Here is a 115343-nt window from a genome sequence, read left to right as displayed (position 1 = left end):
ATCTCATCCGCAAGTTCCATGAACTCTTTGGCAGGCATGTTATGAGCAGTCCGGATGGCGTTAACGCCCATTTCCTTCAATAGCACAAATCTTCTGCGCAGCGCAGTTAGGTTAAAAGCAGCCCCCAGCGCCCCAAGATCATGGTGTTCACACACGCCGTTCAGCTTCATCTTGACCCCATTCAGGTGGAATCCTTCGTTTGCATCCAACTTGATATCCCTGAAACCAATCCGCTGTGTGGCGGTCTCGATCGTCTCATAGCCCTGCTCACCTGTAGCTACTTGCAGTTCCGTTACCAGATCATACAGATTCGGTTCATCCGGGCTCCATAACTTCGGAAGATTGACCGTCAGCATTTGGCTGTTCGATTGTATCTCTCCATATCCGGTGTCTTTACCCGCTGTAGCTGTAACGTCCTCTTTGCTGGATACGATCTGATTACCCTGATACCAAATCGTGTGCACAAGTTGTGCGTTCTGATTGAGACTCAGCTCCGTATCCACCTCAACCTGCCAGCCTTCTGGCTGCTGCTGAATCGATACATAGGTACCGTCTGTGACGATATGATTCCGATCTCTCGTTTTGAGCCACAAATTGCGATAAATTCCGGCTCCCGAATACCATCTGCTGTTGGGACTCTGATGCACAACTTTGACTACAATTTCATTGTCACCTTCCACCAAAGCACTCGTGATCTCATGCTCAAAAGCCGAATAACCGTACTTCCATTCCCCAACAAGCTGACCGTTCACATATACGGAAGAATCCATATACACCCCGTCAAAGCAAAGCAGAAGCTGCTGCTCATCCTTCGTATATGGGAAAGTCTTGCGATACCATCCGATGCTGTCCTCATACAGTTCAAGCGTATTATAGATCAGCCAATCATGAGGAAGCTCAACTGGTTCAAACGTTAACCCCGCAGACTCCGTAACCTCCAGCTTACTTTTCGCAAATTGCCATCCATCCGTAAAAAGCTTTTTCTGATTCATCTCAGCTCTCACTTTCTGTGTGTATTATGATTGCGGTTACAAACAAAAACAGACCATTTACCGAAAACCTTTTCGAAAATACTTGGTGAGATAATAACACTTCACTTAATTATATCACCTGACCGCCTCTATACGTCACTTCTCAGAGAATTTATATCGAAAAAACTACATTCAAAATAGATATGACAATAGAAAAGAACTGCCTCATCCGTAGAAAGATCTACTTCAAGGCAGCCCCTGGTCTGCTACTATTTTAATTGGTGAACTTAATTATAACTCGTCGCCAGCCACTGGGCCGGAGTCCAAGACAGTTGTCCTGCCCCGGCGCCGGATGTAGAATTCAGTCTTGCCTGAAGTCCGGCAGGATCTTCTGCCGTGTAGCTGTATGGCAGCGCGGTTAATCCATTCCAGGAGAACGGCTTCAAGGATGCCGGTACTGGTGAAAGTGGACTTTTGGCATCGTCGCTGTTGCCTCTAAAGATGCTTCCATCCAATGAATAGATCGTATCTATCGCTGCAATCTTCCCCGTGTAATTACTTTTCGACTCATCGGCCTGATTATTACGCAGCGGATATTGCACGCCAAGGATGACCGAATTCTCTAACAGCACCGCACCACTTTCCGTAGAAATTGCACCATTGCTGGTAATCCCAAAATGATACCCTTTGGCCGAGATAGCTTTAGACATACTGGACGTGATGTTTTTCTTCAAACCCCAGGTAGAGGCATTATCCATGACGATATTGTATGCATGCACATTCCCTCCACGCAGGCGTGGCATACGATCCTGGATATCCTTGTAGTAATTGTGGTGTAGGGTGACTTCCAGATCAGCATTGTCACTTGCGAACTCAGTAGCGCCAATTAGATGTCCCTTCTTCTGGCTCGCCGCCACTGCGATGATCTGTTCCATACTCATGCCAACAGCATTGCTTCTCAGATAGGCATACATCGGGTAGGCCGATTTATTGGCTTCCAGCGCATTGATCTGCTGGGTGACCCAGCTATTAGGGCCTTGATCGTCCCCTACAAAGGATGACCAGGAAATAGTGACGCCTGTACTGCCCTTTTTCACATCAACAAGTCCATCGTATGCTTTGTGGAATGTGGCATGATCAATCCAGACGTTGCTGCTATTCTCAACGGTAATGTAGTCCCAATCGTTTTTATCATAATTGCCCTTGGTAGCCTCATCCCACTCCCAAAGTTCATCGAATGCCAGGTTGCGAATAATTACGTTGTTGCTCCGTTTGAACGTGAACGCTGCATGCTTGATTGTTGCTCCATTAGCCGAGAAAATGGTCAGGCCATCGAAGTTATCAATGCTCACTCTGCTAACCCCTGTCTTCATCAGAACAGGATGTGTCAGCGCATTATTATGTGCGCTAAAAGGAGCAGCCTGAGCTGCCGCAGGAAGCTCGTTCCATCCCAGATCCAGATCATTCATGATCTCAATTACTTTGGTTTTGGAGCCTTTCTTCAAGGCCAGAGCCAGATCACTGGCGGTATATACCCGCATATAACGTAAATCAGTATCCGAGATGATACCACCACCGGTCGTATTCGCTGCGGCAAAACCAGTCAAATTATACGCAGCCCATTCTGTTGTCTGATCTGGCTCCGTAGGTTCAGTTCCAGGATCGGTCGGTGGTGTTTCTGTTGACGGATCGCTTGGTGTACCCGTGGATGGTTCCGTTGTTGGATCGGTCGGTGGTGTGACTGGTGTTGGATCTCCGATATTCGAGATATTCACATTATCGTACATGACAAGAGACTTCAATGTCACCAACCCTGCACTCCCCTTGGTCATGTCGGTATCTGTAGCAGACAGCTCCAGTACACCATTCACGTACATGTTAATGGATGAACCGTTCATTTCAAGTTTGACGTTATACCATCTATCCACATCCAGCTTATAATCGGATTTTGTGGCGAGCGTTGTGGTAGAACCATTCACTTTTTTCCGAATTTCAAGTTTCCCGCCACTGCTGTTGTACAAGGACGCTGCATAATAATTGTTGGCATCCGCATATCGGCCTGCTACATACGTGCGAGTCGATCCGTTGAAATCGACGACTTTCACATCCGCTGCAATGGCATAGTTACTCCACTCCGCATCTCCCGCCGAACTTCTGCCCTCGCTCTTGCCCGATTGATAATATACTGCGTTTCCCTGATCCTGAACGACAGACCAACTGCCACTCGTGGACGTCCATTGGGCATCCCCATTCTCAAAGGAATCCTGCGTCCATCCACCCGCTTGAACGGGATGAATTAGCCCAAGCGAGAGCACAAGACTTATGCTTAACGCCAGGATTATCATTTTGGTAAATCGTTTGTTTCTACTCATGAATTATTCCTCCAATATTTATGAATCAACTCCAATGCTATTTATCGGGCGTACCGTTATAAACGGAAATAGGTTTAAAGTATTAATAAATAAACCCAAAATTCATTATGATTTTTCATATATATCCTTTCTGAAAATATTCTGAAAGAACCAGATGCCTCATTTTCCCCGAACAAATGTACACGTTTAAACATCGAGATATCTCTTTATACCTACTTAATCACCCCCGTCATTACAGCTTTCTATGATGGTGTACCAATATGAAAATGCATGAAACAATATAAAACAACCAATTTACTGTCAATCGATTCCTGTAATTTCTTGTCGCGCTATGTTAGATTATCCATTGGAATAATATCACATATATAGATAGGGGAAATTAGAACGTGAAGAAATCATGGGTACTATCCATCATTATGAGTTTTGTTTTGCTTGGCGGGGTATTTGCACCTGCAGGGTCCTATGCCGCTGCTGCGGATGACTCAACTACTACATATTCGGAAGACGCATACTCCGAAGTTGACACAACAGAAGAAGAGCCGGAACTTACAGCCGACGAAGCAGATTTCTTGAACTACATGGATCAACTGGATAGCGCATCCGTATATGAGGAGAAAGCTTTCGATGCTTTGGGCGGGGGATTTTACATTACATCTTCCAATCGCAAGTCCGTTTTCCTCAAATTGACCAACACAGCGATTCCTAACTACACCAAATATGTATCCAAGCTGAAATTGATTAAACCACAAAATACGGAGCTGCAAAAAATTCATGCCAACTTGATCAAAGGAAGCTATACTCAGTTGGAAGGATTCCAACTCGCGAAAAAAGCGGTCTCCAAAACAACGGTAAACAGCGCTGTCCTGAAACAAGCCAACGCCAAAATTGATACTGGCAAGAAAAATATCGAGAAGTTCCAAAAAGAATTGTCTGCCTATGCCAATAAACTCGGGTATGAGTTTTAAAAAATAGTACCTAAATTTAAACGGTGAATTCAAGTCACCTTTACCTCATATATGAAGCGAAAAGCACCCTGCGTTTCGAATTCGATATATTGAGATTCCAGGAAAAAAAAGTGTTTTCTTTTTCCAATTTAGTTCGTATAATAGCACTATAATCAAAAGGCTATGCTGCCGAAAGGTACAACCTCGTGAACATTGGGGTTGTGCCTTTTTTGCGTTTATAGCCATATGATCCATCCCAGATAAGGAGTGAATGCTATGTTACTTGAAGCTATTTATCATCGTCCCAAAATGAATTGGTCCTACGTATATGACCGTTCCACCATGCACCTGAGGCTCCGTTCCAAGCGGGGCGACCTGGATGCTGTTATCGCCATCATCGGGGATAAATATGCATGGGATCGTACGGTTCTCCACCTTCCGATGCGAATCTTTGCCCGTGATGCCCTGTTCGATTATTGGGAAGTGGAAGCGCAACCACCTTACCGTAGATTACGCTACGGCTTCCAACTGATCGAGGGAGAAGAATCGGTCTGGATGACGGAACGGGGATTCGAACAGGCTCTGCCTGATCATCCGTTGGAATTTTTCGATTTTCCATTTATGAATCCGGTGGATTTCTTCGAGGCACCTGCTTGGGTTAAGGATGCTGTATTCTATCAGATCTTCCCTGAACGTTTTGCCAATGGTGATCCGTCGATCAGTCCAAAGAATGCTGAACCCTGGGGCGGTGAACCGACGCCTGTCAATTTTTTCGGAGGTGACTTGCAAGGTGTTCTGGACCACCTCGATCATCTGAGCGCACTTGGCATTAACGCCATTTATTTCTGCCCGGTGTTCCAGGCTACAACCAACCATAAGTACAATACCGCAGACTACCTGAGGGTCGATCCGCACTTTGGCACCAATGAGAAATTGAAGGAACTTGTGGATGCATGCCATGCACGTGGGATACGGGTAGTTCTGGACGCGGTGTTTAACCACTCAGGCAGAGAGTTCCTTCCATTCGCAGATGTGCTTGAAAAAGGGGCTGCTTCCCGTTATGCAGATTGGTTCCATGTCAGAGAATGGCCGGCACGTATCGAGGATGGTATTCCCACATATGATACCTTTGCCTTCGAACCCCTTATGCCTAAACTGAACACGGAGCATCCCGAGGTTAAGGAATATTTGCTGGAGGTGGCCCGCTACTGGATTCAGGATATGGGTATCGACGGTTGGAGGCTGGATGTTGCCAATGAGGTAGACCATCAATTCTGGCGTGAATTCCGGCAAACGGTCAAATCACTTAACCCGGATGCCTATCTACTAGGCGAAATCTGGCATGATTCCATCATGTGGCTGCAGGGGGATCAGTTTGATGCAGTCATGAACTACCCTTTCACGAATTCAGTCATGGATTACGCTGTGCTTGGCAAGCTGGACGGCCTCGGATTTGCCAACGAGGTTGGCAAACTGCTTGCTGCGTATTCACAGCCTGTAACCGAAGCAGCTTTCAACCTGCTCGGCAGTCATGACACACCAAGACTGCTCACCCTATGTGAAGGGGATGTACGCAAGATGAAGCTAGCTGTCATTCTGCTGCTTACGTACCCAGGTGCTCCTTGTATTTACTATGGTGACGAGGTAGGGCTGGATGGTGGCTATGATCCAGGTTGTCGCAAATGTATGGAGTGGGACGAACAGAAGCAGAACAAGGATCTGCTCGATTTCTTCACCCAAGCCATTGCCCTGCGTAAACAACACGCTGCATTGCGCAGTGCGGACATCACCATGATTTACGCGGAAGCAGGAGACCCGTGCATTGCCATTGGACGCAAGGATCAGGAGACCGGGGAACAATTTGTACTCGTCCTGAATGCAAGTGAAGAACCACGCAGTATGGAGTTGCCACTACACCAAGGAACTTGGCGTAATGTATTCTCAGCCACAACTCGGGAAACTCAGCAGAACAAGCTGAAGCTGGACTTGGAAGCGTACGGTTTCTCCCTGTTGCAGTTGGATGTCAAATCACACGTTAAGGCATAACAATTACATTAATGAACAGCCCTTCTCGATGCTATCCCAGATCATTCGCAAGAATACTGTGTATGTTTATCTCTCAAAGTGAAAAAAGGGGAACCATCGGTGCGTCATGCATCCGAAGGTTCCCCTCTCCTATTACAACTCATGATGTCCCCTGCTGCATTGGCATTCATGAGTCACTTTATTCATTCGTTCAATCAGTATTGTGTCCCTTCCATATCCTCCTCCAGGCTAGCCGCAACCTCATCCCGAACGGAGGAGATAGGACCGGGAATTCTTATTTTCTTCATTCTTGAACTTGTTAATGTCTCCTGAGTAATCACAATCTTTTGCGGGATTTTGTACTGGGGTAGCTTGTCTCGGCAAAAATCCCAGATTTGTCTGCGTAGTTCCGTAAGAGTCTGTTCACCTGTAAGTCTGACCGTGGCCTTTACCATCTGTCCCATGATCCCACTTGACTCGCCACTCACGACTGCTGTTTCAATGAATTCCATTTGTTCCAGAATACTCTCCACTTCCGCAGGATAAACCTTACGTCCGCCTACATTAATGATCTCGGAGCGGCGACCCAAAATGCGAATGTAGCCATCCTCCATCTCCGCTTCATCCCCGGTCTGGAGCCAACCATCTTCCGTGAACGGAGACGGAGCGTTCAGATACCCAATCATGGCCGTTTTTGTTTGGATCTCAAGCAACCCGTCCACAATCCGATAACGGACTTCTCCGTCACGAACCGTAAATAGCAATGAACCGGAATTTTTGGAGCGTGTCGGCAGAATGCCAAGCTCCGACATACCATAAGCCTGCACCGTACGTACATTCGGAAACTGTCTATTCCATGCGGTAAGCAGCGCCTCTGGCATAACCTCTGAACCATAGGAGACCACTTCGAGACTGGATAGATCGAACTCCTGATAGACTCCACTAAGGAGCAGCAAATTCATGAACGTTGGTGAGACTGGCAAGGCCTGAACACGGTACTTTTCAATGGTTTTGCATACTTCCAGGGGGGAGCGATCCGGTATGACGCATAAACAGCCGCCGCTGGACAGGGATTGCAGCATCGTGTTTAAGCCGCCAATGTGGTCAAACATCATAAACGGAATGGTAAAGAGCGGCCGGACTTGCCGCCTGAACCCGTGCAACAGACGATCCGCGCTGTGAACAGCAGCTTTGCTTTGCCCTGTCGATCCGGATGAGAAGATTACCAGACCTGCGTTCTTTTCCTGACTCAGCCTATCCAAAATCGGGGACCGAGAGCCTTGCACGGAGCAACGTCTGGCTATAGCTTCCCCTTCCCCAACACTCATGCGCCATTCTGCCTGAGCGAGCGCTGTATACTCATTCCTTTTAGCCTCGACCAAGTGTCGATCCATCGGAACCACAATACAATTCCGCTCCAGTAGAGCGATCAATGCCGCTGCCGCATAAGGAGAATAATCCTCTTCAAGCGCAACGGTTGTCCCTTCAATCCCTTCTCTGGAAATCCACTGGCTAAAGGTGTGAACCTGATCCAATAACCAGTTATAACTATACTGCTCGTCCTTCCATATCAACGCAGGACGATGGTCATACGCGGCGAACCGTTCCAGAAGAAAAGTGATATTCATCCCTCATCATCCTTTGGGCAAGGTTTCAATTGCGCCTCCAGATATTCAACCAGTGATTCCACCGTTCGATAAGGACTTTCTGGCATGGAAGCTGCCGCCATTTCCGCGAGGGTTATCCCTACACCGAACGTATCTTCAACACTTTGCTCGACAACGGCAAGTAAAGTTACAAGTTCAAGGGAGTCCAGTCTTCCCCGACTTCCATATAGGGGCGCCTGCAAGCCATGCTCTAGAGGAATGGGCGCGTTATGGTACCGATTAAGCTCATCGCAGCTGTCCAGCACAATCCGCTCAATGACTTCCCGATGTGAAGGCGTAGGCGCGGGATTTCCCACAGTCGATGGGATCTGTCTGAAGCGATCAGCATGCTGATGTGTCGTCATTAGCGCTTCGTACCAGCGTAATTCGTCCGCCGCCAATTGTTCGATAATATCTGTTAACTGCTCCCGCCATTCAGGGCTTCGTTTCATTCTGGCGATCTGCAGCAGCTTATGCGCCTGTTCCCATCGGGCAATCATTGCACCGAATTCTGCAACATATTGATCATGAGGAGAATCGAGCCATTGGGCGGCCTCTTCCAGCAAATCGCGGAAAAAGTAGCGGCTCCAGCGCATGTCGAACAGGAACGCGGAGATAGCTTTCTCCTGTTCCCGATCCACCTCGGCATCCGGGTGCAATCTTTGTAACAATTGTGATGTGACAGCCTGTCCAAAATAATAGCTTCGATTGCCCTCCCAGATCGTTCTGCCCGCGATGAATTCATGGGCCTGTGTCGCCAGCGCAGAGCGCAGCATGTTCCGATAGCCTGCGGAGTCGAGTGTTTCCACTGCACGGATCTCCATCGTGCCATATGTTCGTAATGTTTCTTTGCGCCGGGCTATTTCGAGCTCGGAGATATTTTTGTTTCCTTTCCAGAACTCTTGGAAATCAGGTGATGACACAGCTCCCATGTATTTGGAGGGAACGGGGTCATAGACATAGAACTGCTCCTCATCCATTCCGTACACAGCCAGCCAATGATCGACCAGATGCAGGCGTGAGTCTTGTTTAACGAGTTTATGAATATACTCGGGATTTCGATAATCATCCCCATAAGGCAAGCAGTAACTTGTGCCTGTAACGACCAAAGGCCCCTCATTTTCAAGCCGTTCCCGAATATATGCCTTTCCTTGTTCGAAGCTGTCAAACTCCCGTTCTCCAAACACTTCCCACATCGGCTCCTCATAATCCAGCTTATGAAAGTAAGGCTTAATTAGGCCACGATCTGAACAGGAAGTCAGACTATATAAGCGGCTGGAAGCTAACAGACCGAGACTGCTTATCGAGCCCTGACGCTGAAGGATTTCGTGAATCAAAGGAAAATTACAGGGATAATAATACGGAATATCCATCGTTGGTTGGAACGGTTGACTAATCATGGCTACCTCCTATTCCCGGCTTTGGCAGCCGTGCTGCCCCAAGACTGGATTTTGTAATGAAGAGACAGATTAGCATGGGCACGAAACACCCGATTGGGCAGTGCCTTGCCATCTGCATCGGTTTCAAACTGCCGGAAGCCTCGCGTGAACCTGAACCGAAATCCGCTGTCACGTGGAACCTCGAAACAGCCTTCATAATGACCACCTCCGGTGTGCAGAAGCTTCATGCCCATACCTCCGTAGATCGAGTCATCATACATGTCCTGAAAGGGTACCTCGGCACTCATGCAGACAGTCACGTGACCCGATAATTCTTCCACAACCGTGTACATGCGTGATGCCGACAACTCTCCCACCGTCAGGGTAACCACTGCATGACCTATCTTGACAGGAAACAGTTCCCCATTGGGTCGAACCTCAAGAACATCAGGGTGATCGGACCTATAATCCCCTTCAAGCACACTCATGGTGAACCCGCTATCGTAATGAAGCAGCGCATTGATGTACCCGCTCATGCCGCCCTTCAATCCAATAACGTCCCTTCCCATCAGCTCCAGAGAGACTGGATTCCCGATTCGGCCAAACATGTACAGAAGCGGAAGGTGAACCCGCTCTCCCCAATCCGCTTCCTGATGACCTGCATCCTGCTGTTCCAGAAATGCGATATCCTTGCCAGGCTTATATCCCAGTTCGAGCATCTGATGGACGACATTCCTTACCTGGGAAGGCAGAAACAATCCTTCTGCGTCCCCAATATCCATCCACATTTGAATGGGAGCACTGCCCTCAGGCATGAGGTACATATCCTCTTCCTGTAACCTGCTCTCCGACGTTTCATCCAGCTGCACGTCCACGAAAAAGGGAGAGAGCATGATCAGTTTGCCAAAAATTTCAGGATGACGTGTTCCTATATGGAAGGTGCTGAGTGCCGCTGCGGAAGAACCAAGCAGTCCCGTATTGTCCTTGTCTGGAAGTGTGCGGTAATGCTCGTCAATGAATGGTTTCAGTTCATGAATGATAAAGTGTTCATAATCCAGGCCTGAGCAGCCCACACTCACCGCTTCTCTTGCAGGCGCAATGAAATGATAGAATTCATTGTGTGTAACTGGACGAACATGGGCAATTCCGACAATGATCAGTCCATCCATCAAGCCTTGATCAATCAGTTGGTCTGCCGCCTGATCTACGTGCCACGTTTCATTTCCCGCAGTCGAAGAGCCGAAGGCCCTCTGACCCGCATGCATGTATAACACCGGATAGCGTTGATCCACATGCTCCTTATAGCCTGGTGGCAAATAGACAAAAATCTTTCTTGTGTTGTCCAGCCTGGATGCCTTGAAACCTTCCACACATTCGATGACAGAATGAGTGTTCACTGATCCATCAACCGCCTCTCCTATAGATTTCCCTTTTAAACTACCGGGATTTACTTGTTAGTCCTGCTTCGTTCTTCCCTTGGCTACATCGACAAACAACCCCGTCTCTGAAGAGACGGGGTTGTTTTAAAACACCGAAATGTTCTAAAATGCATAGCCCTTATATTGGTGGGTCTGCGAATAGTTTAAATCTGTTGAGCCTGATTTGTAAATATAGAAATAGAAAAAAAATGCTCAAGAAAAAGTTATTGACAACCAAACCATTATTTAATTATCATAACGTTGTGATTATAACTAGAGGGCCATGCTTTTAAACCCAATCGGTTTAGGACAACCCCGGTAACTCCAGCAGGAGGTGCCGGGGTTGTTGGCGTTCATAAAGGGGGGATATCGTTAAGAATAACCTACCAACGTCCAATGTTGAAAGCGCTTTTCCAATCAAAAAAGAGATCACAAATCTATATAAATTGAACTACACATTTGCACGAGAACGGAGAGGACAGAAATAACCTGAAGAAGTGAAGCTAAAAGCTTTCTGAAGGAAAGCTCCATCGGAAGCATACGCTTCGCCTTTATCCCCGGATTTCCCCCTTTGAAAAGGGCATCAAAAAAATCTGGGGATAACAGCGATCGGAAGGTTGTTCTGTCATCGGAGTGGTAAGTGTAAATATTCTTTAGTTCAATTTATATAATAAACGAAGGGTGGATTACCAATGTTCAAATGGACCAAGCGAATCATCCTCAGTACCACGTTGAGCTTCAGCTTGCTGGCCGGAAGTGCACTGCCATTATTCCCGGCGGCCTCCGTATTTGCAGATGCTGATACGGCTGTAAGCAACAAGCAGAACTTCAGCACCGATGTTATTTATCAGGTATTTACCGACCGCTTTCTGGACGGCAATCCCTCCAACAACCCTACCGGGGGAGCCTATGACGCCTCCTGTTCTAACCTGAAGCTCTATTGCGGGGGCGACTGGCAAGGACTGATCAACAAGATCAACGACAACTATTTTTCCGATCTCGGCATTACGGCACTCTGGATTTCCCAGCCTGTGGAGAACATTTACTCGCTGATTAACTATTCCGGTGTTAACAATACGGCTTATCACGGCTATTGGGCACGTGACTTCAAGAAGACCAATCCTGCTTTCGGTACGATGACCGATTTCCAGAATCTGATCAATACGGCACATGCCAAAGGCATTAAAGTCATCATTGATTTTGCTCCCAACCATACCTCTCCTGCCATGGAAACCGACACCTCGTTCGCAGAGAATGGAAAGTTGTACAATAACGGTACGCTGCTTGATGGCTACACCAATGATACGAACAAACTTTTCCACCACAATGGCGGTTCCGACTTCTCCACACTGGAGAACGGTATCTACAAAAACCTCTATGATCTTGCTGACCTGAATCACAATAACAGCACCATTGACACCTACTTCAAGGATGCGATCAAGCTCTGGCTGGATATGGGTATTGACGGAATCCGGGTGGATGCGGTGAAGCATATGCCGATGGGATGGCAAAAGAACTGGATGTCCTCCATCTATGGCTACAAACCGGTATTCACGTTTGGTGAATGGTTCCTGGGTTCATCCGCATCCGATGCGGACAATACCAACTTCGCCAACCAGTCCGGCATGAGTCTGCTTGACTTCCGTTTCAACAATGAAGTACGTAACGTGTTCCGTGATAACACATCCACGATGGTTGCCCTGGATTCCATGATCACCAGCACTGCCGCTGATTATGCACAGGTGAATGACCAAGTGACTTTTATTGATAACCATGACATGGATCGCTTCAAAACAAGTGCCGTTAACAACCGTCGCTTGGAACAAGCTCTTGCATTTACACTTACCTCACGGGGCGTACCAGCCATCTATTATGGCACTGAGCAGTATATGACAGGTAACGGTGACCCGGATAACCGTGCTAAAATGCCTTCGTTCTCCAAAACAACAACTGCTTTTAACGTCATCAGCAAGCTCGCTCCATTGCGCAAAACCAATCCAGCCATCGCCTATGGAACAACCCAGCAGCGCTGGATTAACAACGATGTGTATGTGTATGAACGTAAATTCGGCAACAACGTGGCCGTCGTAGCGGTTAACCGTAATCTTTCGACTCCCACATCCATCAGTGGTCTGACCACTTCGCTTCCTTCGGGTACATACAACGATGTTCTTGCAGGTGCATTAAGTGGTAATAACATTACCTCTACAGGAGGTAACGTCGCTAACTTCACTTTGGCAGCAGGAGCTACAGCAGTCTGGCAGTATACAGCCAATACCACTACACCAACCATCGGGCATGTGGGCCCTGTAATGGGTAAAGCGGGTAATACCGTTACCATTGATGGTCGTGGATTTGGTACTACCAAAGGCACTGTCTATTTCGGAACAACCGCTGTTACCGGTTCATCCATTACATCATGGGAAGATACTCAGATCAAAGTGACCATCCCTGCAGTTGCTGCCGGCAACTATGCAGTCAAAGTTGCAGCGAGCGGAGTCAACAGCAACACTTATAACAATTTCACGATTCTTAGTGGCAACCAGGTTTCCGTGCGGTTTGTCATCAACAATGCATCCACGACACTCGGTCAGAATCTCTATCTGACGGGCAATGTCGCGGAACTGGGTAACTGGTCCACAGGCCCTCTCGCCATTGGTCCGGCGTTCAATCAGGTGATCTATTCCTATCCAACCTGGTATTATGACGTGAGTGTGCCAGCCGGAACGAATCTGGAATTCAAGTTCTTCAAAAAGAACGGCTCTACCATCACGTGGGAAAATGGCAACAACCATACCTTCACCACACCAGCCAGTGGAACGGCTACCGTTACAGTGGACTGGCAGCCTTAATTCCTTCACCGTCCTATCATTTAACCCGGAGTCAGACGCAATGAGCGTCTGCTTCCGGGTTCTTTGATTAGGCTCGTCCTTATCTATGGCATGCATTAACTATCGATAGGTCCGAATGGATTTTAATCCTGCTGCTGCAATAATCCCTACCACCAGCAGCAATGATCCCAGACTCTCCAGCACGGTTTGGGCACCCCACTGATCAGCCAAAACGGAAACCACCGTTAATCCCAGGATTGGGGCTGTACTTGTTATGGTTCCAAGCACCCCGTAGATTCTCCCCTGCAGCTCATCGGGAACCTCGGCACGCATCATGATCTGGGTTAACATCGTACAGCACGCAAACATGGCTCCCCCAGCAATGATCAGCGGCAAGGCCACCAAAGGAGAAGATACATTGGCTAACAGCATATACAGTGGGCCGAGAACCAGCAGACCGATGAACACCCATCTCCCCCTTCGTTTCAGCCGATTGCCTGAGGCAATCAGAATCCCGGAACCCAGCATGTACCCCAGTGGAATACATGTCTCAATCAGTCCGAACTGGACTGGATTCGCCTGCCATACTTTGACGGCCATGACCTGAACAAGCATGATGGCTGACATGAAGAAAAGAATCAGCAGCGGATTAAGAATAACGATTGAACGAATCAGGGGATGAGAGAAGATGTAGGAAAATGAACCGCCCCACTCCTTTACGAACGATCCTCTATGCATGGAAGAGCGTTGTACATCCGGAAAACGCCCAGCCAACATCACACATAACGCAGACAGCAGAAAGGTCACACCCGTAATCATAATAGCCGTAAATCCTCCAAATGCAGAAACTGCAATGCCCGCTGCGGCCAGTCCGCTGATCCGGGCAATATTATCGACCAGATGGATGGTTCCTGTAGCTTGTTGCAGATGCTCCCTCCCCACCAGACTGGTTACCGAAGCATGAAATGCTGGCGCCTGAAACAGACTGGAAAACATCGAAAGGGAAAGCATGAGCAGTACGATTGGGAAAGGAGCGTGCAGCACAAACAGACTCACCGCGATGATAAACGCCATAGCCCCACGAAACAAATCCGACGACAGCATCAATGTTCTGCGATCCAGTCTGTCGGCAAACGTACCCGCGAATGATCCGAACAAAAAACTGACGACCATATTACATACTTGTACAGCTGCCATACTCTTCGCACTTCCCGTGGTCTGCAATACCCACAGACTGATAGCAATGCCGTTGAAACAATCACCAAATACGGAGATGCCATAGCCACACAAAATTCTGCGATAAGCAACATTGCGCCAAAGCGCCCTGTTGGCCATTTTCTGACTTTCCGCAGCAGCAAGAGCCCCGTTCGGTCCCAATTAAGGTTCTGGGGACTGTAGCGTTCCCATCGATCTTTTCCTCCTCTTGTCGTTCGGATCTCAAACAGCAGGCAGGCGCTTCCGGAGCAGTTCCAGCGATGAATGGAACCTCTCAGAAGCGCCTGATTGGTGGCCTGGGTATGTTCTACAGGCTGTCTATGCGATTTGGGTGTTTATCCTCTTATCCTTTTATCCTTTGGAGGCGCCAGAGGTCAGCCCCTGCACCAGGAAGCGTTGCAGGAATACAAACAACAACGTAATCGGAATAGCGATCAGTACCGCCCCGGCAGCAAACATCGTAAAGTTACTGTCCTGATAACGACTAACCAGATCCCACATGCCAACTGCAAGTGTCCAGTTCTCTTTTGTCCGAAGTACCAGCCGGGCAAAGATAAAGTCCATCCATGCACCAGTGAAGCTGGTTAAGGCTACATAGGTCAGCATCGGCCGGGACAACGGCAGAATGATGCTGGTGAACACACGCAGATGACTGGCACCATCAATTCGTGCTGCTTCATCCAAACTGCGCGGGATGGTATCAAAGAACCCTTTGACAATAAATCCACCCAGCACGGCCCCAGACGAATAGACCAGAATCAACGCGGCATGAGTGTCCAGCAATTTGATCTGAAGCAAAATAATATAAATGGCAATCATGCTCATGAAGCTCGGGAACATCCCGAGGATCAGCATGGTGGATAGAATGGTCTTGCGACCGCGAAACCGGAACCGGGATAAGGCATACATGCCTAAAGTGACCATGAGCGTTGAGAAAATCATGGTGAAAAAGGCGATCTTCAACGTGTTCAGATACCATGTTCCATACATGAACGACGGGTTATTAAACAGTTCCCCATAATGTGCCAGCGTGAACGCTTCAGGCCACAGACGTTCACTGAATAGGGCCGCACCTGGACGCAGTGACGAGAGAAATATCCACAAGACGGGATACACCGATACGATGGCAATGATAACCAGCAGCACATAGCTGATCGTCAGACGCATGGGATTGTTGCGCTTTTTCATTGAATCATGTCCTCCTCCTTGAACGATTTGGAACGACGGAAATTCCAGATGGAGAACGACGCAATAATCAGGAAAATAATGATACCGACCGCCGAAGCCATATTGAACTTGTTGTTATCCAACGTCAGTTTGTACAACCAGGTCACGAGAAGATCGGTTGATCCCGCATACTGATAATCACCACGCAGCGGATTACCGTTCGTCAACAGGAAGATGACATTGAAGTTGTTGAAATTCCCGGCAAATTGCATAATGAGCACCGGTGTCGTAGCGAACATGATAAAAGGAAGCGTAATGATGCGGAACTTCTGAAAGCCAGACGCACCGTCTACCTCAGCCGCTTCATACAAATCCCGTGGAATCGCCGTTAGCACGCCCAGTATGAGCACCATGCTGACCGGGATTCCGATCCACATGTTTACAATGACGACTGTAACTTTTGCCCAGAATGGATCGGTTAACCATGGCAACCCCTCAAGGCCAAAAGCCTTCATATACGTATTAATGGGACCAAACTGTCCGTTGAACAGGTTACGCATCAGAAGCAGTGAGATAATCTGCGGAATGGCATACGGAAGAATGAAGATCGTCCGCCACAGCTTTTTGAAGCGAATACCCTTCTGCTCGATGAGAAGTGCAACCAGCACCCCACCAAAATACGTAGTCACCGTTGCCAGAATGGCCCAGATCACGGTCCATGTTAATACTCCAAAGAAGGTATGGCTCCACGATTTAAGCTGAATTAGATCCGTAAAAGTCTTGAAACCGACCCAGTCCACCAGCTTGGCGGGCGGAATATGATCCGGTGCCGAGTAATTGGTAAAGGCCAGGGTAATCGTAAATAAAATCGGCATAATGGTGAAAAACAGGATTCCGAGCGCAGGGATGGATAGGAAAAGATACGGAAATTGTTTATCGAGCAGATATCTCAGGGAAGCAGAAGCTCCGGTGGCCTGCTTGCCTTCCTCTCTTAATTTTCCCGTGATGTACGCATCCCGAATATTGAAAATATATAGAAGAAGAAGAACGAAAAATACCAAAAGTACTATGATTCCGTTGAGCAGCAAAAAGATGGAGTGGTCTCCCTGTTGCAGCACCGTTGATCCATTGACCTTGACGAAACGCTGCGTTTGCTCGCCCAGCGTCCATACTCCCCATACAGCCTGATTCAAACGGGGAATCAGATAAGCGAGTCCTACTCCCTCTAGGATCAGAAAACAAATTCCCTTAATCCATTGACGGTTATACAACTGTCCAAGTCCTTGCAGGACAAGGGACAACACAGCCGCTGTCATGCGATGCTGTCTTTCTCGATTCGGTTTAACAGTGACTGGAACATGCTGTTGTTTCATTCATTCCTACTCCTTCCCGGCAAGCGAAGTTACCGATCAGTTATAGCAGAGTGCAGAGGACATGTTGACTTCCTCTGCACCTGCTCTTTCTTTTTTATTGGACAGTTGCAAGGCTCTCCTTGACTTGTTTGACTGCGTTATCCAGAGAGGTTTTCACATCCTTGCCTCCATCCCATATGTCGGTAATTGCTGCACTGATGGGACCCCATACGCTATCCATGGCAGGAAGCGAAGGCATTGGGGTAGAGTTGTTGAATTGCTCAAGGAATGCCTTCGTGATTTCATCCCCTTGAATTTTCGGATCTGCCGCCACGTCTTTATTGGCTGGGAGAGTGCCGTTCATCTCAAAGTTGACCATCTGGGATTCGGCACTGGAGAGATAAGCTGCAAACAACTTGGCAGCATTCGGATAGGTTGTAAATGCATTGACGTAATAGGCCTTGACTCCAGAGAAGGAGGTCATCGGTTTGCCTTCAATCGCCGGAAGTGGCGCAACACCGAAGTCAATGCCAGCATTGCGATAATCGGCGATGGACCAAGGTCCGTTAATATCCATGGCCAGTTTCCCGCTTGAGAAGAGACCTTTCTTGATGTCATAGTTCACATCGCCCATCTTCACAGGCAGTACTTCCGATTTCAGCGTTTGCAAGAACTGACCGCCCTTGATGGCTCCCTCATTGTTGAGGCCAATATCCTCGCTGTTCATGCCTTCATCACCGAAGATATATCCGCCCTGGGAAGCCAGATAAGCAAAGTTGTAATAGAACTGCTGTAGCTCCCACATCAGAGTGTACTTATTGTTTTTGGTGTCATTAAAGGTTTTGGCAAAGCTGATAATGTCATCAAATGATTTCGGTGCTTCGGGATAAAGCTTTTTGTTGTAGAACAACGCATAGGTTTCTACGCTGTAGGGATAGCCGTATAAGATGTCTTTGAAGGTTACGGCTTTAACCGCATTGTCACTAGTGGATTGTGTAGTCTGTTGCTCAAAAATATCGTTCGGCAAAATCAGTCCAGCTTCTGAAGCGCTACCAATCTTGTCATGTGGGAAAACGACCACATCCGCAGCCAATCCCGCGGGTCCGTCCGTAGTGAGCTTGGTCACTTGATCCGTCGGCGGCAATTCCTCGATTTTTACAGAAACGCCGTATTTCTCTTCAAATTTCTTCGCCCGTTCTTCGATAAAGCTGCGCTGATTTTTATCCTCCCATATGACAAGGCTTGCGCCCTCTTCTGGCTGAATATTTTCCGCGGTTACTGTGGTTTCTCCAGTCTCACCGCTGTCTGTTGTGGTTGGCGCAGCGCCTCCACCTCCGCTTGAACACGCGGTAAGTGTGAGTGCCATGAATCCTGCAAGTGCTGCTTGCTGCCATTTTCTCATTGAATTTCCCCCTTTTCGTAGTCATGATCGATGCTGTACTCGCGCTTTTCACCCGTTTTTCTGTGTACTGTTCCTGTATTCCGAAGTTCGGCTTATATCCGTTTGAACGTAATACAAACGTTTGCTCATATTAACCTCAGATGGGTACAATCCTTATGTAATCGGGATGAATTTTCTAGGAAGTATGTTGATTCAAGTCATGTAAGCGCTATAATAACAATCACATCATACAATAGCGAACTTTATTTGCACAAACGTTTGCACAAGTCATTTTCGTCCATTTTCCTTCACTTTTATGGCTTATGTTCCTGTAATTTCCGATTTGCTTGATCTCCCGCCGTCTTCCTTTGTTTTGCTTTCCCCTCTTCACCATGATGCAGTTAGCAATTGATTTATCGAAGTCTTTGAATTAACATAGGAGACATGTTGAAATGCTTGTACAGAAGGGATTTTTCACATGATTACAATCAAAGATATTGCCAAATTGGCGGGTGTATCCCCTTCTACGGTCTCACGGGTTATTTCCAACCATCCCAGAATCAGTTCGGAAACGTCACTCAAAGTGAAGCAAATCATGAAAGAAATGAATTATCATCCAAATATGATGGCCAAAAGCCTTGTTTCCAAAACGACTCAAACCCTGGGTATCATGCTGCCCCGACCTGCTGAAGAGCTGTTTCAGAACTACTTTTTCGGAGAATTGCTTCGGGGAATCATTACGCATGCCACCCGCATGAATTATGAACTTCTTCTCTCCACCGAAACGTCTTCCAGCGATGAGTTGAATGCTATATCCCGCCTGGTACATGGGCGACGCGTGGATGGTATTTTGCTGCTTGGCTCCAAAAGGGAAGATCCGATTATTTCGTTTTTGGAGGCGGAAAAGTTTCCTTTTGTGCTGATTGGCCGCAGTGAAACGCATCCCGATGCACCGATGGTGGACAATAACAATGTACAGACAGCATTCGATGCAACCACACATCTGATTGCCCAAGGGCATAAACGAGTGGGATTTGTTAGCGGACCACCAGATTTGACGTTGTCTCATGATCGCCTGCTCGGATACAAAAATGCGCTTGAAAAAGCCGGTCTTAATGCTAACAATGACTGGATCGTGGAAGGAGAATTCCTACAGGAAAGCGGCTTCCGGGCGATGTCCCTGTTCATGTCGCTACCCGACAGACCAACCGCCCTCGTTGTCATCGACGACAATGTTGCCTTTGGCGTGCTTCGTGCTCTGGCCGAGCTGGGATATAACGTTCCTGAAGATATAAGTGTTGTGAGCTTTAACAATATTGCTTTATCGGAACTTGCTTCGCCGCCGCTTAGTTCCATTGATATCGGAACTTATCAGCTGGGCTATACTGCGGTTCAGGTATTGTTAAAAATTCTAAACGGTGAACACCTGCCTCAGAATCCAGTGATTATTCCGCACCGCTTGATTGTTCGGGATTCTTCCCTATTTACGTTATCCGGGAACGCGTAGACATGTTTGTGCAAACGTTTGTCCTATTGCCTAATGCTCCACATTCTCGCCTGTTACGGACATGCAAAAAGAAGCCCATACACTGGTATGAGCTTCTTTGCATATTTCAGTTATGGACGACGGATTAGTATGAACTCCATCCTGCATCTGCCGTTACGACTGTTCCGTTCACGAAGCTGGATTCGTCCGATCCAAGGAACAGGGCCACCTGTGCAATTTCTTCACTTTTACCTGCACGCGGATTGATCGCCATTCCCAGCTGTTGTCTGCTGGCACCGAAGTGGTTAATGTTTGTCATTGTGGAAGCAATATTGGTTTCAACCCCACCCGGAGCAATTGCATTACAGCGAATACCTTGTTGAGCATACATGAAGCCTGTATTTTTAGTGAATCCCACAACTGCATGTTTGGAAGCCGTGTAAGCCGCGCCTGCACGTGCACCATGCAATCCGCCGGCTGAAGCGATGTTGACGATAACGCCTTTTTGTTTTTCCAGGAAGATTGGCAGCACTTTGCGGGTAGCACGCATGACACTTGTTGTGTTGATTGCAAAGATACGCTCCCACTTGTCATCCACAATGTCACCAGCTGGTTCCATACTGTCCATAATGCCTGCATTATTGACCAGAATGTCCACGGTTCCATATGTGTTAACTGTCGTATCGATCAGGTTCTGAATATCTTCTTCCTTCGCCACATTCGCAACCACAAACGTCGCTTCTCCACCATTTGCCTTGATATCCTCTGCAACCGCCTTCGCTGAAGCTTCATTGATATCCGATACAACCACCTTAGCACCTTCTTGCGCGTACAGTGTTGCAATTGCTTTGCCCATACCAGAACCCGCACCTGTTACTACAGCCACTTTATCTTGAAGTCTCATGTTGTATCATCCTCCATGTATTCGTTCACAATAAGTTAACAAACAAATGTTCATTAACTCTTATCCTTAGTATAATAAGTCATAGCATTCCTGTTCAATCAGTAAAAGCTTGCCCAATTGTACGTTAATCAACACTTCTAATTCCGAATGTACTATATCTTAAAATACCTATTTACGAGGAGTACTGCATATGACCGAAATTCCGAGTTCCATGGATCGAAGAATCAAGAAATCCAAAGCGGCCCTGAAGGATGCCCTCATTCAATTAATGCAAAAGCAGTCATTCAAAGAAATATCCATTACCGATATTGTGCAGCTGGCAGATCTGAATCGGGGCACCTTTTACAGACACTATCAATACAAAGAAGACCTGTTCAATGAGATTATTGATGACATCATTAAGGATCTGGTCTTATCCTATCGTGAGCCCTATCTGGATAAAGAAATATTTGAAGTAAGTCATATGCCCTCTTCTGCAATCAAAATTTTTGAACATGTGCATCAGCATGCGCAATTCTACACCCTTGTCGTTAAATCGGAGGCATCGTCCAATTTTCAGCAAATGATCTGCGATGTTCTGCGTGACCTTGCTCTTCAGGACCTCAACGAAATATTTCCGTCCCATATCAATCGCGAGCTGCTGGCAAGTTATCAATCCCATGCGATCTTTGGCATGATTATTGAATGGATTCGGCAGGAATTCAAGCATAGTCCCACTTATATGGCAGATGAGTTATTTAAAATCATTAATTACAAACCTGGAAATGTAGCGTATCACACCTCGTATAAGGCACCCTAAGTACAATATGTACACACAAATCAGCATAAAGTTTGAATGAAAGTCTCTCTTTTGCCTCATATTAATCAGGAATCAATTGAATAGTTTCGCAAAATATGGGTAAAAGATATGAACGCCATATTTAACTATTTACATGTGTACCTAATATAATATGAGGAGGAATCATGATGACATCTTTCAAATATCGGCTTGAACAAAAAGAACCCCGTACGGGCCCAGGCGGTATTACCCGCGGTGCTTCCGTTCGGGATTTTCCTGCGTCCATTGGAATAGCGGGCGTATCCATGCGCCTCGAACCGGGAGGCATGCGTGAATTGCACTGGCATGCCAATGCGGCAGAATGGGCTTATGTGATCAGCGGCTCCTGTCGCACCACTGTCATTCACCCGGACGGACATGCGTACACCGATACATTTGAGCCAGGAGATGTATGGTATTTTCCACGTGGTTACGGACACTCCATTCAGGGATTGGGACCGGACGAATGCCATTTTATTCTGATATTTGATAATGGTGATTTCTCGGAAGATCATACGTTCAGCATTACCGATTTCCTGTCTCATACACCGAACAACATTGTTGCCCAGAATCTTGGAATTACCCCAGAGCGTGCAGCGAAATTGCCTCAGGGAGAAGCCTATTTCGTCAAAGGGCCTGTCCCTAATGACAGCTCCTCTTCCGGAACTTATCGCCGCAATTCGGAGCTGACGACTCCCCACCGATACCCGCTGCATGCCAAACAGCCCAGACGTGCACCAGGCGGCGGAACCCAGCGCACGGTTACTGTCGAAGATTTCCCCATCTCCACCACGATGGCCGGATCATTGATCGAGCTGCAACCAGGCGCATTACGAGAAATGCATTGGCATCCCAACGCCGACGAATGGCAGTATTACATTAGCGGCACTGCCGAAATGACGGTATTTCTGGCAGAAGGTCATGCGGTGACAGAGCAATTCGAAGCAGGCGATGTGGGCTATGCACCGATGGGTGCAGGTCACTATATCAAAAATACGGGAGATGAGGTCTGCCGTGTGTTAATTGGGTTCAACAGCGGACACTATGAAGCTATTGATCTGAGCGAGTGGCTCGCAGGCAACCCGGATGATGTGCTGTCCACTAATCTGGAAATGTCCAAAGAGGAAGCCGCACAACTTCCGGATGACACTCTTTTTATCGCACCGGACCCGAATAAATCGAAGTCATAGTCCAACCACTACCGGTACCTATTGAATATAGGTTTGGGTTAGTGATCCTTCTGTCATATATCACGAAACCACTCCAGTATCATGGAAAAGGGGTTGGACATCATGGCTTCTGCTTCCGATTCGACCAGTGATCGCAAACGTGTGGGACATACCGTAGAACGACTGGAGCCGGGTCTTTCCCGGCTTCTACTGTCATGTGTACTTGTGCTGATCTCCGGTTTCATTGATGCCGTCGGCTATCTGCAGCTGGGGAAAATCTATCTTTCTTTCATGAGTGGTAACAGTACCAAGCTTGGTATCGCGCTATTTGAAGGAGACTCCGCTGTATTAACGAATATAGGTCTGGTCATTTTTTTATTCGTTGTAGGCGCCTTTATCGGTACGTTGATCACAGATCGATCGGGAAAATGGAGACTGGCGGGCATCTTGGGCTTTGAATCCCTGCTGTTTGCCGGCGGCATTGTATTTTTGCTATTCCTCCATACCCAGAGTGTGCTTTTCCCGATTGCCATCGCCATGGGCATGCAAAACACCATGCACCAGATGGTTGCTCATGCTGATGTGGGCAAAGGATTTGTGACAGGCACATTATTCGGTATTGGACAGGCACTGGCCAAAGCCGTTCGGGGTAAGGCTCCTGCTTCCGAATGGGCAGTACTCGCCCTGTCCTGGGTTATTTTTGTGATCGGTGCAGCTCTGGGAGCATTGCTATTAACCCAAGGAAGCCTGCTGCTTGCCCTGATAGCTTCACTGGCTCTGCTTCTTCTGCTGATCCCCTACGTCCTCCATGTTCAACGTGATTTGACCTAAGCAGCAGAAAGGCAAAAAAAAAACGGTTGAACCAGATCTTTTCTGTGTTCAACCGTTTTTTGATCTCATGTACGAACTTCCACTATACCCCTCTGACTACCTTTCAAACTACAGCCCCAGCTTCTGCCCTTTCTCCAACCGCTGAATCTGCTGCTCTCCGGTATCCGCCAGTTCACGGAACTGATTAATGGTCTCCCGCATCCGTGGCAAAGCCTCCTGCTTATAGAGACTGATAGAGTCGAGCGCGGAAAGCACATCTGTGAAGGCCTGCTTCATCGTATCCACGGAAATGCTGGCCTCATAAGCTTGCTTCTGGATGGCAATGCCCTGATCTTTCAGCATTTTGGACGTACCTGCGATCAGGTCGTTGGTCGTCCGGTTAAGCAGTTCAATTTTCTGCAATACAATCTTCTGATTGTACAGTGCACTCGCAACAGTGACGGCAATTTTCAATGCCGAGATCGTTACATTTTTGGCCCGATCCACACCGCGGATCAATTCCTTGTTGTTGCGAATGACAACTTCAATCGCCATGATGCCCTGCTGGTTCACCACCAGCATTTGCTGTAAATCCATGACCCGCTGACGTAGCGGGAACAGCACTTCTTCGGTAATGAAGCGAACTTTCTCCGGGTCCTCATTACGCACCTTGGCGGCTTCGATCTGTGCGTCAATCGACTCATCCATCAGCACCCCAAGCTGAATTTCCTTTTGCAGTCGTTTGGTGAGCTCCCGAAGATTTTGCTGTTCAATTTCCAGTGTTGTATTGTCGTTTCTCAAGGTCGCTCTGCCTTTATCCAGCGAGGTCACAATATCGGCGATGACCGCGTCAGCCTTCTGGTATTTGAGAAAATAAGCCCGTAGCGGATTGAACAATTTGCCAAGGAATCCGGTCTTGGCGAAATCGACCACGCTGGGGTCTAGATCCTTCAGTTGCATATGCAGCTCGGTCAAGCCTTTGGCGACCTGACCGCCCTCGTCTCCCGTCTTGGACAGATGTCCAACGGAGACTTGAAGCAACGCGTTTTTCTCGGAAGAGGATCTCATCGTATTCATGCCAAAGCCATCAATGGATTGCAGAATCTCCTTTCGTTTCTCCAACGATTCGAGATCCAGTGTCATGATCATCTCCACATTGGCATTTGCGACTTGCTGCAGTTCCGCCACCTCGGCAGGTACGGGCTTTATTTCCTCCTCTATTACCTTCTGAATTTCCTTCTGGCTAGGTATCTCCATCGAAAACGACATCCAAGTTCCCCCTTCAATTACGTGCTATATAAAATGGAATAATGTACCTTACATTAGGTCAATTTGAGTGCAATCCCCGTGCTACATCTGCACGTTGAACAGGTTACCGATTTTGTATACAACATCGTCTGTATCCGCGTTAATGCTTGCCGCTTCGTTAATGCTGGAGATGCTCTCCAAAGCTTTGATGTCGGCGTTATAACCAATCGTGTAGATTGGCACTTTGTACGTCTCAACCAGATCACGAATATCCTTCAGTGTATGACCTTCGTTGGTCTCTCCATCACTTAGGACAAAGATCAGTGGTTTCACATTTGGATTGGTAGCCATATAATCTTCAAGCATCTTCATCGCCACGACGATCCCATCAAAGGTTGCCGTACCGCCACCCGCTTGCAGGCTATCCACCGTACCAACAAACATCGACTGCTGATTCGTATCATACTTGGCAATTGGCAGATTCACCGTTACTCCACTAGAGTAGGAGACGAGGCCGATGCTGTTATCTGTGCCAAGGAACTTCTGGCCTTTGCGCAATGATTCCTTGAGTCGGTTCAGCGGTTCGCCGTCCATACTCCCGGATACGTCGGTTACAAATACGGCGGCAATCGGTTTACTGCCGTTCTTTTTCTCTTTCCATACTTTCTGAGCGGACAACAAGGTGCCACCATCCACTGTGTTCAATTCAGACTTGTAGTCTTGCAAGCCGTTGAAGCCGAATTCCTCAGCCGATTGCTGATACTTCGCTTGGGTTACGAATTCTGCATACTTCTTAATGATCTCTTGCTTGTTCTGCGGCAGTTGCCCCAGTGCATACAGCGGGCTGTCATGTCTTACGCCAAAAGGGGTAAAGACATATCCACTTTTCAGATCTGCGGTGTTTACGTAAGTCTGGTACTCCAGTACAAATGCGTCCAGTCGCCCTGACTTGGCTGCCTCACGCATCTGAATGGTTGTGGACGCCGTAAACGGTACGTTCGCTTGGAACTTCTCAAAACCCTCAATCGCTTTCTCACCAAGCGGATTGGAGCTGTCATATGTGTTGAGTGCCGTCACGAGAAAGTTTAGGCCCGTGGAACTGGCGAACGGATCGGTGTACCCCATCGCGAGCTCATTGTTGGCAATCGCTTCGGTCACGGTTTTTACATTAACCGATCCGTACGTGTCGACCAGCGCATCATATTTGGCTTTCGAGATGACGATACCAGGAACGTTCCCCACCAGTCTTTTGGATACCAGGTCTGTCTTTACTCCGCTTGCAGCTACCATCTCGCCCCATAACTCATTCGAGGGAGTGTACGCATCAGGCACATATTTACCAGACTTAATATAATCAGCAGCCGTACCGGATGCGATATTACGTAATTTCACTGAAACCTGTTTGCCGCCAACGGTAATGTTAGCCTTGTTGAACTCTTCGGTGACCTCGGTCAACCAGCCATCTGCTCCGGTTCCCGCCTTTTCAATGGAAGAAAAGATCTCTACATAATCATTCGTTGTATTCTCGACCGTGATCGGAAATTTGGAGATGTCCGGCAGTGATTCAGCCACATCCACCGGATCGAGATCAATCTGTCCCTTCACAGGTTCAGCCGTTGCCGGCGCAATGTCCGCATACAACTTGCCTAACTCTTTGCCTGCATTCTCTGTCGTTACCTGTGTACTGGATTTACCAACGTTCGACGTCAGCGTAATCCCTGCATATACGAGGCCAAACACGAGTACCAGCATCACGATCGATATAAAAAAAAACTTTCCCTTCTTAGCCATACGTACAACCCCTCACTGTCTGTATAATTTGGTGTGCTTGATTAATTGGTCAATTTCTTGCATACATGGCATTTGTTCAATATCTCCTGCTTCAAAGCTGTCCAAGCGGGAGATTTCCAGCATCAATTGGTCAAGCTTCAAAAGAATTTCCTCATTGGTATGAAGCGAGTTTTTCACATAGCTCAGATAGTCGTTATATACTTTGGTCTTTTCCTGAAAGAGCTTTTGGGGAAGTGTAGCGGATTTGGACTTCATCAGGCTGGCGTACTCCGCTTCATCGAACACATTGAGTCGGTTAAGTACACTTCGGATGTTGAGGTATAACAGCTTCTCCACCTCGAGGGTGACCGAAGCAAATTTCTTGTAACTCAGTTCCCCCGGATCAAATCGCTGATTCAACACGTTCAGGAGGGTTTCTTTCTTTTTCTTCATGCGGCTTAGTTGAGACAATCCCAGTGTGATATCTTCCTCAAGTACTTTAATGCGTCGATAAAAGGATAACGCTTCCACATAATCTTCATGGGTTTCGATATTCTTCACGGGCAAGACTACAGGCTGTCTGAACAACAAGGTGTAGCTTCCATAGAAGAGGGCCATCACGCTGCCGAACAGAAATGTCACCGAGAGCGCTGTTGTAAATGCTCCCCCGCCAAACTCCAGTCCGATGAATCCTGGTGAGAACAATAGAACATTCATGACCACAACGCCGAAGATCAGCCCCAGCAGTTTTATGTACTTTATCATGTAAATCATCAGACCTCCTTTCGCGCTATGTGCTGGACCTTTATGTCGATATTTACCATTGGAACTTTATTTCATTGTACATGATGTTGCCGCATTCGGGTGGATTTATATGGATATTCATAATATACGTGGCTTGGGCTTATCCCATTTCATCTTTAGAGGGACAACGTGGATAAGATTTTGTAACCTCTGGGAAATGAGCCTGGTACCCTTGAACAATCGGTGGCGGAAAAAGAAATGTTATCAGGTAATACGTGGAAATTTGCAGTGCGTGTCATTTTTTATATAGGGCTTATTCGATACGATAAAAAACAAAAACACCCCGACGCCTGCGCCGGAGTGATGATGTTGTTGTCTAATCTAATTCAGCTTGAATAAATTCCGAAGCGGAATTTCCAGTTCCGGATATAACACCGATTGAATCGTTTCTTGCTCCGTGTACAGATGACGGTTCTGGTAACTGCCTTCTTCCAATGTGTACACATGAACGGTCTGATTGCCAGGGTCTACAATCCAATATTCATTCACACCATATTTCTGATACAGATTAAACTTCTCGTTAAAATCCTTCAGCGCAGTTGATGGAGACAATACTTCTATGATTAGAGACGGTGCACCTTGACAGCCGTTTTTGGTTATTTGGTCTTTGGAACAGACCACCGATAAATCCGGTTGGACAACATGATCAGGTACGTCATACTGTTCATTCTCGCTGAAATACACGTCAAAGGGAGCAACAAAGACGATACATTTCCTCTGAAAAAAAGTACGCAAGGAGAAGTGCAGCTCACCCACAATAAACTGGTGTAATGAGGTGGGGGCTGGAGACATATTGAAAGCTTTGCCGTTAATTAACTCCCAATTCCCCTCCCAAGTTAACCAATCCTGAAAACTATAGATGCCTTTATTATCAGGTTTTGCCACACTTCCATCCTCCTCTTTTACCTAATCAGCATTTTACTATTATTATACCATTGTGTTTGCCCAATTTCATACAATGCCTCTTTTACGAAAAGATAGATTCCGGTTTGCTGCGCGTTGTACGTACCTCCACCACTTTTCCGGCACATCCGTTGTCGTCCAACGCTTGGAATGCAACTCGCACACTGTCTTTACCTGACGTAACCGTCTGAGGGATGTCATAGGTAACGAAGAACACTTCACCGATCTTGTTCATATGAATCCGCTGTTCACCGATCACATTTCCATCGACGGCGATACTAAATATTCTTTCATGCCGTGTTCCTTCCCGTTCAAAAGGAGAATGATCCCCGCCCCAGTATGCCACGCATACATAGTTCGGTGCAGAACCATCCACCGCCAGCTGGTAGCTGAAGTAAGCCCCGCTGACACCATATGCTTCTCGCCACATATGCAGCTTGTTGCGGCTGTCTGTATATGAACCGTTATGCTGTTCTGCACGGCAATTGCTATCCAGTTGATGTCCAATCTCATCCTGCTGACCGTCAGGTTGCACCCTGTCGATGGTGATATCATTCAATTCCTTCTCCAGTGCATTCCCTTCATCGTTGAACGGCCAATAGACCGTATAGAACTCATGATGCACATCATAGAACGGGATCAGCCTCACCGGATTGCCGTCCGAGGTGACATCCTTGCTGATCTCAAACGTTAACGTACTTGCGTCTACAACCTTGATCCATTCACGCACATCCTCCTGCTCTGTCCAAATTACAGGTACAGGTGCGGTTTTGGGGTTCAGTGCCGTTTCGTCCACGATGGTATCCTCGGGCAGCCCTTCGCTTCCCAGAGCCCCTGCCAGTACAATTGGGCCGTACTGGAATGCCACCTTGTGTGCATCGTCCCTGGACGTGTATTGGTGGAGCGACATCGGCAGCGTGATGGTGATGACATCGCCAGCGGTCCATGTACGCTCGATGTCGAGGTATCCGGGTTCCATCCGGGTATGCGGATGGGCCGTATCCCCGTTGACCGTTGCCGTCATTGGCTCCTGCAGCCATGAGGGCACACGTAGTCTAAGATTGGCCGAGGCGCTGCCTTCGGTGATCGTAAGGGTTACCTTTTCCGAATAAGGAAAGTCGGTTTCGAGCTTCAGCGATATGCCTTGGGATCTCCAGTCCAACTGGGAAGCAATATACAGGTTAACGTACAGATCCTGCTCATCCTCGAAATAGATCGCCTCGGCGTATTTGCCCGGGTTCTCCATGCCAGATCCTGTACAGCACCACCAGGCGGTATCGTGAGTACCGTAGATTTTGTAGTGGCCTTGCAGTGTTGATGCAAAATACGTTTTGTTGCCTGTGTCCGGGTCCTGTGTGCCCAGGATATGGTTGTAGATCGCATTTTCATAATAGTCCATGTATGCGCTGTCGGGATTCCAGGTGTAGAGCTGCTTCGTCAGATGCATCATGTTGTGGGTACAGCAACTCTCTCCGGTTTTAATGCCCAGACTCTCCATGCCTTTCGCTTCATAATGCTCCGAAATGCTCGTTGCACCAAATACATAAGACCGATGATGGATCGTGGTATCCCAGAAAAACTCCGCCGCTGTCCGGTAGCTCTCGTGGTTATGATCCTGGTTATAGATTTCGGCTGCACCGATGACTTTGGGAATCTGCGTATTCGCATGTTTGCCCTGAAGATCGTCCTGCTTGTGTTCCAACGGTTCGAGGATCAATTGATGTGTGAATTTGTTGGCTATCTCAAGATATAAAGATTTCCCGGTGATTCCATACAAATGTGCAAACACTTCGTTCATACCGCCGTGTTCACATAGAAGCATGACCTGCATCTGTTCTTCTGTCATCGGGCTTAGACCGTCCACCGCCCAATCAGCAAACCGTGTTACCACCTCAAGGGCTTGTTGATTGCCCGTTAATTTGTAGGCATCAGTCAGACCACGATAGATTTTGTGCACGCTGTACCAAGGCACCCAGTATTCGCCGATGTTAAAACCACCAATATGCTCTGCCCGAAATGCAATACGGAAAGCTTCTTCGGACAAGCCGCCGACATACCCGCTGCCCGTTGTCAGCTGAATGGATGCAAGCTCGTTGATGGCATAGTCCAGCGTTTGCTTTAACGTTTCATTACCTGTCGCCTGATAGGTCACAGCCAGGGCAGACAGATAGTGTCCGAGGGAATGTCCGCTAATCGAGCGTGCCTCCCAACCCGCGTATCGTTCCTTTTTCGCCGATAACCCATGGGCCTCAAAACATGGTGCCAGAAAACGATCAATGTCCAGTGATAACAAATACTTTTCTCCAACTTCCTGTGACGTTTGAAAAACGCCATTTAACAGATCTACATGCTCCGGTCCCAGAAATCCCGTTTTGGTTTCAATCATTCTACTAGCTCCTCCTCGGTATGTAGTGGATATTTAGAAGTACTTATATAATTGTACAAAGGGTAAAATCCGTGTTGAAATTCATGTGTCCCTTACGAACTTTCTTCATACAGGCCTTGAATATCCTCATATTATCAAATAAAATACAACTACATCAGACTCATAATCCAAGAAAAGGTGGAGAAATCCGTCCTATGCAAAAGCCATTGGAACATTACCTGTGCGGCAAGTTCATAACCGAAGGTAATTGGAGCCACATGAAGCGCAGCATGCCTGTTCACGAGGTCATTTTGATGTTGGAAGGCGAGATGTACATTGCGGAGGAGGACGAGCAGTTCGTGATTCGTGCAAATGATCTGCTGTTTCTGAGAGCTGGACGCACCCATTACGGCTATCAGGTTAGCGATGCTCCCGTCAGCTTCTACTGGGTTCATTATGATTCGATTGAGAAAGAGTTCGACCAGTATCCCACCCATGCGACTATTCAGGTTCCGTCCACCGCCAATCAGCTGTTCAAGCAATTGCTGCATAGTTCATCGTTCTCACCGGAAGAAGCAGACGCGGCATTGCTGCTGCTGCTCAAAGAACTGGAACGCAATACACAGGCGGGTTATCGACCGCACAATGCGATCGTTGACCACATCTGCAAGTGGGTGGATATTCATCTGCATACCGACATTACGGTTGGTAAGATTGCCGAGACTTTTAATTTTAACAAGGACTATATCTCCAAAATGGTAAAACGTGAGAAAGGCATTGGGCTCAAAACCTATATCCTCACGGAACGGATTCGCCGGGCCAAGCAGATGCTGCTCAATACCAATGCCAGTGTGAAAGAAATTGCGGGGCAATGCGGTTTTTCGGATTACAAACTTTTCCTGCGCATGTTCAAACAATACGAAGGCAATACACCCACCGAATATCGCAATAATTTGTATTCCACACAGCTCAATCGCCTATAATGAACCTTATACGTGCGAACCTTGGATGTGCTTGTGCGGATTATACCAACTCATAGAATTTCATGAGTCATATATAGAAAATTTGAATTAATCCAGTACCATTGGGTGTGATACAATTCAAGTCAACTATATCTCTTATCAAACCAAGATCAGAAGGAGAACTTGAGATGACAACGGCAGTAAAGATTCATCCCGCTACAGAAGCTGACCATGAAGAAATTGTACATATTCTCATTGAAAGTTACTCCGAGTACCGGGACACGTTCCAAACACAGGAACAATGGGAACATTATTTGAAGGACATTCGGGAATCGCCGAGCAATCCTTATATCAAGCAATTATGGATTGCCAAAATTGATAATCAGATTGTCGGAACGGTGCAATTGTTTGAGACAGCGCATAAGGCTTACCCGAACTTCGAGTTGCCTATTGATTATCCGTTTATTCGACTGTTGGGTGTTGATCCCAAATGGAGAGGTCACGGCATTGCCAGAGAACTGCTTCAACAATGTGTTGAATCTGCCAAAGACATGGGCAAAAATACGGTGTATTTATATACGGGCGGCCAGATGGTCAACGCGATCCGATTATACGAACGTTTCGGTTTTGTAGAAGACCCGGAATTCAGTTCCGAGAGTGGTGGAGGCAAAGCAATTTGCTACCGTTATGATTCATAATTCTCGCAAATGGTAATAAGCGTGGATAACACAAAAAGGGTTGCCCATAAGTCATTAATACGACCGAGGGTATCCCTTTTTAGCGTTATTCTAATCTAAAGAATTGGAATCGAGCAGCAAATGCTATTCGCTCCATTTTCCACACTATTAACAGCCGATTTCCAACAGAATTTTTGCATGGCTCTTGTCGGTCATACCTTTACTTTTCTTACAGCTTCGCTCATCTCAATCGTTTGCTGCCTCAGCAGCGTGGACGTTTGTGCCACCTTCTGGAACATGCTCGACTGCTCCCCTGTTAAGCGATAAATGTCATCTGAATGATCTGAAACGCCGGATGAAATTTGCGAGATGGTGTTGACCGATGCTGCCGCTTCCTCGGAACCCGCCGATATCTCTTCCGCTGCTGCGGAAACCTCCTGGATACGGCGTGTCACCACACGAAACGCCTCAACCATATGCGTGAAGGCAAGCTCTGCTTCTGCTGTGCTCGTCACCCCCTGGCCGATCTCTTGCGAGGTAACATCCATCTGTGATCCGATATGCTGGGACTCCTTCTGAATACCGAGCAACAAATCGGATATCGTCTGCACAGATGTGCTTGAAGCCTCCGCCAATTTTCGTACTTCATCCGCTACAACGGCAAATCCCTTCCCATGCTCCCCTGCATGAGCGGCTTCAATTGAAGCATTCAGCGCCAGCAGCTTGGTCTGACTCGCAAAATCCCGCACCGTATGAAGCGCACCACCGATTTGCTGCGAGAAGTTGTTAAGCACTTGGACCATGGCTACAACTTCAGCAGATACAGCCGAAATGCTCTCCATCTGTTTCTTCATTTGCGTCATGCTCTGCTTACCTGATTGTGCCGTAGCAAGTGCAGTTGTTGCAGCGTCGGACACGGCTGTAGAGGACTCTGAAATATCGGTAATGCCTTTTGCGATCTCTTCCATCGCATTAGCGCTGTCGCTAGCACCTTGCTTCTGGGTATGTGCTCCCTGTCTGATCTGCTGCACGGACTGGTCAACGCTCTTATTCATCTCAAGCATGTCTTCTGCATCACGATTGAATTGCTCCGTTGATTCCGCGAGAATATCAGTGGTTACCGAAACACCCTCGACCATGTCGCCGATCATTTTATTTAAGTCCCCAGACATATGAATCATCGCCTTGAATGTGCTGCCAATCTCATCCTCACTCTGCAGCCGATAGGCTGTCAGGATTCGGTTAGCTTCCGCCAGCTCACCTTGCGCCATTTGTTCGACGCTTGCCTTCAACGGTTTCAGCGGTCGCAGGCCTCTTACGATGAACCACAATACAACCGCGATGCCTGCAAGCGTAATGAATAATAACAGGGCATACAGCGGAATGCTGGATTTCATAATATCTGACTCAATACTTCCAATGACCGACACAGCCGTATCAATTCCAATCACACCTGTCAAAGCTCCATTACTGTCCAAAATCGGAGCGTATGAGGAAATATATTCACCATACTCCTCATTATGAATGATAGGGGAACTGGCTGTTTTCCCTTGCAGGAGCTTTTGGACTGCATCACCTGGGATATCCGTCACTTCATTGATCGGTGATGCTTTATCTGCATCTTTCATGCCGTCCACCATAATGAGAGGTGTGCCTGTATCATCTATTTTTACAAAATACACATACATCGCACCGATGCTCACACGAAAATCATCCAGCTCATTACAAATCTTCAAGAATGCGTCATTTTCCTTGGGATCTTTGGCAAATTCCACATACGGCTCTGCATCCAGCTGTTTCACATAACTCTCGGCAATTTGAATATTATAACTCGATATGGCCTCCTGCGCGGCTAGCTTCATATTCGCCAGCTGAAGCAGCATGCTTCCCGCAGATATAATCACAATGACCAATGTAACAATGGCAACAATGCGAACAACCAAACGTTTCTTGAAAAAAACGACCATCCAATCCTCTTCCTCTCACACCTGTATGTAAGCCTTTTCGACTACGACTACCCAAAAACTACATGCTTGAAGCACTATGTAATGTGAAAATAGTATATGAAGTTGTCGAATTAGGCAAGAAAATATCGGGTCACCCACAGGAAGATGATTTCCAGATAACGGCCTTCTCCGAGTCTAATGCTTTGTCCCTTTCCTAATCAGAATGCCATTCATCGATAAACAGACAAAACCAGCTCTCACTTCCACCTTAATCGGAAAAGAGGCTGGTTTTGAACTGTCTTAATTTTTTCGATTAACTTTAGATAGAATCGCCGTTATTGATCAACTTGGCCTTGATCAAAAGTCTCTGAACAATCGCCGCAGTTTCGGCCCGAGTAAGCTTGCCTGTCGGCATCAAACCTTCTTCTGAGCCCTCCACAAGTCCGTTATTCACAGCTGAGGCTACTGCCGACTTGGCCCAAGAAGAAATCGCCGTCTGATCTGCAAACGGAGATAGCACAGACTCCACATCTGCCCCTTCCGTTTCAATCGATGTGAGTTTCATTGCCCGGGACATAATCACCAATGCTTCCTGACGACTAATCGTCTGAGCAGGCGCAAATGTCTGGTTCTGGTAGCCTTCGATCAAACCGTATTCCACAGCCTTCGCAACAGCTCCTGCATACCATTCGCTGGACTTCACATCTATGAATGTGGTTTGGCTTCCATTGTCGGCCAATCCCAGCGCGCGCACCATAATCGCTGCGAATTCCGCCCGTGTAATGACCGCATTCGGATTGTAATGATTCTCATCTATCCCCTTGATGATCATTCGTGAAGCCATATCGTTTACAGCCTGTTTCGACCAATGACCTTCTACATCCGCGAATGTCTTTGGATGCCAAATCAGCGAGTAGTCGCTATTGGTAAGGCTGTTCACGACCGCATAATATTTCCCTTCTCTAGTCGTGATGAACGTAGGCACATGACGAACACTGCCGTCTGGATTGAGCACCGTAGCCGTTGTCACCCTGCTTGGATTAAGACCTGCGGGAAGTGGAATTTCTCGTTCCACATAACTGCTGAATTGTTCTACGTTTACCGTTTTGCCATTGTAGGAAGCCGTTACATTAAAAGTGACTGGTGGAGCTACAACAGCATAGTTTCCTTGAACAGCTGCCTTCTCTGCAAGAAGGACCGTAGCCTCATCACTCTTGGCAATCTCTACACGAACGACAATGTCGGACAGTTTGACCTGTATCCCAAGTGTCGAGGAAATCTTGTCGATGGCTATTTGCCCTGCAGGAAGTTTGTAGATTCCGCCTGGCGTTTGAACCTCCAAAACGGCTTGCTTGGTTTCCATGCTCTTCACAGCATCGCCAGTCAATACCACCGATACCTTTTCCACATTAGTAGTCACGGGAATGACTACGGTGGACTTGTCTGCTGCTTGCTTCAGCTGATCAACCAGTTTGGCTTGATCGACTGTGACCCTCAGTACAGTCTTACCGTTCTCTTTAGTGAGGGAACCTGTCGCAATCTGATCTTTCAAGACACCATCGACGATGATTTGCAGACCAGCAGGTTTCTCAACTGTTGTTGTGCTTGAGTTTGTTGAAGGCGCACCAGAGTTATTTGAATTGTTGGAAGTACTACTCGTCCACTTTGCGTATAACGTCACATCAGATATTACTTTATCCGTTGCGAAGTTCCACACATTCGTTACCGCTACTTCCTTATACCATCCCGCAAACATAAAGCCAACCTTTGTTGGTTCTGTCGGAGCACTTATCGTGGTGCCACTGTTCACCTGGGTAAGCCCAGGAACTGTGCTACCTCCCTGCGAATCATACGTCACTGTGTATTGCACCGGTCCATCATTAACCGTAACCTTACCAGGCATCAGTGTTTTTTCCATTCCAACCGCGAACGAGTTAGCTATGGAGAAATGGCTCAATTCTTCCGTTTCTACTGTTAATTTCTTGCTCCCTGTTGTTGCTCCACTTTTGATCTTGAAGCTGACGGTGAACAGTTTTTCTCCCGATGCAATCGGTGTGTCACCTGCATCGCTGTCTGCCCACATCGCTTTCAACCAACCTGCTACGTTATCGAAGTTGGAGTCGAAGTTATTGCCCGTTTCCCCTTCAATCTTCGTTACTTCCAACGCTTCTGTATCAAAATCAATTTGTATTCCATAGGCTCCGATTCCATATGTTGAGTTGGCTACGGAGACAGGTACTTTTACCGTAGTTCCGGGCGTTCCGCTCACCGAGCCGATCTGAATCTCTGCTGCATGACGCTTCCATGTTGCGTATAGCATCACATCGGACGTTACCATATCCGTTTCGAAGTTCCAGGAATTTGTGCCTGCTTCTTCTTTGAACCAGCCTGCAAAGGTATAACCGGCCTTCGTCGGCGCTGGCGGTTCGCTAATCGTCGTTCCACTACTCACATTGGCAGTGCTGTCAATAACGCTGCCTCCCTTTGAATCGAACGTAACGGTATATTGTGCCAACTGAACAGCCGTCCATGTTGCGTATAGCGTCACATCGGACGTTACCCTATCTGTTGCGAAGTTCCAGACATTCGTGCCTGCTTCCTCCTTGAACCAGCCTGCGAAGGTATAACCGGCCTTTGTCGGCGCTGGCGGCTCACTGATCGTTGTGCCGCTGCTTACATCTGTAATGCTGCCAACGGCGCTACCTCCCTGTGCATCAAACGCCACAGTATGCTTTACAGCATTAACCTGAATTTTGCCCATTTCAACCGTTGTCGACGAAAGTGTCCCCCCTTCATAGAGATTGTGCGTAGGTACACTCAGCGTCAGTTCCCCAGGCTGTGCGGTATCCTTGATCTTGAAATGAAGAGTGAATACCTTCGCTTCATCAAAAATCGAGTAGTTCACCAGATCAGCTTGTACATTGATAGTCCCATCACTGGAGAAATCCGAATTGAAGCTATCTCCATTTGAACTCACACCTAGATTATTCGTAATTTCATTTCCAGTCACAAGTTCCAACGAAGAAGTGTCAAAACCAATCGAAATATCGTATTCGTTGATGATAAGATTCGGTATCAGGTATACCTCCACGTCAACGGTATCTCCAGGGTAGCCTTCACCACCACTCACCTTCATCGAGTTAGAAGCTGGTGCACCAGCGCTGACAAACGTACCAAAAGGCAAGATCATACTAACCGTCAGTAAAATCGATATTAATCTCTTCCAAAGCATAAAATCAGCCCTTTCCTGCGGCAATGGCGAGAATCGCTTTTATATCCGCTTCGTCCCATTGTCCGTCGCCATTCATATCGAGCGCTTGCAACTGCTCCGGCGTCAGCGTGATCTTGCCCTTAATATGCATTGTCAACAACAGCGCATCAGCAGGCGTAACTACACCATCCCCATCCGCGTCACCCATGACAAACGACGTGTAATGCGCCGTGTAGGTAACATCCGCAGTTATCTTAGTAGCCGCTACCTGCTGACTGCTGAACTTCGTAACTCCACCGTCACTGCTCCATCCTGCAAATCGGTAGCCGCTTGCAGGCGTCACTGTTGGAACTGCCACCGGATGCCCACCAATTGTCACCTGTTCACTCGTTCCGCTGATCGTGCCATGAGCGCCTGATCCGTAGCTGACAGTAGCAACTTGCGGTGTCGTATCACGAATTGAAATGTCCAGCGTCTGGGATGTTCCTGCGCTGAACGTGAAATTCAGACTTGTCGTCCCTACTACTTGTGTCGCTAGATACGCCTTTTTGATGGTAACTATATTACCGCTAACTGTGTAGTCCTCGCCTGCAGTCAATAAGGATGCCTGATTATCAATACCGGTTAACATGTTTCCGTTCAACGTCAGCGTAACATTCACATTGACATAACCCGCTGATGTAGTATTTTTGTCGAAGTTTTCCTCCAACGGATTGATCATGCTGTTTGCTTCCACTATTTTCTTTAATATAATGCCATCTTGCCCAACCACCACAAAGGTATTGTTACCATAGCCTACACTGTTAAGCTCTTCCTGCCTGTCGCTCGCTTGAGTTGTCCAATTCGTACCATTCGTTGATGTTAAGAGTAACCCACTTTTTCCTGCCGCTATAAAAGTTCCATTGCCGTAACCCACGCCATTAAGCGTGTTCGCTGTCCCGCTTGCTTGCACGACCCAATCCATTCCGTTGACAGAAGTCAGGATTGTCCCGGACTCACCAACTGCCACAAACTTTCCACTTCCGTAGCTTAATTTTTTCAGATTCACCTGGGAACCGCTCGTTTGGAGCGTCCAGTTCTCCCCGTCAGGCGAAGTTATAATCGTTCCTCCCACCCCCACCGCCACAAACCGATCATGTGCGTATATCGTATCATTTAGCGTATTCGATGTAGGACTCGTAATGGAGGCCCAGATTACTCCGTCAGCCGAAGTCCAAACTTTACCGGCATTACCTGTCGCTACAAACTTCCCAGCCCCATAACTCAAGCCATATATAGCATCTGTCCAGGTTGACGCCCTGTTTGCCCAGACTGTTCCGTCCGTCGAAGTAAGGAGTGCCCCATTAAACCCCACCCCTACGTAAGTGTCATTACCATACTCGATATTTGTTAAACCAACGGAGGAGTCGATCAATTTTCTGTCCCAGAATGTACCGTCTGTAGAGGAAAACAACTCTCCGTAAGGACCGACCGCTACAAAATGGTTATTAATGAAACTAATTTCTCTGATGGCTTGCCTGGAGCCTTGAAGCCGATTCGTCCATATCGTCCCATCTGCCGAGCTAAAGAGGGCTCCCCGAATGCCCACTGCCACAAATTTGTTGCTGCCATAGACAACACCGTTAAGATTATTGCCCGTGCCGCTAGTCTGCACTTGCCAGCTACTGGCTGAATCGGAAGAAGTGTACACCTTACCACCATGTCCTACCGCCACGAACTTTCCGTTGCCATAGCTGACATCAGAAAAGCCCTCTGAAGCGGAACTACCTTTATTTTTGCCTATTGCCCAGGTCCATGATGAATCCGAGATAGATTGCGAATATACGATAGCTCCCTGGTTATCAACTGCCACGAAGCGGTTGTTCCCATAAGTCACGCCGATATATGAATCTCCATTGGTGCTGTTGTACGCCTTCCAGGACACTCCATCTTTCGAGACAATCCTCGTACCAGATAAACCAACAGCAACAAACCAGTTTCCACCATAGGTTACGTCCCAGAGATAGCCCGTTGCGCTACTGGTTTGGCTAACCCAGGTGGAACCATCACTTGACAGCAGTATTAATCCCGCTTCTCCTACTGCCACAAATTTGCCGGCACCAAAAGTAACACTCAACATATTGGTATTCCCCACCTTTTGACTTTGCCAGGTCACTCCATCGGTTGAGGTGAGAACCGTTCCACTGCTTCCCACTGCCACAAATCTCCCATTGCCATATACAACGCTATACAAAGTGAATAACGTATTGCTCTTGGGACTCGCCCAGCTTACACCGTCTGTGGAAGTAACAATCGTTCCATACTCGCCCACTGCCACGAAGATGTTATTTCCATAGGCCACCGTGTTCATCGTCTGAGACGTCGGCAGAGGACTTCGAAGTTCCCATGCGGACGACTCGGCTATTGCATACTGCGGAACCAGCATTCCTACTATTAGGAACGCTAATATCACCGAGATCCATTTTCTGAATGTCATCATCTTTTCTTTCACTCCCCCTCATTTTGCTCCCATCCCAAATCCGTTGACCGCTGTCCGATATCTATCAATCAACAGCATTAGTCTAGCAAATTACTTCTCAACATTTTCACAACATTCCACCCATAAAACGACAAAAAAAGGGTCTAAAGGCGTAAACCTTAAGACCCATACTTTTTTTGTGATCGGTTTTGTCACACTCTAATTTTCCTCCAGCAGCATTCGCTTCTTCAAAGCCTGCACATTTCCGACTCCGCCCAGATCTCCCGCATGCCTCAAGGAGTCAATGAGTAGATCGTAGTAACCCTCCCGACTGGGCTCCAGATCGATCAGCTTTCGAAGCATCGCTATCCGTGGCTCGTTCGTCGCCCCATTCAGAGCATTCGTCAAGTAGGACATCAGGATGGAACGCAACTCGATTCGGTAAGTATCCGCCCATTCATAATGCTCCATCTCGAAGTAATTGCCGCTATATAGATGAAGCATGTCCTTGGCTTCGGTTCCGGCAACTCCCCTCTTCATTCGACCAAGCAACTCTTCAAGATCGCTTCGGATAAACACCGGATTAATCCAGTAGCGCTCGTCGCCGTACCTTACTACTTCGCCATAGCCCACCGACTTAAACAGACTCCGCAAATAATACAGGGAAGTGTGCAACAATTTTTGCCCGCGCTCCGGCGCATCATTCGGCCATAAGTTTTCCAATATGGCGTATTTGTAAACGGGCTGTCCGCGATGATGCCAGAGGAATGCGAATAACTCCTTCGTTTTCTTGGTCCTCCACGTTAATAGCCTTCCGTTTGCAGCATACAGCTCCATGCTGCCTAGTACTTTAAGCGAAAGCAATACCTTACCTTCAACGACAGTGTCCAATTCGCTTGAACCAACGTTGGCAACTCCCCTGTCAAGATCTAGAGGACTGCTACTTAGAATCCGATTTTTGGCCTGGAGATTGGAATAACGGTGCAGTGTCCTGGCCAGCTTGTCCTTGGCGACCGGTTTAAGCAAATATCCGATGGCGTCGGTGTCATACGCATCAATCGCATACTGATCATGTGCCGTTACAAAAACGATCTTAGCAAAGGGAAAGCACGCAGTGATCTCCTCCGCAACCTCCAGCCCGCTTACTCCAGGCATTTCGATATCCAAAAAGATTAAATCCGGCTGCAGCGCGCCACATTGTTCGAGCGCTTCGGCGACCAGCTGAAACCTGCCGACAACCTTCACACCGCCAACTTCGGCCAGCATAATATCCATGACGTCAAGCGCGATCTCTTCATCATCGATCAGAATGGCTTTCCACATAAGGCTCCTCCGTCAAGTAAATTGTAATTCGGGTTCCTTCGCCCAAGCGACTATGAATCTCCAGAGTCCGCCCGTATCTCATTTGTAGCCTGCGGTTCACATTACCAATGCCGATTCCCCCAGTCTTGCCTTGCTCCAGTAATCTTAGCGTTTGTTCGTCCATTCCACCCCCGTCATCCTCGACAACGATCTCCACACCGTTAATGCTACGGGTGACAATAATGTTCACGGTCCCTCCTTCAGGCTTCTGTCCGATCCCGTGACGGACGGCATTTTCGACTATAGGCTGGAGGGTAAGTGGGGGCACCATACCGTGCGCATCTTCATCGATTGTGTAGCTCACGTTCAGCCGTTGACCGAAGCGAAGCTGCTCAATGGCAAGGTAGGCGCGTACCAATTCCAGTTCCCTCTCTAACGGTACTGCATCACCCTGGAAGATAAATGTGAACTTGGAGCGGAGATAGGTGGTCAAATGGTGGATCGTTTCCCGCAGCTTGTCCACGTCCTTATAGCTGAGCCCAACTAGTGCATTTAGGCTATTGTACAGAAAATGCGGCGGAATCTGGGCCTGCAAAAAGTCCATCTCCCGGCGTACCGCCTGCTCAGAGGAGCTTTTCATCGCCAGAAGCGATTGCACTCGTGCTCTAAGTTCTGCCAGCTCAAAAGGCTTCTGCACAATATCATTGGCCCCTGCTGCAAAGGCTGCCAGAATATCCCCCGTCTGCCCCGAAGCGGTCAGCATCAGCACCGGAAGCTCAGCCAGCCCGTGAATCGACCGGATGTCCTTACAGATGTCCAATCCCGATACGCCGGGCATCATCAGGTCGAGTAGAACAAGGTCCGGCTTCTTGCGCCTTAACACCCCCAGTGCCTCTTCGCCGCCTCCCACAGCCGTATACGTGTACCCCATGGAAGCTGCCACGTCCATGGCGACCTTCAGATTGGAGGGTTCATCGTCGACAATCAGAATATGGAGCGCCTCATCTGGCACCTCCACAGCTAGCTGAACCCTAGGGAGCAGCGCTGGGTTCTCTTCAGGCTTGATATGTGCCTCACACTCCGTATAATTCTTATACTCGTTATGTCCAGCGTATTCAATAGTGGCCGCCACCTGGTTCTCCCCGCGCCGTGCAATTGGCAACATGAATGTAAACCTGGAACCTTTGCCGACCTCAGACTCTATCTGCATATGTCCGCTCTGCAACTCGACAAGTTGCTTCGATATGCCAAGCCCCAGTCCAATACCGCCCCGCGAATGCGCACCCTGCTCATTATATTGAAAGAACGTCTGAAACAGGTCGTCCATGATCTCCGGAGGAATACCCCTTCCGGTGTCGCTAACGGATATCGCCAGCATATTAGCCCTTCTCTCCGCTGAGATGGAGACCGTTCCACGATCCGTATACTTCAATCCGTTCTCCAACAAATTATGCAAAATCTGCCGAAGCCGGTTCTCATCAGCCATGATAAGAGGTAGATTGGGAGGCAGCTCATTTACAAGCCTGACTCCGCTCTTAACGGGCGAGATCGATAAGGTCTCCATAACAAAATCGGTTGATATGTAAAGGTCTACAGGTTTCGTTTGCACGGAGAGTTGACCGTACCGAATCCGATTCATATCAAGGATGTCATTCACCAGTCCGGCAAGTCGCCTTCCGATCAGGTGAAGCAACCTGACGTTCTCACGATGCTCCGCTGCAAGCGGTGCTTCTTTATTCTCCAGCAGGGCTTCAGACAGATTGATGATACCATGTAAAGGCGTGCGAAGCTCATGCGACGTTTTGGCCAGAAACTCATCTTTTTGCCGGTCATAGATAAGCAATTGATCAGCCAGGCGTTCACTGCGCAGGAGAGCCTCACGAATCCGGTCCCCCATCAGGAATGATTGTGACAACACGACTAGCAGTAGCGTAACGATGATGTAATACGGGCTGTCCAGCGCCAATTGATAACGGGTCAGTGCGAAAATCCAACTAATAATCAAAAAGAACACACCAAGCAAAATATAGTAAATTCTGACCCCGTGATGGCGATTGCGAAAAATTGAAGCAAAGATAAACCCGAAGGCCACTATCTGCAAAAATACGCCAGGCCACAACAGATACAAAAGGTGATCATTGGGAAACCCAATCAGTAAAACCAGATACACATAGGAAAACCAGCGAACTCCCCTGAACAAATATCCGCTTCTCTCGTTTAGATAAATGCGTACATAGTGAATGAAGAACATGATCGCCAGATACGGAAGAATGAAGAGCAGCTTCTGCAGCAGCAGAAACGACATCGAGGGAAACAGAGTCGCCATAACGATCTCGTTGTCGATGCTGAAAAACAATCCTAGTGTCAGACAGAACAAGCTAAAGAAAATTAGATAAGGCTCCCGCCGCCATTGCCTGAACATGCCTGCAAAATAAATGCCAAAAACGAACAACGTGGTGATAACGATGACGTCAGCCATTCGGGCATTGTCCCGCCGGGTCATAACATCCGTTGCCAGTCCAAACTCAGGTGCTTGCACAAGTCCACCTTGCAAGTACCGATAGCTCGACACCTGGACAAGAATCTCAATGGTCCGGTCTTCGGACTTGATCATTCCAAAGAACGGAAAATTGCTGGGCACAAATTCGGCTGCCGATAATCCGGGTTGTCCAGTACCGCCAAGCTCCTCGTCTTCCATATAAATACGACTCGCCATCCGAATCTTTTTGGCTCTAAGTCCATAATCCTCGGGATCGTTTACCAACAGTCGCAGACGGTACGTCCCCGCACCATAGCCGCTTTCCGACACTTCTCCCTTCCATCCTCCGGGAACAGGAAGAATGTGCGGTTTTAGTTGCTGATTCGCGCCCCGATTGGCGAAGTCGCTGGGTGTCAGCAGTTGATCCTTGTAGAATTCCCATTCCCCGCGAAGCGGGATGATCCCCTGTTCAGCAAAATCCCACTGTCTGGCATCCAGTACGCCTTCCCTCGCCTCCGGATAGTGCACGTTGGGATGAAGCCATTCATAGATAAAGATTGAGGTCGCTCCAGCAAAAACGCCGACCATACCAATTAGAACAAGTAATTGTCTTCTCATGACTGCGTATTCCTTCCTGTCATCGGAGAAAAGATTCGAAATAGATTTATCATATCGAAGTATTTCAAAAAAAACTATTAAAAAGCCTTCGACATTATCATAACAATTTTGATATCGATCGTCCGCTGATTGTATGAATTAAACATCTCACCCAACTCAAATGAGCTGTCTGCTTCTCGTTTTCGACAAAAAAACATCCTGACGCAAGCGCCAGGATGTTTTGATATTGTACAAATATTATACTCTTACAGGATTATAAAACCCGTCCCTTTGTCTTCCGGAATCGAATCAGAGACCAGAGAATCAGTAATACGAGTACAGTTAGACAGATGCTTATGCTGAAACGGTTGCCTTCATCAAACACGAACATGACTGCAATAACGCCGAGACACAGCACAGCAGCTCCAGTTACGTAAGGAAATCCCCAAACTTTAAATGTCGGTTGCACCGGATATTTTTTCCGCAGCTTCAGCTGTGAGGTGGCAATACAGATCCATACGAGCATCACGACAAACCCCGGAACCGCCAGCAGCACGCGGAAGAGCTGATCTTGTGCGAATAGCCCCAGCATGGAGCCCCCAAGCAGAATCACAGCACATACCAGCAGTGTATTTACCGGACTGCCGTTGCGATTCGTATGTGATAATGCCTTGGGAGCTTCACCACCTACCGCCATGGAATGCATCATACGGGATGCGCCGTAAATGCCCGAATTCGCAGCAGACAGAACGGCGGTCACCAGAATAAAGTTCATAATATGTGCTGCACCCGGAAGTCCCGTGGAAGCCAGCACCTGTACAAACGGACTGCTTTCAGGCCCCAGCTCATTCCACGGAATGAGCCCACAGATGATGAGAATCGGCAGCGTAAAAAATAAAATGATTCTCAGCATAAAGTTCCCTACAATTTTGGGCATCACCTTGTCCGCATTTTCCGTCTCCGTTAAGGTTAAGCCAATCAGCTCAGATCCTCCATACGAGAACATGACAACCAATAATGCTGAGAAGATCGATGACCATCCATTAGGGAAGAAACCGCCTGCTTGCGTGTAATTATGCAGATAAGGCGTATTGTCACTTGGAATGATCCCGAAGATCAGACCCGCCCCAAGGATAATAAAAATAATAATCATGGCGATTTTAATACCAGCCAACCAAAATTCAAATTCCCCAAATACCCCTACACTCAGCAGATTAATCAGTATAATAAACACCGCACATGCCAAGCTCAGCATCCACAGCGGTACTTCCGAGAACCAGTACTGCAAAAAGCTCCCTGCTGCGATGACCTCAATTACACAAACCGACAACCAGAGGAAACAATACATCCATCCCATGATAAAGGAGACTCTGCTGCCGAACGCTTCCTGCACAAAGTCTTTCATATTTTTGTTCTTGTACACTGTAGCCATTTCCGCCATCGCAGCCATGACAACCAGTAACAATAAGCCTGCAAAAATGTACGTTACAATGACTCCTGGACCTGCAAGTCCAATCGTTTCGGCGCTTCCTTTGAAAATTCCGGTTCCAATGACACCGCCCATAGCCATAAAGCTAATATGCCTTGGTTTAAGTTTCTTCTGCAATGTTCCTTCTGTCTGAGCCAATTCAAGTCCTCCTGATGTAAAAAACGTCTGTAATCTTCTGTTATGTTTTCTGAAACATAACTTCCAGTATACCCTATTGTTCATGGATCAGCCCAGCAGTTCCGTACGGCCAATTCATCCCAAACGAATGCTGACATGACCTATGTTTTATACCCCACAATGATACAAAGCAATCTGTATGCAATTCAATCCGTTCATTTGAATACATTCTACTCTTCTTACGATCTCCAATATGTATGATTTGTTGCAGTCTAGCACTTCGCGAAACAATCATTAAACGCAAAAAAACCAGCGGTCTGTATGCAACAGAATGCTGGTTTTCTGTGTTCCTGCTATGTTTACTGCCTATCGTGTAATTTATAATTCCTTCGTCATAAAAGCGCTGTTCGGGTCCAAACTATAATCTGCGAATGGCTCACAGTATACAAACCCAAAGTCCTCATACAGCTTACGCGCCGGAATAAAAGAATCCATCGAACCTGTCTCCAGACTGATTCGTTTATATCCCCGATTCTTGGCAACCTCAATAATATGGGCAAGAATTTGTCTTGCTACGCCTTTTCTCAGGTGGGCTGATGCTGTACGCATCGATTTCAATTCTGCATGCTCCGAATTCAATTCCTTCATGGCCCCGCAGCCCAGCAGCTCTTCCGCTTCCCATGCGCACCAGAATGTAATCTCAGGTTTCTTTAACCCATCCAGATCCAGAGCGTGAATGCTTTCCGGCGGCGAATCTGCTGCCATACCCTGCAAATGTTCTGCAATTAATCCAATGACTTGATGACCGCTCAAATCGTCTACTTTGATCTCCATATCTACCACTCCTGCCGACAATTTTGTTGTGTGTTGTTTACACTGAATACATGTCCAATGATTATATAGTACTACCATGGCAGGTTTTCTGACAACAGCTTCAAAAACACAAATGAAATGTCTATTGTGATACCCTTAAATTTCCATTATAGTGAGGCTATCTGATTACAAAGGAGCGAGGAATATTGCGTAGAAAGCATATAGCTAATTGTCGTACTGAGGTGAAGCAAACTTAATTTGTGAAAAGGAGACCATCATGACACTATCGACTGAAAATCTGTTTTATAGCAAACGATTGAAAATGACTCCGCCCCGTGCAGAAGATGTGCAGACCATGCTGCAATGGAATGAAGATCCCGAATATTTGCGAAATGTGGATACGGATATTGCCATTCCATTTTCGGAAAAGCAGCTTGAAGATGAAGGCGAGACGAAGGACAAGGAAGTTTACTTTCGGCTTCGAACGCTTGAGGATGAACGACTGATCGGATTCGTTGTCATTCACAGCATTGAATGGAACAACCGATGCGGACAACTTGCCATTGGCATTGGACTCGCAGAGCATCGCAACAAGGGATACGGCACGGAAGCGTTGAATCTTATTTTGCGGTACGCCTTCCATGAATTGAATCTGGACCGGGTCGGTCTTGATGTCATCGCCTATAATGCCAAGGGCATCCGTGCCTATGAGAAGGTCGGCTTTCAGTTGGAAGGTCGTGCTAGATCAGCCGTTTATCGTGATGGAAAACGCTTTGATCGCTTATTGATGGGAATTCTAAGACCGGAATGGGAAATACACAATCAGATCAATGTGGAGGGTGGACAAGCATGAATATGAATGCGGAAGTCACTGAATTTATCGAACAGATCCCGGTTCCCTGGCAAGCCGAGGTTGCAAGTAAACTGCGGGAGTTGGTACATGAATCCATCCCTGAAGTAGAGGAACGTGTGCAATATAAGAAACCGCATTTCCTGAAAAACGGTAAATATGCAGCGGTCATCTCCCCTTCCAAGCCGGCAGTATCCTTCACGATCTTCAATGCAACCGGACTTGAGCTGCCAGATGGGATATTTGAAGGCCCAGCGGAACGTAAAACAATTAAGATTAAGGAAAAAGATACGCCTGACTATGAGTGGCTGGCTGCACTTCTGACACAAGCATCCGCAGAACTTTAAGCTGGAATTGAGATATAAGGTGTCTCAGTTTCTTTCAACCGACTATAGCAACAAAAAGGCCAACCAGCATATCTGGTTGACCTAATCATACGAGGGGGCTTCCTAGAATGTTAATACATATGGGATAGCCCCTTTTGGGTATGCAGCTGTCAATACAAATTTAAATCGCATCTATGCAATAACAGATCATTAGAGTTCCCTCATCAGGATTGTTGATAAGTTACCGCCGTCATCTGACACGGCTCGCAAATGAACATGTAATACATGCCATCCCCGTATTCCTCAACCTCGTTCCAGTCCATTTGTCCAACGGCCCTCATCCTAGAAGAGCAGCATGGACAATTCGGATACTCCGCATCCTGAACCCATCCGGGATGGCCCCCAATCTGGGATGTAGAAGGCTCCATCGCCCACTCACTGCCATGGAACGCATGACGTGGTGCAGTCGCAATCCAAAACTGCCGGCCTGCATCCGGTGCAAGCTGAACATAGTCGTCCGGGTCAAGATCATCCGCTCCCATCGGCATCACATTATGCGCACTCCAGCACGGTTCACCTACTGAATCCATCTCCATATAAACGACGCCATAACAACTGCATATAACGCAAGTCTGCACTTGAAGCCGCTCACTATTCCATGCAACATCCTGCAGTGCTGGATGCTGTACATCCAGATCAATTAAGGTCGTTAACGGACCGCCACACCACTCACAGTTATCGGTACTGGTCAACAGCATGGAGATCGAATTGCCAATAGATGTGTCGTCAGCCCCTTCATTCTCTTTTACTTTATAGAGTGAATAACTTGGAGTGATAAATAAATCCCTGCGCTGGCCTTCATTCGATAACTCCCAACCGGCTTCGGTAGTATAGTGCTCAGGTGCGACATGCAGCTGATCTGCCCAGCGAGGCGGAGACTGCCTCCATTGCTGGAACTGACGTACAACCACTTCATCTCCAATATAGGCGAGCATGAGCAACAGATTATTCCGATTCTCATCATCGGTGTTCACCCGCTGCAACAGTTGATCACGTACTTCAGCCGAGGCGCTCTTATACAAAATGACAGGATAATAGATTTCGTGCTCCAACAGCTCAGGAATCTGTGCAGACAACGACGTATCATGGTAACAGACCAGATACACCAAAATATCTTTACCTGTATCGTCATCCCCCGTACGAATCAGTTGCATCGCATAATCGATCATGAGGGCTTGCTGCTCCGTAGACAAGGACAGATACACCTGTTCTTTGGAATGCTCGTATGCCACATAACGGATTAGTGGATCATGATCCTGACGTGTATGCATGATTTTCAAAATCTCCACAGGGTCCATGATTCCCTCATACAAGTCCACGTCGCGCCGATTGGCTTCAATGTATCTCTGATGTGCCTCGCGCTCCATCTCTTGCTTGCAAGGCATGCAGTACCCACCTGTTCTGGCAGCCGTTGCTGGCAAAATCGTATTTGGGCACCCCTCTCGTATGCACGGAATGCGTTCTGTCATCTATGGGTACCCCCTATGTTTTTGATCCTTCTTCACGTTCTACAAGCTCCATCATGTCGATCAGTGGGATGGTAGATTAGTGATGTCCCAGTTGGTCCTTCGTAAATTCATAAAATGCGAGCGCATCTTCGCTGCTGGCAAAACCCGCCTGAGCCATTTTTTCGCTGCCGCCACCTTTGCCCTGGTAGGCTCCGAGATTGCCCTTGAAGAAAGGTCCACAAGCCCACTCCGGCGGCTGCCCGTTCTGTGCTAATACAACTTTGGCCTCCGAGATGCTCGCAAAGAGTACAAGTCCCTCATGTTCTAATGTCAGCTTGGTCGCTAGACTCTGCATATCCTTGAGCGATTTGTCTTCAAAGATTTGGGCAATGACAAGCCCTTCCCGTGCAGATAAAAGCTCTTGTGCATAATAAGCGTCATTGGAAGATTTCACAGCGTTCAGCTCTGCTTGCAGCTGCTTTTGCTCTGCTTCCATTTTGTCGATCCGATCCGCAAGCTCTTCCCGGCTGGTCTTCAATTTGGCTGTAATTCCGGTCAGCACGCTTTGCGCGGCGCTGAATTCATTCAGTGCACGGTATCCGCATTTAAAATAAATCCGGGTGCCGCCCTTCACTTTCTCGGTTTTCAACAGTTTAATAATTCCGATCTCTCCTGTGGCTGACACATGTGTTCCACCACAAGCGTTATATTCCACGCCCTCGATCTCCACGATGCGAATATCTTCGGTTACGGAAGGCTGCTTCACCAGCGGCAGACGTGCCGCCTCTTCCGCAGTGACCCATGAACTGCTGATTCTGGCATTCCGGTATATCTGCTGATTAACTTCCATTTCAATTGCAGCCAGTTGATTCGCTCCCAGTTCGGCTGCCACATCGATCGTGATGTAATCTGTGCCCAGATGAAAGCTGAGCGTCATCGCATCTGCCAGCTTCAGCGTAATAGCCGACAGCAAATGCTGCCCGCTATGCTGCTGCATATGATCGAATCTGCGCTGCCAGTCGATATGGCAATCCACGTCATTCTGCTCCGTCGCACGCTCCAGTTTGTGCAGCACCTCACCATCTTCACTAATCACATCCAACACATCAATGCCGCCGATCTGCCCCAGATCACAAGGCTGTCCACCCCCATGCGGATAAAAAGCCGTCTCCGCCAGCGTGACATATATACCATCTTCTTTGTCCACTCTGCCTGTAATTTGTGTATGCCACTCCCGTGTGTACGCGGAGTCATAATAGATTTTTTGCGTCATCGAATCATCCCGATCCCTTCTCGTTCAAATGGCTGTCCATACTCTCCAGATTACACTATCTGGAACCTCCAAGCCAAATTTTCCGACTCACATCTTCGCTTTTCCATATCAAAAAAGACCGCTCTGTAAGCCAAGCTACAGATCGGTCTCCATACTTATATCCACTATCCACGTTAATGAAACGTTGGATATGGATTGAACCTTATAATTACACAAAAACGAGATGCAGTCATATTAATTTGGTATAGACACAAGAGCGAAACAGACAGAAAGGACCTGAAGAAGCGGAGCGTACTCCTTTATCACCGGATTTCTCCCTTCAGGGGAAAATCATTGAAATCCGGGGGTAAGAGAGATCGAAAGGTTTTCTGTCTGTGTAGTTCCTGAGTGTCTAAATCAAGTATGGTCTGCAATCGGAGTGACCAAGTGTAATCTCGTTGCACTCCATATTTATTTCATTGCCTGGGATAGCTCTGTGAAAATAACACCCAGCGCATACGCTCCAGCATCCGGGTAGCCCAGACTGCGATCGCCAACAGCACCCGCGCGGCCCATACGTGCCACGATGTCTTCTGTTTTCTTCGCGCCTTCTACTGCCGCTTCGGCACCTTTGGCAAACGCCGTTTTGAAGTCAGCTCCAGACTTCGAACTTTGCGTCCATGAGTCTGCACAAGGGACAAGTGCGTCAATTAATGTCTTGTCACCTACAACGGCACCACGTCCGAAGGAACGTTCACCTGTAGATTGAATCCCTTGTACTGCCGCCTGCATCATGTCAGCGAACTCTGCAACGTTCAATTGCTGCTTGTCACCAACGGCTTTGCCTGCTGCCCGGAATGCCGAACCCCAGATTGGGCCGGATGCACCGCCACAGTATTCCATAATGACAAGAGAGCATGCATCGAGGAATGAACCGATATTCTTGTTCTCTTCGTTCCCGATATGGTTCCATTCGCGCTTGAGCTGTCTGAAGCCCTTCGCTACGCTCATACCAAAGTCGCCGTCACCCGCATGGGAATCCAGTTCACAGAATGGTACTTCGTTCTTGATAATGATTTCACTCATCTTATCGATCAGGTAGACGATATTATCCAGGGAGAATTGATTGTTGTTGATCACCGCAGACGTTGCAGGTGTTTCCACTTCATAGGATACTGGCGCATCTTCAGTTACGACGGCTTCCAATGCTTCGGAATATGCCACTTGCGCTACTGGAGGGCCAGATACTTTGAAAGCAGGTGTATCACTTTCCTTAAACAACAATGTTTTCAATTCATCGTCCATTTTCAGGATGGTTACCGATGCGCCTGCCATATCGATGCTCGTCATGTAATTGCCAACAAACGTAGTGGCTACACCCAGTCCTGAACGCTGTGCCAGCTCACGCTGAACCGAGTTGTTGAGCAGATAGAGCTCCTGTAAAGGTGTAGCACCAAATCCGTTGACAAGCACAGCAATCTCAGCGGAAGCATCGTTGTCCAGCTTCATGTCTGCAAGCAGTGCTTCAACCATACGTCCTGCAAGCTCATCCGCAGATACCAATTTCTCGCGGCGAATGCCGGGCTCACCATGAATTCCCACACCGAATTCCATCTCATCTTCAGCGATTTCAAATGTCGGTGTTCCTTTGGCAGGCACGGTACAGGATGTGAATCCAAATCCGATGCTGCGAACGTTCTGGGCTGCTTTCTCAGCAACGGATTTCACCTCTGCCAGACTGCGGCCTTCTTCGGCTGCAGCTCCAGCGATTTTGTGTACCAGTACGGTTCCGGCAACGCCGCGGCGCCCTACCGTATACAGACTGTCTTGAACAGCAATGTCATCCTCAACCCGTACATATTGCACGTCAATGCCATCTTCCTCGGCAAGATGCGCCGCGTTCTTGAAGTTCATCATGTCGCCGCTGTAGTTCTTAATGATTAGCAGCGTGCCCTTCTTGCTGGCTGTGGACTTGATCGCCTGATATACCTGAATCTGGGAAGGAGATGCGAATACATCTCCACAGACCGCAGCATCCAGCATGCCTTTGCCAACGTAACCTGCATGGGCAGGTTCATGACCACTACCACCGCCGCTGATGAGGCTAACTTTATCCCCATTAATCTCTCTGCGTTTAATGACTTTATATTTTTTCAAAAATTCAAGCTCCGGGTGCGCCAGCGCAATGCCGTTGCACATTTCCATGACAACATTTTCAGCCTGATTGATGATTTTCTTCATTTATTTCGCCTCCCGGCGAGCTGCTTTGTAGTCCCGTCCCATACGGTCAGCCGCCGCAATGGCAGCAGCCACTTCAGGAACAGTTATCGGGAACGGCATAGCGTGAATGGATTCCTCCGGAATACATGCGATCTCGGCCACCTTCAACAACTCTTCCTGACTAATGGTATCTACACCGATATCCGCCAAGCTTACAGGCAGTCCCACTGTGAGACAGAAGTCCATGACTTCATGCAGCTCTTCGGTTGGTGCATTTTCAAGGACGAGTTGTGCAATCGTACCGAATGATACTTTTTCACCGTGGAAGAAGTGATGTGTACCCTCCAGAACAGTCAAACCGTTGTGGATCGCATGGGCTGCAGCCAGACCGCCACTTTCAAATCCAAGTCCAGACAAGAGAATGTTTGTCTCAACGATGTTTTCCAGCGCTTGAGTCACGACGTTGCTGTCACTGGCTACTTTTGCTTTCAATCCATCCGTCAGCAGCATTTCATAACAAAGTTTTGCGAGAGCAAGTGCTGCATTCGTACCTACTGCGGATGGCGTGTATCCTTCACGGGAACCCATCGGCAGACTTGCGTTAACACGAGAGTACGACTTTGCTGTAGCTCTTGCTTCGAAGTACGTAGACAACGCGTCACCCATACCCGATACAAGGAAACGTGTTGGTGCGTTTGCAATAACCGTTGTGTCCACGAGAACAACACTAGGGCTTTGTTTGAAATACGCATAGTCATCAAAAGCACCTTCCGGCGTATACAACACAGCAGAGTGACTTGTTGGCGCATCCGTTGCTGCGATGGTAGGACAGATGATTAGCGCTTCGCCTTCTGCCACACATTTGGCTGCATCGATCGCTTTACCGCCACCGAGGCCAATTGTACATGTGCATCCTTTTTCTTTCGCAATTTCCTGGAGACGAGCAACTTCCTCGCGGGAACATTCCCCTCTAAAACCGCTTTCAACAAACGTAATATTGAATTTTTGTGCCGTTGCATCGAGCTTCGCCTTTACACGCTGTACATCATCCGGATGTGCGATCAGCAATGCAGATTCACCAAAGGATTTCACAAAGTAACCGAGGTTCAACAATTCGTCTTCGCCTTGCACATATTTCGTTGGACTAATAAATGCTTTTCTCATAATGATATAAACCTCCTATGGATGATATAAGTTCGTTTTCGTTTACTGCATAAATGTCCTGCAAACCTTCAACAAGGCTATCTGATGTAATTCTTAGATGAACTTAAACATTAAATTTTAAATACTCACAATTAACCTAAATATATACCATGCATGTGAGGTTTACAGTGGACTTTGATAACAAATTATTATAATTTGCAATCGTAATTTTTTGCTTTTCAACGGAATCATGGTATCTTATTGTCATGCGATAGGTTAATTTTTGACATCATCTATACATTACCCGTCATTAACTCATCTTAATATGTACAACTTGCTAACTTTTAACGAACGAAATCATTCATCAGGTTAGCTATGGAGGGTTCCACCCATGATTAAAGAATATCTGCACATCAATAAAATCCTCGACCTGAATAAATGGAAGCGTCTACAGGATTCTCTTGCCACTGTGACCAAGCTGGCTATTCTAACCGTTGATTATAAAGGCATTCCCGTAACCAGCCATAGCAGCTGTCAGGCCTTTTGCCAAAATGTTCGCAAAGATCCCGAACTGCTCCCCTACTGCCAGAAATGTGATTCTCGTGGTGGTCTGGAAGCCGTTCGATTGAACGAACCTTATGTATATCTGTGTCATTTTAATATCGTGGATATCGCGATTCCAATCACCATTGATGGAAAATATATCGGTGCGGTAATGGCAGGACAGGTGAAGCTCGCTGACCCGGAGAAAGGGACGGAACTGGAACAGATCGTCACGTCCAAGAACGTGCCTATGCATGCTGCAAAGCTAAAGGAATTACAGGACGATTATGACCAGTTGCCTGTCATGACCTATGAAGAGGTTGTGAAAATTTCCAACATGCTTTCTTTACTCTGTAACTACATCGTGGAGGAAGCACTAAACAAAAATTTACTGGTGGAAATGTTCGAGAAAGCTTCGGGTCATCAGGAGTCTCTGAATCTGTCCACTATTCTGCCCGGATACTCCATTCGTAATATTGAGTCGATCAAAAAAGAAATGACCAATGCGATTGCGGATGCCTATCTTAAAAATAGTGCAAGTGATACAGAGAGCTCCAGCCCGGTGCTCCAACCTGCTTTTGAATATATTCACAGTCACAAGAGTGAGCAAGTCTCGCTTAAACAAATGGCCGATCTGTGCCACCTGAGTCCAAGTTATTTCAGCAGGCTGTTTGCTAAGGAAACAGGTGAGAACTTCACGACTTATATTGCACGACTCAAAATCAAATGGGCCAAGCAATTGCTGGAAGTTACGGACATGCCCGTGTCACAGATCAGTGATGAACTGGGGTTCAATGAATCGGGTTATTTTATCAAAATATTTAAGAAATTCGAGGAGATTACGCCAGCCTTATATCGCAAATACATGCAAGAACAATGAGCGCGTTTAACCATACGTTTTCGTTACAAGAGAAAACTCAGTGATATCTTTTTCATATCAAAGATGGGGTTAAAAGATATTTCACCTATTAATCTGCCATTGCTACAATGGAGTCCAGATTACTTAGGGAGGCGTCACGAATGGAATATCGCAAATTGGGAAACAGCGGTTTAACCGTCAGTGAGATTTCACTGGGCAACTGGATTACGCATGGAGCACAAGTGGATGATGGAACCGCAAAAGCTTGTGTCCAGGCTGCTTTGGAGGCAGGCATCACGACATTTGATACGGCAGACGTCTATTCCAACACCAAGGCAGAAACGGTGTTAGGACATGCTCTAAAGGAGACTCGAAGAGAAAGTATTGAGCTGTGTACCAAAGTCTGTCATCCAACCGGCTCGGGTCGCAACGACAGAGGACTTTCCCGCAAACATATCATGGAGGCCTGCAACGCTTCATTGCAAAGATTGCAAACTGATTATATCGATGTCTATTATGCTCATCGTTATGATCCAAATACGCCGCTGGAGGAAACATTCCTTGCGTTTGCCGATCTGGTTCGTCAGGGCAAGGTTCACTATATTGGAGTTAGCGAATGGACTGCGGCTCAGATTGAAGAAGGTTCCGCATTAGCTAAGGAGCTTCGCGTGCCTTTTATTGCGAGCCAACCACAGTATTCCATGTTATGGCGGGTTATTGAGCAGGAAGTTGTACCAGCAAGTACACAAGCAGGTCTGGGCCACATTACATGGTCTCCCCTGGCTCAGGGCATACTATCTGGTAAATATATTCCGCACGAAGCGCTGCCAGCCGGATCACGTGCAGCTGCCGAGGCTGGAGCACCCTTTTTCAATAATCTTGCTGGTCGGTGGTTACGTGACGACGTTCTGACTGCTGTTCAGCAGCTTATTCCACTCGCGAAAGACATCGGGCTGACGCTCCCTCAACTTGCCGTCGCCTGGGTTCTTCAGCATCCGTATGTGTCATCCGTCATTATTGGGGCATCCCGTCCAGAGCAAGTCCTTGAGAATGTGAAAGCCTCTGGTGTTCAACTGGATCGGGACATCCTGTCCCGCATTGATGAAATATTGGGTGAGTGGATTGAAAGAGATCCTGCCAAGACGGGTTAGAACAGGTTGTTCGGTCATCGTAGTGCAAGTGTAATAATCTTTAGCTCAACTTATATTCCCATCAACGATTTCATCTACAATATTCATAAAACGGGAAATCACTTCCTGATTCATGTCCGTCCGCCATGCCGTGTACAACGGTACGGAGGGCGGACTTTCTGCTAATGGTAGAAATACCACCCCCCTCCGCTCGAACACATCTACTGAAGAAGGAACGATGGATATACCCATACCCGCTGCAACGAGATTCACAATCGTGTACATCTGAATGGCTTCCTGTGTAATACGAGGATCTACACCATGCTCCCTGCAATAATCCAGAACGAGACGATGGAACGGAGAACCCAGATGCCGTGGGAATAAAATAAAATCTTCGTCTGCCAGCTCTGTTATGGACACCTGAGTCTGTGAAGCTAAAGGGTGATGGTCTGGCAGCACTGCGAGTAATGTTTCCGTCTGACAGACCCGGAACGACAAATCTCCGTTGTGATCCTGATACCGCAAAAATCCAATATGGATCTGTCCATCTGCTAGTGCCTGCAATTGTTGGGACGAGGTCATCTCACGCAACGTAAGTTCAATCTGCGGGTACGCCGCACGGAATTTTCTCAACACATCGACCATAATACTCCCTGAAGCCGAATCCACAAAAGCAACCGTTAAATGTCCAATGATCCCCTGGTCAGCCTTCTGCGTAAGCTGGATGGATCGCTCAAGTTGGGCCATGATCAGCCTCGCCTGTTCCAGAAACACGGCACCGGCTGCCGTGAGACGAACCATTTTTTTTGTGCGTTCCAACAGCTTCACGCCGAGCTCTTCTTCCAGATTCTGAATCTGCTGGCTCAGCGGCGGTTGCGTCATATTTAATTTCTCAGCCGCACGGTGGAAATGAAGCTCCTCCGCCACGGTGATAAAGTATCGTAGTTTTCGAATATCCATACGTCTGGTGTACTTCCCTTCCGACTAGCCTGTTACTTCATCTGTTCCTGAACCCAAACAGCTGATTCAGCCAGCATCGTCATTAATTCATTAAAGTCCACGGCAATCTCACGAAGAGGCAGTTCTCCCGCATCGTGGATTAACATCAGGACCTTGCCAGAATTTTGATCCAGTATAGCAATGCTTCCTTCGCCAAACCCACCAATTGGAAATGGTTGCAGATCAGCGGGCAACTCGTATTCCTTCTCATATTCACGATATACATCCAGGAACTCGGGATATGCCCAATTCAATTCTTTCACCGAATACAAGGCAGGATCGCCGAAGTTGCATGCACCAAATTCAAGCAAGAGCTCACGATACACTGCGGGCAATTTCACGTTATACTTTTGCTCAAAATCCTCAATGCTCTGTTGCGTTTCAGGAGTACACCCTTCTCCCATTGTTGTATTGTAAGCTTCAACCAAAAGATCACGAATGGGTTCCAATTCTTTCGACTCCACTTGAACTCCTCCTCTATAAATGAAAATCAATGAAATTTTGGTCCAAAAATATGTTCACTATTAACGACACGATGATACCAGAAGCTACATTATTACTGTTATTGCTGCATTAAAGTACCTTTCGTCACCTATCTTTCTTTTCCTGCAACAAAAATACCCTATCCAGCAAGTGGATAAGGCAGAATAAAACATAATAACCATGGCATATTTTAGTTCACATGTTTCCGCAGTTCTTCATCCAGCCATTCCAGCGCTGAACGCAGCTTGTCCTTGGGTACATTCTGATAACGATCCCCCGTTGACAATTCAAAGGCACAGCTATGCGCACTGGTCTGCTGCAAGTATGAAGTAATCCCTAGGCCAAATTGCTGAGTCATGGATGCCAGAATACGCTCCACCTCGGCTTGGGCCAAGGGAAAATGTACGTGAAACATATTGGAGACGGGTACTTCTGGCAATGTACGTATACCGTGACACGCATTTAACAAGGAAGCAAGTTCCTTCGCCTGCTCATAATAAAGCCCCATTTTGCCAATCCGTTCATTGAAATAATATTGAGAACTAAGAATATATGGATATAGGCCGATCAGATCGCCGCCGTGCCGACGCTTCCATATTTTCGATTCTTGCATAACATCCGTATCTCCTGCCAATATAGCCCCAGCGATTCCTCCAATGCCTTTGTAAAAAGACACGTAGACACTATCGAACAGACTGCAAATCTCGGCTGGTGTCTTCTGATAGTATGGCGTGATTTCGAACAAACGTGCCCCGTCCAGATGAAGCTTGATTCCACGTTCACGGCAATAAGCCGAGATTGCTTCCAACTCTTCATAGGCAGGCAATTGTCCACCAATCTCGCGTTGGGGCAGTTCAAGCAGCAGGCAGGAAATCTCTTCATTCATCCCCTCCACATCTTCCAATCGAATCAATCGGTCCTTATCCGCCAGCAAAATGGATTCAATGTGATGTAGTTCCTTCAGTCCGTCCTCTTCATGAATTTCCAGATGAGATAAAGGATGATAAGCTACCCGCTTGATGCCTTTGCGGTCACACCAGATACGTAGCGCAATTTGCTGCGCCATCGTACCACTGGGGAAAAATACAGCGGATTCCTTGCCCAGAACGTCAGCCATCTGCTGCTGGAATTGATCAATGATTTTGCCGTTGCCATAATGATCACTATATTGTTCCCCATCCACCTGCTCCAGCGCTTCCTGAAGTACTTTGACTTTACGACTTCCGTGGCCGCCTATAATAAACTCTGCCTGATTAAAAGCTTCCGCTAATGTTAACTCTGTATTCTTCAAGGTTATTTACTCCTTTATTGTTCTGGTTTTTTGGTTCGTTATCATCTGCACCAGTGCACCCAGCGCTCCGTATTGATGCTCACTCCGGGAATGCACAAATCCTACTTCCAACCTGCGATACGGATCAGGCAAAGATAACACTGTAACCTCGCCTCTCCTTTCGGCTTTCGTAACCGAGGATCGTGGGAGCAATGACACACCTATTCCCGCAGATACGCCATTCATAATGGTGTCCAGTGTTCCATATTCCGTAACGTTGAGGGTGTGCACGCCTTGATCTTTCAAAAAGGCTTCTGCCTGCGCGCGATGGGTACAGCCTACTTCAAAAAACAACATCGGTTTGCACAATAGAGCATGCATTTCATGGGTTCCGGGTTCTGCAATCAGTACCAACTCTTCGTCGTACACTTTCATATAGTTCAGCTCAGGGTGGTCGATCGGGCCATATACCAAAGCTCCATGCAGCTCATGTTGAATGACCTTCTGATTGAGTTCATGTGTCCCCCCTGTAATTAACGAATGCTGAACCTCGGGGTAACATAAACGATATTCAGCGAGCAGCGGCGTCAGATAACTGGAGGCAGCGGTCTCAATCGCACCAAGACGAAGCATCCCTGCAGGTGGATTTCCGATCTGCGTTGCCTGCTCCGCTTCATATAATAAATGTAATATTTTATCCGCATATCCCAGCAAATTCTCACCCGCTGGTGTGAGCAACATGCCCCGGTTGGAGCGATGAAACAGCGGTACTTGCAGCTGATCTTCCAACTGTTTAATTCGTGTTGTTACATTGGATTGCACATAATTCAGCGCTAATGCTGCTTTGCTGATACTGCCTTCGCGGGCAACCGCCTGAAATATTTTTAAATCTCCTGCATCCATGCCCTGATCACCTGCTTGTTATCTATTATCTGAATTGATACTGACATTCATTTTTGTTCATTTTACGTGAATCTGCCCCATCTGTACAATGAGGCTCAGTAGTGAAGTTTTTATATACACAAGGAGGAATTTTGAAAATGAAAGCTATTATACATTCCGGCCATAGCGGCCTTGAAGGTCTTCAATATACAGAGTCAACATCTCGGGCCCCAGAAGCCGGTGAAGTACAGATCCAACTAAAATCTGCTGGAATTAATCATCGTGATCTGTTCATCATGGCAGGACGTACATTCCAGGACACACCACTCATTCTTGGTTCCGATGGAGCAGGTGTAATCATAGCAATTGGAGATGATGTAGAGAACTTATCTGTAGGTGATGAGGTCATTATCCACCCTACTCTCGGTTGGGACCACGCAGTAGACATACCCATTGTGCCCGAAATTGTAGGGGGCCCTACGGATGGAACTCTCGCACAATATATTACGTTGCCTGCTAGAAATGCCTTACCCAAACCCTCTCATCTATCATGGACGGAAGCAGGGGTGTTGTCCCTTTCGGCTTTGACTGCATACCGTGCCCTATTCACTCGTGGCGGACTTAAGCAGGCTGAACACATTCTCATTCCCGGCATTGGTGGTGGTGTAGCGACCTATGCTTTGCTTATCGCCGTAGCCGCTGGTGCCAAAGTGACCGTTACATCCAGAAGCGAAGCCAAGAGACACGAGGCTCTGCGTCTGGGCGCTTTCCAAGCTCTGGACAGTCATGCAGACTGGAGTTTGCAGAATGATCTTGATCCTGTTGATCTCATCTTGGATAGCATCGGACAAAGCATGTTCCCAAAATATTTTGATATAATTAGACCAGGTGGCCGTATCGTGATGTATGGCGCAAGCTCGGGAGATGATCTGGCTGTTCCAATCCGCTCGATCTTTTTCCCGCAAGTTAGCCTGATTGGCACCTCCATGGGCAGCCGTGAAGAGTTTGTCCAGATGCTGCAATGGGTGGAGAAGCATGATATACATCCTGTGATCGATGGTATATATCCGCTACAGGACACAGCGAAAGCATTCGAACGTATGGAAAAGGGAGAGCAGTTTGGCAATCTTGCTATACTCGTGGAGTGACATCTGGTTTTAGATGGACCTTCATTAATTAGGTAAAATCATTTTACGATAATGGGGTGAAGCCATCTGACCCGTCTCGCTAAACGTACAGTAATTGTTCTTGTCGCGATTATACTTTTGGCCCAAATTCCGATGTTGAAAGCAACCTTTGCCCGCGGGGTAACTACGCTATATGTGAACATAAAGTACCCCGAACGATCCTTTCAATACAGGGATTTCATCTATGAATCTCATTTTGGAAGCTATCTCATTTCTTATGCTGATCAAAACGGACAACTCATTAGCCTGATGCTTGAGCCCAAATTTTTACCGGTGATCATTACGTATGATCCATTGGATCAACCCATGAAAGACTAGTTTGTTCACTCTATGAATCATTCAGGAGGTATCGATATGTCTAACCATTTGCATTTGGTAGAAAGGGTTCGCAAGCTGATGAATGCCGAAGGAACCGAAGATGAACTGGATGAGATGCTAACCGAGTTAGAGCAAGAGATGCCTTACGCGGAGATCAGCAATCTGATTTTCTGGGATGATCGAGACCTGACACCCGAACAGATTGTGGAGGAGGCGCTAGCTGCTCGTCCAATCATTCTTCCGCCCAGCCCTTAGTTCTTATCCTATTAAATAAACATCACAAATCCAGGCCAACCCTCCCCAACTTCCATATTTTCGTTATAATGTAAACAAGACATCAGGAAAACGGGAGGAGAATTATGGAAACGGAAGGTTTACGCAACGTTGAGAAGTTGGCGCTGAAGAAACACAAGATTTACAAACAAAGCTTGATCAGGTACCTTGCACGCTCCATGCTCGCCAGCATGTTTATCGGGTTTGGCGTCATCGTGGCGTTCAAGACGGGTAACTTCTTTTATATGGAGGATTCCCCTTTTACATACCCTATGGCTGCCCTCACGTTCGGCGCGGCAATTATTCTGATTGCCTATGGTGGCGGTGATCTGTTCACTGGAAATACGTTTTACTACACTTATGCTGCCTTACGCAAAAAACTGAAATGGTTCGAAGTGGTGAAGCTGTGGATCGCGAGTTACAGTGGGAATCTGATGGGTGCAGCGGTATTTGCCCTGTTAATCTACCTGACGGGTCTGTTCGATTCATCTCAGGTGAATGGTTTTCTGCTGAGTGTCGTAGAGCACAAGATGGAGGCACCAGCCATGCAGCTCTTCTTCCGGGGCATTCTGTGTAACTGGCTCGTATGTTTGGCGTTCTTTGTGCCAATGTTCATGAAGGAGAATGGTGCGAAAATGTTCGCCATGATGCTCTTTGTCTTCTGTTTCTTCATCTCGGGATATGAGCACAGCGTCGCCAATATGTGTACGTTTGCGATTGCGCTGGTACTGAACCATCCAGGGACGATCTCATTCGGCGGGGTTATTCATAACCTGATTCCGGTCACGCTCGGCAATCTGGTGGGCGGCGTGCTGTTGATGGGCTTCATGTATTATGCGGTGAACAAACCGTTTCTGGACGAAGAGACACACTAATCTTTGGGCAAAAAAAGCCCCCTTACTGGCCCGGTCACCTGACCTTGGCTGGACGGTAAGCCAGACCACAAACACCCGCGCAACCTTTCCATCCTGTGATGAAGGTTGCGCGGGTGTTTGTTTATGGGCAGGTTCCCTATATATCTGCCCTCGGTTCTACCCGCCTTGTACCCGAATGGGGCTACAAGGCTTGGCTCCGTAGCTTAGTTATACTCACGCCACGGAATATATTCAATATCGTTGTCGCCACGCGTGACCACAATCATATTCTCGATTTTGCCTGTATCCTTGTTGGTTCGGTAGATCATCGTACGCGTCTCGCCTTCTTCCGGCACGGAGAACAGGAACTTGTCCGCAACAAAGGAGGAACCGAGCCCTGTCGCATGTTCTGTAAAGGCAGATCCGCTCTTGCTGGTCAACAGCAGGCCGATTCCATAAGCTGTAGCCGTTTGTGCTCCTTTGCCAAAGAGATGCTCCCCTTGACTGGTCGTATGGGTTTGTTCCCAATACTCGTATTTTTTCGTATCCTTGTTGTAATCCACGACGTTACCCTGTTTATCCAAGCTGATGCTGGTCGTTTCACCCTTGTCGCTTTTAACCTGATACGTACCTACAATCGAATCCTCGGTAATTTTCACCGTCTTGCCTGTGTTCGGATCGGTTTGATAGATTTCGTCCTCATATTGAAGCCGAATAACGTTCATGCTGGCCTGAAGCTGCTGCGCCAGTTTCTCGTCACCCATTTCCTCGGCTTTCTTCAACATTTCCTCATAGTTTTTGTAATCCTCGGCGTCCTTCTTATCCCAATCCTCCATATTCTCCGGAGGACCTGACGTTTTGCCCGAGCCATCACCTTTATGTTTACCGAGGGACGTAAGAGTCTGTGCCGCAGCCAAAGCCACCATAAGAGCCTTGTTCACAACATCTTCATCCGTGGTGCGGAAACGCTCGGCAATTTTCTTGAGTTCGGATTGGATGGACAAGACCAGCTCAAGAACAGACTTCATTGTTGCTTGGGCCGTTGCATAATCGTTATAAAAGCGCTCCCGCTCCATTCCGTCCCAATTGCTGCGCATGACACGGATCTGGCTATCCAATGTGGACATAAACTCCGACAATTGCTGATGTGCCTGGGCGAATTGCCCACTGACTGTATCCAGTTGTTCCGGTGTTACCTTAATCTGTGTCATCCTGCACGCTCCTCTTCGTCATATTCCTCCTATTTCGTGGTCCACCGTTCTTTATCTTGCAGCCTGATCTGCCTTGATCTCCAGATGCAGCAGCGGAAACGGATTACCGGAACCATCCAACTCGGAACGACCCATTTGTACAAATCCCATTTTCTCGTAGAATCGGGCTGCTCCAGCATTCTGCTCATTGACATCCACCTTGAGGTGACGACCTTTGATGTTAAGGGTATGGTTGATCAGAAGACGCCCCAGGCCCTGCCCGTGCTGACTGACATCTACAAACAACATCTCAATAAAGTTATCATCCAAACCGATAAAACCAACGGGTTCATTGCCAGCATCCAGCGCTTCCCATACCTCGACTTGCCTTTGCTGCAACACGTCGCTCACTACTTTTTTATAGAACTGGATGTGATGCTCTTCTAAAAACGTATGTGTTGCCCGAACGGCTCTCTCCCAAATCTCGACCAACTTGTCATGATCCTGTTCACGATATGAAGTGATTAACATGTCCAACGTATTCTCCTTTTCCTAGAAAACAATTATGTAAACATCCGATCCTGCGATTGGACTTGGTTAATACATGAAATTTTATATAACTCTATTTATATTTTACCATGCCCAATACTCAATCTGTACCCACCATTACCAATCTTGAGCCAAATTTTACTGCTATTTAAGGATTCCTTACCAAAAAAACAGAAAATAAAAGGCAGCTAAAGTCACCTTGACCCTGGTGCTCTAGCTGCCTGATATTCGATAAGTTCACTCGGCATCGTCAATCTAATGCCGCTTGGCTGCAGCATCATTCAACATTACTAATCAATGCTGCAATTGTGCAAGGATTTGCGGATCCTTGATCTTCTTGTCTTCAGCCAATAACATCACTTTGGATAAGATTTCAGCCGTTCTCGGATCTTCATCAAGGAATGGCAGGAATATTCTGCCTCGATGCTGACTGTGCACAGGAACGATATGAAGCGCGCCCGTCGCCTGTTTGAACACATTGCCGCTGCCAAGATGAACAGCATACTCGCCCAGTTCACCATCAATTCGAGCGTAATTTCCATCGAGACGTACGTTATCGACCTTCAACAGACGCAGTGACTCATTCACAATCACATGACGCATCTCAATCGTGGTCAAGCTGGCTTCCGGATCTATTCCGCCAACATGTGCAACGCTAACCACCAAATCAATTTCACGCATGACTTCCGAGAAGAAGACCGGCGGTACATCCTTCAACGCAACAGGTTTATACGTTTTTCGATCATAGAACTGCACCGTCTCCAGAGTAGGCGCTTCTGTATCTGCGGGTGAGAACCAGTCTGCCATGGCATAGAGATTGGCAATCAGATTATGCTCATAGCTTACCTTTTGCAGTCCTTCCTCATAGCTGACTGTCCATTGACGTCCTTTAAGCAGAGCAACTGCTTTTTTCGGCTGAATCTGATAACCTGCATACCGACGGGATACCGTTCCATTAGCCAGCTCATCCTCATTTGGAAGATAGAGTTCACGGAACACCTGCTTGAATGGCTGACGTTCCTGACGGTTGAACAGATCCCGTTGGAATTCACTCCAGCTTCCACTCTGGAACAGATGCAATGGATGCGCAATCAGTAGGCGATCATGTGCCGCCAAGGTTTGTATCGTGCTTGTCGAATCATCCGAAGCCGGAGTAACCAACCCACCGGACGTTACATCGAATCTTCCAAGCTTGTCATCTGCTTGGAACACAAGCGTGCGAACCAGTGGACGAAGAACCGGATTCTGCAGTAGACTTGAAACTTCCTCACTCGTAAAGGATGTTCCTGCCGTCATGGAACGCTCCAATTCCTGTCTTGCCCGGCGATACTGATCAACCAGATCTGTTTTTAATTCCTTCAATTCGGTGATGTATCCATCTTTCTTGAACCGAGCAGGTACAGATTTGAGTGTTTTGCCTTTGCTTACGATGAGTAGTTCCGGCTGGCCTTCTTCATCAATGACCAATTGGGCTGTAGTAGCCTCATCCAGTTCATGCGGCTCAAAATAGGATTTCATCTCATCCAGCTTGCGAGCTTCCATATCCCACATCAGCCGGGTAACATCGGCATATCCTGCATTACGGGCAAGGTTGCCCAGCGCTATCTGGGATACCAGACCTTCACTGGCACGGCGCTGTGCACCAAACTGTTTGCTCTGCATCAGAAACTTCTGAATGAAGTCGTACCGCTCACGCAGGTCCTGTTCCCGTTCTTCTGCAAATGGAATCAGGCTGTAGGTCAACAAATGATCTTTATTACGCTTATCTTCCACGGACTGACGCATATCTTCAAGTTTCAGTTTCCCAAGTGCCGCATCCGCGAACAACTGTGATCTGCGGTGATTGGCTCCCCCGGAGATATATTTGGCACAATCGTACAACAGACTGAACCGTTCCTCACCGACGGCTTCATATGCCTCCTCGAACCAGGCGATATCAAATGCACCTTCGTTAAAGTCCTGAGGTGAAATTGGAGAATAATGCGCCACAATGGTTTCCTTTTCAGCAGTGAACCGTTCATTGATATGAGCATGGAAGTACCAGGCTGCACTGCGCAGTCCTTCCCATCCGAGATGCTTCGCAACAATCTCCATCCATTGCGGTGCGTACATTGCGGCTTCCAGGAGCTTCTTCTCCTGGATGGGATGCTTCGCCAGCAATTGTCCCAACAGTACTTCGTCCTCTCCATCACGTGGATGGCAAACCTGGATCAGATGGCTGAACGTTTCTTTACGTGTCGTATTGTCACCGTAGCTGTAGATATATCCACGGACAAAGGTATCCTGATCCATGGCTGCAACGAGATGCACCCAATGCTCCATACCTTCAATGCGTTCAAGCTTCATGGCCAGCGTACTTACTTCTGTTGAGAGCTCTCCTCGGGTTAACTCAATCTCCAAAATTCGTTCAACAACTGTTCTTCGCAGTTCTGCCAATACCGGTTTCTCCGTAATCCAGTCGGACCGGCTTGATGTCAATTCCCGAATAAACTGGGCACGAGAATCTCCCACAAGCAGCTGCTTGTAGACTTCCTGTGCATCAATGAAGTCCAATTCATAAGCACGCAGGTAATCGTCCAGAGTGAGGAAGGAGCCTCGGTTACTTTCCTTATTTAATCGGTCGAATTGGCTTATCGTCTGGAAGTATCGCATGAAACTCTCATCGTCATATACACGATCCCGGACAATATAGAACCATGGACCAGACAAGAGAGCAAGTATGCCCGATTCCTTTTCCATTTGTTCCTCAGGCATCATTTTCATCAACGCATACAATGTCCGCTCAGCGATTTCAAATGTATCTGACTTATCACTGTCCTCATAAACGGCCTCAATCAGCGTTTTCACCTGATCTGTGTAACGAAGCTCACTGACCATCTTTTTCATGTCCTGGATATACTGAACCGGATAGACCTCTTCGGCAAATTCCTTGCGCCATCCTTCCAGCAGCCAGTGTTTCTCCAATTCACTATATTCGTATATGTTGGAATAGTAACGGTAATAACTATCCAGCTTCTTGTTCAGATCCTCCAAACGAATCACAAACAAAATTTGCAGCAGTTCTTTACTATCCAGACCACTCTTCTGAACATATTCTCCCCATATGTTATGGAGAGGGAACTGCTCCAATAATGCTATATCTTGCCGCTGATCATAAGGAATGAAGACCATGGCACGCAATGTCGCACCTACAAGCAAGGTTTCTTTGTAACCGGCATAATATTCTGCCTCATATTCATGGTCTCTGTGCTCATGTAACAACGCATCCAAACCATCAAGAAACTGCTTCGCTTTTTCCAGGGAAAGGGTAAACATGTCCTTCGGCTTGAAGCTGCCGAGATCACGTTCTTCCTGAAGCAATGGATTTTCCCATGAAGGATCATACAAACCGAATCCATTAGCCGCCGTATACCTGCTGCTCTGCTCTGTAAGCTTGTCCAGCAGCTTCTGCTCCTTGGCTGTTGGTGTCTTGATTAACGCTATGATTGGCTGCATCTGCTCCTGCTGCTCCATGCGTTGTGAATCTGCGGAGATCTCGGTCAACAGTTCCAGCGCACCCAATCGTTGCAATTCAGTTTTGGATTGTACAAGTCGTTTCAGGGATACCATCAGCTGATCGGTTGGCTGAAGCAGTAACACCTGAATGGTCTTCTGACGCAAAGATCCCGTTTTCAGTTTGAGCAATGCCTCCATTTGCAGCATCTCTTCGAGCGTAAGCGTCAGCAGCTTGGCTTTGAGCAGAGCATTCTCACGATTGTTCATGCTCTTATCCGACAGACTATCAAAAATAAACTGTCTTTGTACTTCGTTCTCGGGATGATGGACAAATTGGGACAACAATTCTCCTCGCAAATCCGGGCTTAGTTTGTCCTTGAGTGCAATGACCTCGCCAATCCATTCCGGGTCCATGTCATACGCAGCAAGGTACAGCATTTTTTTCACTACATCATCCGGATCGATCCGATATTGAACAAATTCAAGAACACCGGATGGTCCACCTGTCCCTCCCTGCGGAATGTAGGCCAGCATTTGTTTAAACAGATCAAAGTCACGACGACGCACGGCTTTATCTCCAAAAACAGGCAGGGGCCAGACGTGAACACTACGTTGATTCTCCCCATTTTCAAAGCTCCAGTTAAACATGTACATGGCATCATAATTCTCAATCACCCAATGCAGCAACTCCAGATCCTGTACTTCAAGATACTGACGTGCCATGTTTAAGCGCAGCCCTCTGTTCTGACTGTTAGCAAGTACGTATTGTGCAACAATCTGCTGATATACTTGCCCGTGATCCATGATTTGGATGACTTTTCGCTCCAATTCATTCTCTTCGATGACTGCGGTTGCCCAAAGACTAATGAATAATTGGTTTGCATTGGCACTTTGCTGCCATTCCTCTCGCACCGCAGAATCAGTCAATGCTTGATGCGCTTGTGTAATTAATTGCGCAGCAACACGCTGATTAGCCGCTTCAATTCCAATACCTGTCCATACGGCGAGCGCTCTCACCACTGAACTGAACCGAATCAGGTTGTTGTCGATGATTATTTTTAATATGTATATATACGCCTCAAGCGTTCCTTCATCCATCCGTTCTACAATGCTCTGGCGCAACCCCTCCTGCAGTCTGGCTGCTACCAGCAATTCTCCAACCATCTGGTAAGCATCCACCTGATCGCTCATAAAGATACCTTTGATCATTTCAGTGGTCAGCAATGCATTCTGATTGTCGCCATAGATAATATCATGCAGCGCCTGCTTCATATCGCCGGTTTCATGATCCAGTTCATAGGCAATGCAATCCGGTATAACGGCTCTAACCTCATGAAGATAATCAAACTTGTACTCCCGCATGGATACATATTCGTTCAGAGAGAAGCCATGCATCTCCATACGGAATAAGGCAATCATTTTACGAAGAACCTGTCCAATATGCTGCTCGGGATCGGTTGTACGAAATGGTCTGCGCTCATAATGTTTGCTATAAGGAAAATTCACGGCACGTTCTGCAATGTAACGGAATCGAGGCAGGAAGGATCCACTGACCAGTTGCTCCAGCACATCCAGCAATGGACGGAACAATGGCGTTTTCGTCTCAGCGGACATACCTTGCAATTGCTGCACTGCATCCAAATAGGCCTTTTCGTCTTCGCGCAAATAGGTGAATCCAGCCATCTCTGCAACATAGCCTGCGAGTTCTTGCTCCACACCCTTCAGCGATTTCACTTTTTCCTGCAACTCTTGTTGATACTGTTGAACTTTATCTTCCTGATTCATTCCATTCTCCTCCTCATCACTCTCTACCACATACGTCCGGCAAGCATTGTAAAGCGGATAAACACCACATTATCGTCTTCCTGTATAATCAACGGCTCATCCAATGCCTGCAACTCTTCATCATTGAGAAACACCTTAAATAATCCATCTTCATATGCGGTTACAGCTGTATCCATGGCGCCTTCTACATCGGGAACCCCTTCGTTATATATCGTGCCAAAGCCTACTTTTCCTGCTGCTCCCTGCTCTTGAATGTCCTCGGGCATCAGGTAGGCAAGCCATTCTGCTTCATTCTTCTTGTCCTGAAGAACCTTGAGCTGTTGAGCCACCATGTTCTTAATAAGCTGTCTCAACGTATCGGTTGTTTCCGGAAGTTCGGCAGCCTGTTTGGCAAGTGCCGGCTTGCGTTTACCCAGACTTTTCACCGTAATCCATACATTCACTGCTTACCCTCCTATGTATAGCTTTATGTTATAAGAAGCCTCTATCAGCCCTTATATCTATACCACCATGGAAAACGGACCAAACTTAAACTTCGGCCTATTTCGTTATCCATTCAATTATGCGTACATATGTGCCCCTATTGAACATTTTAACGAATATCCCGACCATATTCATGGGCCATTTCTCATGTTTACATGCAACCAGCGAACTAATGGCCTATATTGCACTTTCGCAGTCGGAACAGTCTTCCCACAGCAAATAAAAAGAGAACAGTGCGCCTTTGGGCAGTCACTGCTCTCTGTAAGTTTACGATGAATATTTCTGCAAAATAATGACCGCATTATGACCACCGAAGCCAAATGAGTTGGACATGCCAATCTTCAGGTCAGCTTCTCTTGCAACATTGGGGACATAATCGAGATCACATTCCGGATCGCTCTGCTCTTGATTGATTGTCGGTGGAATGATGCCGCTACGCAAGCTTTGAATGAGCGATATAGCTTCCGCACCACCAGCCGCCCCCAGCATATGTCCGGTCATCGATTTGTTTGCTGTTACCGGAATATGATAGGCTTCCGCACCAAACAGCTGCTTGATTGCTCGTGTCTCGGAAAGATCACCCGCTTCCGTACTGGTAGCATGAGCATTAATGACATCAATGTCTTGCGGCTGAAGCTGTGCATCCGCCAGAGCGGCTTTCATGGCCAAGTATGCACCACGTCCTTCGGGATGGGTTGCTACCATATGATACGCGTCTGAACTGGCACCATAACCTACGATCTCTGCAAGGATGTTTGCACCTCTCGCAAGGGCGTGGGACAAAGACTCTACAACCAAGACCCCGGCACCCTCAGCCATGACAAAACCATCTCTGCCTGCATCAAATGGTCGACTCGCTCCTTCGTACGCTTCGTTTCGTGTAGATAGCGCCGTCGCATTGCCGAAGCTTGCCAGTGATACTTCGGTGACAGCTGCCTCCGTCCCTCCAGCAAAAATCACATCTGCTCCACCGTGACGGATCAGCCGGAAAGCCTCACCTATGGCGGTGTTGCCGATCGAACAGGCTGTCACTGGCGAGAGAGTAGGTCCCCAACAGCCAAATCTCATGCTCACCATAGCCGCCGCCATATTGGATATCATCATGGGCACCAGTGTTGGACTGACTCTTGCAGGCCCGCGTTCAGACAGGAGTTTGCCTTGTTCCATCAGGGTCTGGATTCCGCCGATGCCGGAACCGATATACACGCCAACGCGCTCCCTGTCCACATGCTCCATCTCGAGACCGGAGTCAGATAAAGCCTGATCTGCTGCCGCAACAGCAAATTGCACGAACCGGTCCATACGCCGTGCTTCCTTCCGTCCAAACCGTTCTTCTCCGTCAAAATCACGGACCATCCCTGCTATCTTCGTTTTATAGGACGTTGTATCAAACGCTTCAATTGGCGAAACTCCTGATTTGCCTTCCACCAATCCATTCCAAAATGTATGCACATCATTCCCCAAAGGAGAGATAATCCCCATTCCTGTAATAACAACACGCTCCATAATGCATCCTCCTTTAGTGCTCTTTCCATACTTGTTTAGTTAAGTTATGCACTTATATTGCCATTCGTATTATCCTATTACAAGTTGTCAATTATAATAGTATAATGACTACTATGATAAACTCAGGAACGAAGGTGATGGAATGAACCATGATGTCAGGCTGCAGGCACTGTCCGCTTTTCTGAAAAGCCAGCGTTCCAAAATCTCTCCGGAATCCGTCGGATTACCCGCGGGCTCCCGGCGAAGAACGCCTGGATTAAGAAGAGAAGAAGTATCCCAATTGGCAGGTGTGAGCACAACATGGTACACCTGGCTTGAACAGGGCCGAGATATTCAGGTATCTCATTCCGTATTGGATAACATCGCCTCAGCTCTCAGGCTGACAGCAGATGAACGGAAGTATTTGTTTTCCCTTGGCTTGGATTACCATTCGGAACTTCATATCCTGGATGAGAAGCCACTCCAAGTTCATCCCTCTTTGCAGAAAATATTGCAGGAACTTCGCAATTGTCCCACAATCATCTCAGACCGACGCTGTCACATTGTGGGCTGGAATGACGCAGCACGGCATGTGTTTATGGACTTTGAACAGATTCCGGCTGAACAGCGGAACATGATCAGCTTGTTGTTTGAACGAAAGGAATTTCGGAGGCTGGCCGTCAATTGGGAGGATTTTGTCAGCGGATTCCTGGCTATTTTCCGTGCTTATTACGGTCAATATGTCGATGATGAATGGTACAACTTGTTTTTGGATGACATGATGGACAGATATCCTGATTTTCAACCCCTCTGGAAACAAAGCAATGTTAGCAGCGCCCCGGATGTGTTGATTGAATTCAGACATTCCAGAGCTGGCAAAATGCTTTTTGATCTTACCTCACTCCAGGTTCAGGGAAATGCCGATTTGCGGTGCAGTATCTACACACCTGCAACAGACACGGCTACAGAGCGGAAACTGATTCGCCTCATGGAGCCAAAGGTAGAACACGACTCAGACAAAAGCTGATGCTGATCTTCTCCTTTACTCCGTAATACAAATGAACAAAAAAAGACCCAGGGCGATGAGGCCTGGGTCTTCATGTTTGTTTGTTTGTTTTGAACCTGTCTGTACAATCATTTCAGTTGCAGATTAACGGATGTTATTTAAAAGCCGGGATCGCAATATCTGCATACTTCTCTTCAAAGAAGGCTTTCACTTCTGGACCCGCCATACGCTTCGCCAGCTTCTGAATGGCTTCCGAATCCTTGTTATCTTCACGCGCAACCAAGGTAATGGCAAAATGGGAATCATCCTTCTCAGTGAACAGCGCATCCTTCTTGGGTGTAAGCCCCAGCGGACTCGCATAGGCTGGCGTCATGGCAACCAGATCCGCATCATCCAGCATGCGGGCCAGCATCAACAGATCCACTTCTTTGAACTTGAAGTTCTTCGTGTTCTCCGTGATGTCTGCTTGCGTTGCATTAAAACCGACGCCTTCTTTCAGCTTGATCAGGCCGTTCTGTTCCATCATGACCAGCGAGCGTCCAATGTTGGACGGATCGTTGGCAATCGCTACCGTTGCACCTTCAGGCAATTCTTCAATGGATTTATACTTCTTGGAATATGCTCCGTAGATGGCATTGTAGATCGGCTGCACAGCCACCAGATTAGCGTTATTTGCTTCATTGTACTGATTCATGTAAGGGACGTGCTGGAAGAAGTTTGCGTCTACTTCCTTGTTCGCCAGTGCAGTATTCGGTTGAACGTTATCGGAAAGTACAACAACTTCCAGATTAACGCCATCTTCTTTCAGCAATGGTTTCACAATATCCAGCACATCTGTCATTGGCGGAATCAAAGTAGCTACTTTCAACGTCACTTCTTGTCCGGCTTGAGTACTTTCCTTATTTCCTTCCGCCGCAGGTGTTTCTTCTTTTTTGCCGCATCCGGCTGCTACGAGCGTCACTGCCAGCAGCATGAGCATTAGTTTTGCTTTCATCTGATATAAACCCCTTCATCATGTAATCTGTATTGTTCATGCTGTAATTCAATCTTTCTGCACTGCTTGTCCTTCTTCAGGATCTGCGATCGAGCCAGCGGGACAGTCTGCTGCCAGTAAATTGGATCATCTGTACCAGGATAATCATAATGATAATCGTAAATACCATGATCTCCGTCTCGAATCGCTGATAACCGTAACGAATCGCAAAATCACCAACACCGCCACCACCGACAATACCCATGACCGTAGAGTAAGAGATAAAGCTGATGGTTGCCGTTGTTAAGCCGAGTACAAGACTTGAGCGGGCCTCCACATACAGGAATTTCACCACAAGCTGTATGGTCGATGCACCCATGGAAGAAGCAGCTTCAACCACACCCTTCGGGACATCAAGCAAGGCCTGTTCTACCAGTCTGGCGTAATACGCAATGGCGATGACCGAGAGCGGCACGGTTGCTGCGAGCGTCCCGATGGATGTTCCAACGATCAGACGTGTGAACGGAATCATAAATACCACTAGCAGCAGAAACGGGAAGGAACGAATGATGTTGACGAGACTTCCCAGAATCGTGAACAGAGGTCGATTCTGATAACGTTGCCCTTTTCTGAACAAATACAGCAGTGTGCCCAGAGGCAGCCCGATTAACACGGCTGCCGTGATAGAGATCCCCACCATGACAAACGTCTCTCCGATGGCCTGCCAAATTTCATGCTGATACTTCACAACGGACTCAGGTATCATCATTATGGTCCTCCTGATCGCCATGAATAGAGGTATTTCGTCCGCTCATGGATACATCTTCACCCATCAACAAGGATGTTAAAAGATCAGGCTTCGGTGCCGGTATGCTTCTTACTTCCGCTTCCGACAGCGTTTTGATGATCCGTCCCTCTTTCATCACCGATATCCGGTCGCAGAGCTTTCGGGCAACCTCCATCTCATGTGTAACGAGTACAATAGTTACCCCCAGCGTTTCATTGACATGACGCAGCACATCCAGAATTCCACTCGTGGTCTGCGGATCAAGCGAAGATGTTGGTTCATCACAGAGCAGCACATCCGGGCGGCTGGCAAGTGCTCTGGCGATGGCAACACGTTGCTTTTGCCCTCCGCTTAACTGCGCAGGATACTGGTTGGCCTTATCTTCAAGTCCGACAAATCTCAATACCTCAAGTCCTCGTGCAACCCGCTCTGTCCGAGAGACGCCAGCGAGTTCCAGAGGCATGCAGACATTGCCACTTACCGTTCGATTGCTGACGAGATTGAAGTGCTGAAAAATCATGCCAATGGACCTCCGTACCTGACGCAGACTCGGCTCACTCATCCGGGTCAAATGCTGCCCATTCACAATGACTTCGCCGTCATCAGGCTTTTCCAATCCATTGAGCATGCGCAGAAGTGTGGATTTCCCTGCACCACTAGAGCCGATAATGCCGTGGATCTCTCCCTGGCCTACTTCTAGAGAAACCGAGCTTAACGCTTCGAATCCCTGATCTTCACGGGACCCACGCTCGTTGTAACGCTTGCTTACCCCGTATAATGAAATCATGGGAGATTCCTCCTGCGATTGATCGTACATGGTCCTTCAAGAACACATGAAGAAAGCCCGCACAGCCGATAACCGGAGCGCGAGCAATCCTGTTTATTCATAATAAATCATCATTCGACATGAAACAAGCTTTAAGGTGAGATATCTGTGTGCAAATCATTAGCATCATATATACTAAACCGTCCGTTGGACGACCCAATATAGACTTCATTTCCAAGCCGGTTCATGGTTCCATTCTTAGCATCCCGATCACGATGTTCCGGGTTTCCCATCACGACGTCATGCACACGGCCGATCAAGGTACCGTCATTTTTATCCATGATCAGGAGATCCTCACCCATCGGTAGCAAAAGCTGATCTTCAATCACCACGTAACTCCCCTGATTGGTAGGGTATTGAAAGGCAGCAATCGTGTTTTGTGCAGTCCAGCGGGTCTCCCCTGTATCATAGGCAAGGGCTGCCGGATAACCGTTCTTGATTACATATAATTGATCGCCCTCCACAAGTGCGCGTTCGATCTTGTTATTCTGCGTCCACCATTTTTTTTCGGTCTTGGGATCATACAAGGTGGTTATGTAATCCTCGTATTCACCATACATTTCCCCGTTGTTGTTCTCTCGAATGAGCACCATGCCGTCATTCAGCACCTCAATTTGCTGTCCAACCCGGGCCGGAAATTGTGCAAGCTTCTGTCCGTTGTTCAGATCAACCAGCACCCACTGGTCATCCAGCAGCATCCAGCGTTCTGGCTGTGCGGGCACAAACGGATCGATACGAGCAATTCCGTCAAAATAAGGATTCCGTTCGGGATGCTCTATCGTTGACTTCCCTGCTGCAATGCTCCACACGGTGCGGCCTGATCGCGGATCAGCTGCAATCAGTTTATCCTTTTCCCAATACATGACATAAGGATCTTCCGCGCTCTTATTCAATAATTCATAACCGGTCGTCAGTTTTCGCTTCCATAATGTTTTTCCGTTTGCACTGTCCAGCACCGTTAACCAGCTATTGCTTGAGCCTTCAACAACCGCGCTGTCCACAATGACGACATTCTTCGCTGCCGTGATCCCATTCAATCTGAAATTTTGCTTGGGGATATACTCCCACTCGACCTTTCCGTTCTTCAAGCCCAGATGGCGTATACGATCCACGTATTTTTTCTTGTCAGGGTCATAATCGGTGTAGATTGTAACGTATTGGCGTCCCGCATCCACCTCTGCCTGCTGTCTTCCAAACCCACCATTGATCGCCCATAATTTCTGGCCGGAATGTCGGTCAAGAGCATATATGGAACCTTCGTAGTACCCCCCGCTAAATCCACCGTCATCCCCTTTCATCAGGAGCACATCCTCCGTTGCTGCTTGTAGAAAGGTGTAATTAATATCCCCCTGATTGGTCCATACCGATTTCCAGGGTAAGGTGGCAGGCAGCATTGTGCCATAGATTTTAGTCGTGAACTGATATTCATCTGAACCACCAAATTCCCAATTAGACACTACACCGTTTCGATCGTCCTGGGGTATATTCCAGCGCGTACGAACCAGCCTGCCGTTCTTGTTAAATGTCACGAGAAAATGAGCATCTGCTCGCTCGTACCGCCAGGTCTTTCCTATGCTCATGGCATAACCCGTATCGTTTAAATTGCCGGAATGCTCTTGCCAATCCGGTTCGCCAAGCCACTGCGCCACCTGTTTTGAGGTCGTTTTTGAATTCAGCACAATATCTATCAAATGACGTATAGTGGACGTGGGCATCGCCAATTGTCTACTGAACCAGCCATCCGCTACCTTGGTATGCTGTGCTACATCCTTTGCCTTAACCCAAAGCAATGCTGGACGATAAGTGGACGATTCCTTGTTCCAGACGCGCGGGGCAATGGACACGCCATACCAGTCCTTCGTCGCTGCAACAATGAACGCCTGCTCTTTCAGGAATGCCCCTGAAGACCATGTTGCCTGACTTCCGGGAAACAGGTACAGCTTGCTGCCCGATTGAAGCTTGAACGTTTGTGGAATGGATTTCGTCAGGCTTCGGCTTTCTTTGGAGGTATACCAGCCAGGTATCCAGAATTCAGTGTAATCGCTACCTTTTAGTTTGACCCATTCCCCGCGAACAGCGTCGATTTGCAAGCTCCCTTGAGCGGAGCTATACCCGTCTATGTCCATCCGATCAGGGGAAACACTGCTCTCGACCACTTGGCTGTAAATAGGTACTCCCTTTGCAACTGTGACCTTATCCCCCTTTTTATAATTAAGCTTCACCGATAGCACTTGCGTTACTGAACCCGAACCTTGCCCCTCCAGCGCCCTGGCATGGTTGTACAACAGCAGTCCCCCCGTAACCAGCACAACTAAGACACCAGCAGCGATATTCCATGGGTAGCCCGTCCATTGCCTTTTACGCCCCGTCTTCACGTCAGTCCACTCCAATCATTTGAAGTTATTTCCATTTAAGACGTTTTGAACTAGGAAAAGTTACTGTTACTCCCAAATATATTTACAAGGTACGAAATAATTACAGGTCTCACCTTACATCCAATAGGGTTGAATTATAAGGGAATGTGGTTCCCAATATATAAGCAGCCGTTAACATGATGATAAAATACCCCATAAACCATACATCCGCTCGGGAATACCCGATCTGAATGTAATAGGTCCGGCTCCCGCCTTCCTTGAATCCTTTTGCTTCCATCGCCACCGCCATACGTTGCGCACGGCGAATACTCTGGGCAAGTAGTGGAATTGCATATCGTTTCAGTATGCCGTATACATTCCAGCGGGAACCATGCTGCCTCGTTCCCCGAATGCGGATGGCATAACGCAGCGTCTGGAATTCATCCAGCAAAATCGGAATCATACGCATAGCCGCCAGAAAACTATAGGCATACTTGGGTGGGAGCCTCCACTGCTGCATGAGGGAATAAAAGAGACGGACAGGCTTGGTCGTCAGACCGAACAACAATCCAGCTGCCGCCATACTTAGAGAACGAAATCCTAGGTGCAACCCGCGGTAGAAGCTCTCTTCGGTAATATGAATTAATCCCCACTGAAACCAGGTGGTCTCCCCTTTACCAAACATGATCATACCTGTGGAAGTTGATATAAATACCAGAATGAACGGAGATGCATACAGCAATAATCTGGGCCATGCGTGACCTGTCCAGCCAAGCAGTAAAAGCATGACAACTGCTACATTAGCCATTACATTCAGATTGTGAACAAGGATGACGAAGATAAACAGCAATGTCAGGAAAATCATTTTCAACCCCGGATTCACCGCGTGAAGCCAAGTCTCACGATGAGGAAACGAGAGCTGCATCCGTTAACCTCCCCTCATGCACCGTCCAGATCCGGGTGCAATAACGCTTCACGATTTCACGGTCATGTGTAACCATCACAATGGCGGTCCCTTCACGTCGCAGCCGTTCCAGCTGTGATAACATGGCAAAAGTATTCCGCGCATCCTGTCCAAAGGTAGGTTCATCCAGTAACAAAATACGCTGTTCCCGTACCAGAGCTGATGCTACACTCAGTCGTCGTTTCTGTCCCATCGACAATTGGTATGGATGCCTACCGGACAGCTCACTCAGTCCGAATTGCTCCAGCATATTATCGGTTTTGATACCTCTTTCTTCGGCAGTTAACTTGCCGCTCAGCAAGGAGAATCCCACTTCATCCCGGACTGTATTGGTCACGAATTGAAATTCAGGATTCTGGAATACAAAGGCAATGTGATCTGCAAGCTGCTCGGTTTTTCCGGCCGATTGTCCTTCCACAACATAATGACCTGTCGTTTTTAGAATATTCATCATGGATAGCAATAACGAACTTTTACCTGCCCCGTTAGCCCCGACAATCCCCACCCAATCTCCGTGCCATACCTTGGCCTGTTCCACCTGAATGAAAGGTGTTTTTCCGCGCCATCCGGTGAATTGCTGCATTTCCAGGGCTGGTTGGGGCTGCGCAGAAGCTCGCTCCTCCTTGTTATCCATACTTTCAGTTTCTGTTGCCCCATAACGAATAAACTCTCCTGTGACCAACGTCTGTGCTTTCGTCTGCCCTCGCTCTTCCCAAACTCCTGGATACCAGATTCCGTATTCCCTGAGCATATTCCGCTCATCTGTAAACACCTGATTCGCCGGGCCATCTGCCACAATCTTTCCTTCAGGCGACAATACGATGATTCGGTCTACCCACTCGACGATTTCATTAATTTTATGTTCTACGATAATGAGTGTTTTGTCCTGTGCAATCTGTTTCACCGTTTCCCATACTTGAGAGGTTCCTTCATCATCCAGCAGTGCCGTTGGTTCATCCAAAAAGAGTACGTCTGGCTCCATGGCCAGAATCGAAGCCATCGCAAGACGCTGCTTCATGCCCTGTGACATGGATTGAATGAGTGTTCGATTATGTTCAAAGCATAACCCCACCTGTTCCAGATATCGAAGGATAAGAGCAGGCATCTGCTCGCGTGGAATATTCCGGTTTTCCAATACAAAAGCAATCTCTTCATCCGTATATGACATACAGAACTGGGTATCCGGATCTTGAAAAACAATACCGGGCTGCTCAGGCACCTGAATGTCATCACATTTCATCGGAATCTCCACAGATCGCGGAATCAGACCGCTCAGAATTTGCAGCAAGGTTGATTTGCCAGAGCCGCTTGGTCCAAGCAACAACACTTTCTCCCCTTGACGCACAGAGAGAGACAAGCCTTGGAACACCAAGGCCTTCTCTCCAGGGAACTTACATCTTAGATTCGTAACACCTACCGCTTGCACATTCTCCACTTCATTCATCTAGTCCAACGCCTCATAATCCTGCTTCGACACCGGTCTAAGGGATCGTGTTACACCTGTAAGCTCCAGCGCTTTGGCGAGATAATAGGTGAATACACCCGCAATCAGAATACTTCCAATGAAGCGGAATCCGATAAACAGCGTGTAGTTCCAAGCTGTGAGGGAATCAATGTACCCATACTGATAATCGAGTACAAGCGAAGCCGCTGCTGCACCAATAGCCGCGAGGCAGGTGACGAACAGATTGCTTCTCCGGTACAGAAATGCGGCGAAGAAGATCTCTGCACCCAGCCCTTGCAGCAGCCCATATACCAGTGTCGACATGCCCCACTCACTTCCGAGAAAAGCACTCACCGTGGATGCCGCAACTTCAGCCAGAATGGCTACACCCGGCTTACGAATGATTACAAAGGCAAAGGTGCCCGCCATAAACCACATGCCGTAAATCATCTGCTCCGCATGAACGCCGAATGGCTTCATCAGATCATATGTAGGTCCCCATATTTTGTAGATCACCCCAAAGACTACCGCAATCACAATTGTTACCAAAATATCGGTTAACTTCAATCTGTTGCTGCCTACTGCTGTTGACATGTTCTCTACTTCCTTCCTCTGTTTCCCTAGATTTATAAAAAAAACAATAAAACAAACAAAAAAAGCCTCCCCGGTTCACAGGCAGGCCATACGCACAGTTTACAATTCTCACGATGCAACGCATTAGGCAGATATAGAGAAAGAAGAAAACAAACGACACCATCCCCGTCACATCAGAGAAATCCCGTTGCAACCAAGAAACGCTGACATTTATGTTCTATCCCTTATCGCTTACCATTGCTCATCGCAAATTCATGTTCTCTACGCTGGCATTACCCAGATCAGATATACGGTCAGCAGCACAAGGCCGCTCTCTCAGCCCAACTTCATTGAGCACCCGGTTCACTTATTTCATTGCTTCTACTGTACAACACATGGGTATTTGTGACAATCCCGATAAGAAAAAATCAGTTTAAACTAGAAGAAAGAGTGATTAACTATATGTCTCATTTATGCGTCATATACCTCTGCTTCAAGAAATAACGTCTCTGTAATTCGTTACATCTCAGAAAGGTGCAAATGAGAGCGAATAATGTGTGCCAGGTTCATTAGACCAAGATAACGCGAACAAGGGATGTCCCCGTCATATTCATGAGGACATCCCCTTTAATTGTTATGCTTCATATCCTTTAGAGGAAAATTATTGAGAACCGGTAAGCTCTGTTTTAATATTGAGTATTCCCGGATTGACTTGTTTTGCCCGATGCAAAGCCTTTAAACAAGGTCGGTACTTTGGAGTAACGGGTATTTGTAATTTTCCCTTGCGATGTACTGCTGTCCGTACGCATAATAGAATCTTTGACATTGGAAATGTCTGAGTTGTCGAGCGTCATGTTCACGGCGAAGGTTGTTCCGCCATTCTGACGTACCAGCTTGCCAATATCGTCTGCACGGAAATTTTTAATGTTAATCGTTCCGGCTGCATTCATTTGAAATACTTTATCATAGGCCTTGTAAGCTGCACCACCAGTGATGTTAACCGTTCCGGCTGATTTCAGAGTCAGAGCGTCCTCACCGACATCCTCCCAAATCACATTTGAAATTGTGCAGTTACCGTAACAATGAACACCGTCAGCTGCAGGTGAACCGATAATCACATTTTTGAGCGTGGCGCCTGCCTCCAACCGAAATACCGGCTTCTGATCTTCCGCTTGAGATCCATCTCCCAGGGTGGAAGGGTTGGCTACATACGTTTGGCCTTTGCCATCAAAAGTTTCTCCCTTGGCTACAATAATCGTTGAGTTTACAACAGTAGGTGCAGCAAAAGCCGGAATTGCACCTAATAATGAAGCGACCAGACCCGCAGACAGCAGCAACGTCAACACTTTTTTCATAATTTAAATCCTCCCTTATTCTGATGAATTGGCGTACAAGCATAAGCTTGTCCTCAAGGAACCTATCAGAGGTGCACCTCTGGCTCGGAACCTACCCTGATCCTACCAAAAAAGGGATGTTACGATAATAATCATTAGCTTAGATATAGAAATGATAGCATTATGCCTGTGTTCTCGGCATTTTTTGCATCGTACTCATTGTGTAATGTGCCGATCTCAACTTCGGGTATGCTTCTTTTACAACTTGTAATCTATGGCGATATGCTCCTTTATCGTTCTAGAAAAAACGAAAGACCACCTCATCTGTTTCCAGACAACGTGATCTCTATTATTTTGAATCTCATTTTATTTATTAAATTACGCTTTAAGCGCCGAACCGCTGACGATATCCGCACTTCCGACATAATTCCTCCACGGCTTCCCGTTTGGAGAAACCATAGAACAGATTGTTGGCTCGTTCACCATCCACAATCTCCGAGAACGATTTTTCATGAACGTTGCCCAAGTTAATGACACCCTCACCATCGAGACAGCATGGAACCACAGTTCCATCGACTAGCACAGCCGCCTGACTGCGAAGCGCATGACAGAAGCCTTTACCATCATCTTCGGGTGCATCCAGACTCGGCCACTGGAATTCATGATCCTGATTCAGATACACATTCGGGGCAATTTTGACACCGCTCCCCGGCACCACTTTCTCCTCAATACGGAAATCCAGATTGAACTCCCGTTCAAGAACCTCCAGCGTCTCCCGGTTTCGGTTCATCTGCGCATTCGTGAAGTTATCCTGTGTCAGATTCCAGAGTCGGAATGAAATAATGACATTGTGCTTCACTGCTTCCCGGACAAATGACAATACATTACCCAGGTAGCCCTCACGGTCTGTGGAACCCTCGTGACCATCAAAGCTGTGCAGGGAGAAATTCATCTGACGCAGTGCCGGTTTGCCGAGCAGTTTGTGCTGGGTCTTGGGCAGCAGCGTACCGTTCGTCGTAATGTTGACCTTGAATCCCTTCTCATGCGCTGAATCCAGTAACAGATCAATTTTGGGATGAAGCAGCGGCTCACCTTTGACATGTAAATAAATATGTTTGGTATGGGGTTTGATCTGATCCAATATATTGTTGAAGACTTCAGGGTCAATGAAATTTTTGGCACGTTTGGTCTGTGGACAGAAGCTGCATGCCAGATTACATATACTTGTGATCTCAATATATACTTTCTTGAACGTTTTCAACTCGGGGTCCCCATTCTGCTTAGAGGGAGAACAGTCCCACCCTCATTTGTGATCCGGCCCATGTGTGCCACCACTATTATATCGGGTTCAAGGGACAAGGTAAATCGACTAGGATGTTAATTCCCTTTTTCTCATCGAATTTGTTAACTACGTTCACCTATAGATTCTTTCAATCGAAGTATAGGATGTATTGATTGTCCAGGTCATTGTAGTTGCCGAGACGCGATGCTAGAATCTAAACAATTTAAAACCAAGTTAAAACGTAAGAATAATAAGTTATAAGGGGAGTGTATTCATGATTACTGTTAAGGCACCCGCAGTATATGTACACGAGGCTAACATTCTTGAGCAAAGTGGTTCGCGGATTGCACAGCTTGGGCAGCATGTTCTCATCATCGCCGGTGAGTCTGCATTAAAAGCCGTACAGCCTTACCTTCTTCCTTCATTGGAGGAGCATAAGATCAAGTTCCATGTGCAATTGTTTCACGGTGAGGTTACAACAGGCCAGATTGATACTTTTACGCAGCAAGCTTTCGATCTGGATGTTGATCTGATTATCGGCGTCGGTGGTGGTAAAGTACTCGATCTGTCCAAAGCGGTGGCCGAGCAAGCCCAATTGCCCATTGTAACGGTCCCAACGATTGCCGCAACCTGCGCTGCCTGGTCCGCCTTAACCGTGCTCTATGATGAACAGGGGAAATCTGCAGGATATCGTCCCCTGCGTCGTTCGCCTGATCTCGTTCTGGCTGATCCTCGTATTCTGGCGAGTGCACCAAGGCGATATTTGGCCGCAGGGATCGGTGACACACTCGTAAAATGGCATGAGTTCGCCGTTAATCTAAGTGGCAACGCCACCAGCCTCACTCTCCGAAACAGTGTCAGCACCGCCAAGCTTGCACTCGATATTCTTGAAGCGCACGCCATCGATGTCTATGAATCCACCGATACAACCGGTAGTACACCTCAATTCCGTGATGTTGCCGATGCCATTATTGTGCTCGCAGGCCTTGTAGGCAGCATTAGCGATGGATCACTTCATGCCGCGATTGCTCATGGGCTACATGATAGCCTCACCAAATTACCCGAAACACACGCTTCACTACATGGAGAAAAGGTAGCCTTTGGACTCTTCACCCAGTGGATTCTTGAAGGCAAAGCAGGGGATGAGCTTCATGAGCTGATCACTCTGTTACATAAGCTGAATCTGCCTATCACTCTTGCCGAGCTTGGCATACAACAACAGCCTAAGGAAGCTGCTGCGCGCATTGCAGCAGGACTACAGCTGCGGGAAGGCAGTGCGGCGCATCTCTCCTTCGGAGTTAGTACGGCGCAGGTAACCGAAGCCATTCTTCAGGCAGACCGTATCGGCCAAACATTCATAGAATCCAGTCAGTCCAGTGAAAGCAGTACATACACCAAGGAGGTTTCCTCCCTATGATCCGTCCAAACCGCCATTACACTCTTCCCTTAACTGCCTTTCTGAGCGCGCTTCTGTTGATGCTGATCTCCGGCTGCTCTGCCGGAACTGACAATCAGGCCGCGGGTACAGGCACAACACCGACAGCGGCATCAGCTGCTTCGAATAAAGACGTTACCATTCGTGTTGGTCAGACCGGATGGGGCAATCTCGAATTGGGGCTAAAAGCCGCCGGACTCGATGACACCCCCTATAAAGTCACTTATAACGTATTTCAGGGAGGTAACCTGATCCTTGAAGCGATGGCTGCAAACCAATTGGACTTTGGTGTGACCAGTGAAATTCCGCCCATTTTTGCATCTCAAGCTGCCAATGGTGGAAGCTTCAAGATTATTGCGGTACAACAAGGCAGCACCTTAAATCAGGAGGTCGTTGTTCCCAAAGGTTCATCGATCAAATCGGTTGCTGACCTGAAAGGCAAGAAAGTTGCTTTCGTAAAAAATACAACGGCCCACTATTTCCTGCTCAAAATGCTGGAAGAAGCCGGATTAACCTGGAGTGACATCAGTCCGGTCGAACTTTCAACAGCCGATGGACTCAGCGCCCTGATAAGCGGGAAAGTGGATGCACTTGCCAGTTACGGCAATGCCATCATCTCCGCACATCAGAATGAAGCAACAACGCTCGCCAGCGCCAAAGATATCCTGTCAGGCAGCTTCCTTGTAGCCGCCTCCGATCAGGCTATTGCAAATGCGGAACAGAAAGAGGCCCTTGCCGATTATCTGGAGCGAATCAACAAATTCAATGATTGGGCTCGTGCCAATAAGGATGCGTGGGCTCAAATTACAGCAGACAACACCCACCAGCCCGTGGATCAAGCCCTTAAAACCTACACGGATGGAGAAGCACAACGCCCATCACGTATTGTTGCCATTTCTGACGAGGCCATCAAGTCTGAACAGGACGTAGCGGATACGTTTCAGCAAGCGGGAATTTTTGAGCAGGCAGTCGATGTGAGCACATTCTGGAGTGATGCACTTCAAGATCAACTTCCAGCTCCAGGTAGCCAATAACGAAGGAAGCAAGGAGGTAGGCATAACGTGCGGTCCAAAACCTTTAACCGGGCATGGTTTAACCAGTTCATTCCTTTTGTTGTACCACTACTCATTCTGGCTCTGTGGCAATGGCTGACTGCATCTGGAGTTGTTGCAGCCAATATTTTGCCCCGGCCCGCTCAGGTACTGGAGGCCTTCATTCGTCTGCTTCGTAACGGTGAACTACTGAACAATATCAGTATTAGCGCCAGACGAGCTTTGGGAGGATTCCTCATTGGTGGGGGTCTCGGTTTCCTGCTGGGTGTGCTGAACGGCATCTCCTCCCTTGCGGAAAAGATCGCCGACTCCTCGGTGCAGATGATCCGCAACATTCCTCATCTGTCCTTGATCCCCCTCGTTATTGTGTGGTTCGGGATCGGTGAAGAAGCAAAATTATTCCTCGTTTCCCTGGGTGTATTCTTTCCGGTATATCTGAATACGTTTCACGGCATACGATCAGTCGATCCCGGTCTGATTGAAATGGGCAAAGTATATGGCCTCAGCCGTTGGTCCCTTTATAAGGACATTATCCTGCCTGGTGCACTGCCTTCCATTCTGGTGGGCATTCGTTATGCACTTGGCATTATGTGGCTGACACTTATCGTAGCCGAGACGGTTGCGGCGGATGCGGGGATTGGATACATGGCGATGAACGCGCGGGAATTCATGCAGATGGACGTAATCGTCTTAAGCATTCTGCTATATGCCCTGCTGGGCAAGCTGTCCGATACCATCGCTAAATGGCTGGAACGGCGCTGGCTGCGCTGGAACCCGGCCCTATCCCGCAAGTAAAGCAAAGGAGTGTGTATTGATCCATGAGCACAAGTCAGATCAGTCCTTTTCTTCAAGTAGATGGGGTTCAGAAATCGTATGATCAGCGGACGATTCTATCCAACATCAACGTCAATGTAAGACAAGGGGAATTTGTAGCCATCGTTGGACGAAGCGGCTGTGGCAAAAGTACTTTGCTGCGTCTGATCGCCGGGCTGGAACCCCCCTCTTCCGGGAGCATTATGCTGGGCAACAGAAAGCTTGGCAGTACAGCACCCGAGACACGGTTTCTGTTTCAGGAAGCCCGGCTGCTACCTTGGAAATCCGTGCTCGACAATGTACGACTGGGCATCCCCGACAAGAACAAGGAAGATGCACGCCAGTCGCTTCGCAATGTAGGACTCGGAGAGCGTGAAGGTGATTGGCCGGGGGTATTATCTGGCGGACAAAAACAACGTGTCGCCTTGGCACGGGCACTCGCAAGTCATCCACGCTTACTGCTGCTGGATGAACCGCTGGGTGCATTGGATGCATTGACACGAATTGAGATGCAGCAATTAATCGAACGCTTGTGGGTAGAAGAAGATCTGACTGTCATTCTGGTCACTCATGATGTCAGTGAGGCGGTTGCGCTGGCAGACAGAGTGCTGTTAATCGAGGATGGTCATATAACGATGGATACTCGAATTACGCTGGAGCGGCCACGCGTTCGGGACAGCGGGTTTGCTCATTTTGAAAACCTGATTCTGAATCGTTTGTTGACTCCTCCACAAGAGACACCACAGCAGATTGCTCAGAAACAGATATCATTCTCGATCTAATTCCACTGGAAAGAAGGCATGATTATGCAATCCCTTTCACCCGTTCCCTCTCCACCTGTTAAAGACCTTTTAACTCAAATTCCGGCTTATACGCCTGCCAAATCCATGGAACAGATCCGGCGGGAGTTGGGACTGGAAAGTGTGGATCGACTTGCAGCGAACGAGAATCCGTTTGGTTCCTCTCCCCTGGCTGCGGAAGCGGTCAGATCGCTGAGTTCCGATCTTTTGGCTCAATACCCCGACGGTTCCAGCCAACTGCTGCGTGACAAACTTGCGGAACGTCTGGGGGTGCGTACTTCCCAACTGGTATTTGGCAGTGGATCTTTCGAGCTGCTAACCCTTACCGCCCAAGCTTATCTTAATCCCGGGGAGGAATCACTCATTCCGGTGCCCTCCTTTAACTGGTATAAGGGCGCTACGCTGCTGGCAGGCGGGGTCATTCATGAAGTGCCTTTGGTCAACCATTCACTGGACCTGGAGCAATTCCGGCAACGGATCAATGCTTCTACCCGAATTATCTGGCTGTGCAATCCGAATAATCCAACCGGAACCATTTTCACGGCAGATGCCCTACTTGGTTTACTCGAACATGTTCCCTCCCATGTCGTGGTTGTCCTGGACGAAGCGTATTATGAATTCGCGGAAAGTGAAGATTATCCTGATACGGTTAAGCTGCTGGAGCAGTATAATAATCTGATTATTTTGCGGACCTTCTCCAAAATATATGGACTTGCTGGCCTGCGAATTGGATATGGCATCGGGAATGAAAGCATTATTGAAGGCATTAACCGGGTCAAGCTGCCCATCAGTCTGACAGCCACATCCCAAGCCGCTGCTTTGGCCAGCCTGGATGATCATGAATTTGTTTCTCACTGCCTGCACTACAATCGTCAAGGAAGGGAAACGTTAATGCAGTCCTTTGATCAGTGGAACTTACCCTACATCCCTTCCGAAACAAATTTCATCATGATTGATCTGTTGCAGGATAGTGGCCCGATTACCAAAGAATTGTTGAACAGAGGCATCTCTGTCCGCGGCGGTGCCGAATTTGGTATGCCTACCTGGCTTCGGATTACGATTGGCACACCTGAGCAGATTGCCCGTCTGATCGGGGAGCTTGATTCACTGTTACATTCAAACGATTAGAATCCTAGTTACTTTCCTAACTCACATTACGCACACTTCTTTTAAGCCGCCCTCTTTACATTCCACTTGCATGTGATATATGCTGAACACACAACTGCATATCTTGAACATTGCACTAGGGGAGCCTTGCGGCTGAGACGAATCGAACGATTCGGACCCTTTGAACCTGATCTGGATCATACCAGCGGAGGGAAGTGGAGCGGCCTCTCAGTAAGCGGATTTTTTCATGTTGATGATGGAATTTAATGTGAATTGAACTTACAGACCCACTCATTTCTCCGGAAATGGGTGGGTCTTTTTCGCGTTCTGCGGGCAGATCAGAAGGTGTAATTAAAGATCCCGCGGTTTGAAGTTGAATTATGAATAACAAGGGGGGACGGAACGAGATGGATAACGATATAACCATTCACAACATGAGCTACGCTTTCCCGGGAAAAAGGGATTCCCCCGTGCTCTCCAATGTGTCGATGCGTGTAGCCAAAGGCGAATTCGTCTCGCTCATCGGTTCCAGCGGCTCCGGTAAAAGTACCCTTTTCAAGCTGCTGGCAGGCTTGCTTGAGCCAACACACGGAACCATTGAAATTCCTTGGGTTCAAGAAGGAAAGCGACTGGGGCAGGTGGCCTACATGCCGCAAAAGGACCTCCTATTATCCTGGAGAACCGTCATGGGGAATTGCATGCTTCCCTCTGAACTGGCTGCAGGTCGGCAGGATAAGATAAGGATTCGAGCAGATATCCTGGCTGGCCTCGACAGATTTGGCTTATCCGGCCACGCGCATGCTTACCCGGACGAGCTTTCAGGTGGCATGCGCCAGCGTGTCGCGCTGCTTCGTACTTTGCTGACAGGTGGCCAACTGATGCTGCTGGATGAACCATTCGGCGCACTCGATGCCCTGACCAAACGTGAGATGCATCGCTGGCTGCTGGAGCTCTGGGAAGGCCTGGGCAAAACCGTGTTGTTCATCACACATGACATTGAAGAAGCCCTGCTGCTCAGTGATCGAATTATCCTGTTAACTCCGGTGGGCCAAGGCCAACAGCTGCAGGATCTGACGGTACCTTTGCCACGTCCAAGACATTCGGACATGATCTACGAACCGGCTCTCGTTCAGATGAGACGACTACTGGAGGAACAATTGCATGCGAGACGGTAACTTGAGAGATAGCATGAAGCATAGCGTAAGAGGTTGGCTTGCCCGTTATGGTCTGTTTCTTTTGCTCATGATCTTGCTGCTTGCTCTCTGGGAGTGGATTGTGTGTATGGGATGGGTGCCTTCCTTCATCATTCCAGCCCCGACGGCGATTGTCCGTTCGCTGTATGAACATCACCACCTTCTGCTGGCTACACATCTGCCTGCTACCTTGATGGAGGTTGTCGTTGGTTTTGGCTTGTCCATTGGTGCCGGAATTGCACTTGCAACGGGTATGCATATGAATCGGTCGATTGAAAAAGCGTTATATCCCTTCATCGTGATCAGTCAGACGATCCCGCTGATTGCCCTGTCCCCCGTCTTTATCCTGTGGTTTGGCTACACGCTGTGGAGTAAAGTGGCGGTGGTGTTCCTGATCGCGTTTTTCCCAATTGTGGTGAGCACCTACGATGGCCTGCGCAAGGGTGATCCGGAGCAGCGTGAACTGCTGCTGACGATGGGGGCCACCAAGTGGGATATTTTTCGCAAACTCCAGATTCCACTTGCCCTTCCCTCCTTCTTTTCGGGACTGAAAATGTCCGTGGTGTATTGTGTGGTCGGTGCAACGATCGGTGAATGGCTTGGTGGAAGCAAGGGGCTTGGCTACTTCAGCCGCAGAATGTCGAGCAATATGAACACGGATGCGATGTTCGCCGCCATTATGCTATTATCCCTGCTTGGTATCGCGCTGTTTGTACTCATTGCATGGATGGAGAGAAGATTTGGTACACCACGTCATGCAGGTAGAAGAAAAGCTGGATAACTTTCGGATTTCAAAACAAAAAAACAAAAGAAACGAGGAACTTTACGTTATGAATAAAAAGCATATCTATTCCCTGCTCCCCATTCTGCTCATGTCTCTTTTGCTAATCGTCAGCGGATGCGGTAAAACGGGCATCAATACGCCCTCCACAGGCTCAACTTCCAATGCAAACGATACAGACTCATCTGCGATAGAAACGCCATCGACATCCAAAGACAAGCTGTCCATCATGCTCGATTGGTACCCAAATGCAGTGCATTCCTTCATCTATGTTGCTCAGGAGAATGGTTACTTCGCGGATCAAGGTCTGGATGTCGATATCCAGATGCCTGCCGATACGAATGATGCACTCAAACTTGTTGCCGCCGGGAAAATCGATCTTGCACTAAGCTACCAGCCGCAAATTTTGCTCGCGCGTGGGGAGAACATTCCTGTACGTTCGATTGCAGCCGTCGTTCGCCATCCGCTCGTGCATCTGTTGACTGAAGCAGACGGTAAAGTGAAATCGCCAAAAGATCTTGAAGGGAGGACGGTCGGCTATTCCTCAATCCCTTTGTATGAAGCAATGGTGCGTACCATGATCAGCCAGGATGGCGGTAATCCCGACAAGATGAATTTGGTGGATGTGGGATTTGACCTGATCCCTTCCCTGGCTTCCGGGCAGGCAGATGCCATTATGGGTGGTTTTATTAACCATGAACAATTGATTCTGGAAAAGGAAGGCCATGCCATGAAAGCGATCAATCCCGTCGATTACGGCGTACCTGATTATTATGAACTGGTCCTCACTGCAAGTGATGCGGGCATTGAAGCGAAGAAAGATCAGCTTACCCGCTTCATCAAAGCGATGCAGGAAGGACAGAAATATGTAACAGAGCACCCCGAGGACGCGCTGAACATTCTGCTCGCACATGAGAACGAAACGTCTCCACTTGACCCGGAGATCGAAATCAAAAGTCTAAACATTTTACTGCCACTGATGAATGAAGAAGGTCAGCCGTTTGGCAGGCAGGACGCCTCTTCTTGGGAAAATGTACGTGCATGGTTGGTTCAAAGTGAACTGATTCCGGATTCCGTAAAGGCTGAGGATGCTTTTATCAACTTGCAGGGTGAGTAAGTAAAATCGATTACTGGACGAGATCAAGGGAAATTTGAAAGTTGTAAATTCATTATCAGATGTCGATAACATGAGTAGTTACGGAATTCAATAACTGTACGATTAGAATCTTTATCGAGGATAAGGACTCTTTAATTAAGCTTTCTATATGGACTTTCCAGCTATCCGAGAATAGCGTTTAGTTCCCATGATTTAATGGCCCACCCTGCCCTGACACTTTTATTGATTAATTTGCTTATTTATTAGGAGGAACTTATATGTCTTATCTGGAACGTGTTCGTACGCAAAATCCGCTTGTTCATAACATTACGAATATTGTCGTCGCTCCGTTTACGGCCAACGGTTTGCTCGCACTAGGTGCATCTCCCTTTATGGCTTATGCGCATGAAGAAGTTGCTGATGTTGCCAAGATGTCGGGAGCAGTTGTACTGAACATTGGCACACTGGACGAAAAGGTGGTTGAGGCGATCCGTTTGGCTGGTCGATCAGCTAATTCAAATAACGTACCTGTTGTGCTCGATCCGGTTGGAGCTGGCGCAACCGCCTATCGTACGGAAACCATTCAGATGCTCGTTCGTGAGCTTCGCCTCACGGTGTTGCGGGGCAATGTGGCAGAAGTCGCCAATGTCATCGGTGAGCGTTGGAGCATCAAAGGTGTGGATGCAGGTCAAGGCGATGGAGATCGAATCGGAATAGCGGAACGGGCAGCACAAAAACTCGGCTGTGTGGTCGTCATTACCGGACGCGAGGATGTCATTACGGATGGACAAACGACGTTCCTGACGAGTAATGGACATGCCTTGCTTACCCAAGTAACGGGTGCAGGCTGCTTACTCAGCTCGATAATTGGTGCTTTTGCAGCAATTGCGAAACCAGGAGACGACTTGCTGAGCAGTGTTGTGGAGGCACTCGTTTTCTATGGCGTTGCAGCAGAGATTGCGGCGGAACGTACCGCTGACCTGGGACCGGGCAGCTTCCAGATCGAATTGCTGAATCAACTGGCTCAAGTGACACCTGACGTTCTCGCGCAGCGGGCACAGGTTCGCCAGATTGATGGAGGTGCGCAATGAGTATTACACAGGCTTTGACGATTGCTGGTTCCGATAATGGTGGCGGCGCCGGAATTCAAGCTGATCTGAAGACCTTTCAGGAGCTCGGTGTATACGGCATGACTGTGATTACAGCTATTGCTGCCCAAAATACAACAGGTGTGCAGGGCGTCTTCCCTATTTCATATGAAGGTATTGCTCAACAGTTGGATTCGACCCGTGATGATTTTCAGCCTACAGCCGTGAAGACGGGCATGCTCTACAGTGCTGAAATAATTAAACTGGTTGCCGAGAAATGGCGGCAATACGGCTGGTCCAATCTGGTCATCGATCCGGTTATGGTTGCCAAAGGCGGCGCTCCCCTGCTGCAACAGGAGGCCGTTCAAGCGCTAATTACGGAGCTGCTGCCTCATGCACTGATCACGACGCCGAACATTCCGGAAGCCGAGCTTCTTACAGGAATGTCTATTATGAATTTGAGTCAGCGTGAAGAAGCCGCAAGGCAGATCGTGCAGATGGGCTCCACGTATGCTTTGGTGAAAGGTGGTCATGATGAGGGAAATGGCATCATTGTTGATGTGCTCTATGATGGTCAGTCTTTTCATTATCTGGAGAACGTTCGGGTAGTGACAAGGCATACCCATGGAACGGGATGTACGTATTCTGCGGCCATTACTGCCGAATTGTCGAAAGGCTCAGCTGTGCAGGCTGCCGTCACCACCGCGCGAGCATTCATTCAGGCAGCCATCGAAGATGAGCTGGGGATTGGGGCCGGACATGGGCCGACGAATCATTTTGCGTATCAGCGCAGACTGCGGGGTGAACAGTAATGCGCCCACTGGATGCAGAAGCGGTACGGCATGCGATGCAGGTGTATTTGGTAATGGGCAGCGTGAATACGACGCGTGACCCCGTGGAAGTGCTGCGCCAAGCCATCGCTGGCGGCATTACGCTGTTCCAGTTCCGTGAAAAAGGAACTGGCGCTCTGGTTGGCGAAGCACGCATCACGCTTGCGATGCGGCTTCGCGAGGTGTGCAGCCAGCACGGGATACCGTTCATCGTGAACGATGATGTGGAGCTGGCTGTGGTGGTAGAGGCCGACGGCATCCATGTCGGCCAGGACGATGCGGACGCGGCGCTGGTACGCGCCCGCATCGGAGAAGGGCGGATGCTTGGCGTATCCGCCCACTCCGCGCTGGAAGCCCGCCGTGCGGTGCAGGCGGGCGCCGACTATCTTGGCGTCGGGCCAATGTACCCGACGCGGTCCAAAGCGGATGCCCACGCTGTGCTGGGCCCCGCAGGGGTTGCCGAACTGCGCGCCGCAGGCATCGCAGTTCCGGTGGTGGGTATCGGCGGCATTACGCCCGATACCACGGCCGCCGTGATGGCGGCAGGAGCCGACGGCGTAGCCGTCATCTCCGCCATCGCGGGCGCGGCCGATGTGCGCGCAGCGGCTGCGCAGTTCGCTGCGGCGGTGCACGGGATGCAGGCGTAGCCATGCGCTCCCTGCACCGCCAGTCCGTGTGCCGCACCAGATAGATGGTGCAGCACATTCAGTTATTCTCAAGATGCAGCTTCCGTGCCTGCATCTTATTTTTTTCATTTTCACCTGTTGACTCTCACGTAACGTGACGCTGTACAATCGATGGTGTAAGGAGGTTTCCATCATGGCCATGAAAGTAAAAGAAGTGGCCGAACTTGTCGGGATCAGTGTGCGCACACTGCATCATTATGATGAGATCGGACTGTTAACACCGGACGAAGTGACTTCTGCCGGATATCGACTGTATTCAGATGCCAATCTGGAAATGCTGCAGCAGATTTTATTTTTTAAAGAACTCGATTTCTCTCTGAAAGATATCAAGGAGATTACAAACAATCCATCGTTCGATCGAGAAGAAGCCCTGAATATGCATCGCCGTATTTTGCTGGAGAAACGCCAGCGGTTGGACCAAATGATCGCCACCATTGATAAATCGGTTCAACACGTGAGAGGAGAAATTAAGATGACAGCCAAAGAACAATTTGAAGGATTTAATTTCAGTCATAATCCGTATGAGCAGGAAGCGCGGGAACGTTGGGGAGACCAAGCAGTGGATCATGCTAATCAAAAGTTACACAACCAGTCTACTGGGGAGCAAAAAGCTCTATCCGATCAAATGAATTCAATCTACGCTCGTCTTGCAGCAATTCGTCACACGGATCCAAACTGTGCCGAAGCTCAAGCCGGAATCTCGGAATGGTACAGCTATCTGAACAACATGGGCAATTATTCTCCTGAAGTCTTCAGAGGGTTAGGCCAAATGTACGTAGACGACGAACGTTTTACACGTAATATTGATCAATTCGGCGAAGGCTTGGCTGTATTTATGAGGGATGCCATGGCTGAGTTTGCTGATCGAAACAGTTAAACTAGGCTTACATTGATTTCACCTATAACATTATCCGATTCCCCTCGCAATCAGGTATACGTTGTAGACAAGTAGTTCCATTTCGATCTTTCTATTGCTTTGCTAATGAAATCTTGCTCTCTCGTTATAGGTAATATGCTCGTATTAAATAGAACTCATTTCTGTCACATCTTTTCCGTATTCATGCAATGTGCTGGACAGCCGAAGGATTCAACATTACTCAGTTTACACAAAAAAGGGACGTACGCCCTAAAACGTCACGTCCCTGTTGTAGTATCTCAGCCGCAATGTGAATAAGCCATTACAGTCATTCACTCTGAGTACTTTTTAAAGGAGGCAGTCCCTGTATTACACAGGTCTTGTTTCCTGCTAGCCGTCGGTTAAGCTCTAGGAGCGTGATCAGACGAAGAAGCATCCGATGCCAGACTGGTCTTCGCCATCCGTCCTGGAATCTGCCATGCCGATACAATCGCCAGAACGATGAATAACAGGTCAACCGGCTCGCTGAAATAATCCGTAAAGGTATCCACAAATGCACTTACCATCTCACCATCGAACACCAGATTCATCATGCTCGCATCGCTGAACAACTCGGAAGTAAAATACACCACCGTCAGATACTTCCCAAGTAAAATGCCGACAAGTGCAAAGATAACTGCAATGGCTTTATGTGCCGTCGCGATCCGTTTGTTCGAGAACAATACAACCGCGTAGCCTGTGAGCGCCCCAATGACGATAGCAATGAGCCCTAGCTCCCTTTCCGTCATGGCAGCGATTACTGCCCACACAATTCCTCCTACAATTGCTGCCAATAATCCACCAACGATTGGCATGCCGATCTTGATCCCTTGTTTCTCTTCCACGTTGTCTTTCCCTCCTGAGTCATGCTTATGCTTATTTTCCAGAATTCACCTTTCCTATGAAACCACAAATACTCCTTTTATTCAACAAATTTCTAATATCTTATAATCATTAAAATAGGTTCTGCACCAATGCTTTTATCTCAAAATAACGCAAAAAAACCCCTCTATCAGCCTTGAATTGGCAGAGAGGGGATCTCATTTAATCTTATTAATTTAATAACTCTTTTATTAACCTATGAATAACATACTTAGATAAGTTAATGTTTATAATTGCGTCGCGTTGGAGGGATTAATGACAGCAGCAATCTGCGCCAAAATGGCATCCACCGATGCTGGGTCATTCACATCATACTCATCGATGTTCAAACGCAGTACCGGACAGGCAGTAAATTGATTAATCCATACCGAATAGCGCTCATGCATATGCTCCCAGTAGGAACGGTCGGTCTGAATCTCCATCTCCCGTCCGCGTTCCGTAATCCGATTCAGAATGGATGGCAGGCTGCCTTCCAGGTAAATCAGTACGTCCGGATGAGGGAAATACGGTGTCATCACCATAGCTTCAAACAAACTGCTGTACGTCTCGAAATCCGTAGCCGACATTGTGCCCTGATCCGCATGCATTTGTGCAAAGATACCTGTATCCTCATAGATGGAACGATCCTGTACGAATCCGCCGCCCAGTTCAAAGATTTTCTTCTGTTCCTTAAAACGCTCTGCCAGGAAATAAATCTGCAAATGGAAGCTCCAGCGTTCAAAGTCATGATAGAACTTCTCCAGATATGGATTGTGGTCGACTTGTTCAAGTGAAGTCTTGAAACTCAAACGTTCTGCCAGTGCCGCTGTCAGAGTGGATTTGCCCACCCCAACGGTACCTGCTACCGTAATTAATGCATTGGCCGGAATGCCATAGTTGTTCATGTGATATACTCCTTTACTTGATTAACAATCTGTTTGAAATGTTCGGGATGTTCTACAAAATCGAGCTGCTCCGCATTCACCTTAATGATAATTGGCGGATTCGGGCTGCTAGCCAGGTAGTCCATGCCTGTTTTATAATCTGCAATTAACTGCTCCATATAAGCGGGGTCCATATCCTGCTCAAAAGACCGTCCACGTTTGTTGATCCGGTTCATCAATGTATCGAGCTCAGCCTCAATATAGAGCACCAGATTGGGTTTCGGCAGATCATCCGTTAAGAGGTGATAGATTTGACGGTATTTGTCCCGTTTCGTGCCCTTTAAGGTACGATCGGCAAAAATCATATTTTTATAGATATGATAGTCCGAAATGACGGGTGTATTCTTCTTAATGTAGTGCACGCCTGTGTCTTCCAGTTGCTTAAACCGGTTACACAGAAAAAACATTTCAAGCTGGAAGCTCCACTCATCTATATCCTGATAGAAGGAAGCCAAAAAGGGATTCTCTTCTACAATTTCCTTGACCAGCGGAAGGTTCAATTCCTGAGAAAGCATCGTTGCTAACGTTGTTTTCCCCGCACCAATCGGACCCTCCACGGCAATAAACGGGGCTGATTTCATCGTGATTCAGTTCCTCCTCGTACTCATGCGTGTTTCCGTTTCTATATAGACCCCACCTATTGTATCACAGCTTGGATGATGGGAAGGCCAGTATTTTATGTATAAAATGAGTTTTATCTCTAAGACCAAGATATATAAAACAGCCTACAGGAGTTATATTCATTCCCATGATCATAATAACAGAAAAAGACACGATCGCTTATCTACGATCGTGTCTTTTGATTGCTTGGCGGCGTCCTACTCTCCCAGGACCCTGCGGTCCAAGTACCATCGGCGCTAGAGGGCTTAACGGTCGTGTTCGGGATGGGTACGTGTGGAACCCCTCCGCCATCGCCACCAAACGCGATTTGTCGAAGCATAGCTTCTTGAAATCATTGTAGAACTGAAAATCATACACACATTCTGTGATGTACCAATTTTCATTTCAGAGATTATTCTCTGAAAACTAGATCCGAAACGAAATGTGCGATTTAAAACGTGCATATTTGGATAAGCCCTCGACCGATTAGTACTGGTCAGCTCCATGCATTGCTGCACTTCCACCCCCAGCCTATCTACCTCGTCGTCTTCAAGGGGTCTTACATACTGGGAAATCTCATCTTGAGGGGGGCTTCACGCTTAGATGCTTTCAGCGCTTATCCCTTCCGTACATAGCTACCCAGCGGTGCTCCTGGCGGAACAACTGGTACACCAGCGGTACGTCCATCCCGGTCCTCTCGTACTAAGGACAGCTCCTCTCAAATTTCCTACGCCCACGACAGATAGGGACCGAACTGTCTCACGACGTTCTGAACCCAGCTCGCGTACCGCTTTAATGGGCGAACAGCCCAACCCTTGGGACCTACTTCAGCCCCAGGATGCGATGAGCCGACATCGAGGTGCCAAACCTCCCCGTCGATGTGGACTCTTGGGGGAGATAAGCCTGTTATCCCCAGGGTAGCTTTTATCCGTTGAGCGATGGCCCTTCCATGCGGTACCACCGGATCACTAAGCCCGACTTTCGTCCCTGCTCGACTTGTAGGTCTCGCAGTCAAGCTCCCTTATGCCTTTGCACTCTTCGAATGATTTCCAACCATTCTGAGGGAACCTTTGGGCGCCTCCGTTACTCTTTAGGAGGCGACCGCCCCAGTCAAACTGCCCACCTGACACTGTCCCCGCACCGGATTACGGTACCAGGTTAGAACCTAGATACGATCAGGGTGGTATCCCAACGGTGCCTCCACGCAAGCTGGCGCTCACGTTTCAAAGGCTCCCACCTATCCTGTACAGATCGTACCCAAATTCAATATCAAGCTGCAGTAAAGCTCCATGGGGTCTTTCCGTCTTGTCGCGGGTAACCTGCATCTTCACAGGTATTAAAATTTCACCGGATCTCTCGTTGAGACAGCGCCCAAGTCGTTACGCCATTCGTGCGGGTCAGAATTTACCTGACAAGGAATTTCGCTACCTTAGGACCGTTATAGTTACGGCCGCCGTTTACTGGGGCTTCGGTTCACAGCTTCGGATTGCTCCTAACCGCTCCCCTTAACCTTCCAGCACCGGGCAGGCGTCAGCCCGTATACTTCGCCTTACGGCTTCGCACAGACCTGTGTTTTTGCTAAACAGTCGCTTGGGCCTTTTCACTGCGGCCCCCTCGTGCTATTCACACTACCGGGGCACCCCTTCTCCCGAAGTTACGGGGTCATTTTGCCGAGTTCCTTAACGAGAGTTCTTCCGCGCGCCTTAGAATTCTCTTCTCGCCTACCTGTGTCGGTTTGCGGTACGGGCACCATCACCTGGCTAGAGGCTTTTCTTGGCAGTGTGAGATCATGACCTTCGCTACTATAATTTTCGCTCCCCATCACAGCCCAGCCTTAATGATGTGCGGATTTGCCTACACATCAGCCTCACTGCTTAGACGGACATCCATCAGTCCGCGTCACTACCCTGCTGCGTCCCCCCATTGCTCATAACGGCTTACGGTGGTACAGGAATTTCGACCTGTTGTCCTTCGACTACGCCTTTCGGCCTCGCCTTAGGTCCCGACTTACCCTGAGCGGACGAGCCTTCCTCAGGAACCCTTAGGCTTTCGGCGGATCAGATTCTCACTGATCTTTTCGTTACTCATACCGGCATTCTCACTTGTATAATGTCCAGCGCTCCTTACGGTACACCTTCAACCCTTATACAACGCTCCCCTACCCCTGATGCAAAGCATCAAGCCATAGCTTCGGTGGTGTGTTTAGCCCCGTTACATTTTCGGCGCAGAGTCACTCGACCAGTGAGCTATTACGCACTCTTTCAATGGTGGCTGCTTCTAAGCCAACATCCTGGTTGTCTGTGCAACTCCACATCCTTTCCCACTTAACACACACTTGGGGACCTTAGCTGATGGTCTGGGCTGTTTCCCTTTTGACAATGGATCTTAGCACTCACTGTCTGACTCCCGGAAGTAAGTCTATGGCATTCGGAGTTTGACTGAGCTTGGTAACCCTTGCGGGCCCCGCACCCAATCAGTGCTCTACCTCCACGACTCTGTTTTCCGAGGCTAGCCCTAAAGCTATTTCGGGGAGAACCAGCTATCTCCGAGTTCGATTGGAATTTCTCCGCTACCCCCACCTCATCCCCGCATTTTTCAACATGCGTGGGTTCGGGCCTCCAGTGCGTGTTACCGCACCTTCACCCTGGACAGGGGTAGATCACCCGGTTTCGGGTCTACGTCCACGTACTATGTCGCCCTATTCAGACTCGCTTTCGCTGCGGCTCCGGCTCTTCACCTTAACCTTGCACGGGAACGTAACTCGCCGGTTCATTCTACAAAAGGCACGCCATCACCCCTAAAACGGGCTCTGACTTTTTGTAAGCACACGGTTTCAGGTTCTATTTCACTCCCCTTCCGGGGTGCTTTTCACCTTTCCCTCACGGTACTGCTTCACTATCGGTCGCTAGGAAGTATTTAGCCTTGGCAGATGGTCCTGCCGGATTCATACGGGGTTTCACGTGCCCCGCACTACTCGGGATACATCTCGGAGGGAACAGACTTTCAAGTACAGGGCTTTTACCTTCTTTGGCGGGCCTTTCCAGACCTCTTCGCTTAACCGGTTCCTTTGTAACTCCATGTGAGATGTCCCACAACCCCAAAGAGCAAGCTCTCTGGTTTGGGCTTCTCCGCGTTCGCTCGCCGCTACTGACGGAATCACTATTGTTTTCTCTTCCTCAAGGTACTTAGATGTTTCAGTTCCCTTGGTATGCCTCTACATAACCTATGTATTCAGTTATGAGTAACTGGAAATTACCCCAGCTGGGTTTCCCCATTCGGACACCCCCGGATCAAAGCTTGCTTACAGCTCCCCGAGGCAGTTTCGTTGTTCGCCACGTCCTTCATCGGCTCCTAGCGCCTAGGCATCCTCCGTGTGCTCTTAGTAGCTTAACCATATCGCTCGTGTTCGAGCTGTCTCTTCCCTTGTTTTGCTTGCGCAAAGCCAAAAGTCGTTCCATTTCGATCACTCGCTCATGCAATCTACCTTATAAACACTTCACTTGTTTACACAAGATCAGCTTAAAGGAATGTTCTAATTCGCAAAATTTCGTTTCGATATCTAGTTTTCAAAGAACAAGCTCCATGCAAAAGCAAGCTGTTTGAGAGTTTGAGCTCTCAAAACTGAGCAACGAGTGAGTAGTATTTGCAGATCTAGTCTGCGTATTTGAATGTTTCCACTCGGGAAACGATTCTCCATAGAAAGGAGGTGATCCAGCCGCACCTTCCGATACGGCTACCTTGTTACGACTTCACCCCAATCATCTATCCCACCTTCGGCGGCTGGCTCCTTGCGGTTACCCCACCGACTTCGGGTGTTATAAACTCTCGTGGTGTGACGGGCGGTGTGTACAAGACCCGGGAACGTATTCACCGCGGCATGCTGATCCGCGATTACTAGCAATTCCGACTTCATGCAGGCGAGTTGCAGCCTGCAATCCGAACTGAGACCGGCTTTGTTGGGATTGGCTCCATCTCGCGATTTCGCAGCCCGTTGTACCGGCCATTGTAGTACGTGTGTAGCCCAGGTCATAAGGGGCATGATGATTTGACGTCATCCCCACCTTCCTCCGGTTTGTCACCGGCAGTCTATCTAGAGTGCCCACCCGAAGTGCTGGCAACTAAATATAAGGGTTGCGCTCGTTGCGGGACTTAACCCAACATCTCACGACACGAGCTGACGACAACCATGCACCACCTGTCTTGAATGTTCCGAAGAAAAGGTACATCTCTGCACCGGTCATTCAGATGTCAAGACCTGGTAAGGTTCTTCGCGTTGCTTCGAATTAAACCACATACTCCACTGCTTGTGCGGGTCCCCGTCAATTCCTTTGAGTTTCAGTCTTGCGACCGTACTCCCCAGGCGGAGTGCTTAATGTGTTAACTTCGGCACCAAGGGTATCGAAACCCCTAACACCTAGCACTCATCGTTTACGGCGTGGACTACCAGGGTATCTAATCCTGTTTGCTCCCCACGCTTTCGCGCCTCAGCGTCAGTTACAGCCCAGAGAGTCGCCTTCGCCACTGGTGTTCCTCCACATATCTACGCATTTCACCGCTACACGTGGAATTCCACTCTCCTCTTCTGCACTCAAGTCACCCAGTTTCCAGTGCGATCCGGGGTTGAGCCCCGGGATTAAACACCAGACTTAAATGACCGCCTGCGCGCGCTTTACGCCCAATAATTCCGGACAACGCTTGCCCCCTACGTATTACCGCGGCTGCTGGCACGTAGTTAGCCGGGGCTTTCTTCTCAGGTACCGTCACCTTGAGAGCAGTTACTCTCCCAAGCGTTCTTCCCTGGCAACAGAGCTTTACGATCCGAAAACCTTCATCACTCACGCGGCATTGCTCCGTCAGGCTTTCGCCCATTGCGGAAGATTCCCTACTGCTGCCTCCCGTAGGAGTCTGGGCCGTGTCTCAGTCCCAGTGTGGCCGATCACCCTCTCAGGTCGGCTACGCATCGTCGCCTTGGTGAGCCGTTACCCCACCAACTAGCTAATGCGCCGCAGGCCCATCCCCAAGTGACAGATTGCTCCGTCTTTCCAGTTCTCTTCAGGAGAAGAAAACAACTATTCGGTATTAGCTACCGTTTCCGGTAGTTGTCCCAAACTTGAGGGCAGGTTGCCTACGTGTTACTCACCCGTCCGCCGCTAACCATCAGAGAAGCAAGCTTCTCTTCAAGTCCGCTCGACTTGCATGTATTAGGCATGCCGCCAGCGTTCGTCCTGAGCCAGGATCAAACTCTCCAATAAAGTATTGAAAAGAGCGATAAGCTCATTTTGAAACTGACGAGATTAAAAATCTCATTTATTTTGCTTTGAAATCATACAGTCCGAAGACGTGTACCGATTTCTTAGCGTCGATCTCGCAAGCAAGATCGTTACTCACTCGTTGTTCAGTTTTCAAAGATCAAACTTGTTTTCGTTGCCGTCGTTGTTCTCTTCAGCAACTCTTATATATTATCACGTCCGAACCAACTTTGCAAGCTCTTTTTTTAAGTTTCTTTCGAAGCTTATTTCATTCGCTTACCGCACCGTGTTTCTCGTGTTTTCTTGGCCGGATTAATAATATATCATGTTCTAATACTAATTACAACCCATATTATAAATTAATTTTATTTCAATATATTTAGTTGATCTACTTTCCTATTATAAATGTCTCCAGCGGTTGTTAAGTTAACGGAATCTACGGAACCGCTCTATGCGTTCTATGGGATAGCCTATACTGGCTGTAATCCTAACGCCTAAGCTCAAATGAACATTTTGTCTTGTAGGGCCAGAAAACTTTTCTTCATTAATGTCACTACTTATTAAGTTAGCTTCATCTATATACTGTTGTCTTTCATTACAGTAATAGGATATCGTTCATTGATCTTTTCGTATTCGCCAAGTCTCGTTTAGAGTCATTTTTGCGTATTAATGTATTTCATATATGCGCATATCTTTATTTCAACATAAATCCCTCTCCCCTTTATGTATATACATGTTAGGCACAATTCACTTTTTAAAATGAAGGGACCTTATTCCTTTTGGCATTTAATTTCCCCAATCTTCAAAGAAATTACCGTTATAGATTTGCGCATTTTTTAATAATGAACACAATAATGAAAGAAATGAGGAAAATTCTGAAAACCTTGGTACTAAAGCATCATTTTCATTCAAAAACTAACATTAGTCTAACCCTATTACGATATATCACATGGATACGAAGCACCATACGTAGAGCGAACACGCATCCAGATGGTCATAATTAGAAAAAGGAGTGAACTATGTTGTTAAATAAGATAAGGTGGAGTACTCTTCCCTTCTTTGCTAAAAATCTCGTTATTTCATTCGGCAGTATTATGTTGATTGGGGTTATCCTCATTACTGCGGGATATCAACTGCAAAAGAATATTCTGAGTCAACAATTGTACGAGCAGGCTGAAGTTACAACACAGAAATGGTTTGATGATCTGGATACAGACAAAGTAATTGAAGCAGTAAAAGAGAAAAGTTATTCTGGACCTGTTCAGAAAGAATTAAGAGAATACCTGGATTCCATCCACGAGCTATATCCCAATATTGCACAAGCCTATATCTTCGGCACTGAACTGAAGGAAGGAAATCAAACGTCCATCATTGCGATTCCTACTAATTTGTTGGGGCCTTTTGAAGAAAGCAATATGGCAGCAGGTTCAATGTATCCATTACCACAGAAAAATGTTATAGCTCTTGAAGGTATGAAAAACGACGAGGAACCTGCATTAAGCAGCTTTTATACGGACGAATACGGTACTTGGACTACGATTATGTACCCTATTAAAAATGCCGAAGGAAAAATGTACGCCGCACTTTACTTCGACGTTGATGCAAACGCAGTTCCAAAAGGACTTCATAAGCTGATTACATACAGTAGTATTTTCCTTATCGGTTTCCTGGTCCTGTTTATGGTACTGCAGTTTATTCTATTAAAGAAAACACTTAAGCCAATCCGTGACCTTATGAAGGGTATTGAGACTGCAAGCGCAGGCAATCTGGATGTAACCATCCAAACCGGACGGGATGATCTGGGAATTATCAATGAAAAATTCAATACGATGATTCAGCGATTCAATGACACGATGTTCAAAGTCCAAACGACATCCTATCACCTCTCTGACTCATCCAAGAAATTACTAGATATTTCTGAGAAAAATAATGATAATATCCAGATGATCAGCAGCAATATTCGGGACATCTCTCACGGCCTTCGCTCCCAGGATCAGGCGAGCGTGGAAAGTGCCCGAGCAATGACAGAAATGTCTACCGTTGTGCAGACGATTGCCAGCAGTTCTGCAGATGTAGCGGATGAGGCATTAAGCATGGAACAACGTTCCAATACAGGTCATGAGATTATGCAACAAGTGGTTGAGCAGATGAGACTCATCTCTGGTGCGGTGAAACACACTTCGGAATCGATACAGTCTTTGGAAAGCCGCTCCAACGAAATTAGCAGCATCGTAAATATGATTACACAGATTGCAGATCAGACTAATTTGCTCGCCCTGAATGCTTCCATTGAGGCGGCTCGTGTAGGTGAGGAAGGAAAAGGGTTTGCGGTTGTCGCAGGAGAAGTCCGCAAGCTCGCTGAACAGTCCCAGGATTCTGCCAAACAAATCCGTACCTTAATTGACGGCATTCAGCGCGATATCCTTCAATCTGCCGAAGCTATGCAGCTTGGCTCCCAAGAAGTGGTGAAGGGATCTCAGGTCACTATGGAGACGGGGCAATTTTTTGAAGATATTTTGACAGCTACGAACAAAGTCGCTAACCAAATTCAGGATATCTCCAGTTCTACCGAAGAAATATCCGCCAGCACACAGGAAATGTCCGCTACTGCGGATGAGTTGTCTGCGAGCGTCAGCAAAGCAGCACATAGCAGCAAACAGATTGAGCAATCCATTGCCGAACAGGAATCATCCATGGCCTCCATTGTTGCTGCCTCTGATGAACTTTCGGCTGTATCGGGCCAATTGCAAGAACTGATCTCCTTCTTCAAAGTAAGAGCTAAATAGAGCTGAATACCAAGTAAACAATAAGAACGTTAATAACAAAAAAACCGAGATGCTTGAGGGTAATTCCTGCGTCTTGGTTTTTTGTTATTCGTTTAATATGATGCGCTTGCGATGAAATAAAAAAGAGACCATCCCTGTATTCAGGTCAGTTCCCTTCTCTACTCTATCTCGTGCCCATTTAAACGGACTTGTCACTTGAAGTTTCGGAGCCATCTTCTTTCATTCAAGCTGCTATATAATAGACTGTATTACAGATTTAAGAGATCTTATCCAGATATCGGGTGGGCAGATCTCTTATACCTTTATAACTTCACCTTTTATTTTCCTTGTAGGTACTTGTATATCTCTGATACTCTTTCTTTACCCGATCATATCGACCCTCACCCGTATAGAACACGATCTCTACAAAATGATCCTGTGCTTCTAAAATGGTGTGTAGCTGGACAATCTTACGTTTATTTACTACTTGGTACCCTTCCATCTGAATCCCCTTCAAACCATTGATTTCAACAGACGTGCGTTCTGGAACGAGAATGGAGTTCTCTGGATCAGCATACATTTCAGCGACATAACGTCCATACTCCTCTAACGTTAGATCGGAATCAGATTCTTCCTTTGGTTCGAGATATATCGACATGTAATCATTGTTTGCCTGCAGAGAGATATCCAGATCTGAACCCCGTAATTCAAAATCTTGAACTTCCCAATTAGATGGAGTACGGATCTGGAATTGAGAATATTTTCCTTGATGCGATGTAAGATCGGTCGATGAAAGGACAAGGTCTGATGGTTCATCATTCAATATCCCAAATTGTTGAGACATTTTTTCGAAAAATTCCCGGTCTGCTAACGTAAATTCATACATCGATGTATATGTAATGATATAAAAATGGTAGTTACTTTCTAGGTATGCTGTAATGTACCCGAATTGATTCCTCTCATAACTGGTTCTTCCTTCTTTTACGTAAGCCTTCTTTTTATCAATAGTTAGATTGCTGGTTCTGATGATCTCATCTTTCTTTCTCTTTGGGCCTTGTGTGGATTCAATATTTTTCTTGTGGATTGCCATGTAATCGGTCAATGACGTATCCGGTAAGTAGTCTGCCCGGTTCACTCGGTCGATTCGGATGGACTTCGTTCGATCCACTAGCGCTAACTTCAATAGTGATGGATTAGTAAGTTCTGTTGAAACCTTCCAATCCGAAGAGAGGGTTATCTCCACTTCCTTGTTCTTAGAAAAAATTGTTACAGGTGTTTCATTAACCGTCTTTTCCGAAGAAATGGATTTGGAAACCGCAGGAGTATTGGGAATACCCGACGAAGAGCTGCACGCAGTAAGCGTAACACCAACCATAAACAAATTAATTGTGTGTATCATTCTTTTATTGGACAATGACAAATCTCCTTTGTTCTAGGTAGTATATCGACACCACACAGGGGTAATTTACCATTTATATCGGCAATTTGGATATCACTTATTAGGCTCTGTTAAGCATAATTTTTTTAACGCATCAAGCCAAAAAAAAGAGAGCTGCCCTGTTTCAGGTCAGATCTCTTCTCCAACTTATCTCGTGCCCACTTACTGGGACTTGTCACTTGGCGTTTCGGCATCGGTTTTATTCTTTGTGCCTTTACTTTTATAAGGCTTCGGGGCACTTTTCGCCCGGTTAGCGGCGGCTTGCCAACGGTTCCAGCCTTTTTTGCCAGTACCACGGCCGGTACCGCCTTTTCCTTTTGCTTTGCTCATGTTATCACTCCAATAATCCTGTATATGCTTAAAAATGACCGTCCTCGGTAACTTATTATGCAACCCAGCCCATCTTCTTCACTTCCAGCTTTCTTATTATAACAAAAATTGACGTCTTTACGTTCATTTCCATAAATCATTGTATTGTTATTCTGTTATGAAAGCGGTATAGTGGACATAATTGAAAGAGGAAGCTGTGTCTTCTTCGGGATTGTTACTGGTAAGCAGGCGATACCCAAACAAAAGGCTGTCTAATAAGCCTTTGTTTGGGTTTTTTGTTATTATTACGAGCTATTGAGGTGAACACATACATGATCATCCGACAGATTTTCAACAACAACGTCATTCGCGCCGAGAATCAGGTAGGCCAAGAGTTCGTTGTCATCGGCAACGGTCTGGGCTTCAAGAAGAAGAATGGACAGCCCGTGGATGAGGATAAAATCGAGAAAACCTTTGTGCTGAAATCGGATAAAATACCGCAAAAATTGATTGACCTGATCGGTGAAACATCGGTTGAATATTTAAAATTGGCTGACGAAATTGTAGGCCATGCCAAAAAGGAAATGGGCGATATTTTTAGTGATAATATCTATATATCGTTAATTGATCATATTCAATTCGCCATTACAAGGTACCGCAAATCCGTCGGACTGAAGAATTCCCTTTTGTGGCAAATCAAGAAGTTTTACAAAAAGGAATTTGGGATTGGCATGAATGCAGTAGATCTGATTCAGGAACAATTCGGCATCCAAATGGATGAACATGAGGCCAGCTTTATTGCCATGCATTTTGTCAACGCTCGCCAAGATGGTCAGGGTATGAAACAAACGGTTGAAATTACCGAGGTTATTAATGATATTTTCAACATTGTCACCAATCATTACCACATCGCCCTGGATGAAAATTCATTTAATTATTCCCGGTTTATTACCCATCTGCAATACTTTGTGCAGAGAATGCTGAGTAATGAACAGGAGCAATTTGCATCGGGTGATAACTTCCTGTATGAGCAGGTTAAAGACAAATATGCCAAGGCTTTTCAGTGTACACAACTCATTAATCAATACCTTGAAGAGAAGTTTGAAAGCGCCATGTCCATTGATGAAAAAGTGTATTTGACGATCCATATTCACCGTGTCACTTCACGTAACGAAATGCTGGACGCTGAATAAAAAAAAGCTTGCAAACGATTTCGGCGTCATTTATAGTAGGTCTCACAACTTAACGACAAGGATTGTTACTGGTAAAGCAGGCGATACCTAAATGATTGGCAACGGGTCATCTTTCCGATGATCATAGCCATTCGTTTAGGTATTTTTTTGTTTTCAGGCAATCTTAACAACAAAGGAGAATGAACATGGATCATAAAAAAATGGGGGATGACATCGTTCGTCTCGTCGGCGGAGAAGCCAATATCAATGGTCTTGTCCACTGTGCAACCCGGCTGAGATTCGATCTGAAGGATTCGAAAAAGGCTGAACGCGAAACGCTTGAGAAACACGATGGTATCATTACCGTTGTCGAAAGCGGCGGACAGTTCCAGGTCGTCATTGGCAGCAATGTGGCTCATGTATATGCAGAGATCATGAAGAACAGAGATTTTGGAGGGGATTCTTCCTCATCTGCTGAGTCCACAGGAGAAAAAACATCGGTTTTATCCAAAGTTTTTGAAATTATATCCGGAAGTTTCTCACCTTTAATCCCGGCCATGGCAGGATCAGGTATGTTAAAAGCTTTGTTGACTGTGCTGACCATGCTTGGATGGATGTCTGATACAAGTGACACGTACCTGATTCTATCTGCTGCCGGGAACGCAGTCTTTTACTTCTTGCCTATCTTCCTCGGTATCACACTTGGTATGAAACTGAAAGCCAATCCTTATGTAGCCGGTGTAATTGGTGCCGCTCTGATGGAGCCGAACTTTACCGGACTGATGGATAAAGGCTCGGATGTATCGTTCCTCGGCATACCCGTTGTCATGATGAATTATTCAGCCAGTGTGTTCCCGATCTTCATATCGATTAGCATCTACGCTGTACTCGACAAACTACTGAAGAAAATCATTTTGAAAGATCTGCAATTGTTCCTGGTACCGATGATTGCTCTGATGATTATGGTTCCTTTGTCCGCAATGGCCTTCGGACCATTCGGCACCACGGTAGGTGACTGGATCTCCTCCGGCGTAACTTGGCTTATTGGTGTCAGCGGTATTTTGTCAGGAGTTGTACTGGGTGGATTCATGACCTTCATGGTTGTCTTCGGACTCCACTGGGGTTTCACACCAATCACGATTCAGAATATCGGGGTTGGCGGCGATCCGATTGAAGCCATGGCAGCTGCAGCTGTGTTTGCACAAATCGGTGTAGCATTTGGTATTTTCCTGAAAGCCAAAAAGAACAAAACCCTGCGAACCCTTGCAGGTTCCACCAGCCTTACCGGTTTACTTGCAGGTGTCACTGAACCGATCGTATACGGTCTGATCTTGCGTTATAAACGAGTGATTCCTATCGTTGTCATTGCAGGTGCGATCGGCGGTGCCATTAATGGTCACTTTGGCGTTAAAATGACTGCTTATGTGTTCCACAATATATTTGCCATTCCTGTCTATACACCAACGGTTGTCTACGTGATTGCGATTGCCTGCTCCTTTGCTGTAGCAGCGATATTGACCGTGATGTTCGGATATGAAAGCAAAACCAAAGACACAGCTTCCGAAAAAAATGAATCTGTCTCCAATACATCGACTGAAAGTACACCGGAAGAACTTCCTGTCGTACCTGAGACAAAAACAACTGAAATCAAAAAGGAACAAATTTATAGTCCTCTTACAGGTAAAGCTGTAGCCTTGAGCACCATTAACGACCCTGCTTTCTCAACAGGTGCCATGGGCAAAGGATTGGCGATTGTTCCTGAGATTGGTGAAGTCGTCGCTCCCGTGGATGGCGTTGTAACTTCACTCTTCCCAACTGGACATGCCATTGGATTAACGACCAACGCAGGTACCGAGATTTTGATTCACATTGGTATTAACACGGTGGCGCTGAAGGGAAAACATTTCAATCCTGTCGTTCAGGAAGGCGATATCGTTAGACAAGGCGATCTGTTGATCCAATTTGAAATCGATAAAATTAAAGAGGCCGGATACGAAACCGTGACTCCTGTCATTGTTACTCTCACGCAGCAGGAAGTGGATGTATTCGAAACGACTCAAGAGCATGTACAGAAAAACGATGTCCTGCTGACTTTGGTTGTCTAACTCTTGTCTAACTCAACTTATATCATATGTATTCAATTTAGGAGGAACTAACAATGAAGCATACTCAACTTAAACCATTTCCTAAAGATTTCTTCTGGGGAGGATCAACCTCCGCCTATCAAATTGAGGGAGCCTGGGATGAAGATGGCAAAGGCCCTTCTGTCATCGACATGGGCAATCATGTGGAAGGCGTAACCGACTTCAAGGTAACCAGTGATCACTATCATATGTACAAAGAAGATGTGGCCCTGATGGCCGAAATGGGCTTCAAAGCCTACCGTTTCTCCATCGCCTGGACTCGCATCTATCCGCAAGGAGCAGGTGAAGTAAATCCAAAGGGACTGGCATTTTATGATTCCTTGATTGATGAGTTGATTAAATACGGTATTGAGCCCATTGTGACCATGTATCACTTTGATCTTCCTTATGCGCTTGAAGAAAAAGGGGGCTGGTCCAACCGTGCAACGATAGATGCCTTTGAACAATATGCCAAAACACTTTATGAAAACTACGGTGACCGGGTCAAATATTGGCTGACCATCAATGAACAAAATATGCTAATCCTTCACCCCGGCTCTCTGGGTACCCTGGATACAACACTTGTTGATCCACAAAAAACTCTGTATCAGCAAAATCACCACATGCTGGTCGCTCAAGCCAAAGCCATGGTTCTGTGTCATGAGATGCTGCCTGAAGCCAAAATCGGCCCAGCTCCCAATATCGGTGTTATCTATCCTGCGAGCTCCAAACCGGAAGATACGCTCGCTGCTGATAACTATGCTGCCATTCGCAACTGGCTCTATCTCGATATGGCGGTATATGGACGCTACAATCATATTGCCTGGAGTTATCTCGAAGAAAAAGGATATACCCCTGTCATTGAAGATGGAGACATGGACATCCTGGCTCAAGGAAACCCTGATTTTATCGCTTTTAACTACTATACATCACAGACCGTTGGTGAAAGCCTGAATGATGGCAATGACTTCTCCCATACAGGAGACCAGCATGAAATCGTCGGGGAGCCAGGAGCTTACAGAGGATCTGTAAATCCAAATCTGCAAAAGACTGAATTTGGTTGGGAAATTGATCCTGTTGGTTTCCGCTCAACGCTGCGCCAGATCTACTCCCGTTATCATCTGCCATTGATCGTTACCGAGAATGGTCTGGGTGCATTTGATAAACTGGAGGAAGGCGACGTGGTCAACGACCCTTACCGCATCGAGTTTTTCAATAAACATATCGAACAGATTCAACTGGCTATTACAGACGGTGTAGATGTATTCGGCTTCTGCCCTTGGTCTGCGATTGATCTGGTCAGTACACATCAGGGATCAAGCAAACGTTATGGATTCATCTACGTGGATCGGGAAGAATTCGATATCAAGGAATTAAGACGTATCCGCAAACAGAGCTTCCACTGGTATCAAAAACTGATTGAAACCAATGGAGAAGTGCGTTAATACTGTGAAATAAAAAGCCAGTCGTTTACACATCGTTCATGTTGAAGTGACCCCTTAAAGTTAGACAAATATTTTTATGCAACCTGTATGGCATGAATTCGGTATTGTACCGGGCTCATGCCTTTTAATTTTGACTTAATGCGTTTGTGATTGTAGTAATCGATGTATTGTGCTAGTTCTTGCTTGAAGTCATCTAGACTTTCAAACTCATTAAGATAGAGAAATTCTGACTTCATAATGCCAAAGAAGTTCTCCATTACTGCGTTATCGTAACAATTTCCTTTGCGTGACATGCTCTGGATAATCGCCCGTTCCTTCAAAGCATGTTGATACTGCTTCATCTGGTAGTGCCAGCCTTGATCCGAATGCAGGAGGAGCTCATCCTCGTTGGATAAGCGTTTAAAAGCTTTATTTAGCATGTCGGAGACTAATGAATAAGTAGGGCGAGATCCTACTGTGTACGTGATAATTTCACCGTTAAATAAGTCCAGAACAGGTGATAAATAAAGCTTTTCTCCAAACAACTTAAATTCCGTAATATCGGTAACCCATTTCTCATTTGGTTTTTCTGCTTGAAAGTTACGATCCAGTACGTTTGGTGCAATGTTACCCACTGTTCCTTTATAGGAACGATATTTTTTCATACGCACTACTGATTTCAGGCCTAATTCTTTCATGATACGCTGTACTTTTTTATGGTTAACTCGGTGTTCACGATTAACTAGTTCATCACGGATACGACGATAGCCATAACGCCCCTGATGTTCCTCGTAAATGGATTGAATAAGGAGTTTCAGGTCTGCGTCTAGATCGGGCTTGTCAAACTGTTTCACCCAGTAATAGAAGGTGCTACGTGGGACTTCAGCGAACGCTAGCAATGCAACCACCGGGAATTCAAGCCTTAATTCATAGACTACTTGCGCTTTGTCTTGTTTGGTGATTTTTCCTTGTTTTGAACTAAGGCATTCAACTTTTTTAAATAGGCGTTTTCCATACGCAAACGTTCTAATTCAGCTTGTAGAGCTTCAACTGATTCATCGCCAGGTTCTAGCTTCTTCGTCATATTTTTGTTCGTATTTTTCATGAGTGGACGCCCCTTTTTCTTTGATTTCAGGCCGTCCATTCCATCCTCATTGAATTGAATACGCCATTTTCTAATAATCCTAGGAGAGGGTATATTGAAAATGACCGCAGCTTCATTTGGAGACGTCCCATTCTCGTTTATATAGGTGAGTACGTCTAGTTTAAATGTCTTAGTTAAGCTGTATAGCTCTTTTCAAAAGCTTTGACGCCGTGATATTCGTATTGCCTAATCCACATACGTAAAGTTTCATGATTTATCCGTAATGATTTTGCAATACTTTTGACTCCTTCAGTACCATTCTGATATCTATGAATGGCTTTCAATTTCTCATCTAAACTGAATTTAGGCAAAAAAACTGCACCTCCATTGTTAGTCGTGTCTAACAAATGGGGTGCAGTTCATGTGTAGCCGACTGGCTTTTTGTTTTGGTTCACTCACTCATTCATATTCAAATCAGGATTACATCTCTGCTTTGGCGTTGCCTGTGGAGTTAACTCCTCTTAACACCCGCAGAGATAACAGGAAACAGATTGCCAGAACAACAGCTGCTGAAACGTAAGGATAGTTGATATTCACATCAAACAGTGCTCCCGCTACAATTGGACCTGCGATATTCCCCAAACTTGTGTAGGCTGAGTTCAATCCGGCCACAAAGCCTTGCTGTTCTTCCGCCAGTTTGGACATCTGCGTACTGATTGCCGGACGCAATATATCCATACCAAGGAAGACGATAAACGTTACGACAAGAATCATCCAGTAGGTGTTCACAAACAAGGTCAACAGTACAAATACGGCTACAAAAAGCAAGCAGACCGAAATGACTTTTTTCTCACCAAACCGGTTTAACAGCCAGCCAATCATGGAGACCTGCACCACAGCTCCCGCAATGGAACCAAACGTAATAATGAATGCAATATCCTTGGTGGTGAAGCCAAATTTGTGATCCACAAACAGTGAAAATACCGTCTCATAGTTAGCCAGACCAAACGCCATGACAAATACGATAATCAAACTGAAAAAGTAAGGCTCCCGGTACGAATGCAGCAACTGGGAAACCATGCCCGGGCTTTTGACCTTCGCTGCACCCGCAACAGGTTTGCTTTGCTCTCCGGTAATTCTGGTCGATTCCGGCAAAATAATCAATGTAATGATGGATGCCAGCAAACCTGCAATACCTGCGGCATAGAAAGGAATCCGAATGCCAAAGTCCGCGATATATCCGCCGATCCCCGGACCAATAATAAATCCTGTAGTAATTGCCGCATTGATTAATCCCATGCCTCTACCGCGTTCTTCATCTGTCGTAATATCTGCGGTATACGCCATAACTGCCGGGAAGATCATTGCTGCACCGATTCCGCCAAGCATCCGGGCCGCGAAGAGCAGCGATGGTGCATTCACAGCACCAAACATAAACTCCGATACAGCAAAGATTAACATGCCGCCAACAATAATTTTTTTACGTCCCAAGATGTCAGACCAACGGCCCGCAACTGGAGAAAACAGAAACTGCGTGAAGGAGAATGCTGCTACCAGCAAACCAACCGTGAACCCAGTGATATGCAGTAGATCCATGTACGCAGGCATAATAGGTACAACAAGACCTATACCTGTAAAAACGAGAAAAATATTAAACATTAACAGCAGCAATGCGCCCCTGTTCCGTGTAAGTAATGCCATGATTCCATCCTCCGTAGTTGTCAAAATGTTGCCTTAAGCTTTATCTTTTGCTATTCCATATAAGAATACGCTAGCCGCCTGGCGGTATAAGGCAAGAGCCTGTTCTGGCTCCATTCCGCGCGACAGCTGACTAAGTCCAATAATGGTGCTTTCCAGAATGAGCGCAAGATTGTCTGCGTTGTCTGCCTTGAACTCTCCGCTCTCTATCCCCTGTTCCACCAATTGTTTGTTAAATTGAATAT

General features: G+C 47.3%; 86 protein-coding genes, 3 rRNA genes, 1 pseudogene and 1 riboswitch (2 of these 91 running past the window's edge). Of the genes and pseudogenes, 35 read left to right on the top strand and 55 right to left on the bottom strand.

Annotated features, from left to right (window positions below):
* Together PTQ21_RS09960 and PTQ21_RS09955 are read right to left on the bottom strand one after the other, a co-directional pair.
* A protein-coding gene (locus tag PTQ21_RS09960; RefSeq protein ID WP_274569701.1) for a glycoside hydrolase family 2 TIM barrel-domain containing protein crosses the window boundary here: on the bottom strand, positions 1 to 992 show its 5' end (the start). Its footprint begins 2488 nt before the window's first position; 992 of the gene's 3480 nt are visible here — the first part of the coding sequence; the start codon lies at positions 990 to 992; the stop codon falls past the left edge of the window.
* Positions 993 to 1258: 266 nt separating this feature from the next.
* The gene (locus tag PTQ21_RS09955) at positions 1259 to 3343 is read right to left on the bottom strand and encodes a pectate lyase family protein (protein WP_274569700.1); all 2085 of its coding nucleotides are present in this window, start codon (positions 3341 to 3343) and stop codon (positions 1259 to 1261) included.
* Between the two features lie 386 nt (positions 3344 to 3729).
* Here PTQ21_RS09955 and PTQ21_RS09950 point away from each other — a divergent pair, with 386 nt between their 5' ends.
* Together PTQ21_RS09950 and PTQ21_RS09945 are read left to right on the top strand one after the other, a co-directional pair.
* Complete coding sequence (locus tag PTQ21_RS09950; RefSeq protein ID WP_063566008.1) at positions 3730 to 4308, top strand: hypothetical protein; 579 nt, start codon at positions 3730 to 3732, stop codon at positions 4306 to 4308.
* 255 nt (positions 4309 to 4563) lie between these two features.
* A complete protein-coding gene (locus PTQ21_RS09945) occupies positions 4564 to 6333 on the top strand; it encodes an alpha-glycosidase (protein ID WP_072735075.1) in 1770 nt (589 codons plus the stop codon).
* 194 nt (positions 6334 to 6527) lie between these two features.
* On the opposite strand, the gene PTQ21_RS09940 is transcribed toward PTQ21_RS09945, so the two are convergent.
* The 3 genes from PTQ21_RS09940 to PTQ21_RS09930 are packed head-to-tail and all read right to left on the bottom strand — an operon-like array spanning position 6528 to position 10734.
* Positions 6528 to 7940: an ANL family adenylate-forming protein gene (locus PTQ21_RS09940; RefSeq protein ID WP_072735074.1), complete on the bottom strand. Its 1413-nt coding sequence runs from the start codon at positions 7938 to 7940 to the stop codon at positions 6528 to 6530.
* Positions 7937 to 9358, bottom strand: a complete 1422-nt coding sequence (locus tag PTQ21_RS09935) for a cysteine peptidase family C39 domain-containing protein (protein WP_072735073.1) — start codon at positions 9356 to 9358, stop codon at positions 7937 to 7939. Before PTQ21_RS09935 ends, PTQ21_RS09940 begins: the two co-directional genes overlap by 4 nt.
* Positions 9359 to 9360: 2 nt before the next feature.
* A complete protein-coding gene (locus PTQ21_RS09930; RefSeq protein WP_072735072.1) occupies positions 9361 to 10734 on the bottom strand; it encodes an alpha/beta hydrolase in 1374 nt (457 codons plus the stop codon).
* A gap of 713 nt (positions 10735 to 11447) precedes the next feature.
* Here PTQ21_RS09930 and PTQ21_RS09925 point away from each other — a divergent pair.
* Positions 11448 to 13607 carry an alpha-amylase family glycosyl hydrolase gene (locus PTQ21_RS09925; RefSeq protein WP_274569698.1) on the top strand — a complete coding sequence of 720 codons (2160 nt, stop codon included), beginning with the start codon at positions 11448 to 11450 and terminating at the stop codon, positions 13605 to 13607.
* Positions 13608 to 13706: 99 nt separating this feature from the next.
* On the opposite strand, the gene PTQ21_RS09920 is transcribed toward PTQ21_RS09925, so the two are convergent.
* The 4 genes from PTQ21_RS09920 to PTQ21_RS09905 form a co-directional block, all read right to left on the bottom strand.
* The gene (locus PTQ21_RS09920; RefSeq protein ID WP_274569697.1) at positions 13707 to 14963 is read right to left on the bottom strand and encodes an MFS transporter; all 1257 of its coding nucleotides are present in this window, start codon (positions 14961 to 14963) and stop codon (positions 13707 to 13709) included.
* A 189-nt stretch (positions 14964 to 15152) separates the two neighbouring features.
* Entirely contained in the window at positions 15153 to 15989 is an 837-nt protein-coding gene (locus PTQ21_RS09915; protein ID WP_024628944.1) for a sugar ABC transporter permease, read from the bottom strand.
* A complete protein-coding gene (locus tag PTQ21_RS09910) occupies positions 15986 to 17341 on the bottom strand; it encodes a carbohydrate ABC transporter permease (protein ID WP_079695000.1) in 1356 nt (451 codons plus the stop codon). Before PTQ21_RS09910 ends, PTQ21_RS09915 begins: the two co-directional genes overlap by 4 nt.
* A 94-nt stretch (positions 17342 to 17435) precedes the next feature.
* Complete coding sequence (locus PTQ21_RS09905; RefSeq protein ID WP_063566015.1) at positions 17436 to 18722, bottom strand: sugar ABC transporter substrate-binding protein; 1287 nt, start codon at positions 18720 to 18722, stop codon at positions 17436 to 17438.
* Between the two features lie 457 nt (positions 18723 to 19179).
* On the opposite strand from PTQ21_RS09905, the gene PTQ21_RS09900 reads away from it, so the two are divergent.
* Positions 19180 to 20208, top strand: a complete 1029-nt coding sequence (locus PTQ21_RS09900) for a LacI family DNA-binding transcriptional regulator (protein WP_063566016.1) — start codon at positions 19180 to 19182, stop codon at positions 20206 to 20208.
* Positions 20209 to 20332: 124 nt separating this feature from the next.
* Here PTQ21_RS09900 and PTQ21_RS09895 read toward each other — a convergent pair whose 3' ends face one another.
* On the bottom strand, positions 20333 to 21091 hold the full coding sequence (locus PTQ21_RS09895; protein WP_063566017.1) for an SDR family oxidoreductase: 759 nt from the start codon (positions 21089 to 21091) through the stop codon (positions 20333 to 20335).
* Positions 21092 to 21281: 190 nt separating this feature from the next.
* On the opposite strand from PTQ21_RS09895, the gene PTQ21_RS09890 reads away from it, so the two are divergent.
* The 3 genes from PTQ21_RS09890 to PTQ21_RS09880 all read left to right on the top strand — a co-directional run bounded on the left by PTQ21_RS09890 (position 21282) and on the right by PTQ21_RS09880 (position 23908).
* Positions 21282 to 21890 carry a TetR/AcrR family transcriptional regulator gene (locus PTQ21_RS09890; RefSeq protein WP_072735068.1) on the top strand — a complete coding sequence of 203 codons (609 nt, stop codon included), beginning with the start codon at positions 21282 to 21284 and terminating at the stop codon, positions 21888 to 21890.
* Between the two features lie 164 nt (positions 21891 to 22054).
* The gene (locus tag PTQ21_RS09885; protein ID WP_274569694.1) at positions 22055 to 23098 is read left to right on the top strand and encodes a cupin domain-containing protein; all 1044 of its coding nucleotides are present in this window, start codon (positions 22055 to 22057) and stop codon (positions 23096 to 23098) included.
* An 81-nt stretch (positions 23099 to 23179) separates the two neighbouring features.
* A complete protein-coding gene (locus PTQ21_RS09880; RefSeq protein WP_079694998.1) occupies positions 23180 to 23908 on the top strand; it encodes a YoaK family protein in 729 nt (242 codons plus the stop codon).
* 108 nt (positions 23909 to 24016) lie between these two features.
* Here the strand turns inward: PTQ21_RS09880 and PTQ21_RS09875 are convergent, their stop codons facing one another.
* The 3 genes from PTQ21_RS09875 to PTQ21_RS09865 all read right to left on the bottom strand — a co-directional run bounded on the left by PTQ21_RS09875 (position 24017) and on the right by PTQ21_RS09865 (position 27670).
* Complete coding sequence (locus PTQ21_RS09875) at positions 24017 to 25156, bottom strand: toxic anion resistance protein (protein WP_063566020.1); 1140 nt, start codon at positions 25154 to 25156, stop codon at positions 24017 to 24019.
* 81 nt (positions 25157 to 25237) lie between these two features.
* Positions 25238 to 26926, bottom strand: coding sequence for a vWA domain-containing protein (locus PTQ21_RS09870; RefSeq protein ID WP_079694997.1), 1689 nt, complete (start codon positions 26924 to 26926; stop codon positions 25238 to 25240).
* Between the two features lie 12 nt (positions 26927 to 26938).
* Positions 26939 to 27670: a hypothetical protein gene (locus PTQ21_RS09865; RefSeq protein WP_063566066.1), complete on the bottom strand. Its 732-nt coding sequence runs from the start codon at positions 27668 to 27670 to the stop codon at positions 26939 to 26941.
* Between the two features lie 222 nt (positions 27671 to 27892).
* Between PTQ21_RS09865 and PTQ21_RS09860 the strand changes: the two genes are divergently transcribed.
* Positions 27893 to 28048, top strand: coding sequence for a hypothetical protein (locus PTQ21_RS09860; RefSeq protein ID WP_179132139.1), 156 nt, complete (start codon positions 27893 to 27895; stop codon positions 28046 to 28048).
* Here PTQ21_RS09860 and PTQ21_RS09855 read toward each other — a convergent pair.
* Together PTQ21_RS09855 and PTQ21_RS09850 are read right to left on the bottom strand one after the other, a co-directional pair.
* Positions 28031 to 28594 (bottom strand): Uma2 family endonuclease, encoded by a 564-nt coding sequence (locus PTQ21_RS09855; protein ID WP_079694995.1) that lies wholly within the window; start codon positions 28592 to 28594, stop codon positions 28031 to 28033. The genes PTQ21_RS09860 and PTQ21_RS09855 overlap by 18 nt on opposite strands.
* An 82-nt stretch (positions 28595 to 28676) precedes the next feature.
* Positions 28677 to 30998, bottom strand: coding sequence for a beta-L-arabinofuranosidase domain-containing protein (locus PTQ21_RS09850; RefSeq protein ID WP_079694994.1), 2322 nt, complete (start codon positions 30996 to 30998; stop codon positions 28677 to 28679).
* A gap of 194 nt (positions 30999 to 31192) precedes the next feature.
* On the opposite strand from PTQ21_RS09850, the gene PTQ21_RS09845 reads away from it, so the two are divergent.
* Positions 31193 to 31960, top strand: coding sequence for a helix-turn-helix transcriptional regulator (locus PTQ21_RS09845; protein ID WP_101749457.1), 768 nt, complete (start codon positions 31193 to 31195; stop codon positions 31958 to 31960).
* A gap of 167 nt (positions 31961 to 32127) precedes the next feature.
* Positions 32128 to 32637 (top strand): GNAT family N-acetyltransferase, encoded by a 510-nt coding sequence (locus PTQ21_RS09840; RefSeq protein ID WP_072735062.1) that lies wholly within the window; start codon positions 32128 to 32130, stop codon positions 32635 to 32637.
* A 191-nt stretch (positions 32638 to 32828) separates the two neighbouring features.
* Here PTQ21_RS09840 and PTQ21_RS09835 read toward each other — a convergent pair whose 3' ends face one another.
* The 7 genes from PTQ21_RS09835 to PTQ21_RS09805 form a co-directional block, all read right to left on the bottom strand.
* A complete protein-coding gene (locus tag PTQ21_RS09835; RefSeq protein WP_274569687.1) occupies positions 32829 to 34583 on the bottom strand; it encodes a methyl-accepting chemotaxis protein in 1755 nt (584 codons plus the stop codon).
* Between the two features lie 298 nt (positions 34584 to 34881).
* Entirely contained in the window at positions 34882 to 37794 is a 2913-nt protein-coding gene (locus PTQ21_RS09830) for an InlB B-repeat-containing protein (protein WP_079694992.1), read from the bottom strand.
* Between the two features lie 4 nt (positions 37795 to 37798).
* On the bottom strand, positions 37799 to 40252 hold the full coding sequence (locus PTQ21_RS09825) for a X2-like carbohydrate binding domain-containing protein (protein ID WP_079694991.1): 2454 nt from the start codon (positions 40250 to 40252) through the stop codon (positions 37799 to 37801).
* 198 nt (positions 40253 to 40450) lie between these two features.
* On the bottom strand, positions 40451 to 41554 hold the full coding sequence (locus PTQ21_RS09820) for a response regulator (RefSeq protein WP_079694990.1): 1104 nt from the start codon (positions 41552 to 41554) through the stop codon (positions 40451 to 40453).
* Complete coding sequence (locus tag PTQ21_RS09815; protein ID WP_079694989.1) at positions 41529 to 44630, bottom strand: ATP-binding protein; 3102 nt, start codon at positions 44628 to 44630, stop codon at positions 41529 to 41531. The genes PTQ21_RS09820 and PTQ21_RS09815 overlap by 26 nt, the downstream gene beginning before the upstream one ends.
* 253 nt (positions 44631 to 44883) lie before the next feature.
* Positions 44884 to 46179, bottom strand: a complete 1296-nt coding sequence (locus PTQ21_RS09810) for an amino acid permease (RefSeq protein ID WP_079695373.1) — start codon at positions 46177 to 46179, stop codon at positions 44884 to 44886.
* 414 nt (positions 46180 to 46593) lie between these two features.
* Positions 46594 to 47049 carry a GNAT family N-acetyltransferase gene (locus PTQ21_RS09805; RefSeq protein ID WP_079694988.1) on the bottom strand — a complete coding sequence of 152 codons (456 nt, stop codon included), beginning with the start codon at positions 47047 to 47049 and terminating at the stop codon, positions 46594 to 46596.
* Positions 47050 to 47305: 256 nt separating this feature from the next.
* Between PTQ21_RS09805 and PTQ21_RS09800 the strand changes: the two genes are divergently transcribed.
* Together PTQ21_RS09800 and PTQ21_RS09795 are read left to right on the top strand one after the other, a co-directional pair.
* A complete protein-coding gene (locus PTQ21_RS09800) occupies positions 47306 to 47881 on the top strand; it encodes a GNAT family N-acetyltransferase (protein WP_079694987.1) in 576 nt (191 codons plus the stop codon).
* Between the two features lie 2 nt (positions 47882 to 47883).
* The gene (locus PTQ21_RS09795; RefSeq protein ID WP_064641114.1) at positions 47884 to 48225 is read left to right on the top strand and encodes a DUF1801 domain-containing protein; all 342 of its coding nucleotides are present in this window, start codon (positions 47884 to 47886) and stop codon (positions 48223 to 48225) included.
* 203 nt (positions 48226 to 48428) lie between these two features.
* On the opposite strand, the gene PTQ21_RS09790 is transcribed toward PTQ21_RS09795, so the two are convergent.
* From PTQ21_RS09790 to PTQ21_RS09775, 4 genes are all read right to left on the bottom strand, one after another.
* Positions 48429 to 49733 carry a DUF1963 domain-containing protein gene (locus PTQ21_RS09790; protein ID WP_079694986.1) on the bottom strand — a complete coding sequence of 435 codons (1305 nt, stop codon included), beginning with the start codon at positions 49731 to 49733 and terminating at the stop codon, positions 48429 to 48431.
* A 76-nt stretch (positions 49734 to 49809) separates the two neighbouring features.
* Positions 49810 to 50985: an alanyl-tRNA editing protein gene (locus PTQ21_RS09785; RefSeq protein ID WP_079694985.1), complete on the bottom strand. Its 1176-nt coding sequence runs from the start codon at positions 50983 to 50985 to the stop codon at positions 49810 to 49812.
* 450 nt (positions 50986 to 51435) lie between these two features.
* Positions 51436 to 53205, bottom strand: coding sequence for a dihydroxyacetone kinase subunit DhaK (gene dhaK, locus PTQ21_RS09780; protein ID WP_079694984.1), 1770 nt, complete (start codon positions 53203 to 53205; stop codon positions 51436 to 51438).
* A complete protein-coding gene (locus PTQ21_RS09775) occupies positions 53206 to 54348 on the bottom strand; it encodes a glycerol dehydrogenase (RefSeq protein ID WP_079694983.1) in 1143 nt (380 codons plus the stop codon).
* A gap of 370 nt (positions 54349 to 54718) precedes the next feature.
* Between PTQ21_RS09775 and PTQ21_RS09770 the strand changes: the two genes are divergently transcribed.
* Positions 54719 to 55750 (top strand): PocR ligand-binding domain-containing protein, encoded by a 1032-nt coding sequence (locus PTQ21_RS09770; protein WP_072735054.1) that lies wholly within the window; start codon positions 54719 to 54721, stop codon positions 55748 to 55750.
* 140 nt (positions 55751 to 55890) lie between these two features.
* The gene (locus PTQ21_RS09765; protein ID WP_079694982.1) at positions 55891 to 56880 is read left to right on the top strand and encodes an aldo/keto reductase family protein; all 990 of its coding nucleotides are present in this window, start codon (positions 55891 to 55893) and stop codon (positions 56878 to 56880) included.
* Positions 56881 to 56925: 45 nt separating this feature from the next.
* On the opposite strand, the gene PTQ21_RS09760 is transcribed toward PTQ21_RS09765, so the two are convergent.
* From PTQ21_RS09760 to PTQ21_RS09745, 4 genes are all read right to left on the bottom strand, one after another.
* Complete coding sequence (locus PTQ21_RS09760; RefSeq protein WP_079694981.1) at positions 56926 to 57819, bottom strand: LysR substrate-binding domain-containing protein; 894 nt, start codon at positions 57817 to 57819, stop codon at positions 56926 to 56928.
* Between the two features lie 32 nt (positions 57820 to 57851).
* The gene (locus tag PTQ21_RS09755; RefSeq protein WP_072735051.1) at positions 57852 to 58322 is read right to left on the bottom strand and encodes an SMI1/KNR4 family protein; all 471 of its coding nucleotides are present in this window, start codon (positions 58320 to 58322) and stop codon (positions 57852 to 57854) included.
* 209 nt (positions 58323 to 58531) lie between these two features.
* Positions 58532 to 59632, bottom strand: a complete 1101-nt coding sequence (locus PTQ21_RS09750) for a threonine aldolase family protein (protein ID WP_274569679.1) — start codon at positions 59630 to 59632, stop codon at positions 58532 to 58534.
* A gap of 6 nt (positions 59633 to 59638) precedes the next feature.
* Complete coding sequence (locus PTQ21_RS09745) at positions 59639 to 60514, bottom strand: LysR family transcriptional regulator (RefSeq protein WP_090807651.1); 876 nt, start codon at positions 60512 to 60514, stop codon at positions 59639 to 59641.
* A gap of 137 nt (positions 60515 to 60651) precedes the next feature.
* Here PTQ21_RS09745 and PTQ21_RS09740 point away from each other — a divergent pair, with 137 nt between their 5' ends.
* The 4 genes from PTQ21_RS09740 to PTQ21_RS09725 all read left to right on the top strand — a co-directional run bounded on the left by PTQ21_RS09740 (position 60652) and on the right by PTQ21_RS09725 (position 63146).
* Entirely contained in the window at positions 60652 to 61641 is a 990-nt protein-coding gene (locus tag PTQ21_RS09740) for a quinone oxidoreductase family protein (RefSeq protein ID WP_274569678.1), read from the top strand.
* A gap of 174 nt (positions 61642 to 61815) precedes the next feature.
* Complete coding sequence (locus PTQ21_RS09735; protein WP_274569677.1) at positions 61816 to 61998, top strand: hypothetical protein; 183 nt, start codon at positions 61816 to 61818, stop codon at positions 61996 to 61998.
* A gap of 36 nt (positions 61999 to 62034) precedes the next feature.
* Positions 62035 to 62253, top strand: coding sequence for a bacteriocin immunity protein (locus PTQ21_RS09730; protein ID WP_256336496.1), 219 nt, complete (start codon positions 62035 to 62037; stop codon positions 62251 to 62253).
* Between the two features lie 104 nt (positions 62254 to 62357).
* Positions 62358 to 63146, top strand: a complete 789-nt coding sequence (locus PTQ21_RS09725; protein ID WP_053784134.1) for a formate/nitrite transporter family protein — start codon at positions 62358 to 62360, stop codon at positions 63144 to 63146.
* 203 nt (positions 63147 to 63349) lie between these two features.
* Here the strand turns inward: PTQ21_RS09725 and PTQ21_RS09720 are convergent, their stop codons facing one another.
* The 5 genes from PTQ21_RS09720 to fabF form a co-directional block, all read right to left on the bottom strand.
* On the bottom strand, positions 63350 to 64336 hold the full coding sequence (locus tag PTQ21_RS09720; protein WP_072735047.1) for a WXG100 family type VII secretion target: 987 nt from the start codon (positions 64334 to 64336) through the stop codon (positions 63350 to 63352).
* 51 nt (positions 64337 to 64387) lie between these two features.
* Positions 64388 to 64846: an acetyltransferase gene (locus PTQ21_RS09715; protein ID WP_079694976.1), complete on the bottom strand. Its 459-nt coding sequence runs from the start codon at positions 64844 to 64846 to the stop codon at positions 64388 to 64390.
* A gap of 312 nt (positions 64847 to 65158) precedes the next feature.
* Positions 65159 to 70144, bottom strand: a complete 4986-nt coding sequence (locus tag PTQ21_RS09710) for a DUF4132 domain-containing protein (protein ID WP_090807645.1) — start codon at positions 70142 to 70144, stop codon at positions 65159 to 65161.
* Positions 70145 to 70167: 23 nt separating this feature from the next.
* Positions 70168 to 70587 (bottom strand): hypothetical protein, encoded by a 420-nt coding sequence (locus tag PTQ21_RS09705; RefSeq protein WP_090807643.1) that lies wholly within the window; start codon positions 70585 to 70587, stop codon positions 70168 to 70170.
* 307 nt (positions 70588 to 70894) lie between these two features.
* A complete protein-coding gene (gene fabF / locus PTQ21_RS09700; protein WP_274569673.1) occupies positions 70895 to 72133 on the bottom strand; it encodes a beta-ketoacyl-ACP synthase II in 1239 nt (412 codons plus the stop codon).
* 142 nt (positions 72134 to 72275) lie between these two features.
* Between fabF and PTQ21_RS09695 the strand changes: the two genes are divergently transcribed.
* Positions 72276 to 73139 (top strand): helix-turn-helix transcriptional regulator, encoded by an 864-nt coding sequence (locus tag PTQ21_RS09695; RefSeq protein WP_274569672.1) that lies wholly within the window; start codon positions 72276 to 72278, stop codon positions 73137 to 73139.
* Positions 73140 to 73272: 133 nt separating this feature from the next.
* Here PTQ21_RS09695 and PTQ21_RS09690 read toward each other — a convergent pair whose 3' ends face one another.
* From PTQ21_RS09690 to PTQ21_RS09650, 9 genes are all read right to left on the bottom strand, one after another.
* The gene (locus PTQ21_RS09690; RefSeq protein ID WP_076290419.1) at positions 73273 to 74112 is read right to left on the bottom strand and encodes a MetQ/NlpA family ABC transporter substrate-binding protein; all 840 of its coding nucleotides are present in this window, start codon (positions 74110 to 74112) and stop codon (positions 73273 to 73275) included.
* 76 nt (positions 74113 to 74188) lie between these two features.
* Complete coding sequence (locus tag PTQ21_RS09685) at positions 74189 to 74860, bottom strand: methionine ABC transporter permease (protein ID WP_079694970.1); 672 nt, start codon at positions 74858 to 74860, stop codon at positions 74189 to 74191.
* Positions 74847 to 75665, bottom strand: a complete 819-nt coding sequence (locus tag PTQ21_RS09680) for a methionine ABC transporter ATP-binding protein (protein WP_079694969.1) — start codon at positions 75663 to 75665, stop codon at positions 74847 to 74849. The genes PTQ21_RS09685 and PTQ21_RS09680 overlap by 14 nt, the downstream gene beginning before the upstream one ends.
* Positions 75666 to 75796: 131 nt before the next feature.
* Positions 75797 to 78079 (bottom strand): outer membrane protein assembly factor BamB family protein, encoded by a 2283-nt coding sequence (locus tag PTQ21_RS09675; protein WP_274569671.1) that lies wholly within the window; start codon positions 78077 to 78079, stop codon positions 75797 to 75799.
* Between the two features lie 109 nt (positions 78080 to 78188).
* Entirely contained in the window at positions 78189 to 78983 is a 795-nt protein-coding gene (locus tag PTQ21_RS09670) for an energy-coupling factor transporter transmembrane component T family protein (protein ID WP_090807630.1), read from the bottom strand.
* The gene (locus PTQ21_RS09665) at positions 78958 to 80466 is read right to left on the bottom strand and encodes an ABC transporter ATP-binding protein (RefSeq protein ID WP_274569669.1); all 1509 of its coding nucleotides are present in this window, start codon (positions 80464 to 80466) and stop codon (positions 78958 to 78960) included. Before PTQ21_RS09665 ends, PTQ21_RS09670 begins: the two co-directional genes overlap by 26 nt.
* Positions 80467 to 81060, bottom strand: coding sequence for an ECF transporter S component (locus PTQ21_RS09660; protein ID WP_072735038.1), 594 nt, complete (start codon positions 81058 to 81060; stop codon positions 80467 to 80469). It lies immediately after the preceding gene.
* A 665-nt stretch (positions 81061 to 81725) separates the two neighbouring features.
* Positions 81726 to 82394, bottom strand: a complete 669-nt coding sequence (locus PTQ21_RS09655) for a pectate lyase (RefSeq protein WP_090807626.1) — start codon at positions 82392 to 82394, stop codon at positions 81726 to 81728.
* Between the two features lie 364 nt (positions 82395 to 82758).
* Positions 82759 to 83634, bottom strand: coding sequence for a radical SAM/SPASM domain-containing protein (locus PTQ21_RS09650; protein ID WP_064640556.1), 876 nt, complete (start codon positions 83632 to 83634; stop codon positions 82759 to 82761).
* 295 nt (positions 83635 to 83929) lie between these two features.
* Between PTQ21_RS09650 and PTQ21_RS09645 the strand changes: the two genes are divergently transcribed.
* The 12 genes from PTQ21_RS09645 (at position 83930) to PTQ21_RS09590 (ending at position 95413) form a co-directional block, all read left to right on the top strand.
* The gene (locus tag PTQ21_RS09645; RefSeq protein ID WP_274569659.1) at positions 83930 to 85072 is read left to right on the top strand and encodes an iron-containing alcohol dehydrogenase family protein; all 1143 of its coding nucleotides are present in this window, start codon (positions 83930 to 83932) and stop codon (positions 85070 to 85072) included.
* Positions 85069 to 86124 (top strand): ABC transporter substrate-binding protein, encoded by a 1056-nt coding sequence (locus tag PTQ21_RS09640; protein ID WP_274569658.1) that lies wholly within the window; start codon positions 85069 to 85071, stop codon positions 86122 to 86124. Before PTQ21_RS09645 ends, PTQ21_RS09640 begins: the two co-directional genes overlap by 4 nt.
* Positions 86125 to 86151: 27 nt before the next feature.
* Complete coding sequence (locus tag PTQ21_RS09635) at positions 86152 to 86937, top strand: ABC transporter permease subunit (protein ID WP_063568384.1); 786 nt, start codon at positions 86152 to 86154, stop codon at positions 86935 to 86937.
* Between the two features lie 23 nt (positions 86938 to 86960).
* Positions 86961 to 87737 carry an ATP-binding cassette domain-containing protein gene (locus PTQ21_RS09630; RefSeq protein WP_090807620.1) on the top strand — a complete coding sequence of 259 codons (777 nt, stop codon included), beginning with the start codon at positions 86961 to 86963 and terminating at the stop codon, positions 87735 to 87737.
* 24 nt (positions 87738 to 87761) lie between these two features.
* Positions 87762 to 88883, top strand: coding sequence for a histidinol-phosphate transaminase (hisC, locus tag PTQ21_RS09625; protein ID WP_274569657.1), 1122 nt, complete (start codon positions 87762 to 87764; stop codon positions 88881 to 88883).
* A 107-nt stretch (positions 88884 to 88990) separates the two neighbouring features.
* Positions 88991 to 89093, top strand: a riboswitch (TPP riboswitch).
* A 149-nt stretch (positions 89094 to 89242) separates the two neighbouring features.
* Positions 89243 to 90037, top strand: coding sequence for an ABC transporter ATP-binding protein (locus PTQ21_RS09620; protein ID WP_256336495.1), 795 nt, complete (start codon positions 89243 to 89245; stop codon positions 90035 to 90037).
* Positions 90024 to 90836, top strand: a complete 813-nt coding sequence (locus PTQ21_RS09615; protein ID WP_420800358.1) for an ABC transporter permease — start codon at positions 90024 to 90026, stop codon at positions 90834 to 90836. Before PTQ21_RS09620 ends, PTQ21_RS09615 begins: the two co-directional genes overlap by 14 nt.
* Positions 90837 to 90885: 49 nt before the next feature.
* Positions 90886 to 91953: an ABC transporter substrate-binding protein gene (locus PTQ21_RS09610; RefSeq protein ID WP_090953342.1), complete on the top strand. Its 1068-nt coding sequence runs from the start codon at positions 90886 to 90888 to the stop codon at positions 91951 to 91953.
* A 257-nt stretch (positions 91954 to 92210) separates the two neighbouring features.
* Positions 92211 to 93023 (top strand): hydroxyethylthiazole kinase, encoded by an 813-nt coding sequence (gene thiM / locus PTQ21_RS09605; RefSeq protein ID WP_269054739.1) that lies wholly within the window; start codon positions 92211 to 92213, stop codon positions 93021 to 93023.
* Positions 93020 to 93832, top strand: coding sequence for a bifunctional hydroxymethylpyrimidine kinase/phosphomethylpyrimidine kinase (thiD, locus tag PTQ21_RS09600; RefSeq protein ID WP_274569655.1), 813 nt, complete (start codon positions 93020 to 93022; stop codon positions 93830 to 93832). The genes thiM and thiD overlap by 4 nt, the downstream gene beginning before the upstream one ends.
* Positions 93832 to 94497 carry a thiamine phosphate synthase gene (thiE, locus tag PTQ21_RS09595; protein WP_090807610.1) on the top strand — a complete coding sequence of 222 codons (666 nt, stop codon included), beginning with the start codon at positions 93832 to 93834 and terminating at the stop codon, positions 94495 to 94497. Before thiD ends, thiE begins: the two co-directional genes overlap by 1 nt.
* A gap of 172 nt (positions 94498 to 94669) precedes the next feature.
* A complete protein-coding gene (locus PTQ21_RS09590; protein ID WP_274569652.1) occupies positions 94670 to 95413 on the top strand; it encodes a MerR family transcriptional regulator in 744 nt (247 codons plus the stop codon).
* 380 nt (positions 95414 to 95793) lie between these two features.
* Here the strand turns inward: PTQ21_RS09590 and PTQ21_RS09585 are convergent, their stop codons facing one another.
* The 6 genes from PTQ21_RS09585 to PTQ21_RS09560 all read right to left on the bottom strand — a co-directional run bounded on the left by PTQ21_RS09585 (position 95794) and on the right by PTQ21_RS09560 (position 103088).
* A complete protein-coding gene (locus PTQ21_RS09585) occupies positions 95794 to 96276 on the bottom strand; it encodes a hypothetical protein (protein WP_274569651.1) in 483 nt (160 codons plus the stop codon).
* Positions 96277 to 96540: 264 nt separating this feature from the next.
* A complete protein-coding gene (locus PTQ21_RS09580; protein ID WP_063568457.1) occupies positions 96541 to 97197 on the bottom strand; it encodes a deoxynucleoside kinase in 657 nt (218 codons plus the stop codon).
* Positions 97194 to 97817 carry a deoxynucleoside kinase gene (locus PTQ21_RS09575; RefSeq protein WP_063568458.1) on the bottom strand — a complete coding sequence of 208 codons (624 nt, stop codon included), beginning with the start codon at positions 97815 to 97817 and terminating at the stop codon, positions 97194 to 97196. Before PTQ21_RS09575 ends, PTQ21_RS09580 begins: the two co-directional genes overlap by 4 nt.
* Positions 97818 to 98041: 224 nt before the next feature.
* Positions 98042 to 98158 (bottom strand): 5S ribosomal RNA (rrf, locus tag PTQ21_RS09570).
* Between the two features lie 144 nt (positions 98159 to 98302).
* A 23S ribosomal RNA gene (locus PTQ21_RS09565) occupies positions 98303 to 101229 on the bottom strand.
* 306 nt (positions 101230 to 101535) lie between these two features.
* Positions 101536 to 103088: ribosomal RNA gene (locus tag PTQ21_RS09560) — 16S ribosomal RNA — on the bottom strand.
* The 16S, 23S and 5S rRNA genes sit together here, the layout of an rRNA operon.
* A 1016-nt stretch (positions 103089 to 104104) precedes the next feature.
* Here PTQ21_RS09560 and PTQ21_RS09555 point away from each other — a divergent pair.
* Entirely contained in the window at positions 104105 to 105871 is a 1767-nt protein-coding gene (locus tag PTQ21_RS09555; protein ID WP_072735888.1) for a methyl-accepting chemotaxis protein, read from the top strand.
* A 310-nt stretch (positions 105872 to 106181) separates the two neighbouring features.
* On the opposite strand, the gene PTQ21_RS09550 is transcribed toward PTQ21_RS09555, so the two are convergent.
* Together PTQ21_RS09550 and PTQ21_RS09545 are read right to left on the bottom strand one after the other, a co-directional pair.
* Positions 106182 to 107264: a hypothetical protein gene (locus PTQ21_RS09550; protein ID WP_274569650.1), complete on the bottom strand. Its 1083-nt coding sequence runs from the start codon at positions 107262 to 107264 to the stop codon at positions 106182 to 106184.
* A 186-nt stretch (positions 107265 to 107450) separates the two neighbouring features.
* Complete coding sequence (locus PTQ21_RS09545; RefSeq protein ID WP_064506465.1) at positions 107451 to 107618, bottom strand: DUF3934 family protein; 168 nt, start codon at positions 107616 to 107618, stop codon at positions 107451 to 107453.
* Between the two features lie 311 nt (positions 107619 to 107929).
* Here PTQ21_RS09545 and licT point away from each other — a divergent pair, with 311 nt between their 5' ends.
* From licT to PTQ21_RS09530, 3 genes are all read left to right on the top strand, one after another.
* Positions 107930 to 108790 (top strand): BglG family transcription antiterminator LicT, encoded by an 861-nt coding sequence (licT, locus tag PTQ21_RS09540; protein WP_274569649.1) that lies wholly within the window; start codon positions 107930 to 107932, stop codon positions 108788 to 108790.
* A gap of 185 nt (positions 108791 to 108975) precedes the next feature.
* Entirely contained in the window at positions 108976 to 110874 is a 1899-nt protein-coding gene (locus PTQ21_RS09535; protein WP_063568381.1) for a beta-glucoside-specific PTS transporter subunit IIABC, read from the top strand.
* A 53-nt stretch (positions 110875 to 110927) separates the two neighbouring features.
* Complete coding sequence (locus PTQ21_RS09530; RefSeq protein WP_079697248.1) at positions 110928 to 112337, top strand: glycoside hydrolase family 1 protein; 1410 nt, start codon at positions 110928 to 110930, stop codon at positions 112335 to 112337.
* A 74-nt stretch (positions 112338 to 112411) separates the two neighbouring features.
* Here the strand turns inward: PTQ21_RS09530 and PTQ21_RS09525 are convergent.
* The 3 genes and pseudogenes from PTQ21_RS09525 to PTQ21_RS09515 form a co-directional block, all read right to left on the bottom strand.
* Positions 112412 to 113771, bottom strand: a pseudogene (locus PTQ21_RS09525) (IS3 family transposase).
* Positions 113772 to 113880: 109 nt separating this feature from the next.
* Positions 113881 to 115101, bottom strand: coding sequence for an MFS transporter (locus tag PTQ21_RS09520; protein ID WP_274569648.1), 1221 nt, complete (start codon positions 115099 to 115101; stop codon positions 113881 to 113883).
* Positions 115102 to 115134: 33 nt separating this feature from the next.
* Positions 115135 to 115343, bottom strand: partial view of a TetR/AcrR family transcriptional regulator gene (locus tag PTQ21_RS09515; protein WP_063567182.1) — the 3' portion only. It continues 391 nt past the right edge of the window; the window shows 209 of its 600 coding nt (coding positions 392-600); its start codon lies off the right edge, out of view; the stop codon is at positions 115135 to 115137.

This window comes from Paenibacillus marchantiae (assembly GCF_028771845.1).
GTDB classification, from domain to species: domain Bacteria; phylum Bacillota; class Bacilli; order Paenibacillales; family Paenibacillaceae; genus Paenibacillus; species Paenibacillus marchantiae.
The sequence above is the reverse complement of the archived record's forward strand: the minus strand, read 5'-3'. Positions and strand labels throughout refer to the sequence as shown.

What these genes read in the sequence shown, in the direction of transcription:
- PTQ21_RS09955 (WP_274569700.1), bottom strand. Translation starts at nt 3,343, where the DNA reads ATGAGTAGAAACAAACGATTTACCAAAATGATAATCCTGGCGTTAAGC.
- PTQ21_RS09945 (WP_072735075.1), top strand. Translation starts at nt 4,564, where the DNA reads ATGTTACTTGAAGCTATTTATCATCGTCCCAAAATGAATTGGTCCTAC.
- PTQ21_RS09940 (WP_072735074.1), bottom strand. Translation starts at nt 7,940, where the DNA reads ATGAATATCACTTTTCTTCTGGAACGGTTCGCCGCGTATGACCATCGT.
- PTQ21_RS09935 (WP_072735073.1), bottom strand. Translation starts at nt 9,358, where the DNA reads ATGATTAGTCAACCGTTCCAACCAACGATGGATATTCCGTATTATTAT.
- PTQ21_RS09925 (WP_274569698.1), top strand. Translation starts at nt 11,448, where the DNA reads ATGTTCAAATGGACCAAGCGAATCATCCTCAGTACCACGTTGAGCTTC.
- PTQ21_RS09915 (WP_024628944.1), bottom strand. Translation starts at nt 15,989, where the DNA reads ATGAAAAAGCGCAACAATCCCATGCGTCTGACGATCAGCTATGTGCTG.
- PTQ21_RS09910 (WP_079695000.1), bottom strand. Translation starts at nt 17,341, where the DNA reads ATGAAACAACAGCATGTTCCAGTCACTGTTAAACCGAATCGAGAAAGA.
- PTQ21_RS09905 (WP_063566015.1), bottom strand. Translation starts at nt 18,722, where the DNA reads ATGAGAAAATGGCAGCAAGCAGCACTTGCAGGATTCATGGCACTCACA.
- PTQ21_RS09900 (WP_063566016.1), top strand. Translation starts at nt 19,180, where the DNA reads ATGATTACAATCAAAGATATTGCCAAATTGGCGGGTGTATCCCCTTCT.
- PTQ21_RS09895 (WP_063566017.1), bottom strand. Translation starts at nt 21,091, where the DNA reads ATGAGACTTCAAGATAAAGTGGCTGTAGTAACAGGTGCGGGTTCTGGT.
- PTQ21_RS09890 (WP_072735068.1), top strand. Translation starts at nt 21,282, where the DNA reads ATGACCGAAATTCCGAGTTCCATGGATCGAAGAATCAAGAAATCCAAA.
- PTQ21_RS09885 (WP_274569694.1), top strand. Translation starts at nt 22,055, where the DNA reads ATGATGACATCTTTCAAATATCGGCTTGAACAAAAAGAACCCCGTACG.
- PTQ21_RS09880 (WP_079694998.1), top strand. Translation starts at nt 23,180, where the DNA reads ATGGAAAAGGGGTTGGACATCATGGCTTCTGCTTCCGATTCGACCAGT.
- PTQ21_RS09875 (WP_063566020.1), bottom strand. Translation starts at nt 25,156, where the DNA reads ATGTCGTTTTCGATGGAGATACCTAGCCAGAAGGAAATTCAGAAGGTA.
- PTQ21_RS09870 (WP_079694997.1), bottom strand. Translation starts at nt 26,926, where the DNA reads ATGGCTAAGAAGGGAAAGTTTTTTTTTATATCGATCGTGATGCTGGTA.
- PTQ21_RS09865 (WP_063566066.1), bottom strand. Translation starts at nt 27,670, where the DNA reads ATGATAAAGTACATAAAACTGCTGGGGCTGATCTTCGGCGTTGTGGTC.
- PTQ21_RS09850 (WP_079694994.1), bottom strand. Translation starts at nt 30,998, where the DNA reads ATGATTGAAACCAAAACGGGATTTCTGGGACCGGAGCATGTAGATCTG.
- PTQ21_RS09845 (WP_101749457.1), top strand. Translation starts at nt 31,193, where the DNA reads ATGCAAAAGCCATTGGAACATTACCTGTGCGGCAAGTTCATAACCGAA.
- PTQ21_RS09840 (WP_072735062.1), top strand. Translation starts at nt 32,128, where the DNA reads ATGACAACGGCAGTAAAGATTCATCCCGCTACAGAAGCTGACCATGAA.
- PTQ21_RS09835 (WP_274569687.1), bottom strand. Translation starts at nt 34,583, where the DNA reads ATGGTCGTTTTTTTCAAGAAACGTTTGGTTGTTCGCATTGTTGCCATT.
- PTQ21_RS09830 (WP_079694992.1), bottom strand. Translation starts at nt 37,794, where the DNA reads ATGCTTTGGAAGAGATTAATATCGATTTTACTGACGGTTAGTATGATC.
- PTQ21_RS09825 (WP_079694991.1), bottom strand. Translation starts at nt 40,252, where the DNA reads ATGATGACATTCAGAAAATGGATCTCGGTGATATTAGCGTTCCTAATA.
- PTQ21_RS09820 (WP_079694990.1), bottom strand. Translation starts at nt 41,554, where the DNA reads ATGTGGAAAGCCATTCTGATCGATGATGAAGAGATCGCGCTTGACGTC.
- PTQ21_RS09815 (WP_079694989.1), bottom strand. Translation starts at nt 44,630, where the DNA reads ATGAGAAGACAATTACTTGTTCTAATTGGTATGGTCGGCGTTTTTGCT.
- PTQ21_RS09810 (WP_079695373.1), bottom strand. Translation starts at nt 46,179, where the DNA reads ATGGCTATGGGCGGTGTCATTGGAACCGGAATTTTCAAAGGAAGCGCC.
- PTQ21_RS09805 (WP_079694988.1), bottom strand. Translation starts at nt 47,049, where the DNA reads ATGGAGATCAAAGTAGACGATTTGAGCGGTCATCAAGTCATTGGATTA.
- PTQ21_RS09800 (WP_079694987.1), top strand. Translation starts at nt 47,306, where the DNA reads ATGACACTATCGACTGAAAATCTGTTTTATAGCAAACGATTGAAAATG.
- PTQ21_RS09795 (WP_064641114.1), top strand. Translation starts at nt 47,884, where the DNA reads ATGAATGCGGAAGTCACTGAATTTATCGAACAGATCCCGGTTCCCTGG.
- PTQ21_RS09790 (WP_079694986.1), bottom strand. Translation starts at nt 49,733, where the DNA reads ATGACAGAACGCATTCCGTGCATACGAGAGGGGTGCCCAAATACGATT.
- PTQ21_RS09785 (WP_079694985.1), bottom strand. Translation starts at nt 50,985, where the DNA reads ATGACGCAAAAAATCTATTATGACTCCGCGTACACACGGGAGTGGCAT.
- dhaK (WP_079694984.1), bottom strand. Translation starts at nt 53,205, where the DNA reads ATGAAGAAAATCATCAATCAGGCTGAAAATGTTGTCATGGAAATGTGC.
- PTQ21_RS09775 (WP_079694983.1), bottom strand. Translation starts at nt 54,348, where the DNA reads ATGAGAAAAGCATTTATTAGTCCAACGAAATATGTGCAAGGCGAAGAC.
- PTQ21_RS09770 (WP_072735054.1), top strand. Translation starts at nt 54,719, where the DNA reads ATGATTAAAGAATATCTGCACATCAATAAAATCCTCGACCTGAATAAA.
- PTQ21_RS09765 (WP_079694982.1), top strand. Translation starts at nt 55,891, where the DNA reads ATGGAATATCGCAAATTGGGAAACAGCGGTTTAACCGTCAGTGAGATT.
- PTQ21_RS09760 (WP_079694981.1), bottom strand. Translation starts at nt 57,819, where the DNA reads ATGGATATTCGAAAACTACGATACTTTATCACCGTGGCGGAGGAGCTT.
- PTQ21_RS09745 (WP_090807651.1), bottom strand. Translation starts at nt 60,514, where the DNA reads ATGGATGCAGGAGATTTAAAAATATTTCAGGCGGTTGCCCGCGAAGGC.
- PTQ21_RS09740 (WP_274569678.1), top strand. Translation starts at nt 60,652, where the DNA reads ATGAAAGCTATTATACATTCCGGCCATAGCGGCCTTGAAGGTCTTCAA.
- PTQ21_RS09730 (WP_256336496.1), top strand. Translation starts at nt 62,035, where the DNA reads ATGTCTAACCATTTGCATTTGGTAGAAAGGGTTCGCAAGCTGATGAAT.
- PTQ21_RS09725 (WP_053784134.1), top strand. Translation starts at nt 62,358, where the DNA reads ATGGAAACGGAAGGTTTACGCAACGTTGAGAAGTTGGCGCTGAAGAAA.
- PTQ21_RS09720 (WP_072735047.1), bottom strand. Translation starts at nt 64,336, where the DNA reads ATGACACAGATTAAGGTAACACCGGAACAACTGGATACAGTCAGTGGG.
- PTQ21_RS09715 (WP_079694976.1), bottom strand. Translation starts at nt 64,846, where the DNA reads ATGTTAATCACTTCATATCGTGAACAGGATCATGACAAGTTGGTCGAG.
- PTQ21_RS09710 (WP_090807645.1), bottom strand. Translation starts at nt 70,144, where the DNA reads ATGAATCAGGAAGATAAAGTTCAACAGTATCAACAAGAGTTGCAGGAA.
- fabF (WP_274569673.1), bottom strand. Translation starts at nt 72,133, where the DNA reads ATGGAGCGTGTTGTTATTACAGGAATGGGGATTATCTCTCCTTTGGGG.
- PTQ21_RS09695 (WP_274569672.1), top strand. Translation starts at nt 72,276, where the DNA reads ATGAACCATGATGTCAGGCTGCAGGCACTGTCCGCTTTTCTGAAAAGC.
- PTQ21_RS09690 (WP_076290419.1), bottom strand. Translation starts at nt 74,112, where the DNA reads ATGAAAGCAAAACTAATGCTCATGCTGCTGGCAGTGACGCTCGTAGCA.
- PTQ21_RS09685 (WP_079694970.1), bottom strand. Translation starts at nt 74,860, where the DNA reads ATGATGATACCTGAGTCCGTTGTGAAGTATCAGCATGAAATTTGGCAG.
- PTQ21_RS09680 (WP_079694969.1), bottom strand. Translation starts at nt 75,665, where the DNA reads ATGATTTCATTATACGGGGTAAGCAAGCGTTACAACGAGCGTGGGTCC.
- PTQ21_RS09670 (WP_090807630.1), bottom strand. Translation starts at nt 78,983, where the DNA reads ATGCAGCTCTCGTTTCCTCATCGTGAGACTTGGCTTCACGCGGTGAAT.
- PTQ21_RS09665 (WP_274569669.1), bottom strand. Translation starts at nt 80,466, where the DNA reads ATGAATGAAGTGGAGAATGTGCAAGCGGTAGGTGTTACGAATCTAAGA.
- PTQ21_RS09660 (WP_072735038.1), bottom strand. Translation starts at nt 81,060, where the DNA reads ATGTCAACAGCAGTAGGCAGCAACAGATTGAAGTTAACCGATATTTTG.
- PTQ21_RS09655 (WP_090807626.1), bottom strand. Translation starts at nt 82,394, where the DNA reads ATGAAAAAAGTGTTGACGTTGCTGCTGTCTGCGGGTCTGGTCGCTTCA.
- PTQ21_RS09645 (WP_274569659.1), top strand. Translation starts at nt 83,930, where the DNA reads ATGATTACTGTTAAGGCACCCGCAGTATATGTACACGAGGCTAACATT.
- PTQ21_RS09640 (WP_274569658.1), top strand. Translation starts at nt 85,069, where the DNA reads ATGATCCGTCCAAACCGCCATTACACTCTTCCCTTAACTGCCTTTCTG.
- PTQ21_RS09630 (WP_090807620.1), top strand. Translation starts at nt 86,961, where the DNA reads ATGAGCACAAGTCAGATCAGTCCTTTTCTTCAAGTAGATGGGGTTCAG.
- hisC (WP_274569657.1), top strand. Translation starts at nt 87,762, where the DNA reads ATGCAATCCCTTTCACCCGTTCCCTCTCCACCTGTTAAAGACCTTTTA.
- PTQ21_RS09620 (WP_256336495.1), top strand. Translation starts at nt 89,243, where the DNA reads ATGAATAACAAGGGGGGACGGAACGAGATGGATAACGATATAACCATT.
- PTQ21_RS09615 (WP_420800358.1), top strand. Translation starts at nt 90,024, where the DNA reads ATGCGAGACGGTAACTTGAGAGATAGCATGAAGCATAGCGTAAGAGGT.
- PTQ21_RS09610 (WP_090953342.1), top strand. Translation starts at nt 90,886, where the DNA reads ATGAATAAAAAGCATATCTATTCCCTGCTCCCCATTCTGCTCATGTCT.
- thiM (WP_269054739.1), top strand. Translation starts at nt 92,211, where the DNA reads ATGTCTTATCTGGAACGTGTTCGTACGCAAAATCCGCTTGTTCATAAC.
- thiD (WP_274569655.1), top strand. Translation starts at nt 93,020, where the DNA reads ATGAGTATTACACAGGCTTTGACGATTGCTGGTTCCGATAATGGTGGC.
- thiE (WP_090807610.1), top strand. Translation starts at nt 93,832, where the DNA reads ATGCGCCCACTGGATGCAGAAGCGGTACGGCATGCGATGCAGGTGTAT.
- PTQ21_RS09590 (WP_274569652.1), top strand. Translation starts at nt 94,670, where the DNA reads ATGGCCATGAAAGTAAAAGAAGTGGCCGAACTTGTCGGGATCAGTGTG.
- PTQ21_RS09580 (WP_063568457.1), bottom strand. Translation starts at nt 97,197, where the DNA reads ATGAACAACTATGGCATTCCGGCCAATGCATTAATTACGGTAGCAGGT.
- PTQ21_RS09575 (WP_063568458.1), bottom strand. Translation starts at nt 97,817, where the DNA reads ATGAAATCAGCCCCGTTTATTGCCGTGGAGGGTCCGATTGGTGCGGGG.
- PTQ21_RS09555 (WP_072735888.1), top strand. Translation starts at nt 104,105, where the DNA reads ATGTTGTTAAATAAGATAAGGTGGAGTACTCTTCCCTTCTTTGCTAAA.
- PTQ21_RS09545 (WP_064506465.1), bottom strand. Translation starts at nt 107,618, where the DNA reads ATGAGCAAAGCAAAAGGAAAAGGCGGTACCGGCCGTGGTACTGGCAAA.
- licT (WP_274569649.1), top strand. Translation starts at nt 107,930, where the DNA reads ATGATCATCCGACAGATTTTCAACAACAACGTCATTCGCGCCGAGAAT.
- PTQ21_RS09535 (WP_063568381.1), top strand. Translation starts at nt 108,976, where the DNA reads ATGGATCATAAAAAAATGGGGGATGACATCGTTCGTCTCGTCGGCGGA.
- PTQ21_RS09530 (WP_079697248.1), top strand. Translation starts at nt 110,928, where the DNA reads ATGAAGCATACTCAACTTAAACCATTTCCTAAAGATTTCTTCTGGGGA.
- PTQ21_RS09520 (WP_274569648.1), bottom strand. Translation starts at nt 115,101, where the DNA reads ATGGCATTACTTACACGGAACAGGGGCGCATTGCTGCTGTTAATGTTT.